This is a genomic window from Asaia siamensis (assembly GCF_014635085.1).
Taxonomy (GTDB): Bacteria; Pseudomonadota; Alphaproteobacteria; order Acetobacterales; family Acetobacteraceae; genus Asaia; species Asaia siamensis.
On record NZ_BMCH01000005.1, the window covers coordinates 1 to 108,985 of the forward strand.

The window sequence follows — 108,985 nt, forward strand, 5'->3', positions numbered from 1 at the left end:
AGTCGGTCGCCGCCAGGTCCCCTGATCCACCCCACAAAAACACCACCCCCGCGGGGTGGAGCAGCCCGGTAGCTCGTCAGGCTCATAACCTGAAGGCCGCAGGTTCAAATCCTGCCCCCGCAACCATGAATTCCGTTTTAAAACAAACGCTTAGGCCGCCTCATGGGCGGCCTTTTGCGTTTCCACACCCACAACTGGAATCATATAGGAATCAGCAGGAAACGAAATCCCGCGTAGCAACGCTGCGTGAGAGGCGCGCCAGAAGAGGGACGGGAAGGGCGCGAATCGGTCATGTTGCCTTCAGGTCGCGATCTGGGCGACGCCATTGTGATGTGTGTACGGCCCTATAAAAGGCCCGGAGATGCCCACAAAAGCACGCATCCTTACCTTATGACTTCAATGATCGGATGAAACAGGCGACAACAAAGGCTGTGCCGACGGGTTTGGCCGTCGCGATGGGTAAGTCAGCCTTATGTCCAAAGCCGATCTGAACCTCTTACACGTTCTGGATATCCTGATCGAAGTCCAGAGTGTGACACTCGCCGCCGAACGTCTGGGGACAAGCCCGCCTTCGGTCAGTCGCTTGTTGGCCCGAGCCCGCGACATGCTGGACGACCAGATTCTGGTGCGGGCTGGACGCGGGCTGGTTGCGACGGAACGCGCCAAGGAGCTTCAGTCCGGCATTCGTCATCTTCTTGCTGAGGCGGATACCCTGCTGAATGCTCATGCGGCGTTCGATCCCGGCGAGCTTGAGCGTCGTTTCACGATCCGGGCCAATGATGGCTTCACGGGGGCGTTCGCCTCCGGTCTATACAATATTCTTGCCGATCAGGCCCCCCGCGCGACTCTGCGTTTCGCGCAGGAACATGAGTTCGATGATGAGGCGCTTCGCGAAGGGCGGATCGATCTGGACATCGGCGCAAGCCGCGCGATGGGACCAGAAGTTCGGCTTCAAACCATTTTTCGCGATCATCATATCGCGCTTGCCCGTGACGATCACTCGATCTTCTCCACGGATATTTCTCCCGAAACCTTCGCGGCTTTTCCGCATATCAGCGTCTCGCGCCGTGGTCGGTCCACCGGGCCGGTCGATGAGGCGCTTCAGAAACTCGACCTGACGCGACATGTCCCGTTGATCGTGCCCTCGTTTCTGATCGCCCTTTCGGCTCTGGCCGGCACGCAACTGATCGCACTGGTGCCACGGCATGTCCTGCCGGTCGTCCGCAACCTCGGCATGGCGCTACGCTGGTTCGATATTCCGCTGGAGCTTGAGAGCGTCGTTCTGGCGCAGGCATGGCATCCCCGCTTCGACGCCGATCCCGCCCATCGGTTTCTACGTCAGTGCGTTCGGACGGTCTGCCAGTCCTTTCCCAATGGATTTCATTTTATGAAATGACTCTTTGCCGCCTTTGTCATGTTTTCCCGGTCCCGCCGCAGTCAGAACAGGGAGCAGAAACAGACAAGGTTATCTCCCGATGTTGGGAATAAAAAGAAAAGAGCGGCAGAAATTTCCAGTTACGGTCGAGAGTGTATCGGACATAACGCCTCACATGCGACGTTTTCGCGTTGCGGGGGATGCGTTACGCACACTTGAACTCGACGAACCCGCACAATGGATGAAGGTATTCGTTCCTCGCGCAGGTGATCAGCCCACTGTCGGACGGGCCTATACCGTCCGTAACTTCGATCCTTCTCACGGACGTATGGATCTGGATTTCGTGCTGCATGGCGACACAGGGCCTGCGTCGCGCTGGGCGGCGCATGCGTGGCCCGGCGAGCAGATCATCATCGCCGGACCAGGCAGGGGCTATCCGGTCGATCCAACAATGCGGAATCATCTCCTGATCGGTGACGCGACCTCTCTGCCTGCGATCGCGGCAATTCTGGAGGTCCTGCCCAAGACGGCGGAAGCGGTCGTTTTCGTGGAAGTGGCCACCCCCGAAGAAGAACAGCCGCTCATGTCCTGCGCGTCGGTCGAACGCACATGGCTGCATTCCGGCAAGGAGTGGCCGGGTACAACAGGCAGGCTGGAGCTTGCGGTCCAGAACGTTGCGCTACCACTTGACGACTGCTCGGTCTGGGTCGCGGGAGAATCTCTCATGGTGCGATCGCTGCGGAGTTGGTTTCTTGCCGACCAGCGGCTGAGCCGCTCCCGGCTGCATGCGAAAGGTTACTGGAAACTCGGTGTCGCGGATCATCGCGACCGTGACTGACCAGATCGATATTCTCTCCGACAGAGATCCGAAAATGCTGAAAGCGTCGCCATTTCGACGGCGGATTCTTCTCATGCTGGGCACAGGACTGATTGCGTTATCAGGATGTGCGCCGGGCCGTGACGAGAAAGCTGCCCGAGCACCTGATGATCTTTCGTCGCTCCGCGCGGGGCAGGAGATCACGTCGGCGCAACATCGTGCCAGCCCGCTCGCGGCATGGTGGTCTGTCTATGCCGATCCGCAACTTGACGCGCTCGTCGCTCAGGCCCAACAGGATGCGCCGTCCCTCCAGATCGCGCAGGCGCGCCTTCGCGACGCGGAAGCGGTCGAGGGTGCGGCGCGGGCAAATCAACTGCCCCATGTTGATGGCTATGGCTGGATCGCGGGCGAGCAGTTTCCCGGTCATTCATATTATCCGGCCCCGTATAAGGGGAATTTCGGTAGTGAAGGCCAGTTTCAGCTCGACGTGCAATACCATGTCGATTTCTGGGGACGGTGGCGAAAGACAACCCGAGCGGCGGCATACTGGCAGATCGTCGCCGAGCAGGAAGCCGCCGATGCGCGGCTATTGATCGAGACGGCGGTCGTCAACGCCTATGTGCGGCTCGACGCGGCCTACAAGATGCAGGACGTGGCCAGAGCCGGGTTGTCGCGGCGTGAGGGCGTCGTTGCGATGCTGACCTTGCGTGCAAAAGCCGGTCTTTCAACCGACATCGATGCCGTAGCAGCCCGTGAGGCCCTGACCGATACACGCAGCCAGATCGATCTTCTGGACGGTGAAATCAGCGCGCGTCGTCACGAAATCGCGGCTCTGCTCGGCAAGACACCTGCCTTCGCAGACGGATTAAACAGGCCGCGCTTGCCATCCATTGCCGATCCTGCGCCCCTGTCCTCCGTACCAGCCGTGTTGCTGGGCTACCGGCCGGACGTTTCCGCCAAGCGTGCTGCCGTCGAAGCGGCGGCCAACGCGGTTGGAGCCGCACGGGCCGCATTCTATCCCGACGTGGATCTCGTGGCGTTCGCCGGTTTTCGGGCACTCGATATAGGCCATATTTTCCGCCCCGGCAGTGTGGCGTCGCAGTTCGGACCGGCGGTCACACTCCCGATTTTCCAGGGCGGCCAGCTTCGTGCGGCGCTCAAGAACCGTCTCGGTGAATATGATGCGGCGGTCAGCGACTATAATGCGACCCTCTCTCGCGCATTGCAGCAGGTGGCGGACGGTATTGCCAACTTGAAGGCCGGACAGGCGGCTAAAGGTGAAGCCGACCGTGCTGTCAGCTATTGGACGCATGTCGTCGAACTCCAGAACCTACGCCAGAAAAACGGCATTTCCGACACGAACGACCGGCTGGACGCGGAAACCGCGCTGCTCTTGAGCAGGCGACGTGCCGTGGAGGCTGACGCGCGTATCGCCGTCGCCCAGATCACACTAATCCGCGCCCTTGGTGGCGCCTGGTCCCCGACTTTCACTTTTACCTCAGGGCAGACATCCCATGGCTGACACACAACCTCCGGCCGGGACTGACCCCGGCACGACACGCCGCAAGCGCCTCCTTGTCATCGGGAGCGCTCTTGCGCTCATCGGCATTGGGTGGGGAGCCTATAAATTTCTGTCCAACGGCGCGTTGGTGTCCACCGACGATGCGTATGTCAACGGCCATGTGGTCGCGGTGACACCGCAGGTGGCCGGAACGGTGCGGGCCATCCTCGCCGACGATACCGATCGCATCCAGTCCGGGACGACTCTCGTCGCCCTTGATCCGAGTGAAATGCGTATTCGGTTGGAAGCAGCGAACGCGGCGCTCGGGCAGGCCGTTCGGCATGTACGTCAGCTATTCGCCGATGTTCAGGAAGCCCAGGCTGTCGTCGCAGTTCGTCAGACGGAACTGGATCGTGCGACCGCCGACCTCAGGGCACGGCGTATGATCGTAGGGCAAGGCGCGGTGACCGCCGAGGAAGCGCGCCATGCGGCCGATACCGTCAACACCGCCACCGCCGCGCTGAAGGCCGCGCGGGATCGCTATGCGGTTGCCCTGTCCCAGACCGCAGGAGTAACGCCCGCGACTCATCCTGATATTCTGGCCGCCCAGGCGCGGCTCCGAGCGGCTGCGCTGGATCTGGAGCGCGCCACGATCCGCGCGCCAGTCGGCGGCATGATCGCCCTGCGCGACGTGCAACTGGGGCGCAGGTTGGCGGTGGGCGAGCGGCTGATGGCCATCGTGCCTTTCGATCAGTTCTGGATCGATGCCAATTTCAAGGAGGGTCAGCTTGCGCATGTCTGCGCCGGGCAGCCTGCGACGATGACAGCCGATATCTATGGAAGCGGTGTCACCTATCATGGCCGTGTTGCGGATGTGAACGCGGGCAGTGGCTCAGCCTTTGCACTGCTTCCAGCGCAGAACGCGACGGGGAACTGGATCAAAGTGGTGCAGCGCGTGCCTGTTCGCATCGTTTTCGACCCGTCCGAGCTTGAACGTCATCCTCTGCGTATCGGTATGTCCACCGATGTCACGATCGATACGTCGCGTTGTGAGACGGTCAAGAAGCCGCGAGAGCCTTCGGCGGCGGAAACCTCGCTCTACACGGCACAGAGCCACACGGCGGACGAGCAGGTCGCAGCGGCGATGAAAAAAGCGCTGGGGGACACGGAATGAGCCGCCCCGCACCCCAGCCGATCACGCCGCTATCCGGTGCGACACTGGCCTTCGCTGCGGTGACGATCGGGCTGGCTTCCTTCATGTCAGTCACGGATATCACCATAGCCAATGTGTCGGTGCCGACTATTTCGGGCAATCTCGGCGTCAGTTCCGAAATCGGCGAATGGACGATTACGTCCTTCGGAATCGCCAATGCGATCTTCATCCCCCTGACCGGCTGGCTGTCGCGCCGTTTCGGACAGGTGCGTCTCTTCGTCGGTACGGTCGCGGCCTTTACTCTCGCCTCGGTTCTATGCGGTATGGCGCGGTCATTTCCGTTGCTGCTTGGTTTCCGCGTGCTTCAGGGCATGGTGTCCGGCCCGATCGTGCCGCTCAGTCAGGCATTGCTCGTCGCGGTCTTTCCGCCGCAGAAACGCACGCTCGCCGTCGCCATGTGGGCGATGACCAATATGGCCGGTCCTGTCGCTGGGCCGGTTCTCGGGGGTTGGATCACGGATACGTACACATGGCCGTGGATCTTTCTGGTCAATGCGCCAGTGGGCGTTTTCGTGGTGATCGCAACTTCTTCGCTGCTGCGCGGGCGCGATACGCCCACGGTGAAATTGCCGGTGGATGTGCGTGGATTATGCTTTCTGGCTCTCGCGGTCGGATGTTTGCAGGTAGCGCTTGATCGCGGTCGGATACTGGACTGGTTTTCGTCGCCATTCATCTGCGCGATGTCGATACTGTCCGTTCTGGGCTTCATCTTTCTTGTCGTCTGGGAGTTGGGCGAAAAACACCCGATTGTTGACCTGCACTTTTTTGCCTATCGCAATTTCGCGGTGGGGACGGTCGCCGTTGCAGTCGGGTTCGGATTGTATTTCGCCGCCCTGGTGGTGCTGCCGCTCTGGCTTCAGGAGGATATGGGCTACAACGCTACCTGGGCCGGGCTCGTGACCGCGCCGATGGGCGTATTCGGCATCCTGCTGGCTCCCTTTCTGGGAAGCTGGGTGCGCAAGGGGGATGCGCGGCTGTATGCTACCGTCGCCTTCATCGCCTGGGCGCTGGTCGCGTTGTGGCGATCGAACTTTACCACGGATATCGATGCGCGATCGATCGCTCTGACCTGTCTTGCCCAAGGCATCGGGATCGGCTTTTTCCTTACACCGCTGACGGCGCTCTCCCTGCTCGGCATTCCGCCCGAAAGGGTCGCGGCGGCTTCGGGCTTGCAGACGTCCGTGCGTATGACGTCGGGCAATCTTCTCGCATCACTGGCGCAGACGTTTTGGGATCGTCGGTCACGCTATCATCAGGCGCATCTCGTCGAGACGCTGACACCTTATCACGATCGGGCAACCGACGCTGTATCTGCGCTCGGAAGTGGCGGCCTGACGACAAATCAGGCGTGGGGCGAGATCTATCATAACGTGCTCGTGCAGGCCGATATGATCGCGATGAACGAATTTTACATGCTTTCGGCGGCAGCCTTCACGATCGCCATTGGCATCATCTGGATCGCCAAATCACCCCAAAAGCCGGGTTGAGACGGTGTTTTCCGGTAATCATCTGGGGAGCACTTATAGTATTCGCGATCTTCGTCGTGTGATTCTGCTTGCCGAATATCGCAGCATGCATCGCGCCGCGTTGCAGCTTGGACTGGATCAGACGACGCTGAGCCGGAGTGTGATAGCAGTGGAGCACGCGATGGGGATCAAGCTGTTCGAGCGTTCTCGGACAGGCTCCCAAGCGACGCGGGATGGTGCGGAGTTCCTGAGTGTAGCGTCCGGCGTTCTGGCGGAGATGGACCGGGCGGTAATTCGATTGCGGCTGCGTCGCCGGGGGCGCGTCGGAACATTGAGGCTGGGCGTGCAGACGTCGTTCGCGTCCGGTCCCGTCGGGGACATGCTTGATCGCTACGAGAAAGCGTATCCTGAGGTCGAGACGCAGATCACGGACGACACGCGCGAGGGGGTGCTGCGGGAGCTGGCGGCGACGCGACTGGATGCGGCGATCGTCCTGTCTCGTGACGGCGTATGGTCCAACTCCTGCGCTCTACTGGGACATGAGCGCCTGATGGTCGCCATGGGGAAGTCTCATCCTTTGGCCTTCCGGACAAACCTGCCCTGGCCGGACCTATCGCCTTATGTGATCATGATCCCTCGCAAGGGCGCGGGAGCCGAAGTCCTGCGTTTGGTGTCACAACATGGCGCAGAGACCCAGCAGGTTGACTGGCAAGATGCCAGCATCGACCGGCTTTTGGCGATGCTGACACGCCGGGAGCGGGTGTCGATTGTTACGGCCGGGGCGGTTGGCTTGGGCATGGAAGACATCGTGTTCCGCCCGCTCGTGTCGGACGGGGAGCCTGTGCTGGTTCGTCACATGCTGTGCTGGCGTGGAGAGGATGAAGACTCCGTTGTCGGGCGCTTCGTCGAACTGGCACAGGATTACGACTGGGGCGGTGGCTCGTCGGCTCTATCAGTGGGCCTCTGACGCATGGCGGGAATATCGAGCGGGATATCGTCTCGGAACGACCGCCCTTGAGACAGTCGTCGTCCCAGCGTGTCCAAAAACCGGGCGAAGCGTTCCTGCCCTAGCGCATTGGCTGCGGCCTGCGCCTCGGCGGGGAGGGGCGGCATCTGTCCCAGCCAGAAGCGGATAAACAGGGCATGCGTTTCCAGCGCGATCATCAGGTCGCGCTCCTGGCGCTGCATCTGACGTGTCAGCCGGTCCAGCCGTCGTGTAAGGGCGGCTTCCGTTTTCTCCGTGCTGTCGGGTGACAGGAGCGAAGCAACTGCTGCTTCCACCACGGCGGAGCGTGTCACTTTCCGGCGCGCCGCAAGATCGCCGATCTGCGAGATCATGGCGACGGGCAGGGAGACGTTCAGGCGGTCACGCATGGAAACCCTCCATGAAAAGCCATGATGTGACCGGAAGATTTTTCTGGAAACAAGACTTAAACCCCATCCGGCGTATCGGGGCGGGTTATGACGTAAAAGGAACCGGGGCGTGGATCACATGCTGATCCCGAGATCGCGCTTGCGGTCATGCCGCCAGTCGACTCCCCCTTCATCATGGGCGACCCCATCGACATAGCGGTCGTGCTGTTTCTCCAGCGACGGTGCCCAGGGCACAAGCTGGAATCCCAGGCCGTTGTCGATCATGGCGAAGCGTCCAGAGGATAGGTTAAGGCGTTTCACATACTGGCCGGTGACGAAGTGGCCCGGAATGCTGCGTTCATAGGTCAGCCCGTTCTCCTTCGCGAGTTTCGCGCCCGCTTGATCGAGTTCCTGCTGACGCAGCGTTGCCAGAAGGTTGCGCTGATAGCGTGCCGATCCATCGTGCTGGAATGACGCCAACCCGCGATCCGCGAGATGCCGGGTGCGCTCCTGCATGGCCTGCCGCACCTCGGCCCCGAAGCCGGTGCGGGCGAGGTCCATGGGCTGGCGTTCTACCAGTCGATGATCCAGCCATGTCGCGCCCGGCGCTTTGACCTGGGCGGCAAGGTCCAGATCGGAGCGGGCGGACAGCACCAGATAATCCCTGCCGCTTGTTCTGCCGGTCGCGGTGCGGATTTCCACGATGCCGCCATCGGGTGGCGCGTCGCGGAAGGCGTCCACGCCGGGGAAGCGGACATGATGCACGCGCCCGTCCGTGGCGTCGATCACGGCATAGGCTTCGCCGGTCAGTTCGTTGTGCAGCCCGCGCTCCAGCAGGCGGCCCTTCAGCGCGGTCGGATGATCGCGATCGGCGATCACATAATCACCGGCGGAGATCGCCCGCTCATGGTCGCGCCCTGTCATGGCGCGGTGCATGGTTTTGATGATGTCGCCGCGCACGCCCATTTCGCGTAGCGTGTCCGCCATGCCGGGGGCAAGCGACCATCTTCCCGGTCCTTCTGGTATGGCCAGCCCCATGCGTTCCAGCGTCTGTGCCCTGCCGGTCAGCAGCGCGCGATGCGCTGCATTTTGCCCGAGGTCGTGAACACCGCCAGCGTCGGGCCGCAGGTCCACGATGCCCAGGTCATCGGCGTGTCGCTGCAAGTCAGCGTCGAGCCGGGTCCAGCGTTCCGCTGTCACATCCCGATGCAACGCGGCTTGGATATCATGCTCGGCGCGTGGCCCCAGTTCGAGAGACACCAGATCCTCCGCCCGCGAGCGCAGCCCGTGGCTGATATAGTCGGGGGCGATCACCAGATCGGCCCCAGTCTGATCCACACCCCGCACGATCAGATGCACATGCGGATTGTCGGTGTTCCAGTGCGACACGGCGGCCCAGTCCAGGCGCGTGCCAAGATCGGCTTCCATCTGTCGCACGAGGTCGCGGGTGAAGCCGTCGAGGTCCGCCATCTCCGGCGCGTCCTCGGGCGAGACGATGAAGCGGAAATGATGCCGGTCGTCTTTGCAGCGCGCGGCAAAATCCTGTGCGTCCACCTCCTGACCATCCGGGCCGAACAGATGCGCCTTTTCGCCGTTGCGGGCGACGCCATCGCGGCGCAGATAGGCGAGATGATCGGCCAGCGATCCGGGACGCGCACCGCGCCCGGATTGTCGTACCACGCGAGCCTTGACGGTGACGCGGCGATGGGCGTCGAACAGACGGCTCTTGCCAAACCGGGAATGGCCCCGCCCGAAGGTCGAGGGGCCGGAGCGCGGACGGCCTCCTTTTCCCTTTCCGGGGCTGCTGCCAGCCCCTCCGCCTGCACGTCGGGAGGCATGAAGCACCTGCGCCAGAAAGGTTCGAGGCCGGGCGCTGCTTCCCTTGCTCTGGATGCGCCCCGGACGGACGCGGAAATCCTCTTTGCGGGCCATCAGAACCCCACTGTGCAGGAAAACCCCTTAGGAAACGGGCACAAAACCAAAAAACCTGCACACGACCGACCCAGTCTGCACACCAGAAGGCGAGGCGCGACCGCACCTCGTCGCCCGACGTGGCAGGCCGTTTTATCTTGCCCTCTTAATTCTTTACGTTTCCCGATCCCCTCAACTCCCAAGGCACACCCGAAACGCTCCCGATGGGATGACAGGTTTTCCCGTTCATGCCGTAAATCCTTTGTCACGGTGCGCCCCTTTGCGAAAGCGGGACGAATAGGCCATGAGGTGAGGCCTCAAATCGCATCACCTGACCAGAAACCGACATCACTTCCGGCGCATCACGGGCCGCATCTCGGGATGCAAACGCTCCCACAAAAAGTGGATTTCCAGGCGGCATTTGTTCGTGCGGTCGATCGACAACACCCACGCCGGAAATCGTGCCACCAATCGACTCCCCACGCAGCAGGCGGATGACTCTGGAGGCGTATTTTTTCGTCTCGTCGGGAAGCGCGCGACTACCTCTCAGTAGTTCTTCATACCGTCCGGGACCAGCATTGTAGGCAGCCAGAAAACCCGCATCGCCATAGCGGTCATGCAGCCATCGGAGATAAGCCGCTCCTGCGACGATATTGTCATGCGGATCGTAGGGATCGGCTCCAAGCTTCAATGCCGCGCGCAGTTCCCGCCACGTGTCGGGCATGATCTGCATGAGGCCCATCGCCCCCTTTGGTGATACCGCAGAAGCATCACCCTGACTCTCGGCGCGCATCACCGCCGTGATCCACGCGGGCGGGATGTGTGCCCGCGTGGCGGCCTCAGTGACATAGGCATCGAACGGCGCGGCGCTGGCCGTCTGCATGGAGATGGCAAGCCCGGTGCAGACCACCAGCAGACCGGGCATTGTTTTAACGCGGATCATGACGGCGTTCGGGGACGGTTCCAGACCAGATGGAACGTGTCATGTTCGTCCCGGTCCGGCAGCAGCCGGGCACGCAGGGGGCGGGCGAAAAGCGGGTCATCAATCATCACGGCCAGCCACAACCCGATGCGTTCCCCCTGACGCGCCCAGGCGCAGCCCACCTGTATTGCGTCATCTTCCAGACCGCGCAGGACGCGATAATCCGGGGCGTTTTCTGTGGTGGGGTCTGCGATGGGGAGGATCGACAGATCGTCCTCCATCAGAAAGGTGGTGATCTGGCCGAAAAAGCCGTTTGTGGTGCGCGTGAACGTGCCAAGACGGATCATGATACGTCTCTCCTGATCTGCGGATCGCAGGACAAAGAATTGAAAACTGGGGGCAGGGCGGTTTGTGCTTACTGAAGCGGATGCGGTCTTTCGTCATGGCCCGATGCAGTCCGCCCGGTCGTGACCCAGATCGGGATTGCGCGGCCCATCATCGTGCTGGCGGGAAGCGGACCAAAATAGCGCCCGTCCAGACTGCGCGGTTCTGCCGGGTTCATGACGAAAATCTCGTCACGTCCCAGACGACGACATCCCTGCCAGACGGGCAGAGAACGGCCCCGATGATCACGGGTCAGCGCTTCGCCAGCATGCGCGCCGTCGATGCTGATGGCGCTTTTCGTGCGACACACACTTTGTCCCGGCAAGGCCGCCACGGGTTTCAGCAAGGGCACACCGAATGGCAGATAGCCGCGTTGTGACAGCAGCAGGGCCAGCCGGTCGGGCAGACGCAGGGCGGCAAGATCCCCGACATGCAGGTCGCCGTTGGTATGCAGCCGATACAGCCCCACCGGGACGCTGGCCGTGCTGTTCCAGAGCAACCGGGGGGCGACGGGTACGGCAGCGGACACACTTATCGCCAGCACGACGAAATAGGTGCCGAAGAACCAGGCGCGCCGGGTCATGACACCAGCCTCGCACGCTTCAGCCATGCCGCGTGCAGGGTGTGCGTGTAGGGCCGAGGTTCCTGCCCGGCGATGATACGGTTATGGACATGCCGCCAGTGATCGGGGGAGACCGCACACGGATCGAAGCCGAAGCGTTCGATCTGGTCGATCACCTCCAGAACATGCTTCACCTGCGGCCATCCTGATACGTCGAGCAGCAGGTCGCCGCCGGGCCAGACAAAGGGCACGGTCTGAAAGGCGGTGCCCCGTTCCACGGTGCGCACGATGGCGAGGCAGGAGACGACCGTGCCGTAATCATTGGCAGCCCAGCGGATGAAGCCGAAGGTGCTGCCGGGCGTGAAACTCAGCAGGCGGCGGCGTTTGTCGAGCACGCGGTCGGAGACCGGCCTGCCGAACCTGATCCAGTGTTCGATGCGCTTTTCGATGAAGGTCAGTTCGACCGTGGTCAGATTGGGATCATCCGCCCTCATGACCTGTTCCTCCGCGAGGGCATTTCACGCAAGGCGGCAACATAGTTATCGTCTGACGTGTTTTGGCAGCGATGGCGCTGAAGCCATGCTTCCACGTCCTCGCGGAGATAGAGGACGCGAAAGCCCACCTTTAGGAATGGTGGACCACCACCGGTGCAGCGGTATTTCTCCAGCGTGCGAATGGAGACCCCGATCAGTTCGGCGGCTTCGCCTCCGCGTAGATAGGGGCGCAGAATACGGGCCGGGGCCGTGAGCGGGCGGGCTGGTACAGCGATCTCGGGCGAGAGCTGCACTGATGCGCCCGTTTTGGGTTTCGCGATGTCGGTCATGAAAACCTCCCTGTCGATGCGGCGTGCTCCTAAGATGAAGCTGAACCGGTAAGGGGAGGCTGACGGGAAAGAAGCGGTCTGAGAGTGGAGGAAATGATGTGCGCGAATTCCTCCACCCCAAAAGCGTGATGGAGCGCAGAATAAGGCCGGAAAGGAGAGTGGTCAGAGTCCGTCCAGCAGAGAGAGATATCCGCCATGAACGAGTGCGCTGCCTTCGTCGCGCAGGGCGCGGGCCATGGTACGCAAGGCGGAATCGCGCCAGATGTCGTCGGGCATGGTCCGGGCGTCCGGGTCGAGCAGTTTCGCCGCAATGTCGCGCAGGCTGGTGCCCGCCGCATCCAGATCGAAGGCATGTAGACGCAGGGCAAGCTGCCGCCAGCGTGTCGGGGTAATTCGGCGGGGATGGCGTGCGGGCAGCCGATAGCCCAGCACATGGGCGCAGAAGCGTGCCGCTTCGTCACTTCGCCGCCGGTAGGACGGATCAATAGGGATATGGACTGCCGGGCAGGCGGCGGCTTCGCCATGAAGAGAAAGGCTGAACGTGGCGGAACGCGTCGCTACCACGATGGCACGGCCCAGTTGGTCGGTCTGATCGAACAAGGAACGACCCAGTGAGCGCCAGGAGGGAAGGGCAGGCGGAGTGACGCCGTCAACAGCGTGTGTCAGGCTGATGATGCTGGATGTGACGCCCGGTCGCCAGATTACGGGCACGCGGGTGACGGGTGTCTCCGGATTATGTGGGAAAACGTATCCTCCAGCGCTGGCAGAAGGTCTCCCATTCCGCGTTGGGATTGGGTGCACCTGCTGCGATCAGGCGTGCCGTCTCGGCGTGATCCTTGCGATAGGTCGTCCAGCGCCGCATGAAGGCCCCGGCGAAACCGGCTTCATCTAGGCGTTTGAGGGCGGCACGGTCGGTCTCTGACTGCCAGACGTCGAGCGGCATGGGGCGGCCTCCCGGATCAGGTCCGTTTGTCGCTGATTTTGTGAGAAGCCGAGGATTTCAGAAACGGAACGAGCCTGCATAGAGCGAAGGTCGCATCACGTAACCGCATGATTCACTTCATGAAAGTGATAACAGGCTCATGATCTACGGAAGAGGAAGGCTGTCGGCACCGCTCACCTCAGGGTCCGCTTAGAAATGTAGAGAATACTCCGTGGTTAAATACTCTGCAAGAGGCTGCCCTGTTCCGTATGAACATACGGGAGATTCTGGCAGCAAACCTCAAACGATACCGGCGTGAACGCGGGGTATCGCAGGAGGAGCTTGCCCATCTCGCGGAGATCGACCGGACCTATATCAGTTCGTTGGAGCGTTGCCAGTATGCAGCCTCTATTGAGGTTGTGGATCGACTGGCGCGAGCGCTCGGAATAGAAGCATTTATGTTGCTCGTGGGTTAGGCAGCATCTCTCGTTATTGTAATATTAGAATCTTTATTTTCCTCGTCAGGTAAGCATACGCAGTCGCTAACATAAATGACTTCTTTCCCTTTCGTTTTGTTTCCTGCGCTATAGTTTAAATAGTAAGTCGTGGGAATGAAATCATGATACAAATCACGAATTTGCGGAACATCATCGTAAGACAAAATCCACTTTCGGTTTTTACTTTTGCGCAAAAGCAAAGATATATTTTTATGATCTTCATGATTGTAGAAGTTTTTATATAATTTTGATCCTTTTACATAATAAGGGGGATCTAGGTAAGTAAGAGTTTCCTGTTTTGAGAGCTTATTTTTTATATATTTTAGAGCATCCTCGTTACTGATCGAGATCTGTTCTCTGAAATTTGATAGTAATTTTATATTTTCTATTTGACGGTCCTTTATTAAGCGAACGTCTATTTTCCATTTTCCATCTTGCTTGTACCCACCAATTGGACCCGCACCTTCTATAATTCCTGACCTGCTAGTTCTATTTAGAAAATAAGTCGAAAATCCCAGCTGTAACTGATTGGCCGCATCGACATTTTTCCATATGGCTTTTTGTCGAAGCCATTCTTCGATAGTTATAGGAGTATTTTCTATCATTTCACAAAAATTATCTGTGTCATAAATTACAGATGCCCAAAACGCATAAATCCCCGGATCAATATCATTGAGAGATATTTCTTTAACAAATCCATTGACCAATAGTTTTATAGCTAGACCTGCGCCTCCTGCGTAAGGCTCACAATAGCTACAATTATATAGATCATTAGCTTTAATGATATCGCAAAAGAATTTGAATAATTTTGACTTTCCGCCTGGATATCTTAGAGGAGAACTAACCATTTTATATATGCTTTCTTACAAACACATCGATGCAGTCTCGTGCAGAAAAAAGACGGTCTGGATTGGGAATAACATTTCCATGTGCGCCAAGATTCAAATATTGCAAATGATGATTCTTAAACTCTTTCAATATTTTTTTGTCATCTTGGGGAAGTTTGACGATGTTGTTTAAACATAGATTTATAGAACCTTCTAAGTCCAAAGGTTTTCCATCTGGGTTCGCATTTTGGGTGTGAATGATTTCTTTTAATAAAGATTCTATTATATTCCGCAAAAGGAAAGTGCCAGAAGCCGGATAAGTTTTCACATTGAGAGTTTTGGCTTCTTTTAAGAGTTGTTTCAGAAGAGAGTTTGTTTTTGTTACAGGATAGGCAAATAAAGTGCCGGCTTTAGGTTTGGGAGAGCTAGGATCAGGTGAAGAAGGCGCTTGTTCATCGTCATTTGATGATGGTGGAGAGGGGTTATCTTTGGAAGAACTCCCTTCCTTATTATTGCCGTTATCTTTTGGATCCTCTTTATCTGGTGAGGATGAAACGCTTTCGACAAAATCTGCAAAAACTTCTTCATATGTTGAAGTTGCTTTAAGTCCATTTCCGTTATTTATAACGAGTTTTTTTATGAGGTGTTTATATTTTTCTTTTGCTAGCTCATCTTTGAATTGTATGTCAAAGTTATCTTTATCGAAAGAAATGCCAACTTTCTCTTTATGACCTTGCGTCTGAAGAAAGCGAACTGGCGGATTGAATTTGATAGCGGGGTCAGTAAGCTTTACTCTCTCTCGTTTTGTCCAAGAGAAATCCAAAGACTTTTGGTATAAATTATATTCTATAATATAGTCACCAAGTGAAGATTTGCTTTGTCCAAATATTTTTGACAATTGTTCGATTGTTTTTCCAGATTTCCATTCGTCAAATACAGCTTTCCTGCTGCCGAGATAACCCCATTTTGACTTGTCACCCAAACCAAAGTGAGCGCTTGCCATAATAGGAAAAAGAGTATCTCTGTCTGGAGCTATGCTGCAATCTACAGAAAGCAAATTTTCTTTCATGTCAGGAGAAATATGTGGGACACTCGTTGAGAAGTGCACAGGGGGTTTTAGTATCCCTGTTAGAAGTTTATAGGCGGCAATACGAGTGTTGCCTTCTATTACAGTATAATGCTTTCCTGATTTTATAATATAAGGTCGTTCTGCACCCTTATTTTTCCCGTCTTGTGCTATTTTCCTTATAAAATCAGATAATCCTTCATGCTCGAACATATAGGATACAATTTCATCTTGTGTCTTAAGCGGGGACTGCGTAACAAGACGCGGGTTTTGATAATCCAATAGGATATTTTTTAGATCAATAGATTTATATTCAAAGTCCGAATACAAAGTTTCGCCTCCCGCTCACGACTTAGTCATCTAAGAGATGTTTTCCTTCACATGGCTTCAGTCATATAAGATGTAGCTCCTTCTCACAACTGGAAGGCAGAAAATCAGGAAGCGTTTAGATAATCCCTGTGGATACAATTTTTATTTATAAAAAAATGGAAACAGGCGATTTTATAGTAATTAGTTGCTTTGCGTTTATAGTAATTAGTTGCTTTGCGATAGAAATTTTTCAATGGCATTTGATACATCGTCTGCTGTTTTGCGGATGGAATTGGTCTTGAGATGGGCATACCGAGCGGTGGTCTGCACCTGGGTATGCCCCAGTAGCCGCCCGATCATGGTCAGGTCCGCGCCAAGCTGGAGCGCGTCGGATGCGAAGGAATGGCGCAGGTCGTGGATGCGTAGCGTGTCCAGTCCGGCTCTTGCGCGCAGCCGCCGCCACGGTTTCTGGATGTCGGTCAGATACTGGCCCTCCACCTTCCCGGTGATGACATAGGGATTGCCCTCAATCCGGGGGATCTCTGCCAGCGTGTCCAGCGCCGCCTTGCCGATGGGTACGACCTTGGCCCCGGTCTTGGAATCCGGCAGCCGCAGGACACCCGCGCGGACATCCATATAGTCCCATTTTAGGGTTTGGATTTCCCCAAGGCGGCATCCGGTTAGCAGCAGTAGCCGGATGCAGGTCGCGGCTTCCGGCTCGCCGTCTGCCTTGCGGAGCACCTTGCCCAGTCGAGCCAGTTCCTCCGGCGTCAGGTAACGCTCGCGCTTCACTTCCTTGTAGCGTTTAACCTTCCTGCACGGATTGATCCCGTCCGTCCGTACGCCCCAGGTGTCGGCCAGGGTAAACATGATGGATAGAACGCCGAGCACCCGGTTGGCCTGATATGGCGTCTCTTTCAATCCTTGGTGCAGTTCGACGACATCGGCACGGGTGACGTCGATGATTTTGAGCGTTCCGAGCTTCGGGACGATAAACAGGTCTACGCAGCGGCGATATTCGTACTGGGTCGAGGGCTTGCAGTGCGAGGCGACGTGTTCGTCGAGGAATCGCTTTCCAAACTCCTTTATGGTCGCGGTAGCGCGCAGGCGGTCACGCTGCGCGCCGGGATCGCTGCCCAGCCGGACATTAGACAGATGTTTCATTGCCTCTGTGCGGGCCTGATCCGGGGTGATCGGGCCGTGCGGGCCGATATTGACCCGGCGGATGCGCCCGCCCGCGCGAAACTGGGCGAGATAGATTTTCCGGCCAGAAGGATGGACCCTCAAACCAAAGCCCCGAAGCTCGTCATCCCAGAGAAAATATTCCTTGCCGGTTCTGGCGGCGGCCTCGACGGAACGTTTCGTGATCTTGACCATGCTCTTGCCTCCAGCAGCCGGAATCACTGGAATCAAATAGGAATCATTTGGGGGCGAAATCAGGCGATCCCGGTCAGGACGAAGTGTACCCTATCCAGAGTAAAAACTTAAGAAAAACCGTCATTTGTCGTGAAAAAACTGGCGGCGCGCGGAAAAAGTGTAAGTATTCGACTGGAACTCATAACCTGAAGGCCGCAGGTTCAAATCCTGCCCCCGCAACCAAAATCCCCATACAATACACAATACCGCAACGCGCTCAGCTAAACGCTCAGCGCGTATTCGTCGTTCGATCAGAAAAATAGCGCGACCATCACAAGCCTGCTCCCGTAAAACCAATGCCGACGCAGCAAAAAAAAGCCTCAGCAGTCAGCTCAATCAAAGCTCACGGGTCCAGCTCGCAGCGGGACTTGCGCAGAACGAGAGAGGCGGCGCGGTGACAGCGCACTAACGGATGTCAGAAAACCTCGTTGGGGGGGGGCGCTCGCTGGCACCACGATAACAAGACGGCTCTCATGAAGCAGATACTGACGCTCAGCCATCAGCATTGGCGATAGTCAATTCAATCAAAGCGCATGGGCCTCGCTCGCAACGGGACTTGCGCAGAAAAAGAGAGGCGGCGTATCACATCATTGCCAGCACAGAATTCCTCTCTTGTTTATGACCATTATGTAATGAGAGAATGAATTCCTCAGGTCAGCGGGGAGTTCTTGTCTTGCTGCGTCGTGAAATTCTGACTGTGCTTCCCCTGGCAACTACCTTGGGGAAGGTTTCAATGGCCATGGGGGCGCCGATGCGATCGCCAATCGTGCTGATTCATGGTCTGCATGGCGGTGGCTGGGTCTGGCATCATGTTGCGCCGCTTTTGACGGCTCAGGGCTTTGAGGTCGTGACGCCGACGCTGACGGGTACGGGTGACAGGGCTCATCTGCTGTCGCGTGAGATCACGCTCGAGACTCATATCCAGGACATTATCGCGACCATTGAGATGCGCGATCTTCAGAATGTTCTTCTCGTCGGCCATTCATATGGTGGTCTGGTCGCGACTTGTGTGGCCGATCGGCTGGGGTCGCGTATGCGTCGCCTGCTTTATCTGGATGCGCTTATTGCTCAGGATGGCAGGACAGGTTTTGATATTCTGCCTCCGGCCATGGCGCAGACCCGACGGGAGCGTGTGCGGGTCAATGGGGCTGACATTGCTTTCCCGGTCCCGCCCAGTGCGGCCATTACCTTTCCCGACCCGGTGCGAAAAGAGTGGTTTGTCGCGCATCTGCGCCCGCATCCTGTTGGCACTTACGAGACGCCAGTGCGCTTGAGCAAGCCTGCCGGATCAGGGCTGCCGGTGACCTATATCGCCTATGAAAATCCCGCTCTGGCTTCGATTGAACCGAGCCGCGCCTATGCCCGGGCGCAGAAGGGATGGCATTACCGCTCGGAGGCTTTGCCGCATGATGCGGAGGTTGTTTATCCTGAGCGGGTCGCGTCCTTCATCGCCGAACTGGCGTGAAAGCCTGACCGGAGCAGGTTACTGCTCCGGTCGGCAGGCTTCTCAGACCTTGGCCATGAGGGCGGCGTTGCCGCCTGCGGCGGTCGTATTGGTGCTGCAGGCATATTCGAGAACGAGGAATTCGAGCGGATAATTTCCCTGTTCGTCAGGAACGTGAAGGGCGACGATCTGCCCGTCGCGGGCAGCAAGGTCGGTCCCGAGTGATGTGCGGAAGGCTTCGTCACCGTTAGCCAAGGCAACATCGATGGTCGCACAGTCTTCGGCTGTGACGAGATGGTCACCGAGCCCAGGTGGACGTTCCGGCAGGCTGACAAGGAGTGCGCGCGGTATCGCGCAGCGATTGCCCGTGGCCGTCGCTGCCAGAATCTGGGTGCAGAGATCCTGCCTTGTCGGGCCAGCACAGAGAACCGTGCCACGTGGGGAGAGTGTATAGAGGTTTGTCTCGCCAACTGGGCCGGCAAGTAACAGCGATGTGCCAAGCGGCGTCTTGTCGCATGTTTTGGCCGTCACTCCAGGCAGGGCGGTGGCGACCCAGTCGGCGAAAAGCGTCGAAAGAGGAGCCACCGGGTGCGACAGCGCTGCTTCCATCGGTGCCTTTCGGCTCAGCAGGCGTCGAAGATAGAGAGGGCCGCCTGCCTTGGGGCCGGTGCCTGAAAGACCGTGACCGCCGAAGGGCTGGACACCGACAACGGCGCCGACGAGATTGCGGTTGATATAGACATTTCCGGCGTAACTTTGTTTTTTGAGCGTCTCGATCGTTTCGTCTATGCGCGAGTGAATGCCGAAAGTCAGGGCGTAGCCCGTGGCATTGATGGCTTTCATGACATCGCTGACCGCCTCACGCTTGTAACGCAGCACATGCAGAACCGGACCAAAGACCTCCTTTTTGAGGTCCGAAACCGATCCGATTTCGATCAGGGTCGGCGGAAAGAACGTGCCGGATGCAGCTTCGGGTGCGAGATCGGTCTGGAATACGCGATGTCCCTGACTGGCCAGCGCGTCGACATGCGCCTGCATCATGTCTCGCGCCTCTGCTGTGATGACGGGGCCGACATCCGTATCCGGTCGCTCGGGTGTGCCGGTGCGCAGTTCCTGCATCGCGCCCTTGAGCATGGTCAGAACGCGGTCGGCACTGTCTTCCTGCAGGCAGAGAAGACGCAAGGCGCTGCATCGCTGTCCGGCGCTGTCGAACGCTGAAGCAAGGACATCGGCAACCACCTGTTCGGTCAGGGCAGAGCTATCGACGATCAGGGCATTCTGGCCGCCGGTTTCGGCAATGAATGGCACTGGTGTGCCGTCGCTGTTGAGACGACCGGCGAGTTGTTTCTGGATGAGGCGTGCCACATCCGTCGAGCCGGTAAATAGCACGGCTGTGATGCGCGTATCGCCGACCAGCTGTGCTCCTGCCCGGCCATCGCCGGGGACGAGCTGGATGACGTGCTTTGGAATGCCGGCTTCGTGTAACAGACGCACGGCTTCAAGTGCGATCAGAGGTGTTTCCTCAGCAGGCTTGGCCAGCACTGTGTTGCCTGCGGCGAGGGCAGCAGAGACCTGGCCGAGGAAAATGGCGAGCGGGAAATTCCACGGGCTGATGCAGGCGACTGGTCCGAGCGGACGCGTTTGGGTGCCCTGTTCGCGGATGCGCACGGCATAATAGCGTAGGAAATCGACTGCCTCGCGGATTTCGGCCACGGCATTCGCCAGCGTCTTGCCTGCCTCGCGGATGATGAGCGCCATGAGCGAAGCCGTTTCGGCTTCGAGCGCGTCGGCTGCTCTCTCGAGCAGCAAGGCACGCTGATCGGCCGTCTTGCGGGACCAGTCCTCGAAGGCAGTGTCAGCGCGGGCAATGGCGGTATCCGTCTCTTCGGAAGAGAGAAAGCGGATATGGCCGACAATGTCGTTCGTATCGGCCGGATTGGTGATGCGTTCGCCCTGTGTGTCTGCGGATGCGGGAGCCTGCTTGAGGAAGGCGTCGGCAAGATGCCGCAGCGTATTCTCGTCGCTGAGATCCAGCCCTGCAGAATTGCGTCGTTCCGGTGCATAAAGTGCGGAGGGCAAGGGGATGGCGTAGCCCGGCGTCTCGCGCCCAGCGAGGGTGACCGGATCGGTAATCAGTTCGTCAACCGAGATCGATTCATCCTGGATGCGGTTGATGAAGGAGGAATTGGCGCCATTTTCGAGCAGGCGTCGGACGAGATAGGCCAGCAGGGTCTCATGCGTTCCGACAGGAGCATAGATGCGCACCGGCCGATCGAGTTTTTTCGGGCCAACGACCTCGTTGTAAAGCCCTTCCCCCATACCATGCAGGCACTGGAATTCGTATTTCTCAATGGAGAATTCGGGACCGGCATAGGCGTAGATGCTGGCAAGGGTCTGGGCATTATGTGTGGCGAATTGCGGGAAGATCGCATCCGGTGCATCGAGCAGCTTTTTCGCACAGGCGACATAGGCGATGTCTGTATGAAGTTTGCGCGTATAGACCGGAAAATCGCTCTGTCCGTCTGTCTGAGCGCGCTTGATCTCGCTGTCCCAATACGCGCCCTTGACCAGTCGAACCATGATCCGGTGTTCGCTGCGACGGGCAAGATCGATGATCCAGTCCAGCACGAAAGGCGCGCGCTTCTGGTAGGCCTGAACGACGAAGCCGATTCCCTTCCAGTTTCTGAGCGCTTCGTCCAAGCAGAGGGCCTCAAGAAGATCGAGGGAGAGTTCGAGACGGTCGGCCTCTTCTGCGTCGATATTGAAGCCGATATCGTATGAGCAGGCGAGTCTGGCCAGGGTGGTCACGCGGGGCAGCAGCTCGGCCATGACGCGTTCGCGTTGCAGGCGGGCATAGCGCGGGTGGAGGGCTGACAGCTTGATGGAAATGCCGGGACCGCTATAGACGCCGAGCTTGTTGGCGGCCTTGCCTATGGCGTGGATGGCTTTTTCGTAGTCACGATAATAGCGCTCGGCATCCTCTGCGGTCATCGCCGCCTCGCCGAGCATGTCGTAGGAATAGCGGAAGCCTTTTTCCTCGAGCTTGCGACCATTTTTCAGGGCCTCGTCGATAGTCTGGCCGGTAACGAACTGCTCGCCCATCAGGCGCATGGCCATGTCGACACCGCGACGGATAACCGGCTCGCCACAACGCTTGAGCAGGGAAACGAGTGTTTTCGGCAGGCGGTTCGTCTGGGTCGTGGTCAGGAAACCGCCTGAAACGATCAGCCCCCAGGTGGCAGCGTTCACGAAAAGCGGGGTATTTTTGCTGATATGGCCGTGCCAGTTGCCTGTCGCGATCTTGTCGCGGATGAGGGCGTCGCGTGTGGCCGTATCGGGAATACGCAACAGCGCCTCGGCGAGGCACATCAGGGCGACGCCTTCCTGCGAGGACAGATCATATTCCTGGATCAGCCCCTGAACCAGGCCGGGTGTGCCGTTACGACGCAGCGCCTCGACCAGCTGGCGGGCTGTCTCACGCGCCCGGTCATTCTGTTCAGGTGTCAGGCTCGCTTCGGTGGCGAGCGCCGCAACGCGCTCTGCTTCTGCCGTGCGTGTGTGATCGGTGATCGTTTGACGCAGGGCGGAACGCTCGGGGAGGATCGAGCGAAAGGCAGAGAAGGAGGAGGCGTTCATGCAGATCCATATCGTTTCAGGTTATTTATGATTTAATACGAGCGAGAACACCAAATGAGCTATGGAAAAATTAGATGTGGGGCGAATATTATTTTGTGTGCTAGCTATGTAAAAAACCATATTCAGGGTAAATCATGAATCTTGATGAAATTGACCGTAGAATTCTCAGGATTCTCCAAAAGGACGGTCGTATCACAAATGTTGAGCTGTCCCGGCTGGTGAATCTGAGCCCCGCAGCGACTCTCGAGCGTGTGCGCAAACTTGAACACGCGGCCGTGATCAGCGGCTATACGGCGCGGCTTGACCCGGAGACTGTCAATCTGGGGCTACTGGTATTTGTGCAGGTGACGCTGGACCGTACCAGCGCGGATATCTTTGACTCTTTCGCCAAGGCTGTGCGGGCGATTCCCCAGGTGAGCGAATGCTACATGGTCGCAGGGGGCTTTGATTATCTGGTCAAGGCACGTGTGCGCGACATGAGTGCCTATCGTGCCTTTCTGGGCAAGACGCTGACCCGTCTGCCCGGCGTGCGGCAGACGCATACCTATACGGTGATGGAAGAGGTGAAGTCGGACCTCGAACTGCCGCTCTGAGGGCCGCGCCCTCAGTCGAGGCAGGCAACGCCTTGATGCAGGTCGATGGAGAGACTGGCGTTTTCCAGAGCCGACATGCTCAGGATCGGGGGCTTGGCAGGATCGCCGACCCGGTAGCGGATCCTGGCTTGTATAGTGTGTTTGTCCAGGCGCAGATTGGTGCGGTTCAGGATGGCGTTCTCGTGGACCATGCCGGTTCCGGTCTCGAATTCCTGACCGGTTTCGGTTCTGTGTAGCGAGGTCAGAGAGCGGCGCTCTATCACCAGAGGTTCGGGGGAGTTGTCGCCAGTTACCAGCGCAGCCATGCGGTGCTGACCGCCATAGGAAACGGGCAGAAGAAGCGAGGCCTGAAGGCCGCCGATCTGGGATTCCAGCATTGCTCGACGAGTGCAGGAGAAAGGCGCATCCGGGCCAAAACTCATGCCATGATCTGTCATGACAATATGGGGCAGCATGCCCAGCGACTGCAGGCCAATGACGGTATGGTTGATATTGGCCACCAGCATGATCTGGTTGCGGAAGACCGTATGGCCGAGCGTCAGGCTTGGAACCTGAACGAGATCGTTTTTCTCAGACTGGATCGTGTCATTGCGCAGGGGGGAGAGCGTGCCGATGATTTGTTAAGAGTGTCTGCGCCGTATCGTTTGATCCGGACGGGTAAGCTGCTTTTCAGGACGCATTTTTCCCGTGCCTTTTTTGGTAAGGGCACTGCAGGCAAAACAGATTTTTAGGGAAAGTGGTGAACCGGGTGGGATTGGGACTAGCCATAGAAAACAGTCACTTAGCGTGTAAACCGAGGCTGCTGATTGATGCAATCATCAGTGGGTTACAACGAAATTGTAAAGCGAATTAGTTTGGTTTGACGCTTCTATCGCCCCGCCAGGCTACGACATCCCATGTGGGTAGCGCTAAGGCAGAAGGCTCTTATCTGTCATGTCTCAAAGCCCAGCGGCAGCAATCGCCCTGTATAGCGAGATAAGGGGTGACCTATGTTGCTATACGTGTCACTCTGTGTTTGATGGCAACGAACGGTAATCCCAGCATATCGGGACCACCTTTTGTGAAGGCGGCATTCCCGCCGCATGACTAGACGGCAGTTGGTGGATGAAGAAGAACATAGAAATTCAATATCTCCGCGTTGTCGCAATAGTCATGGTTGCCCTTACTCACAGGGGATTTCTTGCAACCCCCAAGGGGCATGATCCCTTTGCGGGAATAGAGCGTTATTTCTCCACTTGGGCCGGTGTAGATATCTTTTTCGTGATTTCGGGATATCTTATGGGCCAGATCCTGCTTGGAAGGACGGATAGCTGTGTCAGTCCACAGGAAAAGATGGATGTCACAATCAGATTTTACCGAAAGAGATTTCTCAGGCTTTTCCCTGCATCATTCTTTTGGGTCACGGTTATGTTTGTTGCCGGGACGGTCTCGGGGGACGTCACTATCTGGTCGAGTAACCCAGACTTATTTCATAAATGGGTGGCATCAATATTCCAGATAAGAAATTTTGAAAATGACGTTCACATCTCTCATCTGGGCTGGTACTGGTCTCTTTCTTTAGAGAACCAGTTTTATTTCATACTGCCTGTCTTATGGTTCTCCTTAGGCAGAAAAATATTTTGGTATTTGCTCGCTGCATCGGCTGTTGCGATGATGTTTTGGCTTCCAGGCGGGACAGGATGGTTCTGGTTTAGGCCGACTGGATTCATCTGGGGGCTGCTTGTCTATAGGGTTGTCTCAAACGAACAGACTGATCGGATATTACGGGCGCAGATTCCGAAGTGGAACGCAGGGGTTTCCCTAACTATAGTTACATGCGTCCTGCTTTTGTCGACCAGCGTTCCGGTATTTTTGGGGCAGAAGTATTTGCCGCTCTCAATGTCTTTCGTATGTATGGTTTCCGCGATAGTTCTTTCTTTTTCATCTCTGAACTGTGAATTTGTAAAAATACCTGCGTTATTGCAACCCGCTGTATTTTGGGCGGCAGAAATATCTTATTCTTTTTATCTTTGCCACATAGTTGTTTGGAGCCTTCTAAAGGATGTCCTGAAGAGACATAATATTGTTATGGGCACAGCAATTACGATGGAGGTTGGCTTGCTTCTAGCGTGCATATGCGCGGCCTGCTCGTATTTTTTCATCGAACGGAGATTCTATCGCCCCCGCGATTTCATTGCGACCCCCATACAAGGCAAGTAGGCGAGAGGCTGATTGACTCTCCTAGGTTGTTCGTGTTCCGTTCTCTCCCATGACAGACCTGACCCCAGCCACCGAAGAAGACGTGACCTTTGCAATCCGCATGTCGATATCGCTCGACTACCGGGGCAAGCCACGGCGCGTGAACGCAAAGATGACCGGGGCCGAGATCGAGGCACTGGCCCAGAAGATCACCGAGCAACTGAAGCGGTCGAACCTCTGGCCGCATAAAGGGCCACCTCTACCGCCACATGAGACGATCGATTACTCGATTGCGTGGCGGGAGAAGGGTGAGGCGTAAAGCCGTCACTTCTGACAAGCTCGCACCTGGTCCCGAAGCCCGATATAATCGCCAATCCAGCGCACTGTTTCTGGTTTCGGGCTCGCCTTGATCTCAGAGGCAAGCGCCGCCTGATCGTCTTTGCTGTAGGTCACGAGGGTAGGGCAGGGCACATACTGTACCGACGAACAAGCGGAGAGCCCGAGCAGAGCCCCGAGAGCGATCCACCTCATGCCGTGCCATCCCCGAGCCGCTGCAATACGGCACCTTCCGTTGCTGGCTTGTCGGCCTGAGCCTGGGCCATGGATTGCGCCTTGAGCGTCGTCGCATCGGCAGAGGTCTTTGCGGCCTCGGAGGTGCTGACAGACGCCGCATTCTTCCCCGCCCGGTTGGCGTACCAGATCAGGGCACCGAGAGCCGCGACGATCAACGCCACGGCCCCGGCAATGAGGTCAGCCGTCACGCCGGCTGCGCGACAGTGCTGCTCGTGCCCTTGAAGGCGGCAACGAGCGTCTTGATATCGGTGTCGAGCTTGTCGGCATCGTCCTCGATCGCGCTGATCGCATCGAGAATGGCCGCCAGATCCTTGTTCGAGGTCTCGAGCGACGGAATGATCAGATCACCGACCTCGCCGATGATGGCTGCGGCTGCCGTCAGCTTGGCCGTAGTGGCGGTGCTGACGGAACTGCCAGCCGCATCGGTGATCAGCTTGACGAGCTTGGTGACGAGCGTGTTCGCGCTGGTGGTCATGGTCTTTTCCTTCTGGATGATAATGACTGATCCCGGCCCGACTGCCGGTGTCGTCAGTCAGGATTTCGCGTCGTCTGCGTTGGTGGCGTGCTTGCCGTTCATCGCGACGGTGTTGACGAGCAGGTAGAGGGGGAGCCACTTCGAGCTATCGGCGGGGCGCGGCCAGAAGCGGGCGATCACGGCGGCCAGGGAGATCAGAAATGTTCCGATCAGCGTAATGTCCGCGCTAATCTGCGTAGGCAAAAAGGGAAAGACGGTCTGGTAGATCGTCTGCCAGTCGAAATTCATGCGGATACTCCGGTTGTGGGGATGCCGCGCCCGAGAAAGACCTCACTCTCGATCTTGCGGCGGCGCTGAAGGCCGCGCAGGACGATGAGCTGCCCGTTGACCGTGGCCTTGTCCCAGACGAGGAATTGTTGTGCGGCGGCAGCGTACAGACGCTGGTTGAGGCGCCGGATAAGGGTCGAGCCCTGCGCTGCGTTGCTCCCGACATTGAACTGCCACGAGAGCAGAGCGCCCTCCTGATAGTCAGTCAGGGGTACGGCCACGAAGGACCGCAGCCTGGCTTGCAACGTCATTACTGTCTGTCGCAGCAGAGCAAGGGCCTGGGCTTTGGTGATCGGCTTAGTCTGCGCCGTGACTGGCGATCCGTCCGCCAGAAATCGGTTGCCGTAGCCGATCGTCCAGTAACTGGCGGGGCAGAGGTAAGGCTTGAGGCTCAGCCCCTCGAAATCGTCGCGCGAGATCAGCGCGATCGCAATGTCGATCCCGGTCATTGCACCCACCCTGAGAAATGAGCATTCGCATAGGCGAAGGCCACCCCCGTGATGATAAGCGCCCACTTGGCCCATCCCTTGAGGTCTCCAAGCTTGTCGACCTTGGCCGCTACAGCGCCGATCGCACTCAGGGTTGCCTTCTCTCGCGCCTCGGCACTGGCCTTGTTCTCGCCGTGCATCTGCATCAGCTTGTCGGAGAGCGAGCGATGTTCGAGACGGATCTCGACAATGGCCCCCTCGACCGCGCTTAGGCGGCGTCCGTGATCGGCCAGAGTATCGATAGGAACGACATCAGATACGGCGCTCATGTCGCCTCCAATAAAAAAACCGTCCGGTGAGGGGCGGCGAAACAAGACAAAGGCGGGTGAGAGCGCTTACCGGCAGGGTTGCGTGGCCGGATAGAGATAGCCGCTATAGCCATCTGCGCAGACGAAGTAGGAGTGATCATTCGGCTCGACCGGCGCATAGCCGACCGCATAGATTTTGCCGCCGATCTTTAGATCCCCACCAATTTGCAAAGCACCGGCTACCGTGCCACCTGCGAGAGGCAGATAAGCGGCGAGCGCGGTCTGCAAGCCTCCCTGCGTGACTCCGTTCGCCTCAAGGCTGCTTAGCGAGGTGTCGTGCTGCGCGAGGCGATCCTGCATCGAGCCCAGCGTGACTACGGCACTGCCGTCAGGGTTGCGGGTGGGGCCAATCGGCGTCTCGAGAGGCAGGCCCCGAGGGGGAACAAATTGTGCTGGACCGGTCTGAGCCATGGCTACGCAGGGCATGACTGACAGTATAACCGCCATTCGCCTCATGATTTTGGTTCCTCGTAGGTGGGGATATTGGCATTATTCCACCAGCCGCCATTCAGCGGTGCCGTGGTGGGCAGGGACGCCAGCCAAGCCGTCATCGTGGCGCTGTTGACTGCACTGATATCGGCGCCGGGCGCAGTCGGTGGCGAGGCGGCAATCAGTGCCGGTGTTGCGCTAATCGAGATCGACACCGTGACCTGATAGGTGGCGCCTGAACTGCCAAGCACGCAGACATTGACTGCTATGCTGCCAGCCTGCGCCCATGAGAGCCATGCCGTCACCGTCTCGCCGCTCAGATAGGTCCATGCCTGCGTGCCGCCGGAACCCGCATCGAAGGCGAACGCGGTTATGGTCTCGCCAGGGGCAAGAACCCCTGAGAAATCGACGCTGTAATCAGCGCCGCCATTGAGGTTGCTGTCAGGCCATGCAAGCAGAGGTTGCAAGGCCATGCCACGCAGTTGTGCGGTCGCACACCCGCCAGGGCGCACGATCCGCGCTGATGGGCGCCATGTCATGGGGTTGGTCTTTCGCTTTGTGGATCGGCTCGGTCGTTACGACATGATGTCTGTCGGTCGATCGGGGAGCGCCGTGCTTGTCGTGTCGGTGCCGTTGGCTATGGCCTGCACGGCTTTGACGTAGCTTTTCATGTCCGCCGTAAACGTCTCGCCCATCGCGCTGGCCATGGACGCCTGAGAGGCGATCCACGTCAGGGCATCGTTTGCCTGCGTCTTGAGCGGCACAGGAGGGATAGGCGTTACGTAATCCCCCCATACCCCGTCAACAACGGCTTTTGACAGTACGCTCATGCCGTCCATGCGCGCAGCCCACTGATCGGCGGTAAGAGCAAAAAGATCGGATTCAGGCGGTACATTTTCGAGCGAAGTGAATACCGACAGATCGTAGTAACCGCAGGGCTTATCCAGTGTGGCGTAATATTGGCTGGCCCACGTGTTGGACCCATAGCTGTAGGGTGCGGTCATCAGTAATATCCAAATGCCAAGATGGTTACGACTACAGGGCCGGATAGTGCGCCGGACTGATGCGCACCGCTGGACACCCATATCTTGACGCGGGCATTATCCTGCGGAGAGGCTGATACCGTGAAAACGGTCGTGCCGTTGTCACCCCCCGTTGCGTAGGAAAAGGTCGAAAAGGCCTGCGGCAGCGTGGCAATATACGGGCTGTCGTTGATTCCTGCGCTCGTCCCTTGCGGGATCGTGACGTAGAAAGGCTGACACTTCATGCCGACAGGCAGCGGAAGCTGGCTTTGCCAGGCGACTTGGCCTTTCGAGGACTGGTTTATGCTGCCGTCTGATAGAAACCACCAGTATTGCTGATCGACCCCGTTCCAGTCGTAAACAAATACGCCGCCTGCGGTGCCGCTGACGTTCACCTGGTCCTGCGAAAAGCTCCGGAACCCTGCCCGCGAGTTGGTATATGACCGAAAGGCGGGAGAGTAGTTCCAGGCATTTGCCGTCAGATTCGGGGCGATGGATGATGACAGCGGCCCGGTCATGGCATCGCCAGCTTTTGCAACGCGTCCGTTTGCGTTGGTATTGGCCGCCGCAGCGGCGGAACTCGCTTGGGCTGCAGCGGTAGCGTTTGCCGTCTCCGCCTGCTGTGCGCGCAGGCTCTCGCTTTTGAGAGACGTGTTGGTCGCATAATCTCCAGCAGGCTGATAGCGTACGTCAGATTGCACGCCGGTATAGTACCCGGCAAACAGTGACTGCCATGCCGCCCCCGATGCTCCTGGCGCAGTCAGGTTGTTGTCCCTGGTCGAGACCCAGTAGACGCCGGTGGTGGTGGGGTCTGCGACAATAGCTCCAATGGAGTACCCCCCCACCTTTTTTGCGAACGCGGCGTCATAACGTGCGGTCAGCGCCAACTTGCGAATGGCCGCAGTAAGCTGGGCATCGTCCTGCGCGTTCAAGATCTGCCCTGTTGCTTCGATCGGGTTGGCGATGACTTCCTGTATTCCGTTAAGAAAGTCATCGTCGACAACCGTGCCGGGCAGGCCTGTGGCAGCATTTCCGTCCGTAAAATATCCGGGCGTACCACCTGTTGACGCGGCAGGCCGAGTGGCCACTGCCGTACTCGTACTAATCCTCTGCATGGATCATGCCCTCCTTTTTGAATGAATTCATGCTGCTGTCGGGCCGTCTAAAAACTGTGCAAATCTCAGTATGAGGTGAGTAGGGTTGCGGGCCTCGATCTCACATTTGAGCGGCCCGTTGCTCCAGGTCATAAGGGCTTCGCCCGAGGCAAATAGCCCAGCTCGCGCCAATATCTCGGTGACACCCGGCCCGGTAACGAGCCAGCAATAGGCCCAATCCTCATTAAGCAGAGCCTGCCCACTTCTCATGATGCCACTGCGCGAAGGGGCGTATTCTGTCACCGTGATGGCGTAACCGAGCGCAGCAGCAAAAGCCGTGAAATAGGCAATCGATGACCCGCCGTTATCGCTTAGCCTCGCCACCACCTGCGAGCGTCGCTGCCCGAGCGTTGCCCCCTCCCCAGCGCAGGGATCAGGGAGACCCAAAGAGGCTTCCCACTCTGGCAGCAGCTCTGTAGTGCTCGACGGGAACGCATCGATCAGAAGGTTCTCAGCGCGTGCGGCATTGCGTGCAAAACCTGATGCCCAGGCCGCAGCGAGCAGGCTGGTCAAACTATCCGGCGAGCGCGGCCATGCAGGGCCTTGGGGCATAAGCTGCAATATGGCCTTGCGAAAGTCATCGGCGGAAAACATTGCTCTGCCTCCGCGTCATGATGCAAAGCTCACTGTGCCAAGGGTAGGCATGGAGCCCACGCTATTGCCGACGACCGGCGATGATGGCGATGAGATGTTGAATTGCGACAGCCCGAGCGCGCCCACCGCCTCGTTCCATTGATTGGGGTAAATCGTGCCGCCAGGCGCCGAAAGCCGCGTGAACATGTCCTGCAGCGCCTGAATAATCAGGGCCTGATTTGCGGCTGTGTTGTTTGTCCCAAGGCTTTCGATTGAAAAATCGACGGGCTGCTTGACTGGAGAGCAGACGATAACGAGCGCGGTAACTGGGCGCAGCGGATAGACAGCATTTGCAACCGTCAGCTGATCGCCCGAGGCAACCGGATAACGGCTTTCGCCCGATGCAGCGCCATCTGTGCCCACCGGGAAACCCGCATTGGCAGCGTTGGCGTCGTCGAGCATGATGTAGATGACGACTGTTCCAACGCCAAACCCCAGAGGATTGACCCAGGCGCGGGTCACGCCCGGTACGGCCTCTGCCCAGCCCTGGTAATCTTCGCTATTCCCGTTTTCGCCGCCGCGCTCAAACGCGGCAAGCACCCGGTCGCGCAAGGCATCATCCTGCTCGGCATCGGCGCCCCCCGTAAAGGCGACAGTCACTGTGCCGGTAGACTGAACACCCTCTAGCGGAGAGCCCAGCGTTGCAATTGCGCCCGCAGTGACGTTTCCCGCCGCACCAGCCTGCGGAATCGTGCATGCAGCCACTGTGGTGCCGTTGGTGGTTACGCTGTCCGCAGTCGTAACAGCCGTTATGCCGCCTGAGATCTGTATCGATGTGCCCGATGGGATGATCTGCGCAGAGCTAACCGAAAAGGTGACCTGCCCTGTCGCCGAACTTGCTGCCTTGCGGAAGATATTCTTGAAGGCGCCCCAGGCTTCGAGATATTCATCCGTTGCCGTCCAGGGCACTGCCTGGCGAGCAATCCAGTCGAGATAACCATAATGCAGCCATGATAGCCCGGCCATGACGGTTGCAAGCACGTTGAGAACGGAATAGCGCAGCAGCGCTGTGACGCCAGGGATGCCTCCATTAAGGATATCCTGCCGGGCCTGCTGGCGCAGATCGTCAAGCGTTGGTCTTTGATAAGGCATTCAGAAAAGACCCTTCCACGCCCAGGAAAAAAGAAAGGTTTCAGAAGATGAGATCGAGGGGCGCCTGACCGTGACCTCGAATTCCAGAGCCGAAGCGTTGACGGCGCTCCACCGTGCAGAAACGGCAACATTCTCGGCAATCCCGTCTGCAATCAGCCACTGGAGTGCTTCGCGGCACATGGCCTGAGCTTCGGCGGGAATTGCTGTGTCACCCACCTTGATTGCGTGGCGAAGCTGGCGAAGGCGAGAGCCGATCGGTTCTTCTTCGAGTGCGTCGCCCCACCATCCACCCAGATCTGCCTCGACAGAACCTGCCGCCCCCTTCATCGCGACGATGCCGATAGCAGCATCGAGACTATCGGGCTGCTTCGGCAGGACGCGATCGGTAAACAGGCTGATGATGATGGCTGAATGCAGAGGGTTATCGAGTGCCAGATCACCGGACGCGATGGACCACTCGCCGCACGCTGCGCGAACGTCCCAATTGATGCCGATATCCATTATTTATCCGATCAGCTGGCTTTGGGCGGCCCTGACTGGTCCGAGCCCTTCTGCACACCCGTATGCAGATGGTTGACGAGAGAGACCCCGTTCGCCACGACATCTTCCGTGACCGTCAGGGTTCCGGCCATGGTGACTTTGCCATTCGCCGGAGATAATTCGATCGACCCATCTGCCTTGAGCCAGATCCGGCTTTTGGTCCGGGGATGATAGAGGCAGACATCGCCCGGCTGCAGATCAGCAGGCCTGTTTCGCTGGTCTCCTGTCGCTACGACAACTCCGCGAGATCGGTCCCCGCCCTGAAAGACGACGACCGCATCCGAGCCAGGCACCGGGCGGCTTGCAAAGCCGTATTGCTCCAAGAGGGGCAGATCTGAGCGAAGATTCGAGCCGGGCAGGGCAACCTGCACGGTTGGGGTTGCTGGATCTTGATTCGTATCGCTCGTTATTCTGCCGATGCCCGTCATGTTCGCGAGACTGCGCCCCATGCGCTCCAGGATATCACGCATCAGTCATTTCCGTTTACTACAGCCTGCACACCTTCGTTATTTGCCATTGGGGCGAGCATGGGTTCCGGCTGAAACGCTTCAGAGGGCATCAGAACGAGATCGGCATGGGTGCCATCCTGACCGGCCCGAAGGGTGACTTCGCCGATAACCAGATCGCGCGAGTTACCGTCATAGTCAGTAAAAGGCGCGACCGTGTTCGGCTGCCAGAGACTTCCGGCACTATCTCGCCAGCTGTCGCAGGTCAGAGTGATTGCCTGAGATCGTCCATAACGCCGATTGATCTCCCATTGAGCGCGGCGTTCAGCGATCTTATGATCGGCATCCCCCGCCTCAATAAGGATGAGCATCGGACGGTCACGCGGCACATGTGGATCGATTGCAGGGGGCCCAACGGTAAGCGAGGCCATTTGATCGGCCAGCCGGTCATTCGAAGGCGCAGTTTGCAGGACGTCGGCCGTCTGCAGCACAGGGATGACCTGCGAATACCGCGCCGCCAGGCTTCGCATTTGCGAGACCTGCTCGACGTTGCCGCCCACCACAAATCCGCTTGCTGCGCGCTGCGTGCCGACGCCGGAAAAAACGATGTTGCCATCAGGCTGATCGTAAAACAGTACGCCCGCCAGACGGCAGACACGCTCGATAACCTGATAGCCCGTTTCGCTCAGGATGACCGAGAAGAGCTGGATATTGGCGTTACCGGCGCCATTGATCGATGACACCGTGATCTGCGATCGCTCACAAACGGCTCGCGCAATGGCGAGCGCATTGGTGCTCGACATCTGATAGGATGATAGCAGGGCGGAGCATTCGACCAGATCGGTGCTCTTCGAAGCGACTGCAATGCGCAGCATATGATCGCCCGGCCCCGCCAGTTCTGCCACGGTGATGACGTATCCGGTTATGACTTTCTGCGTGCCGATAAGGACCTCGCAGATATCACCGGGATTGATAAGGTTTATCAGTGCGGTTTGCGGGTCCTCGGTCGTAAGGCCCAGCTCTGCAGTCCAGGGCATGATTTCCAGACCCATGACGACCGCAACCTCGGTCCAGCCCGTGATCAGATGACCGTTGACCTGTATCGTGACCTCGCTTGATGTCGCAGCGTCCACACCGAGGATCTGCTCAATCTGCGAGATGATTGTCATGATGAGAGCGCCTCAAAGCTGGTCGGCATGAAGGCCGGGTGAATCGGATTGGCACGACGGATCAGATCGGATGCACGCGATCCGTCAGAATAAATCTGTTGCGCCAGAGCCAGTGCTGGCATGGGTGCATTGCGTTCGACTGTGATGACATCGGGCAGGCGAGCAGCCCGTTCTCCAAGGTCACGGGTGACCTGCGTCCTGAGTGCGTTGAGGCTCTGCCATGTACCGTCCCATCCCGCATCGGCCGCACTGGTTGCCTCTGCATCGATTAGGTCGGCCAGACCTTGCCGCATAGCCTCAGCTTCATCGGATGACGCAGCCGACCAGTCAGCACTGGCCTGAGCCAGAGAAAACAGGGCGGCAATCCGGCAGACGCGCGCAGTCGCAGTTTCGACAGTGGCCATGCCGCCCCCGATCGGTGCGTCGCTATCTATCGTTGCAACGTTGTAGGATGAGAGCCCCTTGAGCAGGGTTATCTGCACTCCAGGGTCATAGATGGCGCCCCGAAGATCCTCGGTCAGGGCAAAGCAGCCAGTTGCAAGAGTATCGCCGCTATTCGCCGCTAATAGCGCTTGCGAAGCAGAGGCGATGGACGCCCGGCTTGCTGTTAATGCCGTGAGGATCGTCTGTGTTGTGGCGCTTGCTACCGTTGCGCCCGCGTTGCCCTGATTATACCTCCCATATTCGCCGGGAAGCGCCGCGAGTGCCGATGACATGATTTGAGGGGATTGAATCGCCGCCGTTGCGCCGTCTCCCCACCCGTATGCAGACGCCCGCGCCCGCGCCAGTACCGAGCCCCCGCGTGCGAAAGCCGCGCTTGTCGTGGCGCGATAGTCAGACAGGCAGGAGGACTGCAAGGCAAGGGCAGCGACACCTATTGCTGCGTGCAACGCTGTTGTGACGAGCGTGCCCAGAAGATCTGTCTTTTCGATAAACTCGAAAGACAGATCGATGACGTTCATCATCCCGTCGCGCTCACGCCACTCAAAGCGCATAAGGCTTGCCTGAAACATACCCACAGAAGGATGAATCAGGAGGCCAGGCCCCGATATTTCAGATGCACGAACGAGCAGATCGCGCTGTGCATAGCAGGCTGGGCCGACGAGAAGGCCCGTGATGTGATATTGCCGACCTTGGCGCCCCATATCTTCGACCCATACCCCGTCGCGCCAAGGATAGGCATGCACAGCCGTATTGCGCCCTGACTGCCCCCCGCTACCCAGGACGGCAAAAGGGATGCCGCGAAAGGAACACTGGAGATACTGGGCAGCAAGGCGCGTAAGCGTGCCTGACATTTCAATTCCCTGTTGCGGTCGAGGTTGGGTCCATGGCCCGCGATGTGCGGACACTGGCTATCTGTACGGATGGCGAAGAGCTTGAGGCTTTGACCTTGGCGCCTGGCAAGGCGTTCTTGTTGTCGATCTCGATCTTGACGATGGATGGCTCAGATGAGGGGAGCTTGAGACCGCTGATGAGATCTTTCCCCCAATCCGCAGGTCCGGGGCCAGGCGCCGATCCCGGTTCCTTGGTATCGGGATTGCCAAGCATCCGAGCTGCAAGTCCCCGGCCCCACCGGCCCCAGTCAGGTTGCAGCGCCACCTCGGGCGCAGCGAAAGCGCCTGCGATGCGATTGCGCACGTCATGTGCCCAGCCCGCGAACCCGTTAGCTCCATACCGGTCGCGTTCTTCGAGCCGACGCTGCCAAGCTACTGCGCCTGCCGCTGTGGCGCCGGCCTCGCCAACCAGATCTTTGGGGCGGGCATAATAGAGTGAGGCGATTGCTCCAGCCTGCGAAGCAGAACCTGCCTCGTGAAGCCTGTCGCCCGCCTTTTTTTCGGTATTGCTCAGCTCCCAATCCGAAAACTGAAGCTGCTCAGAAAAGGTCGAATTGCGAATGTCATGCCCGAATTGCTTTTTGAAATTTGCCTGCCGGTCTGGATGCCATTGCAGGATTCCGTAAGCTTGGCCGCTATCGCCTTCGGCCCCCGCGTTAAAGCCACTCTCGCGATCGATGCGCGAGACAAGCCCCGAGGCCTCCGCCGAACTGCGTCCGTGTGACGTGTAATATTTATACGCTTGATATGCGTATGGCAGGTTGGTGCCGAGTCTGCGGTCAATGCTAGCACTGATCTGTGCAGATTTATTCTGCCACCCCAGCGCATCGGCGCCCTGCTGTGCCGCTTCCATCACCGCTAAGATGCCAACACCGCGGGCGAAGGTCCGGACTACTGCGCCCTTTCCGATCTTTTTGGGTACGCCAGCGGCACCATTCGCAGCTTCCGCCGATACCTTCATGGCATCGAAAGCTTTTGAGATGGCCATGACTTGAAGCGCAAAGCTGGCCATGCCCATAAGCACCGGTGCGGCGTAAAGCGCTCCAACCGCGATGACTGCTTCGGCGGCTACACCTTTCCACCCTCCCAAGGCATTCACGACACTGCGTATCTTCCCGGTGATTTCGTCCCAGCCACCATCCTGCAGCCACTTGACGACACGACTTACCGCGTCGGCCACCTCGCCGAAGATCTTGCCGATGCGAAGGGCAATCCATTCCCGGTTTTCTGCGATCCAATCCGACATACGATCGATAACGGCGCGCACATTGGGCTCGATCGCCTGGGCGATACTATAAGCCAGCCCTTCACCGGCGAGGGTGAGTCCATTAAGCGAGTGCTGCAGCCTGGCTGCGGCATCCGCGCCTTTCTGGTTATTAACGCCATAGCGTTCAGCCAGCCGGATATTGGCCTGATATTCTTTTTCGGTTTGCTGCAGGATCGGCAGCAGGCCAGCCGCAGCGCCACCAAAGAGCTTTTGGGCAGCAATGGCTTGGGCTGCAGGGTTCTTGATACCGCGCAGGCGCTTGATGAGCCGGTCAAACAGCTCATCGGGCTTCATCTGCTCGATTTGCTTTATGCTTGTGCCCGTGCCGTTGAATAGCGCCTGAAAGGTGGCCTGCGCTTCGGGTGCAAAGCCATGGGCCATTTCCCACTGCGTTTGCGAGAGCGACTGTAGCGCGCCCGTGACCGCCTCTCCCGAGCCGCCTGACAATCGGGCTGCATTCTGCAGCTTGGCGAGGCGTTCGGGCGCTATGCCGATTGCGTGCGACGTTGTACGGATCTCGGTGCCCATCTTCGCCCAGGCACTGGCCAGGCGATAGATACCTGCAACCGAAGTCGCGCCGGTAACGGTGCCGAGAACCGGCGCGATCTGACCGATCGAGCGAAAGGCAGAGACACCCTCGCGTGCAACGCTCGATAGCCCACCGCGCAGGCGGGTGAGGCCCGTTACCTGCGAAAAGCGCTGCAGCGCCCCGAAGGTGCGACGCGCCGGAAGCTGCATGCGTGCAAGGCGGCTGTTGATCCGCTCAAGGGTTGAGCTGGCGCGATCCTGAGCGGTGATGGCTACGCTTACGCCGTTACCTGCCACGTTTGGCCTCCTTGGCCCTGCGTTCGCAGATCCGGCGCGCGTCTTCAGCAGCGCGCCACAGATCCGTTCCGGTCAGGCTTTCGCATTCGGTGCGTGTCCAGCCCGGAAATACCTCGGTCAGGTCGGTGCCGAGCTGCTCCCAGTTTGCGGGCCAGGTATAAAAAAACCCGCGCAGTAATCCGCCGCGCGGGCAAACATGCTGATCGGCATCTTAAGGATGGCCGCATCGGGCCAGCCGCTGATGCTCGAGACGAGCTGCAATTCGCCGCGCATATAGGCATAGGCGCTGCCTTTGGCCTGCGCCGCCTTGAACGCGCGGCGTTCTGCGACATTGGGTTCGCGCAGCGTCATTTCGCGCCACAGGCTTTTGACGGCTTCGATTTCGCGGTCAGTGACGAGCACGAGTTGATCCTCGTGGCTGGGCGGCTCATCGGGTTGACGACGCGCGCTTTCCTCGAAATCGGTCACAAACACGATTGCCTCATCGAGCTTGCGCGAGGGAAGCGCGTAGAGCGCCGTCAGGGGCCAGCCTGACACGCGCGCGACCAGATCGATCTGCGAGTCATAGACCGTTTCCTGATCAGGACGCGGGCCGATCTTCTTCGAGGCTTCGAGCACATGGAAGACGCAGGGCTCGAACAGTTCGAGCCGGGCGTATTCGCCTGCCTTGACCTTGATCAGCTCATCGAGCGTGAGTATCAGACGCCCCTTATCGGGCGCCACGTCATCAGGCACCTCGCCAGCGAGCGCGCCCATGACTTCAGCGTCAGTGATCTGGTTCATCCAACCGTATCCTCAGTCACGGTGTCACTCTCGACATGCAGTTCGAACGTGCCTTCCTGCGTGTTGAGATTGATCTCACCGGTCTGCCAACCATTGACCACGGTGATGACTTTCCCGTTTGCCTGGACCAGCACGATGTTGAGGCCCGATGCTCCCTGGAAATCAGAGATTGATCGGTCGCGACGATCACGAATGGTGGCCTGGAAAAAGCCCTGCTGGGGCATCGCGCCGAAGCCCTCGACAGCCGTTTGACCTTTGAGGGTTTCGTTGACGAGGCCCGAGGCCTGCCACTGGGCATCCCCAACGATGTTCCACGGCTCGCCGTTGATGTTGAGGGTTGCGAGACCCGCAAGGGGGCCGCGATAGGCGGTTTCAGACATCTGACCTCCTTACGATTTCACGAATTGGGCAGTGCCCGCGATGATCCAGAGCTGACCGGCGAAGTCATAGGGCATCGAGAGCTTGACCACGCCATTGCCGACATTCTGCGCCACGATATTGGCGGCGAAATTATCGGGGTTCTGGACCCAGAATTGAGCCGCCTGCCAGCGGTAGCGGGCCACGCATTGCTTGCCGACCAGCTGGGCTGTCATAACCTTTGTGCCCGCGCTGATTTTTGCCCCGTCTGCGACCAGAATAGCGCCAAGGCAGGTCTGGGCGAGATAGGCGGCCATATCCTGCAGGCAGACCGTTGCCTGCATCATGGTCTCGATGCCGAGATAGCTGTTATCGGGCTGACCAGCGGCGTTCTTCTGATAGGTGGTAATCAGACGCTCGATGGTGACGGTGCCATCATCGCCGATACGATGCGTCGACAGACCATCATGCAGCAGGCTGTTGCGCTCATCGAATGTGAAACGCCCTGCATCGCTGGGCGGCATGACGTTGAGCGCAAGCGCCGTGATGGGTATGGCCGGATTGGCACGCATCGAGAGGGCGACCTGCGCACCGATCTCCGCAGCCCAGCGCAGCGGATCAGAGGCGCTGTCAGAGATCGGCATGATCGTCGCATGCGGGTCATTCTGCGTCAGCCCAAAAGCTGTCGCCTGGCCGTATGTGCCGCGATAGGCTGTGATGGCATGGCCATAAAGCTGCGACATCGCCGACCAGCGAGAGGCGAGGGCCGTTTTCAGGGCTGTGAGGCTACCACTATCGGTATAGGGGTGAATCACCAGATCATAGACGCGCTCACCCATCGAGGCGAGGGCGCCAGCAAGCGCGGTCGGGTTTGCCGTGCCGCCTGCCATCTGCGCAATCGCCACCGACAGACCGGCAGGCACGCTCTGACCGCCCGCCGTGCCCAAAAGCGAGACAGAAAGCAGCGTATCGTTACCGGCAAGCCCCTTGTTCAGCGCGGTGACGTTGACCTTACCCGCATTTGTCCCATCGACCGCCATTGTGACTGCAAGGCCCGAAATTGCCTGCGCAGAGGCGACAACATTGCCTGCAACCGTGGCCGCTGTATCGCCCGCCGTCACCAGCGTGCTGACGAGCTGATCACCGATATAGAGCGAAAGCGTGCCGGATGCCGATGCCGTGCCAGCGATCGTGAAAGACCCGGTGGCTGCGACTGCCGAGGGGTCATCGGACAGGCCCATGACCCAGACCTCGCCCTGTGTATCGATTGCCCGATACCAGGAGACGGCACGCGCTGCCTGAGAGCCGACGCCATACTTGCTGGCGGCATCGGTTGCCCCTAGCGACAATTCCGCAATGCCCGAGGCGGCTGTGCCGGAGGCCAGCATGCCCGCAATGATCAGGACACGTCGCGCAGCCGTTGCCGTGTTGGCCTTCGAGTTATCGAGAGCGAAATAGACGCCGGGATTGCGGTTATCGGCAGAGTAGCCGGGAATGGTGATCGTATCGCTCATTCTTTCGCTCCCGCGACAAGGGCACGGCCCGGCACCGGCTCATCACCCGCAGACGAGGCGCCTACCTCAGCAACATCGTCTTTGGCCTCGACAACATCGCCCTTGGCTTGGGCGCGCAGCCAGAAGGCGGTTTCCGGCACGTCTTCGCCTGAGTATTTCAGCAGGCGCAGCGTGCCCGGCCAGCGCATTGCGCGGCCAGGTGCGGGTTTCACGCGCATGGGGTGTGACCTCATTGATTTGGGAAGGTGACGCGCAGATCGGCAAAATCGTCATTGCCGTTTGCGCTCATTTTGCCGCCGATCTCTGCCAGTGGCAGACCCGTCAGCTCGAAATATTCGCTGTATTCCAGCCCCAGACGCACCGTGACCATGCCGAGAAAGGTCTCGCCGGAAGCGTCAATCTGCACGCGCAGATCGATCTCGGTCACTTGCTGGATCATGCCTTGCAGGGCGGGGCTCTGCATAAGGGCATATTCGATCTGGCTGCCCAGCCGGTCGAGCGCCAGCTCGGTTTTCTCTGCCGAGCTATGCGAGACCTTGCCGACCGCCACGAGATAAGCCACCCGCCGAAAGCCAGGGGCCGACCGCCCAAAGCTCTCGCCCCGGTCGATCGGCACCTGAAGCGCGATCTGCGGGAGTTGTTTGGCCTCGGAGGGCATGCTGCGCGCCGTGAAGACCTTCTCCCCCGCATCCGTGCCAGAGGCCAGCAGGACACGGCAGGCCGTTTCACGCAGTAAAAGGCGGTACGGTATCGTCATCATCGTCTCTGAAGTTGAGCATGAGCAGCATGCCGCCCCGGCTATCGGCACGGGCCTCACGCACGGTGAAGGCCGCGCCACGCACTGTCAGATTGTCGCCCTGCACTGGCAGGGCGCGCATCTGGGCGAGCTGCACGCCAAGAACGGCGGCGTAATTGACGATATGCGTCGGGCCCAGATCGGTGCCGTCATCAGGGAAAGTCGGGACAAAGGCATCATCGAAGATCCCTGCCGTCGCATAGCCGGGTCCGTCGATCGGCTCATAGAAGACGGCCTCACCAAAGGCCTGCATGCACGGGCCAAGGGCGAGGCCATCAAAGTCGATCATTTTTGAGGATCTTTCGTCGGTTCGTGTCCACTACCGGAGGGCACGACACCTGAGGCCTGCGCGTCGACTTCGACGCGCTCAATATGGCCAGCAGCGAGCAGTGCCTGTGCCTGCGCCTCGGGGAGGTCAAATACCTTGCCCGCTTCGAGACGCTTGCCATCATGGGTGAGGGCGCGACCGGGGAGCACCCGGACGCTGATCGTATCTGTCTTGGCCATGGCTCAGCTCGCCGGGTTGGTGACGGTTGCGGCAAAGCAGGCATTCACTCGGCTCGGAATGACGATCGGCGCCGATTGAAGCATCAGGAAACGCTGCGCCGGATCTTCCTGCATCCAGCTCTTGGGCGCATAGGCCATGGCCCCATAAGCAAAGGCCGGATCCTTGATCGCACCATAGGCTCGGGTGCCGTTGAGCTGATCGGAGATACCGAGAACGGTACCGTCAGGAATCATCGGCTGTTCGACGTTGTTCTCGTCGACATACCAATCGTTGTAGAGCCAGACGCGGATATTACCCCAGTAACCCTTGAGGATCGCACCCGGCGCGACCTTGGGGCCGAACTGGAAATTGGCGTCATCATTCTGTCGGAAAGCAGAATTCAGAATGGCCGTCTTGATCGTCTCGTCCTTGAGCAGCGCATTGTACGGGCTGTTCGTGAAGACGAGATCGGTCAGCTGGGCGCCACTGGCCTTGAGCATGGCTGCAGACCAGGCATTGAGATCGGCGGTGGGGCTGGCCGTTGAATTGGTAGCATCCCACATGCTTGAGCCCGAGCGTACGATCGTGAGCGACGGATCGCGCATGAAATCGATTGTCGAGGTCGGGAAACCATCACCGGAAACCGTCAGCTTGCCTGTGAGGAGCGCCTGAGCTGCCATCCATTCCTGGCGACGCTTGAGCATGTCGACCTGATCGTTCAGCTCAAACATGAGATTGGCTTCCATGCGCTCAGGAGCACTCATGGGCCCGCCACCGATACGCTCGCCCAGCATGCGGCGGACAGGTCGCATCAGATCGGGAGCGCGCTTGTCCTTGATGTAGGGCGGCTCGAAAACGTTGGTCTGAATGCGGCGCTGCTCGACCAGCTTGCCTTCGACGAGCGGGCTTACGAATGGCGACATACGGCGCTTGCCGACATCGATATCGATCGAGACATACTGTGAATCGCTCTCGATGATGTTGCCGAAGAAACCATCGAGAAAGAAGGTCTGCGCAGTCTTCAGGTTGGCGACGACCTGAACCAAAACGTTCGTGTCATAGATCGAAATAGGATTAACCACGGGTCAGGCTCCTCAGGAAGGATCGGCGGCGCTGACCGCAGATTTCAGAAAGATAGAAAGGGGGCGAAGCGCAGTCGTTGCAGCAGCAGCCGTGAGGCCAGAGCCGAGCGTGACCGCGCTCACATTGAATTCGCCCGTCAGATAGACGCCTGCGCCTACGACATCGCCGGAAGTGGTGTCATAGGTGTCGGCGAGGATTGCGACAGGGTTCTGGCTGCCATCCGTTGCCGCCGAGACAGCAGGGATATATTTGCCCGAAGCGGTCACAGCGCCGAGCACGGTACCGCGCAGGAGCACGCCGTTACTGCCAGCGAGCGTGACATTGCCGGTCACGCGCTGGAAAGGGCCTGCAATCAGTTGATCGGGCAGGAAGGTGGCGTCGAACGTGCCGGGCGTCTGGGAATAGATGCCGTTGGTGATGCTATCGCTCATGGGCTTATCGTCCGGTCATGGCGCTGTGGCGCGCGGTCAGGCGGGCTGCGACACCCGCAACAGAGTTTCCATCGGGCCGGTTGTGGCCGTCTTCGGAGAGGACAGGCGCCGTGCGCTCACGGCCCATGCGGGCGTCAAGCTGGCTGATGGGCGCTGCTGCCAGAGAGGGGGCAACACCCATCGACCCGCCAGTGCGCTTGAGGGTCCCGATCACCTGATTGCGCGTCATGCGCGTATTCAGCGCGAGATCCAGAGCGAGGATCGGATTGCCCGCAGCAGCGTTGCTGCTCATGATGGCGGCGATGCGTCCGCGCTCACGCGCGCGGGCCTTGGCCGTTTCATCATCGTCCTGATCTTCGGCGTCGGTGTCGTCGTCGCCTTCCTCGGCGTCGGTGCCGCCCTCGTCGTCGTTATCGTCTTCTGCACGACGGGCCTTCTTTGCCTTCTTCCCGCGCTTGCCGGTTTCAGGCTTGGGGTTTTCTTTCTCGTCGTCGTTGCCGCCTTCGCCGTCGTTTTCTTCTTCCTCTTCGGCGCGGGACTTGGCACCGGGGCGGGTGAGGGCAGGGTCGATGCGTGTCGGGGCAGCACGTCGGGCCGCGCCACCGAACAGAGGTGAGAAGTCGATCTTTTTCGACATCAAGAGTCTCCAGGGCATAAAAAAAGGCCCCGGAAAGGGGCCTTGCGTGCAAGCGAGGTTTGGTGGGGTCAGGCCCTCAGCAAAGCGCTGATGGCTTCCTGCGGCGTGGCGATCTGGTCGGCGAGACCGAGCGCTATGCCATGCTCACCCATGAAGGTTGCGGCCTGAGTATTCCGCACGATCTCGGGCGAGATATTCCGGTTGCGGGCGACGAGCGCCACGAACATTTCCCCCATCTCATCGATATCGGCCTGCATGCGCTCGCGCGCCGGATCGGTGAGGGGCGTGGTGGGGTATGAATCGGTCTTGCGGGCGCCATACTGGAATGTCGTGACCTTGATGCCCGCATCGGCGAGCGAGGCCGTGACATCGACATGCATACCGACGACGCCGATCGAGCCTGTGCCGCCCGTGCGGGGCACGGTGATGAAATCGGCAGCCGAGGCAATGGCATAGGCGGCGGAATAGGCCACGTCATCCAGAATGGCCCAGATCGGCTTGTCGCCACGCGCCTGATAGATGAGATCCGCCGTGTCGAAACACTCACTGACCGTGCCACCGGGAGAATTGACGATGAGCGCGATGCTGTTGACGGCGGGGTCTTGCAGAGCCGCAGCGAGCGAACACCGGATATCCTGATAATAGGTCGCCCCGGACCAGGACCAGCCAGAGCCCGGCAGGAGCACGCCCGAGACCGGGATGATGGCGATGCCCTCGATCACCTCATAGGGAGCATCCGGCGCCGCCATGCGTTCGCCGAGGAAGGCTTCGGCATTGCCGCCACCCTGAAAGCCGACGCGCAGAAGGGCGAGGCTGGCCTCAGTGAGGGCGATCGGGCGGTTCAGGAAAAGGGAAGCCACCTCCATCATTTTGCGTCCTGCTCCTTAGGCTGCGACGCCCGATCGGCATCCAGTTCGTTGATGGCCCACTCTGGCAGTGGTAAGCCCAGCTCTCGATACCGCCTGACTTCGACCGCACGCTGATCGGCGGTTTCTTCCCAATCAGCACCGCTGTTTTCGGCGATCTCTTCTTCCAGCGTCGTGAGACCGGCATCGAGCCCCATAATCGAGCCTTTGCGCTCTGCCACGGGGTCGATATAGCCGCGCCCCGGCCCGAGCCATTTGCAGCGCGAGAGCGGCGTCTTCAGATCGGGGAAGTGCCGGGCGAGGAAGTCTTTCGGCACGCCTGCAGGCATGGGTAAATCATGCAGGGTCACGCATTCTTCCAGCCAAGAGGACCGGAGAGGGGAGGCGAAGCCCTGGGCGAAGTTTTGACGCCGGCGCGACATGGTTTTCCATGCCTCGATCAGCGCAGCGCGTGCCGAGCTGTAGTTTACGTCAGACCAGTCATTGCTGACCTGCATGGCCGAGACACCGGCACCCGAGGCGACGTTGCGCAGGATTGCCCCTTCGAAATCGCGGAAATTCGAAGCAGGCCGGGCGGCGCTGACTGTGTTGATCTTCTCACCCGGCGCCAGCATGGGCATGCGAACATCGCCCAGCATGACGCGATTGCCGCCATGGAATTCGCTGCGCATGTCCTGATAGGCCGAACCAGCCTCACCGCCGCCGAGCGCATCCGCCACCATTTCCTGATCGAACGGGCTTTCGACATAGGCGCCGAAGATTGCATTGACGATCGCAGCATCGAGTTCGGTCCCGTCATATTTGATCAGCATCTTGAGGCGCTGCACCACGGGGGCGAGGATGCCTGCGCCGCCACGATGCTGACCGGCGCGCTCGGTCTGGAAGTGATGCACGACATTGGGTCTGCCCCATGCCGTCTCGCGGGCGATGAAGTTCCATTGCTGCGATTTGGCCGCCGCAAACCAGTCGCCCTGATGGGCAGCGCGGATGTGATAGCCAACCGGCGCGCCCCATTCATCGATCTGCACTCCGCCACGGCAGAATTCCATGTCCCAGTTGTTCTGGGGCACGGAGAGCCGGTCAGGGTCGATCAGGTTGAAGGTCGTGGCATATTCGGCCCGCCCGCGCCCGATGCGTTCAGGCAGCCAGCACACCTGCGCCAGGGCATCGCCATCCACCAGATCATGGCGCATGGCAGACCAGCAGATCTGCGTGAAGGTGAGGCGACGCCCGACATCGCAGTAGCGGTTTTCGTCTTCGGCGAAAGACCGCCAGTGGCTGTCGACCACGCGGCCCCATTCATCGGCCCAGGCGGCATCGAAGGCAAAGCCGGTCTTGACGCGCAGGGCGCGATAATCGGGCTTGCTGATGGCACGGAAAGAGCCGCCGATTGCGTTATCGAGCACGCGGGTGATGGTGCCCGAGGCCCAGCCATCATTGCGCACCAGGTCGCGCACACGCGAAACGATGCGGTCGCGATAAATGTTGAGCTCGACATCAGGCGACCAGAGAAGCGGGTTCCAGGCCGACATATGGGCGCCGGTGATATCGGCGGCATCATAGGGCGTGTTTCCCCAGCCGCCATTGAGCGCCAGAGAGCGACGACGCGGGGCCGCAGGCGCGGGCGCACGGCGCATCGGATGACCATCCGGGCCGAGGATCAGCGCGCTGCGATCATTCATCTAAAAGCAATCCTCAAAGGTCTGCGCCGGGTGATCCCGAGCTGTGCCTGCAGAAGCTGAATGTAGTTCAGCAGGTCGGTTTTGTTGGTGGCGGTATAGGTGACGGATCGCGCGCCATTGACCTGAGAATAGGAGACCGAGACCGGCTTTCCGCCCGTCATGAGATCGGCGTAAGCCTGTTGCGCGGCGGCGAGATTGGCTTGCAACTGCTCATTGGTCAGGCCGGAAAGGATCGTTTGCCGAGGCTTGATCGGGGGGTATCGGGTGAAACTCATTCCAGCCTCTTTTTCAGGGTGTAGCGCACCGCCTGGCCGATCATGCGATCGGTCTCGCGGGCGACGACATCGGCGACGATCTTCTCGAAGGATATGCGCGGTTTGTAGTTCGGGGCGGCAGGGGTGAAGATCAGGATCTGCGCCACCTGGCCGGGGCCGACATATTTGTAGATCCCGCTGGGCCGCCCGTTGCCGCGCTCGCGGGCAACGAAATATTCCGAGCGCTGACCGCGTGCGTTCATGCCCTTTTTGGCGAGGCGCTTGGCACTATTGGCCGTCATGTTGGCCTTGAAGCCGTTTTCCTCGAACTGGCCGAGGCGGCTCAGAATGCGCGTGATCTCGCCTGACTGGATATTGCCATTGGCGTCAAGCGGAGCATCCTTGCCCGGCACCCAGTATTGGCCTTCGGAAATGCCGCGCATCAGATATTCGGAGCGCTTCATGCGGCGTCGACCGCCCGTGTCCTGAATGTTGAGATAGCGGTAGGCGTTGGGATGTTTCTCGCCGGTCCCGTCTTTCGTGATCACCTTCGCTTCAAGGTGGTCGCGCGTGGCAGGCAGGACCGCGAAAGCGCCGAGGGTCCAGTTGTTCGGATTGTCGAACACCTCTTCCATTTCCGACACGATCGCGCGTTTTGCGGCGCCCGCCACTTTATTCATTGACATGGCAATGGCGGCAGGCACTTCCTTCGACGAGAGCTGATCGAACGCCGCTATGGTGTGGCGGACATCGATCTTCACTCTGAAATCTATGCCTGCCATGCCGGATTACCTTGCCATACGTGAGACCATGCGGCGCATCCGCTCTTTGCGTGCCTCATCGCCGGTGGTGGGGGAGGGCGCTGACTGAGTGACGACGCTGGGCGCTACCCTCGCGCCCGATCCGGCATCGTCTGATGGCACCACCGGCACCATGACGAGGCTGTTCTGATCCCATGGCGCGGCCCAGGCGGGCGGTGACTCCCATTTGATGCGGGCAACGCCGAAGAGATAGGCCACGACATTGTTCATCACCATGAGATCGAGGCGCTCATTGCGGGCCGAGCTTGTCGCCTTCTCCCACCGCCCATCGGGGCGGCGCTGTTCGGCAACGAGCTGCTCGAAAAACGGGTGAGGCGGCTCGGCTGCCAGCAGCGCGGCGGGGAAATGCACATACCATGGCCCCGGTTCGCCCTTCTGCAGCTGCGTCGAGAGATCGTCCTTGAAGCGATTGGGGTTGAAGAAGCCGACCGGCACCTCGCCCCGCGCATGGGCCATGCGGTCCTTGCGCTGTGAGTCGGGATAAGTGACGACAAGGGTAGGGGCGTTGAACGAGCTGGCGCCCTTCAGCGGCAGAATGGTCCACCCGTCCCGACCGTCGAATTTACCCAGACGCCGCGCACCACGTCGCTTGCGCGACCGGCGCCAGGCACCATAGGCTTGCAGGGTGACGCCATCCTGACCACCGCTGTCATAGCCGACGCCGAGGATTTTCATGCACCGGCCTGAGCCGTCCGCAAGAGGGTATCGCGCCTCTTCCAGCGAGATCAGGAGGTTGTCCCAGTCATTCGGGCTTGTGGCCGGGTCAGCAGCGATAACGCGGTCATCGATGACCCAGCTTTCGCCGTTGACGCCCCAGCCCCTGACAAGAAGCTCGAAGCGATTGGCCTGAATATCCGCCGCAGCGGTCAGGAAGCGCACGCCTTCCGGCACGAAGCCAAGGCGCAGCCCGGCCTCTGCACGCGCTGCAAGCGCCCCGGCATCGAGAGACCCCGCCACCCGCTTGGCCTGATAGGGCAGGCCCCAGCGCTTGACGGTGACGGCGCGCAGATCCTTGTCATCGCCGGTTGCCTCGAATGCGCGTTGCGCCTTCGCCATGTCATAGGCGAGCGATCCCACGCCGCCGATGATGAAAGGCGACATCAGGCCGGTGATCCAGAAACCCGCCGTGCGGCTTCTGACCAGATCGCCAGTGACCTCGCCCTCGGTCGAAATCTCCTGCCCGTGGCCAACCCACATGCCGTCGCGGTTCATGGCGCGTCGCCATTTATCCTCAATCAGCGTTCCGCAATGGGGACAGAGAAGGGCCGCACTTTCTGCGATCTCATTGAGCGGCGCTTCTGCTTCCCAGTGCAATGTCATCGGGACGGAAGCGGTCGGGTTCGGGCTCGAATAACCGTTGCAATGCGGGCAGGGCCACCACCAGAGGCGGCGGTCGCTATCCGCATATTGCTTCATGATGCCATCCGTCCAGAGCGACGGGTCGAGCCCGTTGGCACGGTCTGGATGGCTTTCTGCCAGCAGCATGCTTTCCTGCCCGAATGTCTCGCGGCGGATCGAGGCCAGGGCGCAGGGGTCGCCGAGACTGGCCGGATAGGCGTCGATCTCGGTCATGATAATGCGCGGGGCAGATTTGTTGATCAGGTTGTTATAGGCCGCCGCGAGGAATTCGATCCACATTGCGCGGAAGCGCTTGAATTTGAGCGAGTTATCGACCGGGCGCAGGCCGAGCTTCTCTTTCGCCTGCGGGTGCAGGTCGATCATGGGCGCGATCTCGCGCTTGACGTAGCTCTCGATCACATCGTCGGTCTGGGCATAGACCAGGAAGTCAGCCGGATCGACATCGACCGATTTGAGCAGCCAGTTCTGGCCGATCGTCGTCTTGCCCGACCGGGCAGGGCCGACGACAGCCACGTTCAGGAAGCGCAGCTCATCGAGCGCTTCCATGGGGCCGACAAGGAATGGGGCCTCATCGTGGTTCCAGCGCCCGACATAGCCACCGCCACGGTTGTCTAGAATGCGGTGCTTGGCCGCATAATCGGCGGTGTTGATCCGCTCAGGCGGCAGATAAGTCTTGATGGCCTCGGCAAGGATCAGGCGCGGGTCGGCAAACAGCACATCGTCAGGCGAGGTGTAGCTGTCGCTCATGATTGGTGTCGGCTTCCTGTTTCAACGTGTCGAGAACGGCGGTAACTGACTTGCGCTGCGTGTCCGCCAGATCGGCCTCGGCTTTGCGCAATACGGCCTCAGGCCAGTCCTGTTCACGCGCCAGTCGGCGCAAAAACATGCCGATGTCACGCGAGAGCGTGGCGAAGGCCGATGAGAACATGTCCTGCAGCTGCTCAGCGACCACGAGCTTTCCGCAGCGCTCGGCTTCCTTGCGCTTGAGTTCGCGCAGTCGCCAGATATCGATCTGCTCTTTGGCCGACACCGTGCCCAACGAACGCGGCTGTTCCTCGGGTTCGAAAAGCTCATCGAACTGGAGCTGTAGCCGTTCAAGCTGCTCATCACGCCCGGCGCTTTTGCGCTGCTCCTCCTCCTGGCGTTCTGCGAGGAAGTCGAACACGGCATGAGGGTCGAAGCGCCAGCTCTTGCCGTTGGTGCCACGATCGACGAAGGGGAAATCAGGCCAGCGGTCGAGCCAGTTGGTGAGTGTCGGCAGTGAGACCTTGAGACGCTTGGCCATTTCAGCCTTGTTGAGCGTCACGCCGGGCGATGCTTCCATGCTTTCCCCCTCGGACAACAACAACAACAACACCAACCCTGATTTGATTTTACTGAAAAACTGCCTCTGACCGGGGTGCGAACAATCCCCGGCAGGGGACCTTGCCAGGAGGGACCCAAAAATTCTGGGCTACCCCGGTCATCGGAGGGGGTAAGGGGCGCATGATCCGGTCATATGACACCCTCCGCATCCCAAGTCGCAGGCACAAAAAAAAGACGCCTGCCCGAATGGGTAAGCGTCTCGCGAGTATGGTTCTCACATATCTGCAAATTGAGGAGTTTGAGAAGTAAAAAATGCACCCGGTCGAATTTTTTTTGCGATGTCTGCACAAGCCTTCTGATGCCATGCCTGCGCCGTCTTGTAATCGACCCCCATTTTTGCGCCGATCTTCCGCCACTCCCACTTATGCCGCCCCGAGATCCGGTGAACGATCAGGCGCATATTGACCACGATGCGCAGCTTGCGGTCCTCGATCATCGGCACCCAGGTCAGAACGATATCGAGCCGTTCAACCTGGTCGGCGGTAGGCCGAGGCAGGAAGTCGTCGCTTTCACGATCCCAGCCGAGATCTTCCAGATCACGCACATAGTCGGGCCATGTGCTACCAGCCCCGGCGGGACGCAACCCGGTGGCTGGAAGAGCCGCAAGCGTCAGGGCAGCCTCATCCAGCCATTCGCTCACCTGCTCGGGCAGGCTGCGGTCAGGATCGAAACGCAGTGGCATCTTGCTCATGCGGCCTTCCTTGCGCGGTCGAGGTAATCCGCACGGTTCGGGATGGGGTCATTGCCGGCACCCGCCACACCAGAGGCCACACGCTCGCGCCATGTGTCTATGTCCCGCTTCCAGGCACGATCGGCCTCGATTTCACACTCGCTCAACGGCGCTTCAGGCACATCGCGGTTTGCAATGGCCGTGCCGATCGCTTTGCCGAAATAGCCCAGATGGCTGATTGCTGCCCCCTTGCTGCGCTGGCGTTCGGCAACGCTGCCAACCACGCCAAGGATCAGCCGTTCAGTTTCGTCCGCGCTCAACCCGGATCGCATCGCATCGGCGGCCCATTGGCGCACGATGCGGTAATTGCCCATATCCCGCGCCGGGTCGAACCCGGCAGCCTCGAACGCCATGGGGCCGATGCGCTGATAGGCGGTGTCGATCTGCGCATCATCCACCTGCGCCCCAAGCTTAGCTTTATCTTCTAAGCTTATATTATCAGCTAAGCTTAGCTTAGCGCGCGCGTGAGAAGGCTGGGTTTTGCATTGGGTCTCCTGCGACACGGTTTTTCCTCCTGAGATCGGCATCATGGCCGTGCGTTGGCGCGGATCGTGCTGCGGCGCCGGATTGGCATTTTTCGGCGGTCTTCCGCCCTTTTTGCCGTTCAATCGTGAGGCAATGGCGCGCCGCGTCGGCTGCAGTGTTTCAGGCAATCCGACCAGCCCGCTTGCCGCGTCATAGGTTATCAGCCGGGTTCTGGCGTAGGTTTCCATGTAGGTTTCGAGTTGGGTTTCCGACACATGAAATCTAAAGCGCGCAAGCGTTGCGAGATCGGGGGCGCCATCCTTGCCAGCATGCAGAATGCCGTCTGCGCCGTATTCGAGGATGGCGGAGATCAGACGCACCCACACCACCACAGCCTCAGCTGCGAGCGTGAACAGGCGCAGATCACTGGCGACCATGGCGAGCGCCCGGCTCTCGATCGATGATTTGGACATCTCAATAAGCTTTCAGGCGATACCCGTCTGACACGGGCTCGATAATGTCTCGATTGACCAGATGCGAAATGGCGCGAATGACCTCATTCGGCTCAGCAGCAAGCAGGCGCGCGAGATCCGGCACCTTCACGGCCTGGCCGCGCACCGGGGCGCGCAGCTCGGGCATCACATCGGCAATATCGGTCAGATGCAGCCACATGCCGCGAGCGGCGAGCGGCAGCACAGACCAGCGCGGATCGGCCATGACAGAGCGCGCATGCACGCCATAGCGGCGGCGCTGTCTTGCACGCGGCACAGGAGATGCGCTCATGCATACCTCCTATTCGCGAGGCTTACGATTTCGGCGTTGCGCGCAAGATCATGAACCGCAGGAGTTACGAGATTGATGAGGATCTCATGGACCGGCATATCTCCGCCGAAGGCGAATGCAACACGCCAGTAGAGCGGCAAATCAACCACTTTTTCGACAATGATGCCGGGGCAATCTCGCCCATTGGATTTCACCGTTACCGCATCACCAGCCTGAAAGACGCGACACTGGCGGAAATTCAGGGGATTGCGCACCCAACGACGGATGGAGAGCTCGCAACCACTACAGAGCACGACACCATTGTTTGATCCTGTATGAGTGGCGCGCCCACTGCAGCCGCAAGGGCATTTCCTCCGCGATCTCGCCTTCGGCAGCGCCTCGCAATACCGTATGCCAGCATCGTTTCCGACCTGGCCCCATGAAGACGTACCTCCGCGCACAGCAGCCTTCAGCGCTTCGGGCGATAATGTGTTGAGGTCAACCATGGCCGCTCCCCTTCGTCACCCACGCCGGGCTGCGCGGATCTTCGCACTCATCGCGAAACCAGGTGCTGTCATCATCAAAGCGCATGCGCACCGATCCAGTGCCGCCATGACGGTTCTTGCGGATCAACACCTGCGCCTTGCCGACCGATTCACGCAGGCGGAACTGGAAATCGGAGCAGCGATTGGCGAACTGCTCGTTCGTTTCCTTGTCGCGCTTCTGCAGCCCGTCGCCACTGGCCTCTTTCTTGAGATAGTAGTGATCGCGGTAAAGGAACGCGACGAGATCGGCGTCCTGCTCCAACCCGCCGCTATCGCGTAGATCGGCCTCGGTTGGGCGCTTGTCTTCGCGCTTTTCCACTTCGCGGTTGAGCTGGGCGAGCGCGATGATGGGAATGCCGAGTTCCTTGGCGAGGGATTTGAGCCCCGCGCTGATTTCCGACATTTCCTCATAGCGCCCGCGACGACGCGCAGCATCGCTGCCATGCATCAGCCCGACATAATCGAGCACGATCAGGCCCAGCCCGCGCTTGCTGCGCTTCATGCGGCGCGCGCGTGAACGTAGCCCGGCAACGGTCAGGCCGGAACGCACATCCAGTTCGAGCGCGACCTCTTCGGCAGCCCTCTCACCCTCATGCAGGGCCTGCCACTGCCATTCTTCCAGTTCGGCGCGCAGGCCGGTCGCCACGTCTTCGGGGATATCATACCGCCGCCCGGCAAAGACCGAGAGTGTCGAGAGCCCGGCATAGGCCGCACCGGCACGCGCGCCGATCTGTCGCGCAGCCATTTCGCCTGACCAGAACAGAACGCGCTGCCCATTGGCGGCAACACGCATGGCCACGCCCAGCGCCCAGGCCGTCTTGCCCATGGCCGGGCGCGCGCCGATCACATAAAGCGCCTCATCAAGCAGCCCGCCCGTCATGCGGTCCATGGCAGGATAACCCCATGACAGACCAGCCAGCGCCGAGCCACGCGCCACATTCTCGCGCCCGCAGGCAATTGCTTCGCGGATGGCTTCGGATATCGTGACGTTCGGCAGGCTCTCACGCATGTTCTGGGCGATATCGAGCAATCCGGCTTCCATCTGCTCGACAATCTGCTCGCCCGACTGGCCACCAGGCGTGAGGCAGAGCCGCGAGACATCGATGCAGACATTGCGGAGCTGGCGACGTGTCCAGGCGTCGAAAATCGCCCGCCCGTAATCGCCAGCATTGAGGATGCCGACCGTGGCCATCATGATCTGGCCGAGATACTCCGCCACATCACGGCCCATCAGCACTTCGGAAGCACCGATCTGATTGCGAATCAGGATAACATTCGGCTCGACACCCGCCGCATGCATGCGCAGGGCGGCAGCGTAGATCACGCCATTGAGCGGCTCGTAGAAATGCTCGGGGCGCAGATATTCCTCGACCATGGGCAGCGCGCGGCGCCCGTTGGTCAGGATCGCGCCGAGCAATGCCGATTCAGCATCTAGATTTTCGGGCTCATTAAGCGTGGTGAGACGCCCGAGCGTCTGAATATCACCCATGACGCATCTCCAGAGTATGAGTGACCGCAGGCCGGGGCGAGGTCAGCCCCAGATCCTTGAGCATCCCGCGCGTGCTGCGTTCGGAAATGCCAAGCCGACTGGCGATAAGCCGCGCCGGGAAGCCCCTGCGATGATAGCCCTGCACAGCAGGAGCAAGACGGACGCGATCGAGTGCAGGACGAGCCATCAGCCTTGCCCCCTATGCGCTTCGCATCGCCGGATGAACGGAGAATCAATCGAGAAAGCAGCGCCACAAAAGAGGCAGTTCCGGTGCCAGACGCCCGAGACACGCGCCGTACTGGCAGAGACCTTCACGGGTGGCCTTTCGATGCTGCGCTCTGCCTGCGTCTGCACACTGCCGAACTGCTTCAGCAGTGCTGGAATATGCCGCTCAGGCACGTCATCCCATGTCTTGACGCTGCTTTCCGCAACGTTGAGGGCGCTGGCCAGAGCCTTGCCGCCGCCCGCCTGGGCGCGAACCTTGCGCGTGATATCGCGGGCACGCTCGCGTTCGGCGGGGGCGATAACCGGCGCGATGTTCTGAATGGCCCGTTCAAGCGCACCACTTTCGTGCGCGCGCAGGAAAGGCCGCACATAGGCAGAGGGAATATGATGCCAGCCGGTAATTGTCTTCGGCGCGCGATCGAGAATGACAGCCAGCGCAAGCCTTGCGCCCTTGCGCCCGCGAAGCTCTTTGAACAGCACGTTTGCATGCACCTGCTCAGCAGACGTCGCCAGCTGCGAGCGCACCATTTTGGGCGCTGGGTCGGAATGAACGGCGCTCATGCCACACCTCGCAGCGCAACAGGGGCAGGTTTCTCATCCGTCGCCCGCAGATTATGCAGGGCCTGCCCGACCGCATGATGCAGGCTCGATAGCGTGGCGCGCATCGCCACAACTTCATGCGCCTCGACAACGCCATCAGCCAGCACGCGCAGCGTGGTAGAAATCGTCTCGTTAAAGCTGTGCGACACCTTTTCGATATCGGTCGCGAGATCGCCCTGGCCGACCTTGAGTGGCGTCAGAATGTAGCCTTCGGCAAGCGCCATGGCCGCCAGAATGACTGGTTCTTGCGCGCAGCGATCCATCTCGATCGCGACATCGACCGGAACAACCGACGGTGAATGGCGGTTTTGGTAATCGGAAAGCTGTGAGCGACCGACGCGGACGAAACTCGCCGCCGCATCGACACCGCCCACAGCACGAATGACAGCCTGCGTGGCCGTCTTGATGGCGTGCGTGGTCATGGCAGGGTCCTGCAAAGAGAGGGAGAGGCGCACGCGCCAGAGCGCGGCGAAGAGGCCGGGGCAGGGCGCGCATCATGCGGTGGCGCTTCCGGCGTTGTTTCGGGGGCGAGGGCAGGCGCGAGATCGCGCAGCACATTGGCCAGCACGTCGCTGATATGACGCAGGGCAGCGAGGATCAGCGACCGGACGCGCTTCGGATGACGGGCCATTGTTCGCGGGGTAGTCAGCAAATCATGAAAAAGCCTCATGCCGACGTCTCAAGCACCAACTGCTCGCCATGACGCTCGCGATAAGTCGCAACAAAATCGTCGGCGGTGACCTTCCCTTGGGTAGCCGACTTGATTCGATCCAGAGCCGCCGCAGAAGGGAAGCGCAAACCGTTGAGGTAACGATAGACCGTTGCCTTGTGCTTGATTCCGATCGACAGACCGAAATCGCGCGGACTGATCTGATTGGTTTTGAGATAATCGCCGAGCTTCATGCTGCATTGGTATCCTAATGGGACACTTGCTGCAATCGGAATATCCATTTAGGAAACCGACAAGAGTTTCCAAATCGGCGACAATGTGCCTCATGAGTAACGAAGCTACACTGCCGCCGTATCCTAATTATCTTGGCGCCTATCTTAAGGCATTTGATATGACGCAAGAGCAGGCCGGACAGGTAATCAACCTACAAAAGGCAGCGGTTAATAAGATCGTCAAAGGAAGTAGGGGCCTCAGACCAGATTACGCAAGAAAGCTCTGGTCGCACCTTGGGCTGCCTAAGGAAGACTGGCGCCTCTTGTATGACACGCCCCCGAACGCCGAATACCTTGCCCAGCACAAAAGTGCTGGCGGGGTATTGCCTAGAGGCGCCACAGCGGCAGAACCTATAAGTGTTGAGAAGATCTATGTTGTCGGAAGCGTGCAGGCTGGGCTTTGGCGCGAGGCACTGCAATGGGACGAGGCGAACTGGTACGCGATCACGGGGCCGATTGATACTAGGTATCCCGGACTTAAGAGGTATGGCTTAGTGGTTCACGGAAACTCGATGAACCGAGTGTTTCCTGATGGCACAATTGTTGTGGTCATCAATTTTGATGATCTCGCGCGACACCCTCAAAATGGAGAATATGTCGTCGCTATACAGCGTTCAGAAGATACTCAGGAATTCGAAGCTACTATAAAAGCTTTTCAGATCACCGATGACGGAAAAATGATACTTTGGCCGCAAAGTACGGACCCTTTGTTTCAGTCTCCTATCGTATTGCCTGATAATTTAGAGGAGTGTTACGGAAACGGACATGACGGACACTCCAACGGAATGCCTAATATTTTCGTTCAAGGCTTGGTGGTCGCACATTACACCCCCACGCTGAAGGCAACTTTTTAGGTATCCCATAAGGAAACTTTTCCTTGCGCTAGGTTTCCAAAGAGGATACCAAACTTCATCGTTCACCCACGATGGAGTGCCAGCCGATGTCGGCAACGCCGGTTCAGACCGTCTTCCTTCCTAACAGATCACCCACGCCCCCCCTGGCCGGGCGCGACGCCATCAAGGCCATGCGTGCCATGGCTTCATACATGGACGCCCTCGCCGAGCAGGCTGGCTTTGCCCTGCGCCGCGATGCCGAACGCCTCTGGCAGAACGCTGCTGCGGATAAGCGCCGCGAGGCCGACCAGATGGAACGCGCCGCCAAAGGGCGCACCGTCATTCCCGAGATACCGCAAACCAATCCCGTTCTGACCATACTCGCCCGACACGGGCGCGTTGGGAGCGCACGGGCATGAGCGCAGACCCGTCGAATCATCAGCCGTCAGAGGTGCCGGAAGCGCTGAACCTCGAAGCCTGCCACGCAGCGAGCCTCGAATTTCAATCCGTCTGCGACCGCTATGACCTTTCCGTGTCGCAGCGCCTCGACTTGCTTGCCGATATGACCGCACGCGCCGCCCACGAGATCGCTGGTCGCGATCCGGGTTGGCAACACGCGGCGCGCATCGTGCTGGAAACCATGCAGCGCCACGCTCGCACCCGCCTGCAGCATCTGACCGGCATGGCGTGATGAACGCCCCTATTTTTATTCCTCATTGGAGCGGCCCGGCCATGCCGACCGTAGGAAGACCGACCATGAATCACGTCCATATTTCCGGTAACGGCACTAACGGACACATTCCCGCCATGCCACGCCTCGACACTTTCGCGACAGACGCCGCCGCAGCCAGTCGCGCCCGCCAGGCCGCAGATCCTGAATCGAACGTTGGCGGTATTGCCGTTGACCGTCTGCGTAGCGTGATCGAGCGCGTCGAACGGCTTGAAGAAGAGCGATCGGCTCTTGCGGGCGATATCAAGGATATTTTCAGCGAGGCGAAATCAGCCGGGTTCGATGTCGCCACCATCAAGAACATCATCAGGCTGCGCAAGAAAGAGCCGAACGAGATCGAAGAGCAGGAAACGCTGCTCGATATCTATCGTCACGCGCTTGGAATGTGAGCCATGGCAGCACTTCCCAAAAACGCAGGCGCCGCAAAGCCGGAAAAGCCTTATTCGATCCATGATGGCCAGGGCGTGCGCGTGCAGCGTTTCGCCTCCTATGGCGAGGCTGAGAGAGCCGCAACGGCATGGTGCCGCGAAAAACAGGCACCCGTCGATGTGCGTCGACGCCGCACACACCTAGCAACCGCGCTGCCCCAGAGCGGACGCGCGCCGCTGGTTGAGATGACATGGGCGGGGAGCGCCTACGCATGAGCGCCCGCGCCTATACTCCTGCCGATTGGGTCGACCCGCGCAGCGAAGCACGCGAGCGTCGTTACCAGGCTGCGCAGCCCTCGCTGGGGCTTGTATCCGGCAACCGCACGGCCTCATTTTCCCCTAGGATCGAGCCCGCCATTATGGCGCTGCTCCCCATGCGCTCGAATGAGTGGATGAAACTTGCGCGCCGCGTCGCGCCGGAAGACGTGCAGATATGGGTGCCGCTCACCTGGACGCGCCGCATCCTCGAATTTGTCAGCGCGTCCGAACACTGGGCCTGTCTCTGGCCCTGCGGCGCGATCGAGACTTTTGCGCCCGATGACAGACGCAAGCGCGTCGTCATCATGCAGCCGCATGAGGCCTTTGCGGTGCATCAGGCTCATCCGCTGGTCGATATCTCGCTGCATGAAAAAACACTGACCCTGCGCTTTCGCCGCCCGAGCGAGACACGCGGCACAATCAACGCCGAGCCCGCCTTGCGTCAGGCCTGTCACCTGCCGCCACGCGCGCGCCAGGCTGGAGAAGCAACATGAGTGACAGCGATTGGCATGGCCTCATCATCCTGGGCATCGCAGCGCTTCTGGTCATCTGGATCGCGGTCAGTGAGATCCGAAGCTACCTGCGTTGCCGCGACCTGCGTGCCCAGATCAGGATGCTAGAGCATCTGGAGGCATTCAGCGCCCAGACGCATCACCGCGATCAGGGCACAAACCCATGACCAGCGCCGAAGCCTGGGACGCAGGCGATTACGAACTGGCCGACAAACTGCGCCACGAGCAGGACATGCAGGACGCAATCCGCGCCGAGATCGAGACACAGGAAAGACGAGCACAGGAGGCTGCAAAGCCCCGATGCTTGAGGGAGAGACGGGGATGATCGTAAATAAGAAATACGAAATACTTGATAGCGATACGGTCAAATCTTCTGATGGGCGCACCCTCAAGCGCATCAGAGCGATCGTAGCGATAGCCGCTATCCGAGTGCAGCCGGGCGATCTCGGAGGTTATATCGAGGTCGAAAGTAATCTTCAGGTCTCCGGCGATGCGTGGGTCTCCGGCAATGCGTGGGTCTACGGCGATGCGTGGGTCTACGGCGATGCGCAGGTCTCCGGCGATGCGTGGGTCTACGGCGATGCGCAGGTCTCCGGCGATGCGCAGGTCTCCGGCGATGCGCAGGTCTCCGGCGATGCGCAGGTCTACGGCGATGCGCAGGTCTCCGGCGATGCGTGGGTCTACGGCAATGCGCAGGTCTACGGCGATGCGCAGGTCTCCGGCGATGCGCAGGTCTCCGGCGATGCGCAGGTCTCCGGCGATGCGCAGGTCTCCGGTAATGCGTGGGTCTACGGCAATGCGCAGGTCTCCGGCAATGCGCAGGTCGAACTCAGAACGCATATCGGCTGGTTGAGCATTGTGGGTTCCGAAAACGGAACCCTGACATGGTTTCGATCAAAAAGCGGCATCAGGGTAAACAGAGGATGCTTCAATGGGACGCTCGCTGAATTTGAGGAGGCAGTATCGAAAACACATTCCGACAATCAGACGGCGCGTGAATACCGCTGCTTGATCGATTTTATTCGTTTGCGATCGGCTGGGTTCTCTTATGAGGGAGCTGACACATGACCCACGAACAGAAGCCGGAGAGCGCGGAGTTTCGGACGCGGGAGGCGCAGAGGCGGACGCGCGGCTTATCGGCGCGCCCTATACGGCAAAGCGTCGCGTTCGAATTTATAGACGCCCTGCACAGGCATCATGACCGACCTACCGGATGGCTTTTCGGAATATCAGCCGTAGATATGACCGACGCAATATGTGGAGTTTGTGTAGTAGGCCGCCCGTCGTCCCGGAAGAAAGACGATGGTCTAACGGTAGAGATCACGCGCCTATGTACGGACGGAACATTCAACGCATGTTCGTTTTTGTATGGCGCAGCTTGGCGGGCAGCCCGTGCGATTGGTTATAGGCGAGGTTTCACATTCACCGATCCAGAAGAAAGCGGTGCCAGCCTTCGCGCCTCTGGATGGGTCCAAGACGGCGAAACTCCGGGGCGCAGTTGGAGCGTCCCATCACGCGAGAGGAGCGACAAACATCCTCTCGGCAGGAAAATTCGCTGGCGCATAGAGGTACAGCCATGACCCACGAACAGAAGCCGGAGAGCGCGGAGTTTCGGACGCGAGAAGAAATCGAGATGGAAATGGCGCGTCTCTTTACGCATGGAGTGCGCGGTCCAAACGCGGCCACACAGGTCGTTCACCGCATCTTCGATGAGGTGCGAGCGTTTGGGCATTCCGAGGCAGCGCTCGCATTTGCGTATCGAAACGAAGAAGCAATGGCACGAGATGCTGAAAAGGGCATCAAAGGCGAGCCTTATTGGCGCCGATATATGCAAGCTGTGTTCGAAGATCCTTCAATAGCCTCCGAGGAAGAAGCCCTCGAGTGTGTGGAGACTATCATTCGTGAGTTCAAGCAGATCGGCGCGGCAGAGCAGCGTCGGAAGGATGCGGAGGGGGCGGAGCTGGTCGCATGGTGCCTGATGACGGCAGATGGGCAGATCATCAACGGCATTCACGAGGAAAAGCACCAAGCCGAAACCTACCGGCACCGGAAAGCCTCAGACACGCTGACACCTCTATACACCCGCCCCGCCAGCGTCACCGCGCTTGAGGATCGGGTGAAGGAGTTGGAGGGGGTGAATAAGGCGTGGAGTGACGCCGCAGCTAACGCGCTGACGTGGCTTGAAAACGGGCGCCAAGCGAATGCGCGGGATGAACTGAAGGCGGCTCAGCGCCGTGCCGCAGCCATCCGCGAGGGAGGCGAGCATGGGTGAGACCACGCCAACCGTCCTTGATCCGTGCTGCGGCAGTCGGATGTTCTGGTTTGACAGGGCAGACTCCCGAGCGGTGTTCGGAGACATACGCTCGGAGGCTCATGAGCTTCGCGACAAATCGAGCGCAGGCGGGGCAAGGAAGCTAGTCATTGCGCCAGATGCAGAGATGGATTTTCGCGATCTGCCCTTCGCTGACGGTTCGTTCAATCTGGTTGTATTCGACCCTCCGCATCTCGTGAGGAACGGTAAGACCGGCTGGCTTGCAAAGAAATATGGGAAGCTTGGGCAAACCTGGCAGAACGACTTGCGCGCCGGGTTTCGAGAGTGTTTCCGAGTGCTGCGTGAGGGAGGCACGATGGTTTTTAAATGGAATGAACACGAGATTCCCGTGGGACGCATCCTCGAGCTGACGCCAGAGCGGCCCTTATTCGGCAATCGATGCGGCAAGACAGCCAAATCACATTGGCTCGTCTTCATGAAAGGGGCGCCCCATGACTGACCCCACCCCCTTCAACCGCCTACTGGGCGAGCGGGTGCGGCGGATGATCGTCGCACAAGGCCGGTCGCAGGAGAGCGTGGCCGTCGAGGCCGGAATTTCCACGAGCACGCTCGGCTGCCTGATCAAGGGCCAGAACAGCACCATCAACACGGTCATGAGCGTCATGGTTGTGCTCAAGGCCCCGCCCGAGGTCATGGTCGCGGTCTATGCCGACTTTGTGGAGCATTGGAAGGAGAGGGCGGATGGGTGACGTAACGCCGAGACTGCTGACCACGAACGCCGCAATCGACTATCTCGGCGGTCAGATCAGCCAAAACACTTTCCGTGAGGTCGTCGCGCCCCATCTGCGCCGAGTGACGATCACGCCGCGAAACTTTGGATATCTGCGCGAGGATCTCGATAGCTACCTTGACCGCCTGGCTGGGATCGAGCGAAGGAACGAAGTGATCGCGCCTCGACCATTCCTCGATTCAGTACTCTCGCCGTGATCCTGAGACTCAAATATATCCACAAGGTCAAAGGCAGAAACGGCGCGGTTCACTACTACCTCAGACGGAAAGGCTTCCGGGCCGTCTCGCTGCCAGACATGCGAGATCTCGGGTTCCTCGCCGCATATCAAGCTGCCCTTGCTGAGACACAACGAAAGCCCGTCCTAGCGCTACCTCATACCTTGGAAGGCTTGATCGAGGCATGGAGCCGATCGGCGCACTTTGCGAGCCTCTCACCCGCCACACAGACGACATATCGCCGAATCATGTTCGACCTGCAAAAGCAGGATTACGCGGCCGGCATGGTTGCGGAGTTTGAGCCGGTGCATATCCGACGAATCATGGCGCGGCATGCCGACACACCCGCCGCAGCCAACAATCGGCTCAAGATACTGCGCCTCGCCTTTGATCACGCGGTCGATGACGGGTGGAGGCAGGACAACCCAGCAAAGACGGTGAAGAAGTATCGGGAGAAGGCAGAGGGTGCGACGCCGTGGAAGGAGGAGCAGATCACGCAATTCCTCGATCACTGGCCTGTTGGCACTGCGCCACGGCTAGCTCTGTTGTTGCTTCTCTACTCCGGACAACGGCGCAGTGATGTGGTTCGTATGGGACGCCAGCATGTGCGCGGCGATCTGCTAGAGGTAACACAGCAAAAGACCGGAGCGTCTTTGATGATCCCGCTTCACTCGGTCCTGGCGTATGAGCTGGAGCATGCACCCCAAGAAGGGACGTTTCTGCAAACCGGGAAGGGCGAGGCCTTCACAGCGAACGGATTCTATATGCGGTTCAAATCGTGGCGCGCTGCAGCAGGCTTGCCAGACGGCCTCAGTCCGCACGGTTTGCGAAAGGCAGCCGCCCGACGACTCGCAGAAGCGGGATGTAGTGCGCACCAGATCGCGGCGATTACAGGGCACGCCACTCTGTCAGAAGTCGAGCGGTATACCCGCGCAGCCGATCAGGAGATGCTTGCTCGCGCTGCTATGGCTAAAATACGATAAATTTTTAAGCGTTCCAGACGGATGTATCCTCTCCAAGGGTGCGCCCTCAAGGGGGAGAACTTGTCGCCGAAGAGGATGCGACTGAAAGGCTACATTGGCGTGTCTCATAAATTTTGCTGAGGTGATCGCTCCTGCTGTCATGATCGTACATGCAGTAGAGCAGCCAAATCCGCTGCCAAAGATCGTTTTCCGGCGGGAGGTACTCGACGACAAGGCCTAGCTCTGAAGCTTCCTTGTGAGAGACGACGGATCCATGAGCCGGGAAGGTGTTGCGACTGGCTAGTGCTTCGATTGCCTGCTCGACTTTCACAAGCTCGTGTGAGCGCATCATTCCACTCTGAAGAAGCTTCTTAGCAAGAGTCTTCGTCTGAGCGAGCGCGTATAGTCCGAGCTTGTGCAGTGGAAAGTTCGTATGAGCGATCTGAGGATCGCTTAGAACGGAGCAAGGAATCCCATTCAATGATGGTTCGATAGGGCCTAGCTCAGACGTAGCCCCCATTACTATAGATTTAGCGCTCAAAGCGAGGAGTGTGCCGTTGCTTTTAGCTGCGTTCGCCACAATTACCCGAAGATCGTTGACCGAGTTTTCCAGCAGAGAAAGGATGCCTTCTGTCGCATCGGTTTGCCCTCCAACCGTCTCTAGGAAAAGATCAACCGGCTGGCCGCGAACATTGCCTAGTATCTCTTGCATGTAGGCTAGGTCAGGTGGCGCTATCTCAGGCTCAGCCGAGTAGCGGTTTGCAAAATAGACGATCAATCTGCGCTTCGTGATCTGCTCAATGTCGCCAATCAAGAGCTGCCGCAGATATCGGTTTTTTTGTCCCACCCAAAACAAGGGGGACTGCGCAGGTAGCGCAGTCCCCCTTGGAAACGACAAAGGTTTCAGGGGTGTATCACCCGAATCTGAATTGGCGGCTGGGCTTTCGGTCATCATGGAGCAAATGCTGCCTCAAATCATCGCCGCTCGCAAGACGACGCATGGCTTCGTAATCTGGCTTTCGCTCGCGGGGTTGCTCCTGCACCGTGGTGTCAACCTGACGCCCCGGGGCTTTAGGCTTCAGAACATCGCACAAATCAATTGAAGCGATAGCTGAATAGTCATGGCGGTTGAACATAGGTTTGCTCCTTCGTGCCCTCGAACGCGCAAACGAACCGAATGATAGAATGGTTACATCTGAACAGGCCGGATTTGAAAAATTTGGCCCTGAAAAGCGGTATTTGAGTTTATGCCGCTCGCGTTCGTATCACCGATATAAGAGGCAAATGAAAAAATAGGTATTGAAAATATGCGACAAACGGTTTTTTCCGGGTAAATCCTGTGGATAACTCTTGGGTGGAATTCAACAAGGAACTACCTAATTGCTCAACTACGGCGATGATCGAAGTGGAAAGCAAAGCCGGACAAATGTAAAACACCGTCCCAAAATGGCGGTTTTCTGCGGTTTTTTGGGGAGAGTGGTGAACCGGGTGGGACTCGAACCCACGACCATTCGATTAAAAGTCGAATGCTCTACCGGCTGAGCTACCGGTTCACATGAGGCGTCTGGCTACAATATGCGCCAGAAGCCGTCAACCGACTGAATCAGGTTCAGCCGGTTTTCATGCGGCTTTTAAGGCCGTGATGCCTGGGATCAGGCTTCGGGACGCATGGAGATGATGGTGTCGGGGTCTTTCACCATGCCCGACGACCCTGCGCCACGCTTGATCTGGTCGATATGCTCCATGCCGGAAACGACCTGACCGGCGATGGTGTACTGGCCATCCAGCGAGGGGGTGGGCTGGAACATGATGAAGAACTGGCTGTTGGCCGAGTTCGGGTTCATCGTGCGGGCCATGCCCAGCGTGCCGCGCTCGAACTTGGCTTCACGCGTGAATTCGGCCTTCAGATCGGGCAGATCGCTGCCGCCCGAACCGGTGCCGGTCGGGTCGCCGCCCTGTGCCATGAAGCCTTCGATGACACGATGAAACTTCACGCCGTCATAAAAGCCCTGCTCGGAAAGGGTGCGCAGGCGTTCGGCTGCAAGCGGGGCGATATCGGGACGCAGTTCGATCACGACGTCACCGGTCTTGAGCTTCATGACGAGGCGGTTATTGGTTTCGGACATTGACTTCTATCCTTGTGTTGGCGGAGCCCTGAAAGGCTACGCGGCCTATGTCGGCTTCTCTGCCGCGTTGGGCAAGAGACGCCGGGTGATATTCTCCGGCAGATAGGGGGCTATATCGCCCCCATAGGCAAGGAGTTCGCGCACGAGACTTGAAGAGATCAGGCGGTGCTCTTCACGCGCTGTGAGAAACAGGGTTTCGAGTTCGGGAGCAAGCGTGCGATTGACGGCTGCCATGGGCATTTCGCTGGTCAGGTCCGACTCCGAACGCAGCCCCCTGACGATGAAGCGCGCACCATGGGCGCGAGCTGCCTCGACCATGAGGGTTTCGAACGGGGCAACGCTGACCTGAGCGAGGCCTGCAAGTGCAAAGGTCTCGGTGATGGCGGCGCAACGCTCGTCTATGGCGATGCGCGGGGCCTTGCGGGGGTTGAGGGCGACCCCAATCACGAGACGGTCGAGGATGCCCAATGCGCGGCGGGCTATATCGAGATGGCCCAGGGTGAACGGATCGAACGTGCCGGGATAGAACCCGACACGTTCGCGGCTCAGGGAGGCGTCAGTTTGCACTGTCATCCGGTGTTGAGTCGCCGGAAGAGGGCGTTTCCGAAGAGGCCGTCTCCTGTGCGCCGGAAACAGCGGCATCCGATTCCTCGAGCGACGTTTCGGCGTCGTCTGCTTCCGTGCCTTCCGATTCTGCGACGGGGAAGATGCTGGTCACGCGTTCTTCTGCGCCGACGCGGAACAGGGTGACGCCGCTGGCCTGACGGGCCATGACGCGCACCTGCGAGACGGGAACGCGGATCAGGCGACCGACATCGGTGACCATCATCACGTCAGTGCCGTCGAGGGTGGGGAGGGTCGCAACAACCTCACGACCGCGCTTCGGGTTGGTTAGCGTCATATTGGCAATACCCTGACCGCCGCGACCGCTGACGCGATATTCATACGCTGACGAGCGGCGCCCGAAGCCGGCATCGGTAACGGTGAGCAGGATTTCTTCCTGAGCGGCGAGCTCGTCGAAACGCTCCTGCGTCAGATCGCCGGCATCGATGGCCTCATCGGCATCGTCAGAGGCGATCTCTTCGATTTCTTCCTCTGTGCCTGCGGCGTTTGCAGCAGCTTCTGCGCGGCGCCTGGCGTTGGCTGCGCGCAGATAGGCAGAGCGTTCCTCGACGCTGGCATCGACATGGTTGAGGATGCAGAGCGAATTGACTTCGTCGCCTGTAGCGAGACGGATGCCGCGTACGCCCGAACTGTCGCGCCCGGCGAAGACGCGCAGCGTGTCATCGGTGATCTGGAAGCGGATGGAGCGGGCCTTGCGTGTGGCCAGGAAAACGTCCTGACCTTCGCGGCAGGTGGCAACACCCACGAGGCTATCGCCTTCATCGAGCTTCATGGCGATCAGGCCTGAAGCTCGGATATTCTTGAAATCACTCAGGCGATTGCGTCGGACATTGCCGCTGGCCGTTGCGAAGACGAGGTGCAGATCTTCCCACTGCTCCTCTTCCTGCGGGAGGGCGAGAATGGCCGTGATGGAATCTGTGCCCAGATCGGGCAGGAGATTGACGAGGGCGCGCCCCTTGGCCGTGGGAGAGGCCTCTGGCAGGCGCCAGATCTTCTCACGATAGGCCTTGCCGCCCGAAGAGAAGAACATGACCCATTGATGGGTATGGGCATTGAAGCTGTTGACGATGACATCATCGCCGCGACGCCCTGCTGCCGTACGACCGCGACCGCCGCGGTTCTGGGCGCGGAAGATCTCGAGCGGAGTGCGCTTGATGAAGCCGTCACGGGTGATGGTGACGACCATCTGGCCGGGCTCGATCAGGCTTTCATCCGACTGGTCGCCCAGCGCATCCGAAATTTCGGTCATGCGCGGCGTGGCGATTTCGGCACGGGCCAGAAGCAGCTCGTGACGCATCACTTCCATACGGCGGATATGGCTGCCGATGATGTCGAGCAATTCGTTGATCTTGGTGGCGACCTCGCTCAGTTCGCCCTGGATCTTGTCGCGCTCCAGACCGGTCAGGCGCTGCAGGCGCAGTTCGAGAATGCCGCGTGCCTGAACCTCGGTGAGGTGCACCTTGCCATCGACGATGACATTGCCCTCGTCATGGATCAGTTCGATGAGCGGCTGCACATCGGCAGCATTCCAGGCGCGGGCCATGAGCGATTCACGCGCAGTGGCGGCATCGGGGGCACTGCGGATAAGCGCGATGACCTCATCGATATTGGCCACGGCGATGACGAGGCCGACCAGCAGATGGCCACGGTCACGCACCTTGTTCAGATCAAAGCGCGAGCGGCGCAGAATGACGTCTTCGCGGAAGCGGATGAAGGCTTCCAGAACGTCCTTGAGGCCCATTGTACGGGGCTTGCCGTCATCGAGCGCGAGGCAGTTGACGCTGAACGAGGTCTGAAGCTGGGTGAAGCGGTAAAGCTGGTTCAGCACCACCTCGGGGGTCGCGTCGCGCTTGAGCTCGATCACGATACGCATGCCGGAGCGATCGCTTTCGTCGCGGATGTCGGAAATACCCTCGATTTCCTTGGCGCGAACGAGATCGGCGATCTTTTCCTGCAGCGTTGCCTTGTTCACCTGATACGGGATTTCGGTGACGACAATCGCCTGACGGTCCTTGCGGATATCCTCGATTTCGGCGCGGGCGCGCATCGGCACGGAGCCACGACCCGTCTCAAAAGCCTGGCGGATGCCGCGGCGACCCATGATGATGCCGCCCGTCGGGAAGTCAGGGCCGGGGATGATCTTCATCAGATCGTCGAGCGTGGCTTCCGGATTTTCAATCAGGGCAAGCGTTGCGTCGATGACTTCGCCGGGGTTATGCGTCGGGATATTGGTTGCCATGCCGACGGCGATGCCGGAGGCGCCATTGACCAGCAGATTGGGGAAGGCGGCCGGCAGAACCTTGGGTTCGCTCTCGCTTTCGTCGTAGTTCGGCTGGAAATCGACCGTGTCGCGGTCGATATCGTCGAGCAGGAAGGACGCCGATTTGGCCAGGCGCGCTTCTGTGTAACGCATGGCGGCCGGACTATCGCCGTCAACCGAGCCAAAATTGCCCTGACCGTCGATGAGACGGACGCGCATGGACCAGGACTGGGCCATACGCACCATGGCGTCATAGATCGAGCTGTCGCCATGGGGATGGTATTTACCCATGACATCACCGACCGCGCGGGCCGATTTGCGATAGGGCTTGTCGGAGGTAAAGCCGCTCTCACGCATGGCGTAGAGAATGCGGCGATGGACCGGTTTGAGACCGTCACGCACATCCGGCAGCGCACGCGACACAATGACCGACATGGCATAGGCGAGATAGGAGGAGCGCATTTCCTCCTCAATGGTCACCGGGATCTGGTCAGTCGGGGCGGCGGGCGGCGTCAGGTCGGTCAAGGCAGGTCCGTCTTGTTGTCTTTGAGGTCAGGGCGGGGCGGTCAGGCTTACGCGATCAGAACGGGATCTCGTCGTCCAGATCACCACCCGGTGCGTCCCAGCCGCCGCCGTTGTTGCCGCCACCATTGCGAGCGGGCTGCTGGTTCATGCCGCCATTATTGCGCGCAGGCGAATTGCCGCCGCCATAGGAGCGCGACGGGCCGCTTTCGTAGCCGCCACCGCCACCCATGCCGCCACCGGAATCGCCATCGCGGTTGTTGTCGAGCAGGGTGAGCTCGCCGCGGAAGCGATCCAGAACGATTTCGGTGGTGTAGCGCTCCTGGCCGGACTGATCAGTCCATTTGCGTGTCTGGAGCTGGCCTTCGACATAGACCTTGCGGCCCTTGCGCAGGAAGCGTTCGGCGACATCGGCCAGACGTTCGTTGAAAATCACGACGCGATGCCACTCGGTGCGCTCCTTGCGCTCGCCAGAGGCGCGGTCGTTCCAGCTTTCGGATGTGGCAATGGTCAGGTTGACGATCTTGGAGCCAGACTGGGCATTCCGTGTTTCCGGGTCGCGACCCAGATTACCCACGAGAATGACCTTGTTCACACTTCCTGCCATGGCGACCGACCCTACATCCTGAAAATATAGACCATCTTAGCCCAGCAGAACGCTGCCGTCACGCCTGTGACCGAACGACGCTCGACTTTAATCCTGCGAGCAGCAATCTTACATGGGTCTCGAAACGTTCTCGTTTTCCGACCCCCCTTTCGATTCTTCCTCGCGTGGTGCTGATGTCTGATCTGCCGTACAACCAGTCCATTCGTGTGCGCGGCGCCCGTGTGCACAATCTGAAGAATATCGACGCCGATATTCCCAGGGACCAGCTGACGGTCATCACGGGGCTTTCGGGCTCCGGCAAATCCTCCCTGGCTTTCGATACGATCTATGCCGAGGGGCAGAGGCGTTATGTCGAGAGCCTGTCGGCTTATGCGCGCCAGTTTCTGGAACTGATGGGCAAGCCGGATGTGGATTCGATCGAGGGCCTCTCACCGGCCATTTCGATCGAGCAGAAAACCACCTCGAAAAATCCGCGCTCGACTGTGGGGACCATTACCGAGATTCATGATTACATGCGCCTGCTCTGGGCGCGTGCGGGTGTTCCCTATTCACCGGCAACCGGACTGCCGATCGAGGCGCAGACGGTCAGCCAGATGGTGGACCGGGTGATGGCGCTGCCTGAAGGCACGCGCCTGCTGCTGCTTGCACCGGTGATTCGTGATCGCAAGGGAGAGTATCGAAAGGAGCTTGCAGAGCTTCAGCGCAAGGGCTTCACGCGGGTCAAGGTTGATGGCGAGACCTACGAAATTGCCGAGGCGCCTCATCTCAACCGCAAGCTGCGTCATACGGTCGAAGTGGTTGTCGATCGTGTTGTGGTGAAGGCTGGAATCGAGACGCGACTGGCAGATAGTTTCGAGACGGCGCTGGGTCTGGCGGATGGCGTGGCCTATGCCGAGCCTGTGCTGCGCGAGGGAGAGAAGGCCACAATCGAGCATATGGTCTTCTCTGCCAAATTTGCGTGTCCTGTCAGCGGGTTTACGCTTGAGGAAATCGAGCCGCGTCTGTTTTCGTTCAATGCTCCGATGGGTGCCTGTCCGGTCTGTGACGGCATCGGGACGGAAACGCATTTCGATGCGCGTCTGGTCGTGCCGGATGAGACGCTGTCTCTGGCAGAGGGAGCAATCGCGCCCTGGCGGGATGCCAAGACGCCTTGGTATGACCAGACGCTTGAGGCGCTGGCGCGTCACTTCAGGGAGAAGATGACGACGCCCTGGAAAAACCTCGGCGAGGGGTTCCGCAAGGTTCTTCTGGAAGGGGGCGAGGACTCTGTTCTGTTCACCTATAAGGATGGCAAGCGCGCCTATGAGCTGAGCAAGCCTTTTGAAGGGGTGATGCGCAATCTGCAGCGCCGTCTGGCAGAGACGGACAGCATGTGGGTGCGTGAAGAGATGTCGCGCTATCAGTCCGATGTGCCGTGTCATGCCTGTCACGGGGCGCGACTGCGACCTGAGGCGCTTTGCGTACGGGTGAACCATCTTAATGTGGCTCAGGCCTCCGATCTGACCATTCGCCGGGCGCTTGACTGGTTTGGTGGGGTTGAGGCTTCCCTGACGTCACAGCGGGCCGAGATTGCGCGTCGTATTCTGCGCGAGATTCTGGATCGATTGCGCTTTCTGGATGATGTCGGTCTCGACTACCTGACGCTGTCACGCGGATCTGCCACGCTTTCGGGCGGAGAGAGCCAGCGTATTCGCCTGGCAAGCCAGATTGGCTCGGGGCTGACCGGGGTGCTCTACGTGCTGGATGAGCCCTCTATCGGATTGCACCAGCGCGACAACGAGCGGCTTCTGGGCACGCTCGACCGTCTCAAGAAGCTCGGTAATACGGTAATCGTTGTCGAGCATGACGAGGATGCAATCAGGGCTGCTGACTGGCTGATCGATATGGGCCCCGGAGCCGGTGCGCTTGGTGGCACGGTGGTGGCAAGCGGCACGCCGGATGAGGTCGCGAAAAACACGGCCAGTATCACGGGCGATTATCTCTCGGGCAGGCGGATGGTGCCCGTGCCGGAGAAGAGGCGTCCCTACGATGAAAAGCGTATGCTCAGCGTTGTCGGGGCCACGGGTAACAACCTTCATGACGTGACGGCACGTATCCCGCTCGGGTGTTTCGTGGCGGTGACGGGTGTGTCCGGTGGTGGCAAATCCACCCTTGTGGTCGACACGCTCTACAAGGCGCTGTCGCGCGAGCTGATGGGCTCAAGCCAGTCTCCCCTGCCTTATCGGGCGCTTGAGGGTGTGGAGCATCTCGACAAGATCATTGATATCGATCAGTCGCCGATCGGGCGCACCCCGCGTTCGAACCCCGCGACCTATACGGATCTCTTCACACCGATACGCGACTGGTTCGCAGAGCTGCCAGAGGCCAAGGCGCGCGGCTACAAGCCGGGCCGGTTCTCATTCAACGTCAAGGGCGGTCGCTGCGAGGCCTGCCAGGGCGATGGCGTTCTCAAGATCGAGATGCATTTTCTGCCCGATGTTTTCGTGACCTGCGATACCTGCAAGGGGCAGCGCTATAATCGCGAGACGCTCGATGTGAAATTCCGCGGCAAGTCGATTGCCGATGTGCTGGCAATGACGGTCGATGAGGCGCTGCCTTTCTTCCACGCCGTACCGCGTATTCGTGACAGGCTGGCGATACTGCAGCAGGTGGGTCTTGGCTATGTCACGCTCGGGCAGCAGGCGACGACCCTCTCGGGCGGTGAGGCGCAGCGCGTCAAACTGTCGAAGGAACTGGCAAAGCGGGCGACAGGGCGAACGCTTTATATCCTGGATGAACCGACAACCGGGCTTCATACCGAAGACGTTCGCAAGCTGCTCGATGTGCTGCACGCGCTTGTCGATCAGGGTAATACCGTTCTTGTGATCGAGCATAATCTGGATGTGATCAAAACGGCGGATTGGCTGATTGATATCGGACCGGAAGGCGGCGACGGTGGGGGCAGGATTGTGGCGGAAGGGCCGCCTGAGGTCATCGCGGCAACGCCCGAGAGCCATACAGGGCGGTTTCTGGCGCCGCTGCTGCCTGCACGATCCAGCCCGGTCGTAACACCTGTCAAAAAGAAGAAGGCCACTACAGTGGCCCGTCGAAAGGTGCGTGCTTCATGACGATTGTTGTTCCCTTCTGCGGGCGGATTACCCCCAGAGAGCGTCAGGAAAGCCTTGATGCGATCAATGCGGCGCTCAACAATATCAGGGTAATTCCTTTCGAGGATCTGACCGACGGGGAGCGGCGCACGGCGCGCATGGCGGTAGTGGCCAATCCCGACCCGGAAGATCTGCGCGATCTGCCCATGCTTGAATGGGTGCAGAGCCTCTGGGCCGGCGTTGAGCGCCTGGTTGAGGAGATGCCGCATAACGCGGTGCGTATTGTCAGGATGACCGACCCCCAGCTGGCCCAGACGATGTCTGAAGCGGTGTTGGCATGGACGCTTTATATTCATCGTGACATGCCGGTTTATCGGGAGCAGCAGGAGGCGAAGCGCTGGCTGCAGCACAAGCTTCTCATGCCTGAGGATCGCCCGGTTGGCATATTGGGTATGGGCAATCTGGGACGGGTTGCGGCCCAGAGGTTGCAGGCGAATGGCTTTCCTGTGACGGGGTGGACCCGAACGCCCTGGACGAAAGCCGATATTCCGATGATGTACGGGCCGTCCGGGCTGGAGACCATACTGCGCAAAAGCAGCATCGTGGTCGTTCTGCTGCCTCTGACGCCCCAGACACGGGGGTTGCTGGACGACTGGCGGCTGGGGCAGATGCAGGAGGGTGCGGCCCTGCTGAATTTTGCCAGAGGGCCGATTGTCGATCAGGCCGCATTGATACGGGCGCTTGACCGGGGCCATCTTGACCATGCGGTACTCGATGTGTTCGAGCGGGAGCCCCTCAAGAAGGATGATCCGCTCTGGGCGAACCCCAGGGTGACCATCCTGCCGCATATCACGGCCCCGACCCAGACAGGGACTGCGTCACTTCTGGCAGCCGGGAATATCCAGGAGTTTTTCGATCACGGTCGGATACCTGAGGCCGTCAATCGTGAGCTTGGGTACTGACGGTTTGATGTTCCCGGTGGGAGAATAGACAGGTCTTTCCCCGCCCTTGTGAGAGCCGTTCTGGCTCTACAAGGGCGGGAAACCCTGATCAGTGTTCGGCCTGATCGTAGATCGGGCGAAGCGTCTTGCCTGTTGCAGCGGCCGGAGCCGACGGGGCAGCGCTGGAGAGGTTTTCAAACGCCTCGGGATGCTGGGAAATATCGACGCCACCGACGGGCTGCGGATGATGCAGATCGTCGTATTGCAGTGGGGTGATGGAAAGCGCCTGGTCCATGGTGGGCAGAAGCTTCACATTCCATCCGCCGCCAAGGGCGCGGATCAGCCCGATATCAGCCTGATAGAGACGTGTGGCGACCTCGATCTGATGGATGCGGGTGTCGAGTGTCTGCACCTGAGCGAAGATGGCCTCGAGATAGGTGCCTACGCCGCCCTGATAGAGCGTCATTGTCATGTTCTGGGTGGCCAGGGTAGCATCCACGGCCTTCTTGAGGGCATGGTTCTCCTGGTCGAGGCGGTTGGTACGGGAGAGACCGTCCTCAACTTCGCGGAACGAGTCGAGCACCTTGCTGCGATAGGTGTCGCGCGTCTCGCGATAGGCCGACCAAGCATGCTGCAGTTCGGCGCGTCTCAGCCCGCCCTCGAAGATGGGCAGCTCGAACGAGGCGCCATAGGACCAGAGCGAATTGGCCAGATTGGCGAGATCGAAACCGTTCTGGGCGAAGCCGCCGCCAGCCTGAAGCGAGACATGCGGGTAGAAGGCCGCGCGCGCGATACCGATTTCGCGATTGGCCTGGGCCATCTCGCGCTCGGCGCTGGCGACGTCAGGACGGCGCTGGAGCAGCTCTGACGGCACGCCAGCGGGAACGCTCGGCTGGTTGAAGCCCATGACCTGCGTGGGGGCGATATGGAAGGAGGATGGCGAGGCATTGGTCAGGATGGCGAGGGCATGCTCGGTGACCTCACGCGCTGCCTGCACATCAAGCTCGGCGGCCTGAGTCGAATAAAGCTGAGCCTGGGCGCGGGCGACGTCGAGACGTGGCGCTGCCTGATGCTCCAGCTGGTTCTGCGTGATCTGCAGTGCCTTCTGATAATAGCCGATCGACTGGTTATAGATGGCGATCTGGGCGTCATAACCGCGCAGTTGGACGTAGTCTGATGCCAGTTCGGCCTGCAGACTGAGGCGCGACATGGCGAAATCAGCCGCTTTTTCCTGCGCAAACTGCTTTTGCGCGCGGACATGGTTGCGTATGGCCGACCAGAAATCGGGCTCCCAGGAGGCGAGGCCGTGATATTCCTCATCAGTCTCGGTGATATTGCCCTTGTAACGGAACAGGCGGTCGGATGACTGCTTGTTGTCGAACGCCCCCGCGCCCATGGCCAGATGGGGCAGAAGTTCGGAGCGGGCCTGTACCACAAGGGCGCGGGCCTGGATGAAGCGTTCAGCCGCTGCCTGCAGATCCGGATTGGCCTTTGTCAGCGTGGCTTCCATCTCGTTCAGGAGCGGATCGTTGAGCAGTTTCCACCAGTCGGTCGGCAGGGTGGTATCGGCGGGAGTAGCCGTCGCGAAGGGGCCCTGACCGTGCCAGTTGGCTGGCACGACGAAGGTGGGCGGCTTGTAGGTTGGCGCGAGGTCACAGGCTGACAGACCGAAGGCTGTCAGAACCGTGCCGCAGGCCAGAGCCAGTTTCTTGAAGCGATGTGTGCTCATTCCGAAGCCCCGAATCCGGACTGGTTGTAGCCGCGCTCTGGCTGGGTGACGTTGACCTTGTCGCCTTCGAGCAGATCGGCTGGCGGGTTGGCAATAATGCGGTCCTTGGGCGAGATTCCGGCCTGGATCTCGGTCGAGGTGTCGGCCATGCGTCCAACGACGACCTTCTTGTAATGAACCGTGTTGTCGTCATTAACGACTACGACCTGCATGCCCTTTTCCTCGAAGACGAGTGCCGAGGTCGGGACCTCGTAGAGATGGGCCGTCTCGTTATGCGCCTTGAGCTGAACCGAGGCGAAGGTACCCGGCCACAGAACCTCGTTCGGATTTTCCATGGTGAATTCCGATGTCACCGTGCGCGTGTTCGGGTCGTAACCGCGCGCCGTGGTCAGGAAGCTCGCATGGAACTTCTTTTCCTTGAACTGGGGCACGCTGACATCGGCAGTGACGTCGGGTTGCAGAATATAGGAGAAGACTTCTGGCACGGAGACAAAGAGACGCAGCTTGTGGACATCGGCGACCGTAAAGAGCTCGGAGGCGCTGCCGGTGCTGTTGAGATTGCCGCCGCCGTCATGGACGTAATCGCCCACATTGATGCTGCGCGAGGTCACGATGCCGTCGAACGGGGCCACGATGGTCTTGAATTTCTCAAGGGCTGCAAAATGGTCGACATTGCGTTGTGCCGCGTCGACTTCAGCCTTGGCTGATTGCTCGTTGGCATTCGAGACCGAAACCGACTGACCGGAAACCGACTGCGACTGGCCCATGGCGCGCCAGCGTTCTGCTGTCACCGCGGCGAGATGGTACTTGGCGAGAACGGCGTTCAGATCGGCCTGGGCCTGTGCATATTGCGCGTCGAGTGCGGGAGCGTTGATTTCCGCCAGCGCGTCGCCTGCCTTCACATGGGCGCCGTAATCCTTGAACCACATCTTCACGTAGCCCGAGACCTGCGGATAGATCGGAGCCTGATACCAGGCGTCGATATTGCCGGGCAGGGTGAGGGCGACCTTGTCTGGCGACTGGATGGGGTTGAGCACGGCCACGTTCGGAATGGCGTTGGCCGAGGTCTCGGTAGCCAGGGCGCTGCTATGGTGAACGCGACCGACGACGAGAGCGCCGACCCAGAGCGCGAGGACGCATCCTCCCGCAATGGCGATGATCTTGGGGGAGGTGGCCATTAGACGATTTCCTTCTGGCGGGCAGAGCGGTTGTGCAGGATCGCGTAGACGCAGGGAACGAAGAGCAGGGTAGAAATGGTGGCGACGATCAGCCCGCCGATGACGGCGCGGCCCAGTGGCGCATTGGTCGAGTTGGACGTTGCCATCGGGATCATACCGACGATCATGGCGAGCGCCGTCATGAGAACCGGACGGATACGGCCATAGCCGGCCTCGATGGCAGCGCGCAGCGCGTCGCCATGCACCTCGAGACGTTCACGGGCGAAGGAGACAACCAGGATGGAGTTGGCTGTTGCCGTGCCCATGCACATGATGGCGCCGGTAAGAGCCGGGACCGAGAGGCGGGTGCCGGTCAGGAAGAGGGCCCAGGCAATGCCACCCAGCGCGCCGGGAAGGGCGGTGATGATGATGAACGGATCCAGCCAGGACTGGAAGTTCACGACGATCAGCAGATAGATCAGCACCACGGAAACGCAGAGGCCGAAGACCAGCTGGACATAGGCACCATGCATCGTGGTGGCCTGACCATGCACATCGACAGCGGTCGTACGCGGCAGGTTGGAGGCGTCATTGGCGATGGTCTTGTTGACCTCGTCGAGGACGGCGCCGAGATCGGTGCCTTCGACGTTCACGTAGATGTCGATCTCGGACATCGAGTTGTAATGCGAGACCTCGCCCGGCGTGCCCGTGGGAACGACATCGGCAATAGCGCCCAGAAGCTGTGTCTGGTCGTTGGGATTGCCGTCACCCTTATCGATGGGAACCGTCAGCAGGTCGTTCAGATGCGTCAGCTGGTCCTGAGACGTGTAGACGTTGAGCGGGAAGGTGACGTTATCGACAGGATCGAGCCAGAACTGGGGATCGACGACGCCTGAACCGGCGAGGGTGAGCAGTTCGTTGGTTGCCAGATCGTTTTCGCTGAGGCCGGTGGCCTGGCTGAAGGTACGGTTGCCGTTGACCATGAGGGTTGGTGTGGACATGGTCTGCTGGATGACGACGTCAGCCGTTCCCGGGATCTGGCGGATCTTGCCGATCAGATGCCTGGCATAGTTGTAGTTGTCGTCAACGCTCGGGCCGGAAAGCTGGATGTCGATGGGCGCAGCCGAGCCGAAATTCAGAATCTTGTCGGTCAGGTCGGCGGGCTGGAAGGTGAAGACCGTACCGGGGAAGCGCTGTGAGAGATCCTTGCGGAGCAGGGCGCGATAATCCCAGACAGGGGATTCCTCATTCTTCAGGGCAATCGTCAGGTCGCAATCCTGCGTGCCGACTGTCGGGGTCGGGATGAAGGCCTGGTTATGAGGGCCTTCGGGCAGGCCGCAATTCGAGATGATGTTTTCGACCTTGCCCGGCAGAAGCTGGTTGATGCGGTCATCGACCAGGGCGGCAATGCGGCCAGCCACTTCGATGCGGGTACCAAGCGGCGCACGCATGTGCATCTGCAACGTGCCGGATTTCACTTCGGGGAAGAAGTCGCGGCCAGCAACGCTGTAGAGGCCCATCGAGGCGATGGAGATGACCATGAACACGCCCACGAAGGCACCGCGACGGGCGACGCAGCGCGTCAACAGGGTATTGTAGCCTTCGCGGAAGTTGTTGAAGCGATGTTCAAACCCGCGCTGGAAGCGACCGAAGAAACCCTTCGGAGCCGGAGCGTGATCGTCATGCCCATGAGCATGATGCACCTGACCGGCCAGCAGGAACTTGGCCATGGTCGGGACCAGGGTACGCGACAGGATGAACGACGCGATCATGGCGAAGATGATGGCGAGTGCCATCGGCATGAACAGGTAACCGGCAACACCTGACAGCTCGAAAAGCGGCAGCCAGACGATGCAGATGCAGGTGGTCGAGACGAAGGTCGGGATCACGATCTGGTTGGCGGCATCGATGATGGCGAGTTCGAGATCCTTGCCCATTTCGAGATGGGTATCGATGTTCTCGATCATGACGGTGGCGTCATCAACTAGGATGCCGACCGCAAGGGCGAGACCGCCTAGGGTCATGATGTTGATGGATTGCCCGGCCCAGCCCAGCCCGATGATGGAGCAGAGAATGGCAAGGGGAATCGAGGTCGCGATGATGACCGTCGAGCGCCATGAGCCGAGGAAGAGCAGGACCACGATGCCGGTGAGGAAGGAGGCTGTGATCATTTCACGGACCACGTCCATGATCTGCTCTTTCACCATGACCGAGGCATCGGCAAGGATCGAGACCTTGACGTCAGGCGGCAGGATGGCGCGCAGGCGGGGAAGCAGGGCCTTGGTCGCAGAGACCACGTCCAGAGTGGAGGCGGTGCCGCCCTTCTGGGTGATCATCTCAACGGCCTGACGGCCCTTGACGAGAACGAGGTTGGTCTGCGGATGGCCGCCGCGATATACGTCAGCGACATCACGGATATAAATGACGGCATTGCCGACGCGCTTGACCGGGATATTGGCGATGTCTTCCATCGATTCCGGTGCGGCGTTGGTCTGAACCATCCAGTCCATGGCGTCGATCTTCTGATCGCCGGCCGGCAGGACGATGTTCTGGGCGGTAAGGGCCGCCTGAACGTCAGCCGCGGAGAGATGATGCGCGCGCAGCTGCTCCTGGTTGAGAGACACCATCACGAAGCTGTCCATGCCGCCATAGGGATGGGCGACAACAGCACCGGGAACGGTGGCGAGAAGAGGACGCACGCGAATGACGCCGAGCTTGAAGAGGTCAGACGGCGTCTGCTTTTCGGACGTGATCTGGAGCGCGATGACAGGAACCTGGGACGGGTCGAGCGCCACGATCATCGGGGCCGGAACCTTGGGAGGCAGGCCGAGGAGAATCGTCTGGGAAATAGCCGTCACTTCTGCCTCAGCCGTGCCGACAGGCGTGCCGGGCTGGAAGTAGATGTTGACGATCGAACGCCCGTAATAGGAATTCGATTCCATATGCTCGATGTTCTGGACCGTCGTCGTGACGGCCAGCTCGAAATTATAGGTGATTCGTCCGGCGAACTCATTCGGGAGCAGCCCCGGATAGGTCCAGATGACCGAAACGACAGGCACCTTGATTTCGGGGAAAACGTCGGTCGGCGTCTTGAAGATCGACATGATCCCGAACATCAGAATCAGGATCGAAAAGACGACGAAGGTCAGGGGCCGCCTTAGGGCAGTTACGACGATGGCGTTCATGAACTCATGCGCTCTCTTCTCGTGCGAAGGGAAGATGCCTTACGGCAGTTTGTTCTGTTTCATTAATCTGAATTAATATTAAGAAAATGAAATCAGCGGGTTTATGCTGTCCATTACTTATCCAGATCACTCATCTTCGGATCGTAGAGACGCAGACATAAAATGTCGCATAAATGTTGTTTTACAAACTCGTGACAAGCGCGTCGGAAATCATGGTCTATGGCAATTCGCCATAATCTATTCTTGACATTATGGCTCAATGCCATTAATAAATGGTTAATCGTCCAGAAGTCGGGTGGACTTCAAGGTGCAGCTGGTCGGTTGAAGCTGATCATAACGCGACGGCGTGAGGCGCAGGGAACGGGTGAAGACGTGCTTGTTCACGTCTTGTTCTTGCTGTGCCCAGCTTCAAGCGCTCTGTCTGCGAATGAAGAAGGCTGTTTTCTGGATGTGCGATGAAAACAAGGACGTCAAGAATGGTCCCCCTCTGGTCTCCTGGGCGGCTCTGGCATGTCGCAAGGCGTGTTTTTGCCCATGTGAAACGCCGTGTCCTGCTGCTGGAGCACCAACTCTGGGTGCAGAGCTGCAAGACGAAGCGCCATCTCGCCGTCGGTGCGGCCATTCAGAACCCCTTTCAGGAGAAAGTCGGTCGAGACGCGCAGACGATTGGAAAGAGACAAGATGAGGAAAACACTTGGCGCGCGATCGCCTTTCTCAATCTTGTTGAGGGTCGAGGCGTCGACGCCTAGCAGGCGTGCGCATTCGCTCTGATTGGGGAAGACCAGCTCTCTTGCCCAGGTGATGCGTCTCCCGATGGCGCGCTGAACGATTGCGAGTGAATCGGGGCGTTTGTGTTTGGCCATGGGGCATTCATAGCAATGGCTCATTGCCAAATCCAGTAGGTAATTTCCGGAATGGTCTATGTGCCCTGCAATGGCATTTAGCCACTCTTGTTGCAAAGGTCGGGTTGGATGAGGATCGCAAAAGAACGTGGCAGGCGTGCTGCGACAGGGGAGGCGCTTGCCAGAGCACTGGCGGCACTGAATGGCGCAGCACCGCTGCGTCAGCCGCCCAAAGCAATGCCGGGCACTGATGAGCGTGATGAGTCTGGGGCCTTGCCTGCAGGGCATCCGGTCACATGGCTGGCACTTTGGGAAGAGAGGGAGCCGCCCTCTTATTTTGACGCCATGCGCGCGACGTCGCGCCTTTAGTGTGCCAGCGCGAACGGCGTGGTTTGTGGGCAGGGCATTTGTGTGTGGAAAGGCGTTCTGGCGCCTGATTATCCGGAGATTTCCCGTATGAGAGAAGGCGCCAACGAAGACAGGTTGACCCTGTCGGACGCACAATCCTGTTTGCCGACGCCAGAGCGTATGAAACGCAGTCGTTTCCGCAAGGACGGCGATGCAGTCAGGGTTCTGTCGACCGTAGCCTGGCTGTATCGAGCTGGCGATATCGGTGATGATGAAGTGGCGGCCAGCGAGCGCTGGCGAATGGAATATGACTACGCGACGCTGGGTGTCGTTGACGCCGAAGGGCCGAAACGGAGCGGTGAAGCGGGAGATATCCATACCTGGATGCTCGGACGTGGGAAATGTTCCGAGAGATTGCGAAAGCTCGCCCAGCTTCTGGGGCAGAGCCTTCATACGCGTATAGAGATGATGCTTGTGCGGGAGATGAGCTTTCCCGACATGGCGGCGATGATTTTCCCCGAGGGGCCTCGTGCTTCGGCGCGTACCAAGACCGCGGCACAATGTGCATTGGCGCTTGAGAGATTGAGTGAGTATTATAGTAATAATAACTTGAAAAAATAATAATATTATAGTATATATAAATCATAATGAAATAGATGCGGATTGCCGCCGTGGCCGACATTCTGGTCGGAGACGTGGTTTCGTGCCGAAGAAGTTTTCTTCTCGTCGTGAAGATAATGCCAGGCGAAGCCGTTCTATGTCCGTTCATAAGCATGTCAGAGTTGCGGCACCGGGCTGATCTCGATCTGTGCTGGGTCGATCTGGCTGACGCGAATTTGCCGATACCCGATATGCGTCTGCGCGGGGTGCCCTGTCGAAAGCAACTGGAGAGTCTTACCCGGATCGGACGTATGCAAGCTGATGTGCATTCGCTGATCATGCGGAAGATTACTGAGGAAATGCGTCAGATCGACAGGATGTGCTTCAAAGGAACCGGATGTGAAACGATCGGTGCAAGAAGAAGAATTCTCAGGGACTGCTGACGTCTCCACAAAAACAAATTGGAGCCAAGATGGAACAGAGGCTCGGAAAACGAGACCGCCTTCAGGGCGACGCCCTCAAAATCCTCTTCCTTGATCATCTGAAGAAGACGGGAAATGTGTCTGAGGCTGCGCGTGCCGCCGGGATTGATCGCAAGACGGCTTATAACTGGCGGCGCGGCGATGAGATATTCAGCGACCACTGGAAGCAGGCCCTTGAGGAAGCGACCGATCTGCTCGAAGCCGAGGCCCGTCGTCGGGCGCTCGAGGGCTATGAGGAGCCGCTGCTTTATGGTGGGCGTCTGATTTGCGACTCCGATGGCAAACCGGTAACGCGAAAGCGATATAGCGACGGGCTCTTGCGCATGTTGCTGCGGGCTCATCGTCCGGCCAGCTTTCGCGACGTGCGTGTGAATGTCGATGAATGCGAAGTGGAATTATCTCTGACCGAGGGCGATGAAGCGCTCTAGGTCGGCGTTTGCCCTGACGCCTGTGCAGGAGCAGGCTAATCGTTTGCTCGGTGGCGAGGCACGTCACATTTTTCTGCGGGGTGGTTCGCGATCAGGTAAAACATTCATTCTGATCAGGGCGCTTGTGGTCAGGGCGTTGCGCGTGCCGCAGTCGCGTCATGGTGTGTTTCGGTATCGTCAGGTCGCTCTGCGGGCGAGCATCATTCAGGACACGTTTCCGAAGGTCATGCGCTGCTGCTTTGCGCATATACGCTATAAATGGGACGGCCAGAGTAATCGTGTAATTTTTCCGAACGGATCGTCGATTTTTTTTGGCGGGCTGGATGACTCCACACGTACCGAGAAAATTCTCGGACTTGAATTTGCAACCATCTATCTGAATGAGGCGAGTCAGATCAGCTATGGTGCGCGTAACATGCTGCTGACGCGGCTTGCGCAGCGTTGCGCCTTGACGGTTCGCGAATATATCGACGCAAACCCGCCGACGACCGATCACTGGCTCTATGCGCTTTTTGAGAGCGGTATCGAACCGCGATCGGGTCTGCGCCATGGAACACCGAAGCTTTATGCGTCGATGGTGATGAATCCGGATCAGAACCGCGCCAATCTGAGTGACGCCTATCTACAGCAGCTGGAAGCTCTGCCGGAGCGTGAGCGCAGGCGTTTTCTGCTTGGTGAGTATCAGACGGTGATCGAGGACGCGCTCTGGCGCGTGGATATGTTCAGGAGATGTCAGGCGTGTGAGGAACAGGACCGTGAAGTACTGATCGGGCAGTTGCGGCGTATCGTGGTGGCAGTCGATCCGTCCGGGGCTTCTGGCCCTTCTGATCTGAAGGCCGACGAAATCGGCATTGTCGTGGCGGGCGTTGATCATGACGGGGTCGGGCATGTTCTCGAAGACTGTTCCCTGCGCGATACGCCGATGGCCTGGGCCCGTCGTGTCATGCAGAGCGTGGCGCTCTGGCGGGCCGACAGGGTCATTGCCGAACGTAATTTTGGGGGGGCGCTGGTGGAAGCAACCCTGCGCAGTATCGATCCGGCGGCGTCATTGAAAATGGTTGTGGCCTCGCGCGGGAAAGCAGCGCGCGCCGAGCCGATTGCTGCGCTCTACGAGCAGGGGCGGGTGGTGCATCACGGGCGGTTTCCGGAGCTTGAATCCCAGCTTTGTCTGTTTTCCATTCGGGGGTTTGGCGGTGCGTCGTCACCCGACAGGGCTGATGCGCTGATCTGGGCGCTGAGCGAATTGATGATTGAGCCGCAGCCAGCGCGAGGCCGCTGGCAGGACCAGGGATGGTTCAGCCTTTCACGGTGAAGGAATTTTCATGGATTGGATGGCGTTGCAGGGGCGTTATGCCATGCCGCCCGGCGCGTCTGCGCGCACGAGGCGGTTGCTGGCCCTGCAGAAAGTGCTCGCAGGGACGCAGTATGATTCGCTGCCCTATCCTTTTGCGAGCGAGCGTAGCGTTTCGGGAGAGTATATTCCGCTTTCGCAGAGACGGCCTTCCGTGCGGACCAATCTGTGCCGTACCGTTGTTGATGAGGCAGTCTCGCTTTTATTCGGCAATACTCATTGGCCGATGGCCGTTGCGTCGCATGAGTCGACATCAAAAGCGATGAACGCTTTTGCTTTCGAGACTGGTCTGCCTGCTTTCATGATGCAGGTAGCGACATGCGGGTCTGTCGGATCGGTCGCAATATGGGTTGAAGTTATGGGGAGCAGTCCGCGTTTTTCGCTTCTGGAAACCGCCTATCTGACACCTGACTGGGACCAGTATGGCGCGCTTTTGACTGTGACCGAGCGCTATATGGTTTCAGGGGCTGATCTGAAGGCAAGCGGATACGCCGTGTCGTCTGACGCCTTGTCGTCCCGTTTCTGGTGGCAGCGTCGCTGGACCCGTACCGGAATGGACGTTTTCGTGCCGGTTCCTGCAGGAGAGGAAGGTGGTGACGTTCTTGATGAGAAACGATCCAGCATTCATGATCTTGGTTTCGTCCCTGTGGTCTGGATCCGCAATCCGGGCGCTGTGTCAGCGACGGAGCCGGATGGAGAGTGCAGTTTCGAAAAGGCCATCGATACGGTGATCGAGGCGGATTATCTACTTTCGCAGGCGGGACGGGGGCTGAAATACGGTTCCGATCCGACGCTTGTGCTGAAGACACCTGAGATTCTGGAGGGCGTGGCACGTCAAGGCGGCGCTGCCTCGGCTTTGACCTTGCCGCCCGAAGGTGATGCGAAGCTTCTCGAAATCAATGGTGCGGCTGCGGGAGCTGTCCTGGCCCATTATCGGGAATTGCGTCAGCTCGTGCTGGAGCAGCTTCATGGAAACAGAACCCATGGTGATCGCCTGGGCGCGCCTCAATCGGGACGCGCGATGGAGCTTATGTGTCAGCCTTTGATCTGGATGGCAGACCGCCTGCGCGGGACTTACGGCGATGGCGGTATTCTGCCGCTTTACCGGATGCTGTGTCGCTTTTCAGCAGTGCTGTCTGACGGATTGATAATCGGGGGGCAGGTTCTCAGGGATCTGGATCCTGCAGGTCTCTCTCTGCACTGGCCTGCCTGGTTTGCTGCTGATGAAGCCGAGCTTCTGCCTATGGCAAAGGGACTGGGAGAGGCTGTGAATGCTGGCCTGCTGAGCCAGGAAACCGCAGCCCGGCTTTATGCCTGCGCTGCCGGCGTTGCGGACCCCGCTGCGGAATGGACCAAAATCATGGCTGCGCGTGCAGCCTGAAGAGAACCCTTTTAGGGGAAATGGAAATGCCAGATGACATTGATGCGCTTCGTCGTTCTCTTGCTGAACTTGCTGCAGAGCGGGAAGGCCTCGTTCGGGCGCACCAGGAAGAGATGGCTCGGGTGACACAAGCTGCACGCGAAACCGTGCTTGCCAATGCCCTGCGCGCTGAGGCGATGCGCCTTGGAGCCCATGACCCCGATGCTGTGATGCTGCTGATGGATCGTTCCGGGGTTGGATGGTCGGAACAGGGTGAAATAACGGGCGTGGAAGACGCCATGGCGCAGGCGCGTCAGGCGCGCGGCTTTCTGTTTCGGGATCCGCATGGGACGGCCGCTGCTCAAGGCTGGGAAGGCGCCGTGCCGAAACCGGCTTCTGTGCAGGTGCAGGATGCGCGTGGTCTGGCTGCTGCGGAATATGCCGCACGCAAACGTCAGTTTCTCGCAGGCATTATCTGAAAATTACGGGTCAGGGATGAAAAAATGGGTATTGAGAATTTTCCTGAACAGTTGCGTGCAGCCATTCAGCAGGGCTTTCTGGCGCGCGAATTTGAAACGGGGCTGAATGCGCGGCTCGGGTTTCGTGCCGTTGCCGATCGCGAGATTTTTCCCAATGCGATCGGTGAAACGCTGACAAAGACGCGCAAGAGCCTCAAGGCGCCGGTTGTCGAGCCGCTTCTGCCTTCAGGGAATACGAATTTCGATAATGGCCTGTCGCCCAGCGGATGGTCCGTCGAGCAATATACGCTCAGTATCAACCAGTATGGCGATACCATCGACCTCAATATGGTGACGACCGGAGTGGGCATTGCTTCGCAATTTCTGGCGAATGCGCAAACCAATGGCTTTCAGGCCATGCAGTCTCTGGATCGCCTGGCGCGCAATGCCTTGTTTGCCGGTGTGCCAGGCGGTGTTGGGGGGTATCTGGGCGGTAATACCCGTGTGACAGCGACGGCTACTGCGAAGACAACGACGATTGCAGTCGATGATATTCGCGGTTTCCAGTTCGTGATCGTCTCCGGGCTGGTGAGGCCAGTCAATGCCAGTCCCGGTATGACGGTGACGGTTGGCAGTGGTGTCTATACGCTTATTGCCGCGACGGCTGATCAGAGCAATGTCTCGACGGCGCCGGGTGGCATTTCGGGGCAATTGCAGTTCTCGACAGGTGTTTCTGTTGCAGATGCGACGACGGGTAATGCCGTTGTGGCCGCGACCGCGCCTCTCGTCTTGCGACCTAACGGTAAACGAAGCACAGCCGATCTGCGCCATGCGGATGGCGATACGCTTGGTATTCAGCATGTTCTGGCGGGTGTGGCGTCATTGCGCCGCAATAACGTGCCGATGATCAATGGGGCGTATAACTGCTATCTTGATGATCTCCAGCTTCTTTCGCTGTTTCGCGATGCAGATTTCAAATATCTTTATCGCGGTGCCTATGGCTCGGAAGAGTATCGCTCGGGCCAGATCATCGAGTTGCTCGGTGTCCGGTTCGTGCCGACGACGGAGGCGCCCCAACAGGCTTCTCTTGGAGGTGGGCCGATCCATCGTGCGTTGCTTTTGGGGCAGGGGGCGCTGGTGGAGGGAGACTGTGCCTGCATTGGACATACCGACATTCCTGATGCCGAACGGGCCCTGATCGAGATGGTGGACCGTGTGGCCATGGTCACGCGCGAGCCGCTCGACCGGCTGAAGCAGATCATTGCGCAGTCATGGTACTGGATCGGCGGGTTTGCCCTACCGACTGATGTGACCGCCGATGTGTCGATCATTCCGACAGCGACCAATGCCTATCTCAAGCGTGGCGTTGTGATCGAGAGTCTTGGGACGGATGCAGCCGGTTTCGGTCTGTGAACGAGGCCGATTCAGTTTCTTGTGGCGCCGTTCCTGGGGTGGAGATGACAGGCGGGGCGCTGACCGAGGACGAAAAGACCGAAATCAGACGGTTCTGCGGTTATGCGGCGCTTGGTGACGTGGCAAGCGGCGAAAGTTCGTGGCGGTTTTTTCAGAACGCGGGAACACTCGAGTGGCGTCTGAACACGCTTGCCGGGTCTGAGAGAAAAAGGCTGCGGTATTTTCTCGCGACCCTGATCCAGATGGAGCGTGCCGTGCAGTCTGTCTCGGAAAATCTGGATACTCAGGCTGTTTCCGCCTGGACGCGTAATACGCGCGAGCTGTCCGAGCGCGTGCGTCTTTTCGATTGGTGGCGCCGTCGTGTGTGCGGATTTCTCGGGATCATGCCCGGGCCGGACTTGCGGGATTACGCTTCTGTCGTCGTGTAAATAAAGAGCGGGAGGGAAGCCGATGCGAGCCATGCAGCAGCGTGTGGATGCAGGCTTTGCCAGAGCGGCGCGTCGCCTTGGGACGATAGGACGACATTATCGCGTGGTCGATCCGTTGAAGCCACTATCAACACTCATGGGCACGCCTTTTCTGTGCTTTGATGCCGATGCTGGTTTTCAGATGCGCAAACCTCGCATGTGGGCGCGACCGATGGTCTATGCGTTGAGCGATGCCCCGTCGTTGTGCATCGGCGATATTCTGCAGCAGGAAGAGCGTTTCTATTTCGTTGCCGAAATTGAAGCATTTCGTCCGCCGCTCTGTGTCGCCTGCAACAAGTGTATCTCGATTTTCGGGATGCGCGGCGTTACGCAGCTTCATGTCGGGCAATGTCCTGCGAGCATCGTGCTGACCGGAAAAGGGGAGGATAGCCACAGTGGCATGCCGGGCGCGCTGCGCTCGGGAAGTTACATGCTGTCTCTGCCGGTTCTGCCTGGTTTTTATCTAGTGCCGTATATGCAGATCATCGACGAACTGGGGCTGCGTTATACAGTTGATTCGGTGGAATTGTCGCGGAACGGAACGCGCGCCATTGTGTCGTTGCAGCAGATCTGATCATGACAGATCTTTCCTCCGTCACGCGTGGGTTGGCCCTTTGCTGTGCCAGCCGTTTTGCCGATATCGCGGCGGCTTCGTCATTCTGGAGCGCGCAGAAAGTCTTTTTTCGGGTCGGGCCTCTGATGCCTTCTGATCTGTTCACCTCTCCCTCGCTGCGTGAAGCGGTGAGCTATGTGACCATCGCGCCCCTGTCCGGCGGGTATGAAGGCCTGTCTACTCCACTGGGGCAGGAATGGGTGGAGACATTGCGTATTCCTCCTGTCCTTTCAGTCGAGACCAGGGGCGGGACAGCGCAGTTCCGGCTGACCTCTCGCAGGGCGGCGCCCGGCATTATCGCCTTGATATGGACGCCGCCGGGTGGTGAGCCGCGTGTGGCGCGTCATGTCGCAGATGCGCAGGAGACAGAGGCGCAGATGGCGCAGAACCTGGCGTCGCAGTTCGAAGGGGCTGTGGCTGATGAGGACAGGCTGAGCGTCTCCGCAGGGAGTCTGAAAGCTGTTACTGGCGGCTATGGTCGGTCGAGCTGTCTCATCAGGCGTCAGAGCCAGATTTTCAGACTTTCTCTGTGGACCAGCGCCTGCGAGATGCGACCGGCGCTGGGCGATCTGCTGGTTTCGCGCCTTTTGCCGCAGGACTGGCTTGCGCTGACCGATGGACGGCAGGCGCAGATTTTCTTCGAGGGTGAAGACGATCAGGACGCGATGCAGACCCAGTCTTTGTTTCGTCGGGATGTTCGGGTGCGCGTTATTTTTGACAGATATGACTCTGTCTGGTCGCCACAGATGGTGGCTGGTGGAGGCTGGTTTCATGCGAATGGTCTCCCTTTTTCTTTTGATACCGCCCCCGACCAACTGCGCGCCGAGATACCAGAAGAGGCGCTCGATGCCTTGGCTGCGGCGCAGGAAATGCCAGCCGCTTATCGGAACTGGGACACGGATTGCGATGGGACCGTCCGGCCAATGCCCTGATCAGTTTAGGTCACTTCCAGAAAAGAAGGATCATTCATGCCACAACTCATACAGAGCGGCGCCCTGAATACAGCGGCCCTGCCTGTGCCTGATCTGTATATCCAGATCGCCCAGCCTGAAACCCTGTTGATATCCGGAGTTTCTTCCGGGTTGCTTGGAATTGTCGGTACGGCCTCATGGGGCCCGGTTGATGTATCAACGCTTGTTGGCAGTGTCGGTCAGTGCCGGGAGTTTTTTGCCGGAAAACGCGGCTGGGCGTCCAATCTCAATGTCGCTGTCGACGTGGCCGTGCATCAGGGGGCGAGCCAGTTCTGCCTTGTGCGGGTAACCGACGGGGCTGACAAGGCAGCGCAGGCCAGTCTGGGGGCGGCCCAGATCAGGGCACGTTATACCGGTAGCGCGGGCAATGCAGTCGTCGTGAATGTGACGCGCCAGAGTTACCGTGACGGGCAGTTCGTTCTGAGTGTCTCTCATGAAGAACTGGGAGCGACGGCCTATACCGGAGCGGACTGGACGGCGCTTGCGCAGGCTCTCGCTGCAGATACCCAGGCGCTTGTGCTGGTCGAAGTTGCCGGCGACGCCGCGATTACGGAAACCGGATCCGTGCAGCTCGCCGGGGGCGCCGATGGAGGAGAGCCTGCGCCGGGGCGTTTTGTCGGTGTCGCGGAGGCGAGAACCGGGCTTTATGCCCTGACCAACCAGGGATGCAGTGTGGCAACCCTCGCAGGTGTGGGGGATACAGCGACGATGGTGCCGATGCTCGCTTTCGGGCGTGACGAGGGCATCTACATGATCGCAGCCGGGCCGAAAGGCGAAACACTGGCTCAGGCCATACAAAGCAAGACAGCTTATGGTCTGTGGTCGCATGCATTGAAATACATGCATGGCGACTGGCTGTGGTGGAATGACGATACGCTCGGTTTGCAGCTGGTCAGTCCTGCGGTTTTTGCTGCCGGAAAACTGGCTGCGCTTTCACCCGAACAGTCAGGGCTGAACAAGCCTCTGGCGGGTATTGTCGGGAGTCAGAAGAACGGCCTCGAAGCGACGCGTTTCGGCTATTCGCTGGCCGAGCTTGGCGCCTTGATCGAGAATGGCATCGATGTGATCTGCAATCCTTCGCCGGGGGGGCAGTACTGGGCGATCCGTGCCGGGCATAATACCTCGCAAAGCGCGGCGGTGCAGAGCGACGCGTATACCCGTCTGACCAATTACCTTGCGCGGTCGCTCGAAGGCACGATGGGTCAATATGTCGGCAGCGTGATCAATGACAGTCTGTTTGGCAATATCCGTGCATCGATACTGGGCTTTCTCTCCAGCCTGTTGTCGCAGGGTATTCTCGGTGTGACTGGTGGTCGCCTGCCTTATGCCGTGCTGTGTGACAGCAGCAATAATCCCGGCGACCGTGTTGCAACGGGGTATGTGCAGGCCGATGTGCAGGTGCAGTACCAGGGGATTAACGAGAAATTTATCATCAATCTGCAGGGGGGCGCCTCTGTGAGCGTCAGCACTGCCAGCGGGAGTGTCTGATTCATGGTGAATCCTTACAGTATCGGTCGGGACTGCCGGATAACGCTGCTCTGGAACGGATCGCGGATCGATCTGCGCGACGTGACCGGATTTCAGTCCGAGCAGCACACGATTATCCAGCGTGCCACACCACTCAATGGATTACCGGTCGAGTTCAACACGCCCAGCGGGTGGCGCGGCGTTTTTACCATCGCACGTGCCAATGCCAATCTCGACAGTCTGGTCGCCGCAATCGAAGCGGCATTCTGGAATGCCGGTAGTATCGGGAGCGGCACGCTGTATCAGTATATCCGTGAGCCCGATGGGACGACAACGACCTGGGAGTATAGCGGGGTGTCTCTCTCGCTGAAGACCGATCGATGGCAGGCAGAAGGCATGATTCACCAGCATGTCCAGTTTTATGCGTCGTTGCGGAGCAAGATTTCATGATGAAATTGCCGGAAGAACTCGAGATTGCTCCCGGGCGCACGCTTGCGCTGCGGGAGCTCGACCCCGGGGATATGCTTGATCTCATAGAGGCTGGGGGAACGGCAACCGCAGGCGCTGCCGCATCGACCTGGCTTTCCTACGCGCAGATGGTCTGTTCGGTCAGGGCCGTGAATGGCGTGCCGGTGCAGATGCCTGTCACGAAAGACGAGATTCGTGATCTGGCCCGTCGTATCGGCAATGACGGTATCATGCTGCTTCAGACCTTTTTCTTCGATGCCGACTCTCCGCAGGATGCCGTTCTGGACACGGCAAAAAACTGAGCGGGCACCCTGTTTTCAGGGAGATTCTTTATCTCCTGAGAAGTGGGGTGCCCTGGTCTGTCGTTACCGCATGGTCGCGTGCGCGACGTATGGCAGCTTGCGTTGTTCTGGCCGAGCAGGACGGTTTTTCATTCGACTGGCAGCAATGTCGCTATCGGCAGGAATAGGCTCGGATGAGAATAATAATGGCTGAAAAACCGATACCCTTTTCGCCAACGCGCCTGCTCTGGCCGCGTCTTTTGCGCTCAGGGCCCTTGCGTTTGCCTTTGGGATCTTTCGTGCCTCCTGCACGTGTCAGGAAAATTTCTGGCGCTCGGGCGGTGGCCTCGCTCGTGCGAAGCGAGACTTTAGCGAGATCTGTTCTTTATCGCGCCGGGTCTGTTGTCTTGTCTGCCCGTCGTCCTCTGAAGTTCCTTTCCAGCCAGCGGATTATCCCTGCTGCGATGCAGCAGCCAGGCAAAGCGTCGCTTCGGGCATCGATTTTTTTTGCGGGGGGAGCAGGTGTTGGAAGCAGTAGGCTCCAGTCACCAGTTCCGGTGGGACCGATTTCACGTGATGAGAGGCTGCGCGGGGCGGCTTCGGGATCGGAGGGGACGCGGCGTTCTGCTTCCGGTTTAACATGGCAGGTTTTGCAGACCGCTATGAGTGGGCGGCAGGGCTTGTTATCGTTGAAAGCGCTTCCGTTGGTCTCTTTGAGTAAAGCGTCGGCGCTACCTCTTCGGTCTCATCAGCCGATTTCAGGTGGGGCTGTTTTTCCCAGTCGGGGGAGGCCGGTCCCGCTATCGCCAATAGCAGACCGTCGGCTCTTTTCCGTAGGATCGGTGTCGATCGCGTCGCAAAAGCGGAAAGACAATCAGCCTCCGGTTGATGGTGAGGCAGCTGGTACGCCCGGGATTATAGGGCGTTTTCAGCGCACTCATGGGCTCTGGAATCAGGCGGGACGGCATATCGAAGTTTCGGTCGTTCCTGATTTTGCCGGAGCTTTACGGCGAAACAATGTGCTCATTAAGCAGCCTGAAGCAGAGCAGAGCGAAAGCGACTTGCTTGATCGGAACAGGCATCCTGATGGCGTCATGGAAATGCCTCGCGGGCAAGAGCGGGTGTCTGCTCTGGGTGACGAAGGGTTTCATATGAATATGCTTCGTACGCGCAGCGCTGTGGTCGATGAGATCGCCATGCCACAATACCCGAATATGAGTTTCGGCTTCATGTAAGAGAAGAAAAAATGGGCATATCGCTTCTTCAGGTCGAGAATGCGCTGGGTGCTATAGGCCAGCTCGACCGGGCGGCCCCTGTGACCCTGGGAAATCTGGTTCTGAGTGGCCCTGAAGTGCCCGATGAACTGGTTATTGGCGGTCGTCAGGTCCTGATTATCCATCGCCTTCTCGGGGGCGGGCGTGTGATCGATTCAGTCGGAAACGATCCGGCGCGGTTGGTTTTGACGGGGCGTTTTATAGGCCCGATGGCCACGAGCAGGGCGCGCCGTTTGGAAACGATGCGCGAGGCAGCACAGGTTCTGGCATTTTCGGTTGCTGATCTGTCTGCCCGCGTCTGGATTGCCGAATTTTCCTGGTCGTATCGGGCGCGAGGGACAATCTGCCCCTATCGTCTGGTGCTGGAGCGGGAAGTCAGCCCGCCTGTGTTGGTGCCCATTTCATCGGAGACCGCCAGTATGGATATGGTCTCGGGTTTGGGTGTTTTTTCGACAATGCTCGGTCAGATGACCGATTCAGGATGGATTGGCACGACCATGATTTCATCTGTTGTGGGGCAGATCATGCCGATAGCCCAGATTCTGGGTGTCGGGGGCGCAGTGGCGCATGCGCAGGATGCGCTGGGAAAGGCCAGTTCGCTCTGGCAAAGCGCTACCAGTGTCAGCCGGATACCCACGGCCGTCGCCGCAGTCGAATCGGATCTTTCTGTGGCAGGAAATAGCCTGTTGAAGGTTAGAAATGAATCTGGCCTGGCTCTGGACACTGCACAGGTCTCGAATGCGGCCGATCTGGTGACAATTTCGCAAAATGCCGGTGCCGCGACTTTGAGTGTCGATGCCGGAAGTTATGTCAGCCGCGCGCAGACCCTTATTGGTTCGTGACGGCCACTACCGGAGAATATCCTTTTCGGGAGAAGACGGTGCCGCACTGAAGTATTCCGAGGAGAAAAGAGAATGAAGATACAGGTGACGTCAGATGATGTTTCGCTCTTTCATCTCGCTTTGCGCTATTTTAGTGACGCCATGCAGTGGTGGCGTATTGCTGAAAAAAACGGGCTTTCCGATCCCGATCTCACCTGTTTCGACGCACCGGTGCAGATCATTCTGCCTGATGAGAGCGTTTCTTATGGGAGCGAAGGTTTGCCGCCCTCATGACAGAGCTGATGCGTAATTGGAAAGCCCGGCTTCTGATTGATGGCGTGAGGCAGCAGGATCTGCATGTAGGGGGCTTTCGTCTGGAATGTACCCGCTATGCACGCTGCGACACGGCGCTCATCAGAGTGGTCACCAAGAACAAAACCGTGTTGCGCGGTCTTGTGGAAAATCGCTCAGGCTTTGATCGGCCGGATGTGATGCTGCAGGTGGCGCAGGGCGACGAGGAATGGACGACGGTTTTTCACGGTGTGCTCGATGCGCTGAACAAGGAAAATGGTAACGCGCTCTTCGTGCTGGAGTGTCGGGATTATATGGCCTTTCTGCTCGATACACGCCTTGCCGCTTCCTGGAGCAATCAGACCGCGCTCGAACTGGTACAGGAAGCGGTGCAGCGTGCCGGCCTGACTTTCAGGACGGATATCGTGTCCGGGACTACCGATGCTGCCGCGTATTGTGGGCAGTTCTGGCAGCTGGAGCACAGGCGGCTCTCCGCCGTCACGCAGAATCGGTATCAAACCGCTTTTGATATCGCGTTCTCCCTGTCGCGCGATCATGGATATGAGTGCCACGCATCGGGTAAAACGATCCATATCCACGAGCCCTATGCTGTCGGTGAGGGCGGTACACGACTTTTTTCTCCCGATGGTGTCAGCGTGCAGTCTTTCAGGCACGATCTTGGTCTCGCACGGAATGTCGTTGTCGGTGTGCAATCGTGGGATTCACGCCAGAGGGCGCGAAGCGAGGTTTATTTCGACGGGCAGAATTTCTCGAGCGAGATGCCGGGCGCCAATGCCGCGCTTTATACGTTCAGGGCGCCAGGGCTGCGCATGGACGATATAAGGCGCCTGGCAAAGGGAAAATATCGACGGATTGTCTCGCACGCATGCGAAGTCCGTCTCTCTCTGCCTGCCATGACGGGGCTGGCGCCGCGCCATTTCATGACTGTCGATGAAGGGATTTCAGACGGGGTCAGGACATTATCCGTCGACTCTGTCACGCATTTCATGGATCCCGCTCATGGCTATCGGCAGGACGTGACACTGCGGGATCGTGTTTTTTGAAGGAGTATGCCTATGGATGGTTCCTTCTTGGCTGCGGCCCATCAGACACGCGCTGCCCACGCCATACATGGCATTGTCTCGGCAGTTGATCCTGCCAATCATGCCGTCAAGGTTCGTCTGCAGCCCGATAATATCGAGACAGGGTGGCTGCCGGATGCGGCAGTCACACAAGTGGGGGATTTGCGGCTTTCCTGCCCAACCGCACCCGGCGCTCATGTCTTGCTGATGCCGGTGGAAGGCGACGGCGAGAACTACGTGATTATTTCCGTCATGTTCGATGTCGTTGCTGGACCCGCCCTGTCGCCCCAGACAGGCAAGGTGGCACAACCTGGCGAATTGCTGATCAGAGCCGGGTGCGGTGCGCCCTCCAGAGAATCTGCCCGCAAGAGTGAGCCAGGCGGGTGGCTGCATCTTGGGCGGGATGGCGTGTTTTTTGGCGCTGGCTCGATGCAATGTGCCCTTAGCGGATCGGCGATCGTGCTGAAGGCGGGATCTGTCAGAATGACCCTTGATTCCGGAGGGATTAGAGTTTCCGGCGCGGGTATCGAGGTGAAAGGGGGCGGTATTTCCGTCTCCGGAGGGGATGTGCGCACGGACACGAACAGTCTTAGCGACCATGTGCACCCCTATGCCAATGGGATGACCGGAAAGGCATTGGGATGACGGATCTGTACCATTATTTCGGCGAGGATCTGCAACTCGACGATGATGGCGCCCTGCGGGCTGCGGATGGATCATCGGCCACGCAGCAAAACATCCTGCGGCGTCTCTGCACCAACCCGCAAGCCTATCTCTGGCACGCAGAATATGGCGCCGGTCTGCCTTCGCGCGTAGGTACGCCGATCCGGGAGGTGGAAACGCAGGGGCTGATTGTCAGTCAACTCGCTCTGGAAGCGTCAATCGATCACGATCAGCCGGTGACTGTGACACTGACGCCTCTGGCTGTGAGTACGTATCGCTGCGCAATCACCTATACCGAACAAGGCGAAGAGGCTGAGCAGGTTTTCACATTCAATCAGAGCGGCACGATCTGAGCCTGGCTCGGCTCCTGCCGACGAGGCATCGGAAAGCTCATGTCGTTTTCTTTGCGTTCCTTTTCGGCACTCGTCCAGAGTGCTGTCGTTACGGCGCAGGCGCAATGTGCCCAAAAGCTCACGCTTGATATCGGCACCCCAGGGCGCGCCCTGATAGAAAGCGTCGCTGCGCTTGGTCTGTGGCTGCAATATATGCTGCTTCAGATCCTCTGTCGCACAAGACTGGCCACATCGGTGGGCACAGATTGCGACAGTTTCGTCGGCGATTTTGGTATGACCCGACTGCCCGGCGTCAAGGCGCTGGGTTCGGTTACCATGACCTGCTTTTCCTATGACGATATCTCTGCCGTGGTGCGACCCGGTGTGACCGTGCGAACGGCTTCGGCCATTACCTATCAGGTCGTGATTGATACGACCCACGAGCACTGGTCGAAGGAAACGGCAGGGTATGTGCGTCCGACTGGGCTGGCCTCGCTGACTTTGCCCGTCGAGGCATTGGTCGAAGGTGTTCAGGGCAATGTCGCCATAGGCGCGATCTCCCTGATGGGCACTTCGGTTGCAGGCATTGATATCGTGACTAATCTCAAGGCTTTTGCGAATGGTTCGGATCAGGAAACCGATGCGCAGCTCCGAAAGCGCTTTCCGCTCTGGCTGGCGGCCAAGGCCAGCGCGTCTCGCGCGGCAGTTGAGAGCGCGGTGGCCGAGACCCAGAATAATCTGAGCTATGCCGTGTTCGATGGACAGCAATCCGACGGAGCGACCCGATCCGGCTATTTCACGGTTGTGATCGACGATGGCAGTGATGATGTGCCTGAGCAGGTGCTGCAAAAAGTCTATGCCAGCGTGGAGGCGACGAAGGCCCTGGGGGTCGGGTTTGCCGTGCAGCGCCCGATAGTCCTGACAGTAAACGTTGCGATGACGGTGCGGATCGCTTCCGGTGCCGAGGCAGAAGCGGCCCGTACGGCGCTTGTCAGAGCCCTTGGTGCCGACATCGCTGCCGCACAGATCGGGGCGAGCTATCCATTCAGTCGCCTTGCCTATGTCGCTTATGTCGGTGCCGGTGTGCCGGTGCTTTCGGTGACGGATATTCTGCTCAACGGCAGTCAGAACGATATCCCGGCACAAACCAGCCAGTCGCTTTTTCCAGGCACGATCTCCGTTCAGATCGTTCAGGAGGGGTAATGCCGAAATTCAACAACTACTTTCGTATTCCTGCTGTCGCGGGACCGGAAGTTCTCGTCATCGCAACGCCGGATGGTGTCGAGACCCTCAATGCGACGGCCAGTCAGATTGCCGGTGCCCCTGCCGATTCTCCGCCCAGTGGTGAATTCTTTGCAGAAGAAGGGGCGAAAATCAGTCGGTACGGCGATCGTTTCTTTATTGGTGCGGCGTCTGATTATCCGGCGCTCAATACGCGCGATGTCGCACATCAGGACTGGCTGTCGTCTCTTATGGCGACCACGTCGATCGGTCCGTGGGCTCTCGAAAATGCCCAGGCTGCTTCGCTTTCGCGTTTTGGCAACAGCGCCTTCGTGGCGGGGTCGCGCACATCGGATGCGATGAAATGGCGTGACAAGCTGGGCCATGTGCCGAGCACGATCGGTGTTGCTTCATGGGGCATCGCTGACGATGCGACGAATCCGACCCAGGCCACGGCCTATGCCTATTACGGCGAAGCCTGGCGTATGCCCGGGGTCAATTATCAGCCCAGCTTCGTCATGGAGCTTGAGGCTGTGAATCTGGGCGGGCCTGCTTATGGCATGTCGACGCCTTATCATCCGAATTGCGGTGGCGGCACCTACGCGATCCAGATCGGCGCCGGGGGCGGGCAGACTGAGGGGACAGCAGATTGCGAGGCAGGAATCGTTTTTGTCAGCAATCCCGACTCATGGAAAACAGGCATCCTGTTCGGTAATACCGCGCTGGCCGGGACGAATGGCGATGATGGTGGCTATGCGACGGCGATATCGATGGCGCGTGGTCAGGGTATAGAGTGGCGGACGCCTGAAACACGCGAGCATGTTCAGGGCCTTGATGCGGGGGCCATGCTTTTTTCGACCGTTTCTCAGACTGCCAAGGGGCAGCGTATCCAGTTTGCCGATGATGGGCTTCTGGTCACGAACATGACCGGTAATCTGCTGTTCTCCGTTTCGCCCAATAATGCTCCAACCAACACGCTGAATATCCAGGCAGGAAGCGGTCTCGCTGCGGCGGGACTTTATGTGCAGAAGGGTGAAAATGGCTCTCCCAATCTGGGCCTCTACCCCGCAGAGGGAGGGGAAATCCAGATGTCGTCGCCTGTAGCGAGTTTGGGGGGCGCCGTGCCGCAACAGGCTGGGGGTGGTTTTCTGCATCTCAACGTGAACGGCAAGGATTATCGCGTGCCGCTTTTCACGGCTGAACAGGTGGGTGACTGATGGCCATTCTGAGAGATCGCGATATAGCGAGCCTGCAGGCGACGGATCGCAAGACGCTTTACGACACCGGCATCGCGCCGGGTAGCGCGCGTGATTTCGCCAGACGCCTGCGGCTCATTCTGCCCGCTGGCTGGTTTCCGGCCTATCGCGGGGACGAGGTCGAGGATGCCCCGATCTTGCAGTCATTGCTGACCGGGTTTGGCGCCGTACTGGCATCGATCTGGAGCCTGATGAGTTTTGTACGCAGGCAGACGCGTATGGGCACTACCGATGACGCATTTCTGGAAGTGGCTGCGGCCGATTTCTTCGGCCCCTCAGGCATGGTCCGTCTCAATCTCGAGAAAGACACCCATTTTCGCAGGCGGATGGTGAGTTCTCTCGTGGCACCTCTCAATACCCGTGCGGCTGTATCAGAGGCGGTACGTCGACTATCCGGCGCTGCGCCTCGGATCATCGAGCCGGGTAACGTGCATGACTGCGGTGCCTGGTGTCAGGTTGGCGGCTATGGCGCGTCACGCACCCGCTATGGTGCCCGCCAGGGAGGGCAGTTTTTTCTGGAGGTCTACCCGAAGCTGCCGGTCGAACAACGTGCCCTGCACGCAGCGATCAAGGCCACGAAGGCGTCGGGTGTGATCGCATGGATAAGGATGCAAGCGTGATGGATCGTCCGATCATTTATGCGGGGGCCGTCCCCTTCGACACGGATCTGCTGCGCTTTGGCCGTTATGCCAAAGAGGGACTTGGGCGGTTTGCAGAGATGCTTGTGGGTAGTCAGACGATCATGGCCTCGGGTCTCATCTGCCAGATGTCTGACAGCGATCTGTCGGTCACGATCGGGCGCGGGGCAATCATGGCGCCGGATGCGCTTGATGCGGCGCATATCGGGGGAATTTCGGCGGGGCTTGATGCTGATTTTTCAATAACCCAGGCCCTGTTTTACAACGATGCGCCCCAGACCCTGACTATTCCCCTAACGGGCGTCGATATCACCCTCTACGCGGTCTGTCGCGTGCAGGATGATACGCTGGATGTGCTGCCATTTTACAATGCGGAAAAACCGGACCAGACGATGGCGGGGCCGGATAACCGCGGGAAAGCGCTGCCCACTCGTCGCACGGGCCGTATCAGTTTCGCGGCAGGGGTGAGTGCGCCTTTTGCTGCAGGGGCCATTATCGTGCCGCTTTATGTCATGAGCATTCCTGCCGGGATTGGCACATTGAGCTCTATTGTCCCGCGTCAAAGCAGGGTGTTTCTTCCCGCTCTTCCCGAGCTGGCGACGATGAGGTTTGCCCAGCAGATCAGCCAGCCTCAGGCGCTTTGTGTCGCCAGCCAGATCCTGACGATACCGGAATGGGCGCGTCAGGTTGAATTGCGGGTTATCGGCGGTGGTGGCGGTGGTGCATCGAGTAACGCCCTGACGCCAGATGTCGGGTCTTTTTCAGGCGGAGGCGGTGGAGCAGGAGGTGATTGCTGGGGGATCTATTCCGTTGATCCGACCAGAAATGCGTCGCTTTCGGTCACGGTCGGGCAAGGTGGCTCGGCTGGTCAACGAGGAGGACCAAGTTTTGTGACCTATGACGGCACACCGTTTCTTACCTCGGATGGGGGTGGTTCGGCGTATTTCGCAGCCGCGCAGATGGCGCTGGGGGGTGATGGCGGCGGCACCGGGGGAGGAACCCTCTGGAACCAGACAGGCGGTGGCGGAAGCGACGGTCAGAACGGTACTGTCGTGTTCGCCGGTAATGGCGCCAATGGCCCATGGGGTGGCGGTGGCAAGGCAGGGTATCTTCTCGGCGCCAATGCCACGCGTTATGGCGCAGGTGGAGGCGGCGCCTATTCCACACGCGTCGCTGGCCAGACGGCAGCTGGCGGGCGTGGCTATCAGGGGCTGGTGATCTATCGCTTCCTCCATTGAAGGTGGAGGAAGCGTCGAATTCAGTTGAAGGGTTTCGGGGGTGGGGTGTTGATCCATTCCGCATTACGATCGCGGAAATTGCGCACATCGGCTGCGGTAACGCTGCTTCCGGAATTGCCCCAGCTCTGTCGAATGAACGTTACGACATCGGCGACTTCCTGATCGTTGAGCACATGACCGAAGCCGGGCATGGTCAGGGCCGATGGGGCTTTCTCTGTCGGCGCCACCGTTGCACCCCGCAGAACGATCAGGATCAGCGACCCAGGGTCCTTGTCCATGAGCGTCGGGTTGCCAGCCAGAGGCGGGAAAGCCGGGGCGTAGCCACGCCCATCCGTCCGATGGCAGGCAGCGCATCGGTCGACATAGGTTTTGGCGCCTGCTGTTGGAAGCTGTCCCTTTCGCAGGGCTTTCGCCACGGTGTGATCGATTTCCCAGGGCTTCTCGCCCTTGCGGGCTGGTAGCGACGTCTTGAGATAGCGGGCAATGGCATGCAGATCGGCTGTGCTGAGATGCTGTGTGCCGTGTGTAATGGCATCGCTCATGCCGCCAAAGGCAGAGCCCTTTTCGCTTCGTCCGGTGGCAAGGAAGGCAACGATGTCATCCTCGCTCCAGCGGCCGAGACCGGTGCGGTCATCCTGCCTCAGATTGACAGGCGTCCAACCATCGACGGCCGCACCGCCTGAGAGGAATACATCGCCTTCATCGCTTGAAAGGGCTTTTTCCTGCATCGTCAGAGCGCGTGGCGTATGGCAGGCGCCGCAATGGCCCGGCCCTTCGACCAGATAGGCACCACGGGCAATTTCGGCATCTGGAAAGCGGCGATTGGCGTTGCTCAAGGCGGCTTTCGGTGTCGGGGCGAAAGCCCAGCGCCAGAGGGTCATGGGCCATCTCATGGAGAGTGGCCAGTGAATGGCATTGGTAGGTGCCGATTGGGCAATCGGCGCTACACCTTCATGAAAATAGACCCAGAGTGCATGAATGTCGGCATCAGTCATGCGCGCATAGGAGGGGAAGGGCATGGCCGGGTAGAGGGGCTTGTCATTCCTGCCTATGCCTCGACGAAGGGCATTGGAGAAATCAGTTTCGGTATAGCTGCCAATGCCATGCTGTTTGTCGGGCGTGATATTGGGCGCATACAGCGTGCCGATGGGCAGGCCGAAGGGGTTGCCGCCGCCATAAGGCGCTGCGGCATCATGCGTATGACAGGCCGAGCAATCGGCTGCTGCTGCCAGATAGCGACCTTTGTCGATGAGTGCCTGTTGCGGGTTTTCCTGCGCCTCGGCCCGTACCGAACCAGCAAGACCGAAAACGGCAAGCAGCGCCAGGCCGGTTTTTCGCGCGAGCATCACAACGCCACCAGCGGGCCGGGCTGGGCCAGATAGGTAGTACGGATATGATGCGCTGCCCAATAGGCAAGAGCGGCGACGGTGCCGGTAGGATTATAGCCCATCCCCTGGGGAAAGGCGTTCGAGCCGATGACGAAGACGTTTGAGACATCCCAGCTCTGAAGATAGCGGTTGAGGGCGCTGTCGGTCGGGCTCGTACCCATGACGGCACCGCCGCCAAGATGGGTTGTCTGATAGCGACGGGTATCGAAGGCCTCGCCGTGTTCAAGCCTGCCGAGTTCGTAGCGTCTGGCGCCGAGTGCCTTCATGATCGGTTCGATCTTGCCGACGACATACTGGTTCATGCGGATATCGTTTTCCTTCCAGGTGAAGGTCATGCGCAGCAGGGGCTGACCGTAGCTGTCACGCCAGGTCGGATCGAGATCGAGATAGACATCGCGATAGGCCATGTTGCTGCCATGCGCATCCATGGCCATGGAATGACGATAGGTATCGACCAGACCAGCCTTGTAGCCTGCGCCCCAGCGCGGTGCTGATTTGCCGCCGCCATTCATCGCCGCAGCGATAGGTTTGACGCCTGCCTGGTTGACCCAGACTGGCGAGCCACCGATGAAGCCCAGCGGACCATGATCGAAATTATCGCTGTTGAAATCATCAAGAGCGACACCCGCCCCACCGGCACCGACAAACTGGTTGGTAAACTGCTTTTCCGGGAGCCAGGCCCGTGAGGTCGTGATCGTCTGATAGACGAAATTACGTCCGACGACACCGGTATTGCTGATGGGGTCATAGGGCTTGCCGATGCCCGAAAGCAGCATCAGATGCACGTTATGGAACTGGAAGGCCGCCAGAATGACCAGATCGGCCTCGATGGTCTTCTCGCGATTTTCACGCTGGTCGAGATAGGTGACGCCTGTTGCCTTGCGTCGGTCGCTGTCGAGATTGACCTTCAGGACATGAGCGTCAGTGATCAGTGTGAAGTCAGCATCGTAACGCAGTGCCGGGAGAATATTGATGTTCGGCGAGGCCTTTGAATACATGTAGCAGTCATAGCCGCTGCAATAACCGCAGAAATTACACGGGCCCATCTGCAAGCCATAAGTATTGGTATATTGCATTGAGGCATTGGCCGCTGGCAGGGCGTAAGGATGATATCCGACATCAGATGCCGCCTTGCGGAACAGGCTCGCTGTATAGACGTCCTGCATGGCAGGCAGAGGGAACTTGTCACTGCGCGAAGGCGCAAACACATTGCCATTCCCGACAATCTGACCGTTGACCTTGTAGGCCTCTCCCGATGTGCCGAACACCTTTTCAGCCTTGTCGAAAAAAGGCTCAAGCTCCTCATAGGTGACGCCGTAATCCTGCAAATTCATCCCTTCGGGAATGAATTTGGCGCCGTAGCGGTCGATGACATGGCTGCGCAGACGCAGATCATCGGGGGCTGCGCGAAAATGTACGCCCGACCAGTGCAATCCGGCGCCGCCTACGCCTTCACCCGGCAGAAACGCTGCAAGCTGACGATAGGGGAGTGCCGTCTGGTTGACGGTGTTGCGGATGGTGACAGTTGTCTTGGCAGGGTTCTGAAATAGTCTGTGCCTGATGGCGCCGCGCAGTTCGTCGATCGAGCCGGGATAGGTGCCTTCAGTCGCGGTCGAGCGTTCCGGGCCGCGTTCAAGCATGACGACGCTACGCCCTGCCTCGCGCATTTCCTTCGCGAGAATGGCGCCTGCCCAGCCTGCGCCAATAATGACTACGTCAGTCCGTTTTGTTGTCATGCGTTTGGAACTCGAATAAGTGACGCTCAGGCCTTCTGGCCGCTGATCGATACAGGGCCAAACGGATAGGCTGCGCCTTCCTGATTGACCCAATCCATGAAATCGGCTCTCGCGCCGGGGAAAGCGAGCAGGATCCAGCCTTCCATATTGCGGTTGCCCCCATGGATCGGATCGGAAAAAACACCTTCGAGTGTATTGCGGCGCAATTGCTCGAAAAAGAGTCGCGCATTGAGTTCAGGAAAATGAACAGCGCCTCCCTCGAAGGCTGTCAGGATTTCGACCTGCTCTTCCGGGTGCAGATCGGCGAAATCCCTGCCGCGTTCGGTGCGGGCGTAATGATTGGCCGCGCCAATGCCCTTGCGATACAGATCGCGCGGCGCAAAAGGGAGCTGGTAGCCGAGATTGGCAGGCCCGTCCTGAAAGGGGCCAGACATATACCAGAGCTCACCCCGGCCATAAGGCGTATCCATCTGTCGGTCGATGAAGCCGGGAACGTTCAGAGCTGTTGCGCCCGGGCCAAGATCGTCATGCGGGAAGATGCAATCGCAGGCGGCTTCAAGAAAACGCATCTCGTCAGGCGTGAAAAAAACCGGCTTGCCGTCGATCTGTGCTGCGGCCCGCGCCCGGGCGGGAAAATCATGTCCGGCGAGAAGGAGGAAAGCGGTAGTGCCTGCCGCATTTTTGACGAAGCGGCGGCGTGAAGACGAAGGCGCGCTCAACCTGTTCTCCTGACGGAACAACGATGGGGGATGCCCATCATCTGGGCAACGCCCCCTTCTTCGCGATTGCGTGAGGAAATGCAAGCAGGTTTCTGCCTTGCCCGTCCGGCTTCAGGGCGACGGGCAAGGTCGGGGGTGAATTCCCGTTACGAATGACCGGACGGAAGGGAGAGAACGCCCGGTTTAGGCGATTTCACAGCCGGAGCGGCTGGTGCGTCATCATCGCCAAGCGGAAAGATGGCGTCAGGGCCTTGCAGTTTGGCTGCAGGAGCAGAAGCTGCGGGTGCTGCGCTAAGGGCGGTGCTGCTGTTTGCTGCCGGGGCGGGGGCAGATTGAGCTGTTGCTGCAGGGGCATTGGCGGTCGAGATCGAGGGCGCGGCAAGGGGGGCACCCGGGCCGATATCCTGTTGCTGAATTGCGCCTTGCAGGGGGGCGCCACTGGCATCGACAAGCCAGTCATGAAGCGATTTCTTGATCTGGAACTCAAGCTCGACATTCATGTCCTGCATCATCTGGGATGTCAGGTCGTAAAGGACAGCAGGAGATTCCGGGTTTTTGTCGCCCGGGTTGAGACTGCGGGTGATATGAGCCAGCGCGTAGCCGGCGCGACCGCCCGAAGGCGCGGAAAGATCAACATGAGCCTCGAGTTCACCCAGAAGCGTACCGCCCGGTGCATGGAGGATACTTGCCTTGGTGATGGTGAAGGTGCCGCTGCCCTCTGTTCCGCTGGCGATCAGGCGATCACGAGCCATCTGTTCGAGCGCCTGCTGGGGCGTTGTAGGCGCCTTGCCGGAAATATCGCCGGGCGTTGAGCCAGGAGGCGCCGTATCGACAATTTCGATATGGGCAACGTTGAGGTGCATCTTGCTAAGATAGTTATAGTCGAGCGGCGCAAAGCTCTGCGGTTCGCTGTCGCCGCATGCTGTCAGCAGGGGGGAAATGCTGCCAAGAGCGAGGAAGAGTGAACCGAAACGGAGAAAGTTCTTAACTCTGGATGGACTTTGCGACATGAGCGGCTCCTGGCTATGCGTCTCGACTTCAGGTCTTTTTTACTAGAGAGCGTAGTCGCCCGAAAAGACGCCCCGACTGTTTCTTTTCCTGTCTCTGGTCCTGAGACGCCGGTGCAGCAATCTCGGACGGGTTCTGGTGCAGGAAGGCCCATGATTCTGAAATCATGTCGGCAGATGTTGTCTCGGGCGCAGGAGGGAGCGAGCTGTCGGCTTCGATTTCGACCAGAAGGGAAGAGGCACTTCCAAGGCCATAGTCACGCGCCTCGAAAGCCTGGGCATCGGCGATGGTCGCAGCATGATGCGGATTGCTGAGATACCAGCCCAGAATCATGGCAGGCAACATGCCCGCCATGTTTTCATCGCTGACGAGCAGGTTGGCCTTGGGGCAATAAAAGCTGGGTGGTTTGTCGAGCTGTCTCTCCCACCATGACAGGTAGAAGGTGCAGTCCGCTTCAGGATCGTAGAAGCGATGGATGAGCTGATGCTCGATGACGAATGAAATCTGCGATCGCAGGGGCCTGTCGCTCAGGGGGGAGAGAACGACCAGCGATTCCGGCCCGATCCGTGTGCCCAGCAAGCGCCGGACCTGTCGTGAGGAAAGCGTTCTTTCATCGAGCGTTGCGAGATCCTGATCCTGTTCGGTCAGAGAGGTTTGGGTCTGACGCATGTCAGTCAGAACACGGACGCACCATGCCGCAGCAAGCTGTGTCGCCAAAAAGAGCGGCATACGCGGCGCGCCATCAAGCGACGTGGGGGCGGCACTGAGCGAATGTCGTGCCAGCTCGTCAAACCAGGGAGCAACAGCAGCGAGAACCTGCTGCGGGTGCAGGCGCTGCACCACCTCGATATGAGAGCCGCAATAATAATTTTCACCATCGAGATACCAGACCGCCTGACGCCCGCTCATCGCGTCGCTCAGGGTCAGGCACCTGATGTCGTCATCCAGGGCGATGATCTCCTGCGGAGTCCACTGATCATAAAGGGCAGTCAGTGTCTCTCCGTCCACGCGAATGCCACGCAGAAGATCATCAGCCGCGCTCATCGCGCGATCTCGTTACGGTCGAAGCGGAACCCGACGTTGCAGAATTCGCAGTTCATGGTGATCTGCCCTTCCTCGGCCATATGGTCGAGATCGTCTTCCGGGAAAGTCGACAATACGCTCGCCAGCCTGGCGCGATTGCAACGGCATCCAAGGCTTACCACTCTGGGGCGATCGATTAGGACGTCCTGCGTGCCGAACAGGCGCTCGACCAGTGTTGTGGAGCTTAAGGCCGGATCGAAAAGTTCAGATGCCTTGAGGGTGTTGCCGAGGATACAGGCAGTTTCCCATGCGTCCTCATCCGCGCCCTGCTCGGAAGCAATGCCGCCTTCGGCTGCGATCTTTTCCAGCATCAGGGCGCCAGCCTGCCAGCCCTCATCGGTCTTTTCGCAATAGAGGCGCATCCAGCACTCGTGCTGTTCGCTTGTCGCGAAATAATGCATGGCCATATCGGCCAGCGTTTCGCCCTCTAGCGCCACAATACCCTGGTGACGTTCGGTATGCGCGCCCTGATCGATCGTGAAAGCGAAATAACCGTCACCGAGGAGTGCCTTGGCCGAGGCATGATCTGGCGTGTCTTCGGAACGCAGATAAAAGCGCAATTCGCCTGAATCGGTGCAATCGGCCACAAGCATCGAGACCGGGCCGTCGCCCTTGATCTGAAGCGAGAACGACCCCTTGAACTTGAGCCCCGCGCTGAGCCCGGCAACCAGCGAGAGGGCTTCACCAGCCAGTTGCCGCCCGCAATCGGGGATGTCATGGCGCTTCAGCATGATATCAGCCAGCTTGCCCAGTCTCACCAGACGGCCGCGCACAGGACGGTTTGCCAGATGAAACGGCGTGATCCCGTGTGAAATCACAAGGTCAGGCACCGTCTCGGGGCGCTGGGTATCAAGAAAGGCGGGTGTTTCAATCATCGGTGTCTAGTCTGATGCTTTCCAGGGTCAGTAATGCGCCGAAGGGCAGCTGTGCTCAGCCGGGCTTGCCGAAAGAGCACCAGTTTTCACCGCCCAGAACCCAGAGCAGAAGACCTTTCTGGGCGTGCAGGCGGTTCTCCGCTTCGTCGAACACAACCGAGGCGGCGCTTTCAAACACCTCTTCGGTCACTTCCTCACCGATATGGGCGGGCAGGCAGTGCATGAACAGGGCCTTGGGGGCGGCTTTCTGCATGAGAGCCGTATTTACCTGGAAGGGGCGCAATGTGCTGAGCCTGACAGTCGATTCCTCGTCCGACATGCTGGTCCAGGTATCCGTCACGATGCAGTCCGCATCTTGCACGGCCTCGACAGGGTCGTGAACGAGGCGGATCCTGCCGCCCTCGGCCTGCGCCCAGTCAAGAACCTCCTGTCGCGGTTTCATTGTCTCAGGCGTCGCGAGCGTGAGCGAGAACCCGAAGCGTACCGCGCCCTCGATCAGGGAGGCGGCAACGTTGTTGCCGTCGCCGACCCAGGCCCAGTGCGAGCCCGCGACAGGGCCGCGATGCTCTTCATAGGTCATGATATCGGCGAGGATCTGGACAGGGTGGGAATCGGGTGTCAGCCCGTTGACCACAGGGATGCTGCTCCAGCGCACCAGCTCGCTCAGCATGTCGGTCTCGCCGGTACGCACGACCAGCACATCGAGGAAGCGCGACAGAACACGCGCCGTGTCGGCCAGGCTCTCGCCACGACCGATCTGCATATCTGTCGGTGAAAGCACCGATACGTCCCCACCCAGCTGGCGCATACCCACCTCGAATGAGAGGCGTGTTCGCGTCGAGGGTTTGGAGAGCATCAGGCCAAGCGTACGACCGGCCAGGGGATGGGCGGGATGCATCGGCACGCGTCGCGCATCCTGCATTGCCTTGACCGAGCGACCGACATCGATGATGTCGCGCAATGTCGCGGCATCCAGATCACGCAGATCGAGGAAGTGCCGAATTTCTGCGGCAGAGGGGGAGCGTGTCTGGATGGTCATGCGTGGCGCTCCGTCTGGCTTTCTGTCTTGTTTTTCTGCTGCTCTGCGGCTTCCAGCGCCTGAGCGGCGCGCGAGAGAATCTCGCAGGCTTCGCGGCACTCTTCCGGGGTGACGATCAACGGAGGCAGAAGACGCAGCACGTTTTCGCCAGCCGTGACGGTCAGAAGACCTTCAGCCATGACCTGGGCCTGAACCTGCGCGACCGGCAGACGGCATTTCAGCCCCCACATCAGACCACGACCGCGGGCGAGTTCGAAGACCGTCGGATGCTTGCGCACGAGAGCGTCGAGCGTCTCGCCCAGAACCGCGCCGGTGCATTCGACCTGCGGCAGAAAGCCATCGGCAAGAATGACGTCGAGCACGGCATTTCCTGCGGCGCAGGCGAGCGGATTGCCCCCGAAAGTCGTACCGTGCGACCCGGCTCCCATAGAGGCAGCGACTTCCTCATTGGCGAGGATGGCGCCCATGGGGAAGCCGCCTGCAATACCCTTGGCCACTGAGATCACGTCAGGGGTGATGCCGTACCATTCATGGGCGAAGAGCTTGCCCGTACGGCCCATGCCCGTCTGCACTTCATCAAGCGCCAGAATAAGCCCGAACTCGTCGCAGACCTGACGCAGCCCGGTCATGAACTGCGGATCGGCCTGCTTGATTCCGGTTTCACCCTGGATCGGTTCAAGCATGATGCCCGCCGTCTCCGGCGTGATGGCAGCGCGCAGCGCGTTCATGTTGTTGAAGGGCACATGATCGAAACCTTCGACCGGCGCGCCGAAACCCTCGAGATAGGCCGGGTTGCCGGTGGCGGCGATCATGGCAAGCGTACGACCGTGAAAGGCGCCCGTGCAGCAGATGATGCGCGTGCGCTCGGGATGACCGCGACCCGATTGGGTCTTGCGGATCATCTTGACCATGCCTTCATTCGCTTCTGCGCCGGAATTGCAGAAGAACACGCTGTCAGCGAAGGAATGCGCGACCAGCCGGTCTGCCAGCTTCTCTGCCTGCGGGATGCGATACAGGTTGGAAACATGCATAACCCGGCCAGCCTGCTCGGCAATTGCCTTGACGAGGCCTTCATGGCCGTGACCGAGCGACGAGACGGCAATGCCCGCCCCGAAATCTAGGAATCGTCGCCCGTCAGCCGTGTACAAGCAAGCGCCCTGACCATGCTCGAAAGCAAGGTCGACTCGTTTGAATGTTGGCATCAGAGCGGAAATCATGGCGATGAGAGAGCCCGGTTGAAATGGATGGGAAAAAGCAACGGCAAGAGCCCCGCGCCTGAAAATTCAGGGCAGGGCACAGGCTGCTGCATTCCCATGATGGGGGTATTGCCCCCTATCCGTCAAATTCAGTCTTGGCAGCGCCGATAAAAGAGATCGCGTGCCAGCCAGCATCCGACCCGGACACCCGTCATTTTTCCGGTTTCATCGCGCTGAAAAGCGAGCGTCCAATAGCCTGGCGGTGAGTGGTCTAGCGCCCTGAGGCAGGGGATGAGCCAGACATCGCTGCCCACGGGCTGAAGACGTTCCATTCGTCCCAGGCCGAGCATTCCTGAAAATCCACCGTAAACAGCGCCCTCCGCTCCTTCCAGTGTGAGGACGCTGTCAAGTTCAGCGCAGTGATAACGACCGGCCAGACCGTCATGCCTTATGCGCTCGTCGAGACAGACCAGCGCGACGTCCCGGTTTTCCTGAGGGCGTGCCATCCTCAGCCCCTCATCGGAGAGGCTCAGCCGTGTTGCGTCGCGCCCGGCCCCATTCTGCGTCCAGAACTCAAGTGTCTCCGGCGGGTAGGCATAGCGCAGGGACAGCTTCTTGCCGGATGCGCTCGGTGTGATCGACGCTGACAGCCCGGTCTCTCTGTCGAGATAGGAGCCCAGTATGGCTCGATTTCCTGCAGTTTCCTCCTGTGTCATCGGCGGAATGTCGAGTGCGGCGGCGGCGAGGGAGGCCGCTGCTGAATGGGCCTCCGACATGTGATTGAACAGAACGACCACCGATAGTCGCTCTTCTGCCAGATGCAGTCTGTGGCTGCGCCAGCCGCGCAAG

The 108,985-nt window shown here is 59.2% G+C and carries 128 protein-coding genes and 2 tRNA genes (1 of these 130 cut by a window edge); 55 read left to right on the forward strand and 75 right to left on the reverse strand.

Going from position 1 to position 108,985, the window contains the following annotated elements; genetic code table 11:
- Positions 1-49 precede the first annotated feature (49 nt).
- The 7 genes from IEV53_RS09555 to IEV53_RS09585 all read left to right on the forward strand — a co-directional run bounded on the left by IEV53_RS09555 (position 50) and on the right by IEV53_RS09585 (position 7,339).
- Positions 50-126: transfer RNA gene (locus tag IEV53_RS09555), tRNA-Met, on the forward strand.
- A 346-nt stretch (positions 127-472) separates the two neighbouring features.
- On the forward strand, positions 473-1,396 hold the full coding sequence (locus tag IEV53_RS09560) for a LysR family transcriptional regulator (protein WP_188426568.1): 924 nt from the start codon (positions 473-475) through the stop codon (positions 1,394-1,396).
- 79 nt (positions 1,397-1,475) lie between these two features.
- Entirely contained in the window at positions 1,476-2,213 is a 738-nt protein-coding gene (locus IEV53_RS09565) for a siderophore-interacting protein (RefSeq protein WP_188426569.1), read from the forward strand.
- A 73-nt stretch (positions 2,214-2,286) separates the two neighbouring features.
- Positions 2,287-3,714, forward strand: coding sequence for an efflux transporter outer membrane subunit (locus IEV53_RS09570; RefSeq protein WP_229719809.1), 1,428 nt, complete (start codon positions 2,287-2,289; stop codon positions 3,712-3,714).
- Positions 3,707-4,867 (forward strand): HlyD family secretion protein, encoded by a 1,161-nt coding sequence (locus IEV53_RS09575; RefSeq protein WP_188426571.1) that lies wholly within the window; start codon positions 3,707-3,709, stop codon positions 4,865-4,867. The genes IEV53_RS09570 and IEV53_RS09575 overlap by 8 nt, the downstream gene beginning before the upstream one ends.
- Positions 4,864-6,393 carry a DHA2 family efflux MFS transporter permease subunit gene (locus IEV53_RS09580; protein ID WP_188426572.1) on the forward strand — a complete coding sequence of 510 codons (1,530 nt, stop codon included), beginning with the start codon at positions 4,864-4,866 and terminating at the stop codon, positions 6,391-6,393. Before IEV53_RS09575 ends, IEV53_RS09580 begins: the two co-directional genes overlap by 4 nt.
- 4 nt (positions 6,394-6,397) lie before the next feature.
- On the forward strand, positions 6,398-7,339 hold the full coding sequence (locus IEV53_RS09585) for a LysR family transcriptional regulator (protein WP_264784200.1): 942 nt from the start codon (positions 6,398-6,400) through the stop codon (positions 7,337-7,339).
- On the opposite strand, the gene IEV53_RS09590 is transcribed toward IEV53_RS09585, so the two are convergent.
- The 9 genes from IEV53_RS09590 to IEV53_RS09630 form a co-directional block, all read right to left on the reverse strand.
- Positions 7,294-7,746 carry a CopG family transcriptional regulator gene (locus tag IEV53_RS09590; protein WP_188426574.1) on the reverse strand — a complete coding sequence of 151 codons (453 nt, stop codon included), beginning with the start codon at positions 7,744-7,746 and terminating at the stop codon, positions 7,294-7,296. The genes IEV53_RS09585 and IEV53_RS09590 overlap by 46 nt on opposite strands.
- A 114-nt stretch (positions 7,747-7,860) precedes the next feature.
- Positions 7,861-9,657, reverse strand: coding sequence for a relaxase/mobilization nuclease domain-containing protein (locus IEV53_RS09595; RefSeq protein WP_188426575.1), 1,797 nt, complete (start codon positions 9,655-9,657; stop codon positions 7,861-7,863).
- Between the two features lie 244 nt (positions 9,658-9,901).
- Positions 9,902-10,579, reverse strand: coding sequence for a lytic transglycosylase domain-containing protein (locus tag IEV53_RS09600; protein ID WP_188426576.1), 678 nt, complete (start codon positions 10,577-10,579; stop codon positions 9,902-9,904).
- A complete protein-coding gene (locus IEV53_RS09605) occupies positions 10,576-10,905 on the reverse strand; it encodes a DUF736 domain-containing protein (RefSeq protein ID WP_188426577.1) in 330 nt (109 codons plus the stop codon). Before IEV53_RS09605 ends, IEV53_RS09600 begins: the two co-directional genes overlap by 4 nt.
- Positions 10,906-10,973: 68 nt before the next feature.
- On the reverse strand, positions 10,974-11,525 hold the full coding sequence (locus IEV53_RS09610; protein ID WP_188426578.1) for a S26 family signal peptidase: 552 nt from the start codon (positions 11,523-11,525) through the stop codon (positions 10,974-10,976).
- Positions 11,522-11,998, reverse strand: coding sequence for a DUF2840 domain-containing protein (locus IEV53_RS09615; RefSeq protein WP_188426579.1), 477 nt, complete (start codon positions 11,996-11,998; stop codon positions 11,522-11,524). The genes IEV53_RS09610 and IEV53_RS09615 overlap by 4 nt, the downstream gene beginning before the upstream one ends.
- Positions 11,995-12,327, reverse strand: coding sequence for a helix-turn-helix domain-containing protein (locus tag IEV53_RS09620; protein ID WP_188426580.1), 333 nt, complete (start codon positions 12,325-12,327; stop codon positions 11,995-11,997). The genes IEV53_RS09615 and IEV53_RS09620 overlap by 4 nt, the downstream gene beginning before the upstream one ends.
- Positions 12,328-12,489: 162 nt before the next feature.
- On the reverse strand, positions 12,490-13,038 hold the full coding sequence (locus tag IEV53_RS09625; RefSeq protein WP_188426581.1) for a DUF2285 domain-containing protein: 549 nt from the start codon (positions 13,036-13,038) through the stop codon (positions 12,490-12,492).
- 22 nt (positions 13,039-13,060) lie between these two features.
- Positions 13,061-13,270: a transcriptional regulator domain-containing protein gene (locus IEV53_RS09630; RefSeq protein WP_188426582.1), complete on the reverse strand. Its 210-nt coding sequence runs from the start codon at positions 13,268-13,270 to the stop codon at positions 13,061-13,063.
- Between the two features lie 248 nt (positions 13,271-13,518).
- Between IEV53_RS09630 and IEV53_RS09635 the strand changes: the two genes are divergently transcribed.
- A complete protein-coding gene (locus IEV53_RS09635; RefSeq protein WP_188426583.1) occupies positions 13,519-13,725 on the forward strand; it encodes a helix-turn-helix domain-containing protein in 207 nt (68 codons plus the stop codon).
- On the opposite strand, the gene IEV53_RS09640 is transcribed toward IEV53_RS09635, so the two are convergent.
- From IEV53_RS09640 to IEV53_RS09650, 3 genes are all read right to left on the reverse strand, one after another.
- On the reverse strand, positions 13,722-14,594 hold the full coding sequence (locus IEV53_RS09640) for a DNA adenine methylase (RefSeq protein WP_188426584.1): 873 nt from the start codon (positions 14,592-14,594) through the stop codon (positions 13,722-13,724). The genes IEV53_RS09635 and IEV53_RS09640 overlap by 4 nt on opposite strands.
- Position 14,595: 1 nt before the next feature.
- A complete protein-coding gene (locus IEV53_RS09645) occupies positions 14,596-15,852 on the reverse strand; it encodes a hypothetical protein (RefSeq protein WP_188426585.1) in 1,257 nt (418 codons plus the stop codon).
- 321 nt (positions 15,853-16,173) lie between these two features.
- Positions 16,174-17,325 carry a tyrosine-type recombinase/integrase gene (locus IEV53_RS09650; RefSeq protein ID WP_188426586.1) on the reverse strand — a complete coding sequence of 384 codons (1,152 nt, stop codon included), beginning with the start codon at positions 17,323-17,325 and terminating at the stop codon, positions 16,174-16,176.
- A gap of 790 nt (positions 17,326-18,115) precedes the next feature.
- On the opposite strand from IEV53_RS09650, the gene IEV53_RS09655 reads away from it, so the two are divergent.
- Positions 18,116-18,829, forward strand: coding sequence for an alpha/beta hydrolase (locus IEV53_RS09655; RefSeq protein ID WP_188426587.1), 714 nt, complete (start codon positions 18,116-18,118; stop codon positions 18,827-18,829).
- A 42-nt stretch (positions 18,830-18,871) separates the two neighbouring features.
- Here IEV53_RS09655 and putA read toward each other — a convergent pair whose 3' ends face one another.
- Positions 18,872-22,444, reverse strand: a complete 3,573-nt coding sequence (gene putA / locus IEV53_RS09660) for a bifunctional proline dehydrogenase/L-glutamate gamma-semialdehyde dehydrogenase PutA (RefSeq protein WP_188426588.1) — start codon at positions 22,442-22,444, stop codon at positions 18,872-18,874.
- Between the two features lie 134 nt (positions 22,445-22,578).
- On the opposite strand from putA, the gene IEV53_RS09665 reads away from it, so the two are divergent.
- Positions 22,579-23,037, forward strand: coding sequence for an Lrp/AsnC ligand binding domain-containing protein (locus tag IEV53_RS09665; protein ID WP_188426589.1), 459 nt, complete (start codon positions 22,579-22,581; stop codon positions 23,035-23,037).
- A gap of 11 nt (positions 23,038-23,048) precedes the next feature.
- Here IEV53_RS09665 and IEV53_RS09670 read toward each other — a convergent pair whose 3' ends face one another.
- Complete coding sequence (locus IEV53_RS09670) at positions 23,049-23,543, reverse strand: hypothetical protein (RefSeq protein ID WP_188426590.1); 495 nt, start codon at positions 23,541-23,543, stop codon at positions 23,049-23,051.
- Between the two features lie 21 nt (positions 23,544-23,564).
- Here IEV53_RS09670 and IEV53_RS09675 point away from each other — a divergent pair, with 21 nt between their 5' ends.
- The 3 genes from IEV53_RS09675 (at position 23,565) to IEV53_RS09685 (ending at position 25,534) form a co-directional block, all read left to right on the forward strand.
- A complete protein-coding gene (locus IEV53_RS09675; protein ID WP_188426591.1) occupies positions 23,565-23,768 on the forward strand; it encodes a hypothetical protein in 204 nt (67 codons plus the stop codon).
- 373 nt (positions 23,769-24,141) lie between these two features.
- Positions 24,142-25,236 (forward strand): acyltransferase family protein, encoded by a 1,095-nt coding sequence (locus IEV53_RS09680; RefSeq protein WP_188426592.1) that lies wholly within the window; start codon positions 24,142-24,144, stop codon positions 25,234-25,236.
- Positions 25,237-25,285: 49 nt separating this feature from the next.
- Positions 25,286-25,534, forward strand: a complete 249-nt coding sequence (locus IEV53_RS09685) for a hypothetical protein (protein ID WP_188426593.1) — start codon at positions 25,286-25,288, stop codon at positions 25,532-25,534.
- Positions 25,535-25,539: 5 nt separating this feature from the next.
- On the opposite strand, the gene IEV53_RS09690 is transcribed toward IEV53_RS09685, so the two are convergent.
- The 36 genes from IEV53_RS09690 to IEV53_RS09865 all read right to left on the reverse strand — a co-directional run bounded on the left by IEV53_RS09690 (position 25,540) and on the right by IEV53_RS09865 (position 51,710).
- Positions 25,540-25,746 (reverse strand): hypothetical protein, encoded by a 207-nt coding sequence (locus tag IEV53_RS09690; protein WP_188426594.1) that lies wholly within the window; start codon positions 25,744-25,746, stop codon positions 25,540-25,542.
- A complete protein-coding gene (locus tag IEV53_RS09695; protein ID WP_188426595.1) occupies positions 25,743-25,976 on the reverse strand; it encodes a hypothetical protein in 234 nt (77 codons plus the stop codon). The genes IEV53_RS09690 and IEV53_RS09695 overlap by 4 nt, the downstream gene beginning before the upstream one ends.
- Positions 25,973-26,263 (reverse strand): hypothetical protein, encoded by a 291-nt coding sequence (locus tag IEV53_RS09700; RefSeq protein ID WP_188426596.1) that lies wholly within the window; start codon positions 26,261-26,263, stop codon positions 25,973-25,975. The genes IEV53_RS09695 and IEV53_RS09700 overlap by 4 nt, the downstream gene beginning before the upstream one ends.
- A 57-nt stretch (positions 26,264-26,320) precedes the next feature.
- Positions 26,321-26,551, reverse strand: a complete 231-nt coding sequence (locus IEV53_RS09705; RefSeq protein WP_188426597.1) for a hypothetical protein — start codon at positions 26,549-26,551, stop codon at positions 26,321-26,323.
- Positions 26,548-27,039: a lysozyme gene (locus IEV53_RS09710; protein ID WP_188426598.1), complete on the reverse strand. Its 492-nt coding sequence runs from the start codon at positions 27,037-27,039 to the stop codon at positions 26,548-26,550. The genes IEV53_RS09705 and IEV53_RS09710 overlap by 4 nt, the downstream gene beginning before the upstream one ends.
- The gene (locus IEV53_RS09715) at positions 27,036-27,347 is read right to left on the reverse strand and encodes a hypothetical protein (RefSeq protein WP_188426599.1); all 312 of its coding nucleotides are present in this window, start codon (positions 27,345-27,347) and stop codon (positions 27,036-27,038) included. Before IEV53_RS09715 ends, IEV53_RS09710 begins: the two co-directional genes overlap by 4 nt.
- A 66-nt stretch (positions 27,348-27,413) precedes the next feature.
- Positions 27,414-27,842, reverse strand: a complete 429-nt coding sequence (locus tag IEV53_RS09720; protein WP_188426600.1) for a hypothetical protein — start codon at positions 27,840-27,842, stop codon at positions 27,414-27,416.
- Positions 27,839-28,354, reverse strand: coding sequence for a hypothetical protein (locus IEV53_RS09725; RefSeq protein ID WP_188426601.1), 516 nt, complete (start codon positions 28,352-28,354; stop codon positions 27,839-27,841). Before IEV53_RS09725 ends, IEV53_RS09720 begins: the two co-directional genes overlap by 4 nt.
- A gap of 36 nt (positions 28,355-28,390) precedes the next feature.
- On the reverse strand, positions 28,391-28,819 hold the full coding sequence (locus IEV53_RS09730) for a hypothetical protein (RefSeq protein WP_188426602.1): 429 nt from the start codon (positions 28,817-28,819) through the stop codon (positions 28,391-28,393).
- A complete protein-coding gene (locus tag IEV53_RS09735) occupies positions 28,819-29,952 on the reverse strand; it encodes a hypothetical protein (RefSeq protein WP_188426603.1) in 1,134 nt (377 codons plus the stop codon). Before IEV53_RS09735 ends, IEV53_RS09730 begins: the two co-directional genes overlap by 1 nt.
- Positions 29,953-29,979: 27 nt before the next feature.
- Positions 29,980-30,585, reverse strand: coding sequence for a YmfQ family protein (locus IEV53_RS09740; RefSeq protein WP_188426604.1), 606 nt, complete (start codon positions 30,583-30,585; stop codon positions 29,980-29,982).
- 15 nt (positions 30,586-30,600) lie between these two features.
- Positions 30,601-31,716: a baseplate J/gp47 family protein gene (locus IEV53_RS09745; protein ID WP_188426605.1), complete on the reverse strand. Its 1,116-nt coding sequence runs from the start codon at positions 31,714-31,716 to the stop codon at positions 30,601-30,603.
- Positions 31,717-32,217, reverse strand: a complete 501-nt coding sequence (locus IEV53_RS09750; RefSeq protein ID WP_188426606.1) for a phage GP46 family protein — start codon at positions 32,215-32,217, stop codon at positions 31,717-31,719.
- Positions 32,218-32,228: 11 nt separating this feature from the next.
- Entirely contained in the window at positions 32,229-32,726 is a 498-nt protein-coding gene (locus tag IEV53_RS09755) for a phage baseplate assembly protein (RefSeq protein WP_188426607.1), read from the reverse strand.
- Complete coding sequence (locus IEV53_RS09760) at positions 32,726-33,871, reverse strand: phage baseplate assembly protein (RefSeq protein ID WP_188426608.1); 1,146 nt, start codon at positions 33,869-33,871, stop codon at positions 32,726-32,728. Before IEV53_RS09760 ends, IEV53_RS09755 begins: the two co-directional genes overlap by 1 nt.
- Positions 33,868-35,166: a DNA circularization protein gene (locus tag IEV53_RS09765; RefSeq protein ID WP_188426609.1), complete on the reverse strand. Its 1,299-nt coding sequence runs from the start codon at positions 35,164-35,166 to the stop codon at positions 33,868-33,870. Before IEV53_RS09765 ends, IEV53_RS09760 begins: the two co-directional genes overlap by 4 nt.
- 1 nt (position 35,167) lies before the next feature.
- Positions 35,168-37,297 (reverse strand): phage tail tip lysozyme, encoded by a 2,130-nt coding sequence (locus IEV53_RS09770; protein ID WP_188426610.1) that lies wholly within the window; start codon positions 37,295-37,297, stop codon positions 35,168-35,170.
- A 117-nt stretch (positions 37,298-37,414) separates the two neighbouring features.
- Positions 37,415-38,080, reverse strand: a complete 666-nt coding sequence (locus IEV53_RS09775) for a phage tail assembly protein (RefSeq protein WP_188426611.1) — start codon at positions 38,078-38,080, stop codon at positions 37,415-37,417.
- Positions 38,077-38,460 carry a phage tail tube protein gene (locus IEV53_RS09780; protein WP_188426612.1) on the reverse strand — a complete coding sequence of 128 codons (384 nt, stop codon included), beginning with the start codon at positions 38,458-38,460 and terminating at the stop codon, positions 38,077-38,079. Before IEV53_RS09780 ends, IEV53_RS09775 begins: the two co-directional genes overlap by 4 nt.
- A 9-nt stretch (positions 38,461-38,469) precedes the next feature.
- Positions 38,470-39,951: a phage tail sheath subtilisin-like domain-containing protein gene (locus tag IEV53_RS09785; protein WP_188426613.1), complete on the reverse strand. Its 1,482-nt coding sequence runs from the start codon at positions 39,949-39,951 to the stop codon at positions 38,470-38,472.
- On the reverse strand, positions 39,948-40,169 hold the full coding sequence (locus tag IEV53_RS09790) for a DUF2635 domain-containing protein (RefSeq protein WP_188426614.1): 222 nt from the start codon (positions 40,167-40,169) through the stop codon (positions 39,948-39,950). The genes IEV53_RS09785 and IEV53_RS09790 overlap by 4 nt, the downstream gene beginning before the upstream one ends.
- An 11-nt stretch (positions 40,170-40,180) precedes the next feature.
- Positions 40,181-40,711: a hypothetical protein gene (locus IEV53_RS09795; protein WP_229719810.1), complete on the reverse strand. Its 531-nt coding sequence runs from the start codon at positions 40,709-40,711 to the stop codon at positions 40,181-40,183.
- A complete protein-coding gene (locus tag IEV53_RS09800) occupies positions 40,677-41,036 on the reverse strand; it encodes a head-tail joining protein (protein WP_188426615.1) in 360 nt (119 codons plus the stop codon). The genes IEV53_RS09795 and IEV53_RS09800 overlap by 35 nt, the downstream gene beginning before the upstream one ends.
- Entirely contained in the window at positions 41,033-41,254 is a 222-nt protein-coding gene (locus tag IEV53_RS09805; protein WP_188426616.1) for a DUF7210 family protein, read from the reverse strand. Before IEV53_RS09805 ends, IEV53_RS09800 begins: the two co-directional genes overlap by 4 nt.
- Positions 41,255-41,257: 3 nt before the next feature.
- The gene (locus IEV53_RS09810) at positions 41,258-42,316 is read right to left on the reverse strand and encodes a major capsid protein (protein WP_229719811.1); all 1,059 of its coding nucleotides are present in this window, start codon (positions 42,314-42,316) and stop codon (positions 41,258-41,260) included.
- 12 nt (positions 42,317-42,328) lie between these two features.
- Positions 42,329-42,748 carry a head decoration protein gene (locus IEV53_RS09815; RefSeq protein ID WP_188426617.1) on the reverse strand — a complete coding sequence of 140 codons (420 nt, stop codon included), beginning with the start codon at positions 42,746-42,748 and terminating at the stop codon, positions 42,329-42,331.
- Between the two features lie 4 nt (positions 42,749-42,752).
- Entirely contained in the window at positions 42,753-43,385 is a 633-nt protein-coding gene (locus tag IEV53_RS09820; protein ID WP_188426618.1) for a hypothetical protein, read from the reverse strand.
- A gap of 68 nt (positions 43,386-43,453) precedes the next feature.
- Positions 43,454-44,254: a S49 family peptidase gene (locus tag IEV53_RS09825; RefSeq protein ID WP_188426619.1), complete on the reverse strand. Its 801-nt coding sequence runs from the start codon at positions 44,252-44,254 to the stop codon at positions 43,454-43,456.
- Entirely contained in the window at positions 44,251-45,933 is a 1,683-nt protein-coding gene (locus IEV53_RS09830) for a phage portal protein (protein ID WP_188426620.1), read from the reverse strand. Before IEV53_RS09830 ends, IEV53_RS09825 begins: the two co-directional genes overlap by 4 nt.
- On the reverse strand, positions 45,930-46,208 hold the full coding sequence (gene gpW, locus IEV53_RS09835) for a gpW family head-tail joining protein (RefSeq protein WP_188426621.1): 279 nt from the start codon (positions 46,206-46,208) through the stop codon (positions 45,930-45,932). The genes IEV53_RS09830 and gpW overlap by 4 nt, the downstream gene beginning before the upstream one ends.
- On the reverse strand, positions 46,205-46,969 hold the full coding sequence (locus tag IEV53_RS09840) for a hypothetical protein (RefSeq protein ID WP_188426622.1): 765 nt from the start codon (positions 46,967-46,969) through the stop codon (positions 46,205-46,207). The genes gpW and IEV53_RS09840 overlap by 4 nt, the downstream gene beginning before the upstream one ends.
- Before the next feature lie 6 nt (positions 46,970-46,975).
- Positions 46,976-49,114 (reverse strand): phage terminase large subunit family protein, encoded by a 2,139-nt coding sequence (locus tag IEV53_RS09845; RefSeq protein WP_188426623.1) that lies wholly within the window; start codon positions 49,112-49,114, stop codon positions 46,976-46,978.
- Entirely contained in the window at positions 49,089-49,691 is a 603-nt protein-coding gene (locus IEV53_RS09850) for a helix-turn-helix domain-containing protein (protein ID WP_188426624.1), read from the reverse strand. The genes IEV53_RS09845 and IEV53_RS09850 overlap by 26 nt, the downstream gene beginning before the upstream one ends.
- A gap of 255 nt (positions 49,692-49,946) precedes the next feature.
- Positions 49,947-50,423, reverse strand: coding sequence for a DUF6362 family protein (locus IEV53_RS09855; protein ID WP_188426625.1), 477 nt, complete (start codon positions 50,421-50,423; stop codon positions 49,947-49,949).
- Complete coding sequence (locus IEV53_RS09860; RefSeq protein WP_188426626.1) at positions 50,420-51,400, reverse strand: hypothetical protein; 981 nt, start codon at positions 51,398-51,400, stop codon at positions 50,420-50,422. The genes IEV53_RS09855 and IEV53_RS09860 overlap by 4 nt, the downstream gene beginning before the upstream one ends.
- A gap of 1 nt (position 51,401) precedes the next feature.
- Positions 51,402-51,710: a hypothetical protein gene (locus tag IEV53_RS09865; protein WP_229719812.1), complete on the reverse strand. Its 309-nt coding sequence runs from the start codon at positions 51,708-51,710 to the stop codon at positions 51,402-51,404.
- Between the two features lie 50 nt (positions 51,711-51,760).
- Between IEV53_RS09865 and IEV53_RS09870 the strand changes: the two genes are divergently transcribed.
- Entirely contained in the window at positions 51,761-52,018 is a 258-nt protein-coding gene (locus IEV53_RS09870; RefSeq protein WP_188426627.1) for a hypothetical protein, read from the forward strand.
- Between the two features lie 169 nt (positions 52,019-52,187).
- Here the strand turns inward: IEV53_RS09870 and IEV53_RS09875 are convergent, their stop codons facing one another.
- From IEV53_RS09875 to IEV53_RS09900, 6 genes are read right to left on the reverse strand one after another with little or no spacing between them, the layout of a single operon-like run.
- Positions 52,188-53,723 carry a replicative DNA helicase gene (locus IEV53_RS09875; RefSeq protein ID WP_188426628.1) on the reverse strand — a complete coding sequence of 512 codons (1,536 nt, stop codon included), beginning with the start codon at positions 53,721-53,723 and terminating at the stop codon, positions 52,188-52,190.
- On the reverse strand, positions 53,716-53,910 hold the full coding sequence (locus IEV53_RS09880) for a hypothetical protein (protein WP_188426629.1): 195 nt from the start codon (positions 53,908-53,910) through the stop codon (positions 53,716-53,718). Before IEV53_RS09880 ends, IEV53_RS09875 begins: the two co-directional genes overlap by 8 nt.
- Entirely contained in the window at positions 53,910-54,509 is a 600-nt protein-coding gene (locus IEV53_RS09885; protein WP_188426630.1) for a hypothetical protein, read from the reverse strand. Before IEV53_RS09885 ends, IEV53_RS09880 begins: the two co-directional genes overlap by 1 nt.
- Positions 54,506-54,970: a hypothetical protein gene (locus IEV53_RS09890; RefSeq protein ID WP_188426631.1), complete on the reverse strand. Its 465-nt coding sequence runs from the start codon at positions 54,968-54,970 to the stop codon at positions 54,506-54,508. Before IEV53_RS09890 ends, IEV53_RS09885 begins: the two co-directional genes overlap by 4 nt.
- Positions 54,967-55,218 (reverse strand): hypothetical protein, encoded by a 252-nt coding sequence (locus IEV53_RS09895; protein WP_188426632.1) that lies wholly within the window; start codon positions 55,216-55,218, stop codon positions 54,967-54,969. The genes IEV53_RS09890 and IEV53_RS09895 overlap by 4 nt, the downstream gene beginning before the upstream one ends.
- Positions 55,215-55,451: a hypothetical protein gene (locus IEV53_RS09900; RefSeq protein WP_188426633.1), complete on the reverse strand. Its 237-nt coding sequence runs from the start codon at positions 55,449-55,451 to the stop codon at positions 55,215-55,217. Before IEV53_RS09900 ends, IEV53_RS09895 begins: the two co-directional genes overlap by 4 nt.
- Before the next feature lie 92 nt (positions 55,452-55,543).
- Between IEV53_RS09900 and IEV53_RS09905 the strand changes: the two genes are divergently transcribed.
- The 15 genes from IEV53_RS09905 (at position 55,544) to IEV53_RS09965 (ending at position 62,511) form a co-directional block, all read left to right on the forward strand.
- Positions 55,544-56,344 (forward strand): LexA family transcriptional regulator, encoded by an 801-nt coding sequence (locus tag IEV53_RS09905; protein WP_188426634.1) that lies wholly within the window; start codon positions 55,544-55,546, stop codon positions 56,342-56,344.
- Positions 56,345-56,430: 86 nt separating this feature from the next.
- Complete coding sequence (locus IEV53_RS09910; protein WP_188426635.1) at positions 56,431-56,742, forward strand: hypothetical protein; 312 nt, start codon at positions 56,431-56,433, stop codon at positions 56,740-56,742.
- Positions 56,739-57,014 (forward strand): hypothetical protein, encoded by a 276-nt coding sequence (locus IEV53_RS09915; RefSeq protein ID WP_188426636.1) that lies wholly within the window; start codon positions 56,739-56,741, stop codon positions 57,012-57,014. The genes IEV53_RS09910 and IEV53_RS09915 overlap by 4 nt, the downstream gene beginning before the upstream one ends.
- Positions 57,015-57,130: 116 nt before the next feature.
- Positions 57,131-57,442, forward strand: coding sequence for a DUF2312 domain-containing protein (locus IEV53_RS09920; protein WP_229719833.1), 312 nt, complete (start codon positions 57,131-57,133; stop codon positions 57,440-57,442).
- 3 nt (positions 57,443-57,445) lie between these two features.
- Positions 57,446-57,697, forward strand: coding sequence for a hypothetical protein (locus tag IEV53_RS09925; protein WP_188426637.1), 252 nt, complete (start codon positions 57,446-57,448; stop codon positions 57,695-57,697).
- Complete coding sequence (locus tag IEV53_RS09930; RefSeq protein WP_188426638.1) at positions 57,694-58,233, forward strand: hypothetical protein; 540 nt, start codon at positions 57,694-57,696, stop codon at positions 58,231-58,233. Before IEV53_RS09925 ends, IEV53_RS09930 begins: the two co-directional genes overlap by 4 nt.
- Positions 58,230-58,418 carry a hypothetical protein gene (locus IEV53_RS09935; protein WP_188426639.1) on the forward strand — a complete coding sequence of 63 codons (189 nt, stop codon included), beginning with the start codon at positions 58,230-58,232 and terminating at the stop codon, positions 58,416-58,418. The genes IEV53_RS09930 and IEV53_RS09935 overlap by 4 nt, the downstream gene beginning before the upstream one ends.
- Positions 58,415-58,576, forward strand: coding sequence for a hypothetical protein (locus IEV53_RS14795; RefSeq protein ID WP_229719813.1), 162 nt, complete (start codon positions 58,415-58,417; stop codon positions 58,574-58,576). Before IEV53_RS09935 ends, IEV53_RS14795 begins: the two co-directional genes overlap by 4 nt.
- Positions 58,573-59,319, forward strand: coding sequence for a bactofilin family protein (locus IEV53_RS14800; RefSeq protein WP_229719814.1), 747 nt, complete (start codon positions 58,573-58,575; stop codon positions 59,317-59,319). Before IEV53_RS14795 ends, IEV53_RS14800 begins: the two co-directional genes overlap by 4 nt.
- Complete coding sequence (locus IEV53_RS14965) at positions 59,316-59,831, forward strand: XF1762 family protein (protein WP_371869856.1); 516 nt, start codon at positions 59,316-59,318, stop codon at positions 59,829-59,831. Before IEV53_RS14800 ends, IEV53_RS14965 begins: the two co-directional genes overlap by 4 nt.
- Positions 59,828-60,523, forward strand: coding sequence for a hypothetical protein (locus IEV53_RS09945; RefSeq protein WP_188426641.1), 696 nt, complete (start codon positions 59,828-59,830; stop codon positions 60,521-60,523). The genes IEV53_RS14965 and IEV53_RS09945 overlap by 4 nt, the downstream gene beginning before the upstream one ends.
- Positions 60,516-61,022 (forward strand): TRM11 family methyltransferase, encoded by a 507-nt coding sequence (locus IEV53_RS09950; RefSeq protein ID WP_188426642.1) that lies wholly within the window; start codon positions 60,516-60,518, stop codon positions 61,020-61,022. Before IEV53_RS09945 ends, IEV53_RS09950 begins: the two co-directional genes overlap by 8 nt.
- Entirely contained in the window at positions 61,015-61,272 is a 258-nt protein-coding gene (locus IEV53_RS09955; protein WP_188426643.1) for a helix-turn-helix domain-containing protein, read from the forward strand. The genes IEV53_RS09950 and IEV53_RS09955 overlap by 8 nt, the downstream gene beginning before the upstream one ends.
- Positions 61,265-61,510: a hypothetical protein gene (locus tag IEV53_RS09960; protein ID WP_188426644.1), complete on the forward strand. Its 246-nt coding sequence runs from the start codon at positions 61,265-61,267 to the stop codon at positions 61,508-61,510. Before IEV53_RS09955 ends, IEV53_RS09960 begins: the two co-directional genes overlap by 8 nt.
- Positions 61,511-61,776: 266 nt before the next feature.
- Positions 61,777-62,511 (forward strand): tyrosine-type recombinase/integrase, encoded by a 735-nt coding sequence (locus IEV53_RS09965; RefSeq protein WP_229719815.1) that lies wholly within the window; start codon positions 61,777-61,779, stop codon positions 62,509-62,511.
- A 46-nt stretch (positions 62,512-62,557) separates the two neighbouring features.
- Here IEV53_RS09965 and IEV53_RS09970 read toward each other — a convergent pair whose 3' ends face one another.
- The 6 genes from IEV53_RS09970 to ssb form a co-directional block, all read right to left on the reverse strand.
- Positions 62,558-63,445: an SDH family Clp fold serine proteinase gene (locus IEV53_RS09970; RefSeq protein WP_188426645.1), complete on the reverse strand. Its 888-nt coding sequence runs from the start codon at positions 63,443-63,445 to the stop codon at positions 62,558-62,560.
- A gap of 522 nt (positions 63,446-63,967) precedes the next feature.
- Positions 63,968-64,043 (reverse strand) — tRNA-Lys (locus tag IEV53_RS09975).
- 99 nt (positions 64,044-64,142) lie between these two features.
- The gene (locus IEV53_RS09980; protein ID WP_188426646.1) at positions 64,143-64,616 is read right to left on the reverse strand and encodes a peptidylprolyl isomerase; all 474 of its coding nucleotides are present in this window, start codon (positions 64,614-64,616) and stop codon (positions 64,143-64,145) included.
- 45 nt (positions 64,617-64,661) lie between these two features.
- Positions 64,662-65,189, reverse strand: a complete 528-nt coding sequence (gene coaD / locus IEV53_RS09985; RefSeq protein ID WP_188426647.1) for a pantetheine-phosphate adenylyltransferase — start codon at positions 65,187-65,189, stop codon at positions 64,662-64,664.
- Positions 65,173-67,962: a DNA gyrase subunit A gene (gene gyrA / locus IEV53_RS09990; RefSeq protein WP_371869865.1), complete on the reverse strand. Its 2,790-nt coding sequence runs from the start codon at positions 67,960-67,962 to the stop codon at positions 65,173-65,175. Before gyrA ends, coaD begins: the two co-directional genes overlap by 17 nt.
- Before the next feature lie 118 nt (positions 67,963-68,080).
- On the reverse strand, positions 68,081-68,629 hold the full coding sequence (ssb, locus tag IEV53_RS09995; RefSeq protein ID WP_188426649.1) for a single-stranded DNA-binding protein: 549 nt from the start codon (positions 68,627-68,629) through the stop codon (positions 68,081-68,083).
- A gap of 173 nt (positions 68,630-68,802) precedes the next feature.
- Here ssb and uvrA point away from each other — a divergent pair, with 173 nt between their 5' ends.
- Positions 68,803-71,736, forward strand: coding sequence for an excinuclease ABC subunit UvrA (gene uvrA, locus IEV53_RS10000; RefSeq protein WP_188426650.1), 2,934 nt, complete (start codon positions 68,803-68,805; stop codon positions 71,734-71,736).
- Positions 71,733-72,677 carry a 2-hydroxyacid dehydrogenase gene (locus IEV53_RS10005; protein WP_188426651.1) on the forward strand — a complete coding sequence of 315 codons (945 nt, stop codon included), beginning with the start codon at positions 71,733-71,735 and terminating at the stop codon, positions 72,675-72,677. The genes uvrA and IEV53_RS10005 overlap by 4 nt, the downstream gene beginning before the upstream one ends.
- Positions 72,678-72,765: 88 nt before the next feature.
- On the opposite strand, the gene IEV53_RS10010 is transcribed toward IEV53_RS10005, so the two are convergent.
- The 4 genes from IEV53_RS10010 to IEV53_RS10025 form a co-directional block, all read right to left on the reverse strand.
- Positions 72,766-74,385 (reverse strand): efflux transporter outer membrane subunit, encoded by a 1,620-nt coding sequence (locus tag IEV53_RS10010; protein WP_188426652.1) that lies wholly within the window; start codon positions 74,383-74,385, stop codon positions 72,766-72,768.
- Positions 74,382-75,563 carry an efflux RND transporter periplasmic adaptor subunit gene (locus IEV53_RS10015; RefSeq protein ID WP_188426653.1) on the reverse strand — a complete coding sequence of 394 codons (1,182 nt, stop codon included), beginning with the start codon at positions 75,561-75,563 and terminating at the stop codon, positions 74,382-74,384. Before IEV53_RS10015 ends, IEV53_RS10010 begins: the two co-directional genes overlap by 4 nt.
- Positions 75,563-78,727: an efflux RND transporter permease subunit gene (locus IEV53_RS10020; protein ID WP_188426654.1), complete on the reverse strand. Its 3,165-nt coding sequence runs from the start codon at positions 78,725-78,727 to the stop codon at positions 75,563-75,565. The genes IEV53_RS10015 and IEV53_RS10020 overlap by 1 nt, the downstream gene beginning before the upstream one ends.
- A 470-nt stretch (positions 78,728-79,197) precedes the next feature.
- Positions 79,198-79,614, reverse strand: a complete 417-nt coding sequence (locus tag IEV53_RS10025; RefSeq protein WP_229719816.1) for a helix-turn-helix domain-containing protein — start codon at positions 79,612-79,614, stop codon at positions 79,198-79,200.
- A gap of 84 nt (positions 79,615-79,698) precedes the next feature.
- On the opposite strand from IEV53_RS10025, the gene IEV53_RS10030 reads away from it, so the two are divergent.
- The 24 genes from IEV53_RS10030 to IEV53_RS10145 all read left to right on the forward strand — a co-directional run bounded on the left by IEV53_RS10030 (position 79,699) and on the right by IEV53_RS10145 (position 99,092).
- Positions 79,699-79,938: a hypothetical protein gene (locus tag IEV53_RS10030; RefSeq protein WP_188426655.1), complete on the forward strand. Its 240-nt coding sequence runs from the start codon at positions 79,699-79,701 to the stop codon at positions 79,936-79,938.
- A gap of 87 nt (positions 79,939-80,025) precedes the next feature.
- Complete coding sequence (locus tag IEV53_RS10035) at positions 80,026-80,538, forward strand: hypothetical protein (RefSeq protein WP_229719817.1); 513 nt, start codon at positions 80,026-80,028, stop codon at positions 80,536-80,538.
- 50 nt (positions 80,539-80,588) lie between these two features.
- Positions 80,589-80,960, forward strand: a complete 372-nt coding sequence (locus tag IEV53_RS10040; protein ID WP_188426656.1) for a hypothetical protein — start codon at positions 80,589-80,591, stop codon at positions 80,958-80,960.
- A 29-nt stretch (positions 80,961-80,989) separates the two neighbouring features.
- Positions 80,990-81,427 carry a hypothetical protein gene (locus tag IEV53_RS10045; protein ID WP_188426657.1) on the forward strand — a complete coding sequence of 146 codons (438 nt, stop codon included), beginning with the start codon at positions 80,990-80,992 and terminating at the stop codon, positions 81,425-81,427.
- Positions 81,414-82,739: a phage terminase large subunit gene (locus IEV53_RS10050; RefSeq protein WP_188426658.1), complete on the forward strand. Its 1,326-nt coding sequence runs from the start codon at positions 81,414-81,416 to the stop codon at positions 82,737-82,739. The genes IEV53_RS10045 and IEV53_RS10050 overlap by 14 nt, the downstream gene beginning before the upstream one ends.
- 10 nt (positions 82,740-82,749) lie before the next feature.
- On the forward strand, positions 82,750-84,159 hold the full coding sequence (locus IEV53_RS10055; protein ID WP_188426659.1) for a portal protein: 1,410 nt from the start codon (positions 82,750-82,752) through the stop codon (positions 84,157-84,159).
- A 26-nt stretch (positions 84,160-84,185) separates the two neighbouring features.
- Complete coding sequence (locus tag IEV53_RS10060; protein ID WP_188426660.1) at positions 84,186-84,617, forward strand: phage scaffolding protein; 432 nt, start codon at positions 84,186-84,188, stop codon at positions 84,615-84,617.
- A gap of 24 nt (positions 84,618-84,641) precedes the next feature.
- A complete protein-coding gene (locus IEV53_RS10065) occupies positions 84,642-86,009 on the forward strand; it encodes a DUF4043 domain-containing protein (protein ID WP_188426661.1) in 1,368 nt (455 codons plus the stop codon).
- 44 nt (positions 86,010-86,053) lie between these two features.
- On the forward strand, positions 86,054-86,437 hold the full coding sequence (locus IEV53_RS10070; protein ID WP_188426662.1) for a hypothetical protein: 384 nt from the start codon (positions 86,054-86,056) through the stop codon (positions 86,435-86,437).
- Between the two features lie 22 nt (positions 86,438-86,459).
- Positions 86,460-87,050 (forward strand): hypothetical protein, encoded by a 591-nt coding sequence (locus tag IEV53_RS10075; RefSeq protein WP_188426663.1) that lies wholly within the window; start codon positions 86,460-86,462, stop codon positions 87,048-87,050.
- A 2-nt stretch (positions 87,051-87,052) separates the two neighbouring features.
- On the forward strand, positions 87,053-88,021 hold the full coding sequence (locus tag IEV53_RS10080; protein WP_188426664.1) for a hypothetical protein: 969 nt from the start codon (positions 87,053-87,055) through the stop codon (positions 88,019-88,021).
- Between the two features lie 36 nt (positions 88,022-88,057).
- Positions 88,058-89,548, forward strand: a complete 1,491-nt coding sequence (locus IEV53_RS10085; RefSeq protein WP_188426665.1) for a phage tail sheath protein — start codon at positions 88,058-88,060, stop codon at positions 89,546-89,548.
- A 3-nt stretch (positions 89,549-89,551) separates the two neighbouring features.
- Positions 89,552-89,977, forward strand: a complete 426-nt coding sequence (locus IEV53_RS10090) for a hypothetical protein (protein WP_025841572.1) — start codon at positions 89,552-89,554, stop codon at positions 89,975-89,977.
- Entirely contained in the window at positions 89,974-90,297 is a 324-nt protein-coding gene (locus tag IEV53_RS10095; RefSeq protein WP_188426666.1) for a hypothetical protein, read from the forward strand. Before IEV53_RS10090 ends, IEV53_RS10095 begins: the two co-directional genes overlap by 4 nt.
- Before the next feature lie 1,079 nt (positions 90,298-91,376).
- Complete coding sequence (locus tag IEV53_RS14915; RefSeq protein ID WP_264784189.1) at positions 91,377-91,511, forward strand: hypothetical protein; 135 nt, start codon at positions 91,377-91,379, stop codon at positions 91,509-91,511.
- An 11-nt stretch (positions 91,512-91,522) separates the two neighbouring features.
- Positions 91,523-92,392 carry a hypothetical protein gene (locus IEV53_RS10105; RefSeq protein WP_188426668.1) on the forward strand — a complete coding sequence of 290 codons (870 nt, stop codon included), beginning with the start codon at positions 91,523-91,525 and terminating at the stop codon, positions 92,390-92,392.
- A 72-nt stretch (positions 92,393-92,464) separates the two neighbouring features.
- Positions 92,465-92,665, forward strand: a complete 201-nt coding sequence (locus tag IEV53_RS10110; protein WP_188426669.1) for a hypothetical protein — start codon at positions 92,465-92,467, stop codon at positions 92,663-92,665.
- Complete coding sequence (locus IEV53_RS10115; RefSeq protein ID WP_188426670.1) at positions 92,662-93,726, forward strand: hypothetical protein; 1,065 nt, start codon at positions 92,662-92,664, stop codon at positions 93,724-93,726. The genes IEV53_RS10110 and IEV53_RS10115 overlap by 4 nt, the downstream gene beginning before the upstream one ends.
- 12 nt (positions 93,727-93,738) lie before the next feature.
- Entirely contained in the window at positions 93,739-94,389 is a 651-nt protein-coding gene (locus tag IEV53_RS10120) for a baseplate assembly protein (protein ID WP_188426671.1), read from the forward strand.
- Positions 94,386-94,760, forward strand: a complete 375-nt coding sequence (locus IEV53_RS10125) for a phage tail protein (RefSeq protein ID WP_188426672.1) — start codon at positions 94,386-94,388, stop codon at positions 94,758-94,760. The genes IEV53_RS10120 and IEV53_RS10125 overlap by 4 nt, the downstream gene beginning before the upstream one ends.
- A gap of 39 nt (positions 94,761-94,799) precedes the next feature.
- Positions 94,800-95,942, forward strand: coding sequence for a baseplate J/gp47 family protein (locus tag IEV53_RS10130; RefSeq protein ID WP_188426673.1), 1,143 nt, complete (start codon positions 94,800-94,802; stop codon positions 95,940-95,942).
- Positions 95,942-97,177 (forward strand): hypothetical protein, encoded by a 1,236-nt coding sequence (locus IEV53_RS10135; protein WP_188426674.1) that lies wholly within the window; start codon positions 95,942-95,944, stop codon positions 97,175-97,177. The genes IEV53_RS10130 and IEV53_RS10135 overlap by 1 nt, the downstream gene beginning before the upstream one ends.
- Entirely contained in the window at positions 97,177-97,836 is a 660-nt protein-coding gene (locus tag IEV53_RS10140; protein ID WP_188426675.1) for a hypothetical protein, read from the forward strand. The genes IEV53_RS10135 and IEV53_RS10140 overlap by 1 nt, the downstream gene beginning before the upstream one ends.
- Positions 97,815-99,092: a glycine-rich domain-containing protein gene (locus tag IEV53_RS10145; protein ID WP_188426676.1), complete on the forward strand. Its 1,278-nt coding sequence runs from the start codon at positions 97,815-97,817 to the stop codon at positions 99,090-99,092. Before IEV53_RS10140 ends, IEV53_RS10145 begins: the two co-directional genes overlap by 22 nt.
- A gap of 20 nt (positions 99,093-99,112) precedes the next feature.
- Here IEV53_RS10145 and IEV53_RS10150 read toward each other — a convergent pair whose 3' ends face one another.
- The 9 genes from IEV53_RS10150 to IEV53_RS10190 form a co-directional block, all read right to left on the reverse strand.
- On the reverse strand, positions 99,113-100,438 hold the full coding sequence (locus tag IEV53_RS10150) for a c-type cytochrome (protein ID WP_188426677.1): 1,326 nt from the start codon (positions 100,436-100,438) through the stop codon (positions 99,113-99,115).
- The gene (locus IEV53_RS10155) at positions 100,438-102,216 is read right to left on the reverse strand and encodes a GMC family oxidoreductase (protein WP_188426678.1); all 1,779 of its coding nucleotides are present in this window, start codon (positions 102,214-102,216) and stop codon (positions 100,438-100,440) included. Before IEV53_RS10155 ends, IEV53_RS10150 begins: the two co-directional genes overlap by 1 nt.
- A gap of 26 nt (positions 102,217-102,242) precedes the next feature.
- A complete protein-coding gene (locus IEV53_RS10160; RefSeq protein ID WP_188426679.1) occupies positions 102,243-102,935 on the reverse strand; it encodes a gluconate 2-dehydrogenase subunit 3 family protein in 693 nt (230 codons plus the stop codon).
- A 146-nt stretch (positions 102,936-103,081) separates the two neighbouring features.
- Positions 103,082-103,945 carry a hypothetical protein gene (locus IEV53_RS10165; RefSeq protein ID WP_229719818.1) on the reverse strand — a complete coding sequence of 288 codons (864 nt, stop codon included), beginning with the start codon at positions 103,943-103,945 and terminating at the stop codon, positions 103,082-103,084.
- A gap of 28 nt (positions 103,946-103,973) precedes the next feature.
- Positions 103,974-104,987, reverse strand: a complete 1,014-nt coding sequence (locus IEV53_RS10170; protein ID WP_188426680.1) for a hypothetical protein — start codon at positions 104,985-104,987, stop codon at positions 103,974-103,976.
- On the reverse strand, positions 104,984-105,901 hold the full coding sequence (hslO, locus tag IEV53_RS10175; RefSeq protein WP_188426681.1) for an Hsp33 family molecular chaperone HslO: 918 nt from the start codon (positions 105,899-105,901) through the stop codon (positions 104,984-104,986). Before hslO ends, IEV53_RS10170 begins: the two co-directional genes overlap by 4 nt.
- 55 nt (positions 105,902-105,956) lie before the next feature.
- A complete protein-coding gene (gene argF, locus IEV53_RS10180; RefSeq protein ID WP_188426682.1) occupies positions 105,957-106,940 on the reverse strand; it encodes an ornithine carbamoyltransferase in 984 nt (327 codons plus the stop codon).
- The gene (locus tag IEV53_RS10185; RefSeq protein WP_188426683.1) at positions 106,937-108,157 is read right to left on the reverse strand and encodes an aspartate aminotransferase family protein; all 1,221 of its coding nucleotides are present in this window, start codon (positions 108,155-108,157) and stop codon (positions 106,937-106,939) included. Before IEV53_RS10185 ends, argF begins: the two co-directional genes overlap by 4 nt.
- A 128-nt stretch (positions 108,158-108,285) precedes the next feature.
- Positions 108,286-108,985, reverse strand: the 3' end of a protein-coding gene (locus IEV53_RS10190) for a D-aminopeptidase (RefSeq protein WP_188426684.1). The gene runs 860 nt beyond the window's last position; the window shows 700 of its 1,560 coding nt (coding positions 861-1,560); its start codon lies beyond the right edge, outside the window — the gene reads right to left on this strand; it ends in the stop codon at positions 108,286-108,288.

Coding starts and splice junctions, on each gene's coding strand:
- IEV53_RS09825 (WP_188426619.1), bottom strand. CDS start 44,254: ATGATGGAGGTGGCTTCCCTTTTCCTGAACCGCCCGATCGCCCTCACT.
- IEV53_RS10165 (WP_229719818.1), bottom strand. CDS start 103,945: ATGTCGCAAAGTCCATCCAGAGTTAAGAACTTTCTCCGTTTCGGTTCA.
- IEV53_RS10135 (WP_188426674.1), top strand. CDS start 95,942: ATGCCGAAATTCAACAACTACTTTCGTATTCCTGCTGTCGCGGGACCG.
- IEV53_RS09615 (WP_188426579.1), bottom strand. CDS start 11,998: ATGAGGGCGGATGATCCCAATCTGACCACGGTCGAACTGACCTTCATC.
- IEV53_RS10045 (WP_188426657.1), top strand. CDS start 80,990: ATGGAACAGAGGCTCGGAAAACGAGACCGCCTTCAGGGCGACGCCCTC.
- IEV53_RS09575 (WP_188426571.1), top strand. CDS start 3,707: ATGGCTGACACACAACCTCCGGCCGGGACTGACCCCGGCACGACACGC.
- IEV53_RS10130 (WP_188426673.1), top strand. CDS start 94,800: ATGTCGTTTTCTTTGCGTTCCTTTTCGGCACTCGTCCAGAGTGCTGTC.
- IEV53_RS09745 (WP_188426605.1), bottom strand. CDS start 31,716: ATGCCTTATCAAAGACCAACGCTTGACGATCTGCGCCAGCAGGCCCGG.
- IEV53_RS10095 (WP_188426666.1), top strand. CDS start 89,974: ATGATGAAATTGCCGGAAGAACTCGAGATTGCTCCCGGGCGCACGCTT.
- IEV53_RS09685 (WP_188426593.1), top strand. CDS start 25,286: ATGACAGACCTGACCCCAGCCACCGAAGAAGACGTGACCTTTGCAATC.
- IEV53_RS14965 (WP_371869856.1), top strand. CDS start 59,316: ATGACCCACGAACAGAAGCCGGAGAGCGCGGAGTTTCGGACGCGGGAG.
- IEV53_RS09710 (WP_188426598.1), bottom strand. CDS start 27,039: ATGACCGGGATCGACATTGCGATCGCGCTGATCTCGCGCGACGATTTC.
- IEV53_RS14795 (WP_229719813.1), top strand. CDS start 58,415: ATGACCAGCGCCGAAGCCTGGGACGCAGGCGATTACGAACTGGCCGAC.
- IEV53_RS10140 (WP_188426675.1), top strand. CDS start 97,177: ATGGCCATTCTGAGAGATCGCGATATAGCGAGCCTGCAGGCGACGGAT.
- IEV53_RS10020 (WP_188426654.1), bottom strand. CDS start 78,727: ATGAACGCCATCGTCGTAACTGCCCTAAGGCGGCCCCTGACCTTCGTC.
- IEV53_RS09740 (WP_188426604.1), bottom strand. CDS start 30,585: ATGTTTTCCGCCGATGACTTTCGCAAGGCCATATTGCAGCTTATGCCC.
- IEV53_RS10050 (WP_188426658.1), top strand. CDS start 81,414: ATGAAGCGCTCTAGGTCGGCGTTTGCCCTGACGCCTGTGCAGGAGCAG.
- IEV53_RS10185 (WP_188426683.1), bottom strand. CDS start 108,157: ATGATTTCCGCTCTGATGCCAACATTCAAACGAGTCGACCTTGCTTTC.
- IEV53_RS09925 (WP_188426637.1), top strand. CDS start 57,446: ATGGCAGCACTTCCCAAAAACGCAGGCGCCGCAAAGCCGGAAAAGCCT.
- IEV53_RS10035 (WP_229719817.1), top strand. CDS start 80,026: ATGAGAGAAGGCGCCAACGAAGACAGGTTGACCCTGTCGGACGCACAA.
- IEV53_RS10085 (WP_188426665.1), top strand. CDS start 88,058: ATGCCACAACTCATACAGAGCGGCGCCCTGAATACAGCGGCCCTGCCT.
- IEV53_RS10170 (WP_188426680.1), bottom strand. CDS start 104,987: ATGAGCGCGGCTGATGATCTTCTGCGTGGCATTCGCGTGGACGGAGAG.
- IEV53_RS10125 (WP_188426672.1), top strand. CDS start 94,386: ATGACGGATCTGTACCATTATTTCGGCGAGGATCTGCAACTCGACGAT.
- ssb (WP_188426649.1), bottom strand. CDS start 68,629: ATGGCAGGAAGTGTGAACAAGGTCATTCTCGTGGGTAATCTGGGTCGC.
- IEV53_RS09905 (WP_188426634.1), top strand. CDS start 55,544: ATGAGTAACGAAGCTACACTGCCGCCGTATCCTAATTATCTTGGCGCC.
- IEV53_RS10150 (WP_188426677.1), bottom strand. CDS start 100,438: ATGCTCGCGCGAAAAACCGGCCTGGCGCTGCTTGCCGTTTTCGGTCTT.
- IEV53_RS09565 (WP_188426569.1), top strand. CDS start 1,476: ATGTTGGGAATAAAAAGAAAAGAGCGGCAGAAATTTCCAGTTACGGTC.
- IEV53_RS09900 (WP_188426633.1), bottom strand. CDS start 55,451: ATGAAGCTCGGCGATTATCTCAAAACCAATCAGATCAGTCCGCGCGAT.
- IEV53_RS09830 (WP_188426620.1), bottom strand. CDS start 45,933: ATGAATGATCGCAGCGCGCTGATCCTCGGCCCGGATGGTCATCCGATG.
- IEV53_RS10145 (WP_188426676.1), top strand. CDS start 97,815: ATGGATAAGGATGCAAGCGTGATGGATCGTCCGATCATTTATGCGGGG.
- IEV53_RS09760 (WP_188426608.1), bottom strand. CDS start 33,871: ATGACAATCATCTCGCAGATTGAGCAGATCCTCGGTGTGGACGCTGCG.
- putA (WP_188426588.1), bottom strand. CDS start 22,444: ATGAACGCCTCCTCCTTCTCTGCCTTTCGCTCGATCCTCCCCGAGCGT.
- IEV53_RS09935 (WP_188426639.1), top strand. CDS start 58,230: ATGAGTGACAGCGATTGGCATGGCCTCATCATCCTGGGCATCGCAGCG.
- IEV53_RS09780 (WP_188426612.1), bottom strand. CDS start 38,460: ATGTCTGAAACCGCCTATCGCGGCCCCCTTGCGGGTCTCGCAACCCTC.
- IEV53_RS09775 (WP_188426611.1), bottom strand. CDS start 38,080: ATGAACCAGATCACTGACGCTGAAGTCATGGGCGCGCTCGCTGGCGAG.
- IEV53_RS09855 (WP_188426625.1), bottom strand. CDS start 50,423: ATGAGCAAGATGCCACTGCGTTTCGATCCTGACCGCAGCCTGCCCGAG.
- IEV53_RS09640 (WP_188426584.1), bottom strand. CDS start 14,594: ATGGTTAGTTCTCCTCTAAGATATCCAGGCGGAAAGTCAAAATTATTC.
- IEV53_RS09765 (WP_188426609.1), bottom strand. CDS start 35,166: ATGTCAGGCACGCTTACGCGCCTTGCTGCCCAGTATCTCCAGTGTTCC.
- IEV53_RS09690 (WP_188426594.1), bottom strand. CDS start 25,746: ATGAGGTGGATCGCTCTCGGGGCTCTGCTCGGGCTCTCCGCTTGTTCG.
- IEV53_RS09845 (WP_188426623.1), bottom strand. CDS start 49,114: ATGAGCGACAGCTACACCTCGCCTGACGATGTGCTGTTTGCCGACCCG.
- IEV53_RS10090 (WP_025841572.1), top strand. CDS start 89,552: ATGGTGAATCCTTACAGTATCGGTCGGGACTGCCGGATAACGCTGCTC.
- IEV53_RS09875 (WP_188426628.1), bottom strand. CDS start 53,723: ATGGGTGATATTCAGACGCTCGGGCGTCTCACCACGCTTAATGAGCCC.
- IEV53_RS09645 (WP_188426585.1), bottom strand. CDS start 15,852: ATGTTCGAGCATGAAGGATTATCTGATTTTATAAGGAAAATAGCACAA.
- IEV53_RS09560 (WP_188426568.1), top strand. CDS start 473: ATGTCCAAAGCCGATCTGAACCTCTTACACGTTCTGGATATCCTGATC.
- IEV53_RS09860 (WP_188426626.1), bottom strand. CDS start 51,400: ATGTCCAAATCATCGATCGAGAGCCGGGCGCTCGCCATGGTCGCCAGT.
- gpW (WP_188426621.1), bottom strand. CDS start 46,208: ATGAGTTTCACCCGATACCCCCCGATCAAGCCTCGGCAAACGATCCTT.
- IEV53_RS09705 (WP_188426597.1), bottom strand. CDS start 26,551: ATGAATTTCGACTGGCAGACGATCTACCAGACCGTCTTTCCCTTTTTG.
- IEV53_RS09805 (WP_188426616.1), bottom strand. CDS start 41,254: ATGGCCAAGACAGATACGATCAGCGTCCGGGTGCTCCCCGGTCGCGCC.
- IEV53_RS09815 (WP_188426617.1), bottom strand. CDS start 42,748: ATGAGCGATAGCATCACCAACGGCATCTATTCCCAGACGCCCGGCACG.
- IEV53_RS10115 (WP_188426670.1), top strand. CDS start 92,662: ATGACAGAGCTGATGCGTAATTGGAAAGCCCGGCTTCTGATTGATGGC.
- IEV53_RS09580 (WP_188426572.1), top strand. CDS start 4,864: ATGAGCCGCCCCGCACCCCAGCCGATCACGCCGCTATCCGGTGCGACA.
- IEV53_RS09650 (WP_188426586.1), bottom strand. CDS start 17,325: ATGGTCAAGATCACGAAACGTTCCGTCGAGGCCGCCGCCAGAACCGGC.
- IEV53_RS09595 (WP_188426575.1), bottom strand. CDS start 9,657: ATGGCCCGCAAAGAGGATTTCCGCGTCCGTCCGGGGCGCATCCAGAGC.
- IEV53_RS09970 (WP_188426645.1), bottom strand. CDS start 63,445: ATGATGACCGAAAGCCCAGCCGCCAATTCAGATTCGGGTGATACACCC.
- IEV53_RS09680 (WP_188426592.1), top strand. CDS start 24,142: ATGAAGAAGAACATAGAAATTCAATATCTCCGCGTTGTCGCAATAGTC.
- IEV53_RS09920 (WP_229719833.1), top strand. CDS start 57,131: ATGCCACGCCTCGACACTTTCGCGACAGACGCCGCCGCAGCCAGTCGC.
- IEV53_RS09895 (WP_188426632.1), bottom strand. CDS start 55,218: ATGAGGCTTTTTCATGATTTGCTGACTACCCCGCGAACAATGGCCCGT.
- IEV53_RS09730 (WP_188426602.1), bottom strand. CDS start 28,819: ATGACCGCACCCTACAGCTATGGGTCCAACACGTGGGCCAGCCAATAT.
- IEV53_RS09755 (WP_188426607.1), bottom strand. CDS start 32,726: ATGCGTGATATCCTGGAGCGCATGGGGCGCAGTCTCGCGAACATGACG.
- IEV53_RS09600 (WP_188426576.1), bottom strand. CDS start 10,579: ATGATCCGCGTTAAAACAATGCCCGGTCTGCTGGTGGTCTGCACCGGG.
- IEV53_RS09735 (WP_188426603.1), bottom strand. CDS start 29,952: ATGCAGAGGATTAGTACGAGTACGGCAGTGGCCACTCGGCCTGCCGCG.
- IEV53_RS09850 (WP_188426624.1), bottom strand. CDS start 49,691: ATGGAAGCATCGCCCGGCGTGACGCTCAACAAGGCTGAAATGGCCAAG.
- argF (WP_188426682.1), bottom strand. CDS start 106,940: ATGACCATCCAGACACGCTCCCCCTCTGCCGCAGAAATTCGGCACTTC.
- IEV53_RS09720 (WP_188426600.1), bottom strand. CDS start 27,842: ATGAGGCGAATGGCGGTTATACTGTCAGTCATGCCCTGCGTAGCCATG.
- IEV53_RS09865 (WP_229719812.1), bottom strand. CDS start 51,710: ATGAGCGCATCTCCTGTGCCGCGTGCAAGACAGCGCCGCCGCTATGGC.
- IEV53_RS10105 (WP_188426668.1), top strand. CDS start 91,523: ATGGGCATATCGCTTCTTCAGGTCGAGAATGCGCTGGGTGCTATAGGC.
- gyrA (WP_371869865.1), bottom strand. CDS start 67,962: ATGCGCTCCTCCTATCTCGCCTATGCCATGTCGGTCATTGTGTCGCGT.
- IEV53_RS09980 (WP_188426646.1), bottom strand. CDS start 64,616: ATGTCCGAAACCAATAACCGCCTCGTCATGAAGCTCAAGACCGGTGAC.
- IEV53_RS09610 (WP_188426578.1), bottom strand. CDS start 11,525: ATGACCCGGCGCGCCTGGTTCTTCGGCACCTATTTCGTCGTGCTGGCG.
- IEV53_RS09665 (WP_188426589.1), top strand. CDS start 22,579: ATGAATCTTGATGAAATTGACCGTAGAATTCTCAGGATTCTCCAAAAG.
- IEV53_RS14915 (WP_264784189.1), top strand. CDS start 91,377: ATGCCTCGCGGGCAAGAGCGGGTGTCTGCTCTGGGTGACGAAGGGTTT.
- IEV53_RS09700 (WP_188426596.1), bottom strand. CDS start 26,263: ATGACCACCAGCGCGAACACGCTCGTCACCAAGCTCGTCAAGCTGATC.
- IEV53_RS10030 (WP_188426655.1), top strand. CDS start 79,699: ATGAGGATCGCAAAAGAACGTGGCAGGCGTGCTGCGACAGGGGAGGCG.
- IEV53_RS10015 (WP_188426653.1), bottom strand. CDS start 75,563: ATGGCCACCTCCCCCAAGATCATCGCCATTGCGGGAGGATGCGTCCTC.
- IEV53_RS09870 (WP_188426627.1), top strand. CDS start 51,761: ATGAACCGCAGGAGTTACGAGATTGATGAGGATCTCATGGACCGGCAT.
- IEV53_RS09590 (WP_188426574.1), bottom strand. CDS start 7,746: ATGCGTGACCGCCTGAACGTCTCCCTGCCCGTCGCCATGATCTCGCAG.
- IEV53_RS09910 (WP_188426635.1), top strand. CDS start 56,431: ATGTCGGCAACGCCGGTTCAGACCGTCTTCCTTCCTAACAGATCACCC.
- IEV53_RS09945 (WP_188426641.1), top strand. CDS start 59,828: ATGACCCACGAACAGAAGCCGGAGAGCGCGGAGTTTCGGACGCGAGAA.
- IEV53_RS09785 (WP_188426613.1), bottom strand. CDS start 39,951: ATGAGCGATACGATCACCATTCCCGGCTACTCTGCCGATAACCGCAAT.
- IEV53_RS09655 (WP_188426587.1), top strand. CDS start 18,116: ATGCGATCGCCAATCGTGCTGATTCATGGTCTGCATGGCGGTGGCTGG.
- IEV53_RS14800 (WP_229719814.1), top strand. CDS start 58,573: ATGATCGTAAATAAGAAATACGAAATACTTGATAGCGATACGGTCAAA.
- IEV53_RS09675 (WP_188426591.1), top strand. CDS start 23,565: ATGGCCGAGCGTCAGGCTTGGAACCTGAACGAGATCGTTTTTCTCAGA.
- IEV53_RS09885 (WP_188426630.1), bottom strand. CDS start 54,509: ATGAGCGCCGTTCATTCCGACCCAGCGCCCAAAATGGTGCGCTCGCAG.
- IEV53_RS10005 (WP_188426651.1), top strand. CDS start 71,733: ATGACGATTGTTGTTCCCTTCTGCGGGCGGATTACCCCCAGAGAGCGT.
- IEV53_RS09930 (WP_188426638.1), top strand. CDS start 57,694: ATGAGCGCCCGCGCCTATACTCCTGCCGATTGGGTCGACCCGCGCAGC.
- IEV53_RS09630 (WP_188426582.1), bottom strand. CDS start 13,270: ATGCCGCTCGACGTCTGGCAGTCAGAGACCGACCGTGCCGCCCTCAAA.
- IEV53_RS09605 (WP_188426577.1), bottom strand. CDS start 10,905: ATGATCCGTCTTGGCACGTTCACGCGCACCACAAACGGCTTTTTCGGC.
- coaD (WP_188426647.1), bottom strand. CDS start 65,189: ATGACAGTGCAAACTGACGCCTCCCTGAGCCGCGAACGTGTCGGGTTC.
- hslO (WP_188426681.1), bottom strand. CDS start 105,901: ATGATTGAAACACCCGCCTTTCTTGATACCCAGCGCCCCGAGACGGTG.
- IEV53_RS09950 (WP_188426642.1), top strand. CDS start 60,516: ATGGGTGAGACCACGCCAACCGTCCTTGATCCGTGCTGCGGCAGTCGG.
- IEV53_RS10080 (WP_188426664.1), top strand. CDS start 87,053: ATGACAGATCTTTCCTCCGTCACGCGTGGGTTGGCCCTTTGCTGTGCC.
- IEV53_RS10075 (WP_188426663.1), top strand. CDS start 86,460: ATGCGAGCCATGCAGCAGCGTGTGGATGCAGGCTTTGCCAGAGCGGCG.
- IEV53_RS09795 (WP_229719810.1), bottom strand. CDS start 40,711: ATGATGACGATACCGTACCGCCTTTTACTGCGTGAAACGGCCTGCCGT.
- IEV53_RS09880 (WP_188426629.1), bottom strand. CDS start 53,910: ATGGCTCGTCCTGCACTCGATCGCGTCCGTCTTGCTCCTGCTGTGCAG.
- IEV53_RS09820 (WP_188426618.1), bottom strand. CDS start 43,385: ATGTCGAAAAAGATCGACTTCTCACCTCTGTTCGGTGGCGCGGCCCGA.
- IEV53_RS09750 (WP_188426606.1), bottom strand. CDS start 32,217: ATGGATATCGGCATCAATTGGGACGTTCGCGCAGCGTGCGGCGAGTGG.
- IEV53_RS09620 (WP_188426580.1), bottom strand. CDS start 12,327: ATGACCGACATCGCGAAACCCAAAACGGGCGCATCAGTGCAGCTCTCG.
- uvrA (WP_188426650.1), top strand. CDS start 68,803: ATGTCTGATCTGCCGTACAACCAGTCCATTCGTGTGCGCGGCGCCCGT.
- IEV53_RS09635 (WP_188426583.1), top strand. CDS start 13,519: ATGAACATACGGGAGATTCTGGCAGCAAACCTCAAACGATACCGGCGT.
- IEV53_RS10120 (WP_188426671.1), top strand. CDS start 93,739: ATGGATGGTTCCTTCTTGGCTGCGGCCCATCAGACACGCGCTGCCCAC.
- IEV53_RS09965 (WP_229719815.1), top strand. CDS start 61,777: ATGTTCGACCTGCAAAAGCAGGATTACGCGGCCGGCATGGTTGCGGAG.
- IEV53_RS09955 (WP_188426643.1), top strand. CDS start 61,015: ATGACTGACCCCACCCCCTTCAACCGCCTACTGGGCGAGCGGGTGCGG.
- IEV53_RS10025 (WP_229719816.1), bottom strand. CDS start 79,614: ATGAGCCATTGCTATGAATGCCCCATGGCCAAACACAAACGCCCCGAT.
- IEV53_RS09960 (WP_188426644.1), top strand. CDS start 61,265: ATGGGTGACGTAACGCCGAGACTGCTGACCACGAACGCCGCAATCGAC.
- IEV53_RS09670 (WP_188426590.1), bottom strand. CDS start 23,543: ATGCTGGTGGCCAATATCAACCATACCGTCATTGGCCTGCAGTCGCTG.
- IEV53_RS09915 (WP_188426636.1), top strand. CDS start 56,739: ATGAGCGCAGACCCGTCGAATCATCAGCCGTCAGAGGTGCCGGAAGCG.
- IEV53_RS09715 (WP_188426599.1), bottom strand. CDS start 27,347: ATGAGCGCCGTATCTGATGTCGTTCCTATCGATACTCTGGCCGATCAC.
- IEV53_RS09800 (WP_188426615.1), bottom strand. CDS start 41,036: ATGATCGACTTTGATGGCCTCGCCCTTGGCCCGTGCATGCAGGCCTTT.
- IEV53_RS10055 (WP_188426659.1), top strand. CDS start 82,750: ATGGATTGGATGGCGTTGCAGGGGCGTTATGCCATGCCGCCCGGCGCG.
- IEV53_RS10010 (WP_188426652.1), bottom strand. CDS start 74,385: ATGAGCACACATCGCTTCAAGAAACTGGCTCTGGCCTGCGGCACGGTT.
- IEV53_RS09790 (WP_188426614.1), bottom strand. CDS start 40,169: ATGCGCGTGAAACCCGCACCTGGCCGCGCAATGCGCTGGCCGGGCACG.
- IEV53_RS10065 (WP_188426661.1), top strand. CDS start 84,642: ATGGGTATTGAGAATTTTCCTGAACAGTTGCGTGCAGCCATTCAGCAG.
- IEV53_RS10155 (WP_188426678.1), bottom strand. CDS start 102,216: ATGACAACAAAACGGACTGACGTAGTCATTATTGGCGCAGGCTGGGCA.
- IEV53_RS09725 (WP_188426601.1), bottom strand. CDS start 28,354: ATGACATGGCGCCCATCAGCGCGGATCGTGCGCCCTGGCGGGTGTGCG.
- IEV53_RS10110 (WP_188426669.1), top strand. CDS start 92,465: ATGAAGATACAGGTGACGTCAGATGATGTTTCGCTCTTTCATCTCGCT.
- IEV53_RS09840 (WP_188426622.1), bottom strand. CDS start 46,969: ATGGCAGGCATAGATTTCAGAGTGAAGATCGATGTCCGCCACACCATA.
- IEV53_RS10070 (WP_188426662.1), top strand. CDS start 86,054: ATGACAGGCGGGGCGCTGACCGAGGACGAAAAGACCGAAATCAGACGG.
- IEV53_RS10060 (WP_188426660.1), top strand. CDS start 84,186: ATGCCAGATGACATTGATGCGCTTCGTCGTTCTCTTGCTGAACTTGCT.
- IEV53_RS09570 (WP_229719809.1), top strand. CDS start 2,287: ATGCTGGGCACAGGACTGATTGCGTTATCAGGATGTGCGCCGGGCCGT.
- IEV53_RS09890 (WP_188426631.1), bottom strand. CDS start 54,970: ATGACCACGCACGCCATCAAGACGGCCACGCAGGCTGTCATTCGTGCT.